Source organism: Streptomyces sp. AMJ-169 (assembly GCF_055597585.1).
Map to the genome: position 1 here is coordinate 173,015 of NZ_JBVLTJ010000008.1, position 112,854 is coordinate 285,868.

Below are 112,854 nucleotides of genomic sequence, written 5' to 3' on the forward strand. Positions count from 1 at the left end.
CGTCGAGGGTGTCGGCGCCGGGGTAGCGGCCGGAGATGCCGACGATCGCTATGTCGTGGTAGTCGTCGGGGGAGTCGAGGGAGGGGGCGGTGTTCTGTATGACTTGTGCGACAGCCGGCGCCGCAGGCTCAGCCGGCGTCAACTGCTCAGGCTCAGGCTCAGCCGGCGTCAACTGCTCAGGCTCAGGCTCGGCCGCCGGCCCGCCTTCACCCCCGAACCGCCCCTCAAGCACCCCCCGATGCTCCTCGACGAAGTACCCGACCACACTCTGGATGTCGACGTACTCGAAGAACAGCGTCTTGGGCAGCGGCCCGAAGACCTCGCCGAGCCGTTCCGTCGCCTCCAGCACCCCGATCGAGTCGATCCCGTACTCCACCAGCCCCACGGCGGGCTCCAGCGCGGCCGGGTCGTGGTGCAGCACCTCGCCCAGCACGCCCTTCACCAACTCCGTGGTACGCGCCACGAGTTCGGCCTCGGTGAGCCCGCCGGTGACGGCGGCAGAGGGGACGAAGGACACCGGGCGCGGCGCGGGCTCGTCACGCCGCTCGGGAGCGAGGGACGCCTGCGCCCCGTACGCCACGACGACATGCTCCGGAGTGCCGAGCAGCGCGGCCCCGAGGACCCTCAGCCCGTCCTCCGTCGGCAGCGGCTCCCAGCCGCGCTGGCGGCGGAACGACGCGAGCGTCACGTCGTCGACGGTCATCCCGCCCTCCGCCCACAGCGGCCAGCTGACCGCCACGGTCCGGCCGGTCCGCTCGCCGATGTCGACGAGCGCCTGCCGGTGCTGGGCGAAGGCGTCCAGGAAGGCGTTCGCCGCCGCGTAATCGCCCTGGCCCGCGTTGCCGTACACGCCGGCGACGGACGAGAAGAGCACGAGGAAGTCGAGCGGGAGGGCGCGGGTGGCCGCGTCGAGATGGAGGGCGCCGGCCACCTTCGGGCGCAGCACCTGTGCCACGTCCGCCGGATCCTTGGTGAGGAGGTACCCGTCCCGCAGCGTCCCCGCCGCGTGGACGATCCCGTCCAGCGAGCCGTGCTCCCGCACGATCCGGGCGACGGCGCGCTCCACGTCCTGGGCGTCACCGGCGTCGGCGGTGAGGTAGTGCGCGTCGACCCCGGCCGCCCGCAGCTCCTCCAGCGCGGCCCCGCCGGACTCGGTCCGGCCGCTGAGGACGACGGTGACCCCGGCGCGGCGCGCGAAGTAGCGCGCCACGCTGCGGCCGATGCCGCCGAGCCCGCCGGTCAGCCAGTACACCCCGCCCGCCTTGAGCGGCGGCACCTGGGGCCCGGACAGCGGCTCGATGCCGACGGGGCGCCAGACGTGCCGGGTGCCGTCGGGACCGTACCGGACCTCCGCGTCGGCGGCGCCCGGAGCGGCGGCCTCCCGCCGGACCAGCTCCGCGATCCGCGCGGACGCCGCCGTACCGAACCCGGCGACGCGTACGACGCGGCCGGACACCGACGGGTTCTCCAGGTTCAGGGTCTTGAAGAGGGCGGCGAGCGGCGCGTGGAAGAGGCGCGGCACGCGGTCGTCGACGAGGACGAGGAAGCGGTGCGCGCCCTTCGGCTTCGAGCGCAGCAGTTCCTGCACGCGGGTGAGGACGAGGCCGAGCACCGCGCCGACGCCGTCCGCCGTCGCGGCGGGCGTGACGGCGGGCAGGACGGCGAAGGGGGAACCCGTCGCGGCGGAGAGCTCGGCGGCGAACTCCTCCGGCCGGCCGCCGAGGAAACCGTGCACGGTGACCGGGGCGTCGCCGTCCGTGGAATCGGCCTCGACCCAGCGGGAGGTGGCGGCCACGACACGCGGCCCCGCCGGCTCGCTGGCAGTCGCTGTCCCCGCCGCCTCGGTGACCGTCCGCTGCGCCAGCCCGCGCAGCCGTACGCGCACGGCGCCGGAGTCGTCGCACAGGTCGAGGTCGAAAGTGGCGAGCCCCTTGCCCGCGCTCCGGCGGCGCACCCACGCCCACATCACGTCCGCGCACGGGCCGTCGACGTCCAGCCGGTCGAGTGCGAAGGGGAGCGACAGATTCCGTCCCGCCTCGGGCGTGAGCGCCGACTGGAGGAGGACCGACGCCTGGAGCGCCGCGTCCAGCACGCTCGGGGGCAGGGCGACGGCCGGGTCCGTGGCCGTCCGCTCCAGCCGGGCCAGCAACTCCCCGTCCCCCAGCCGGATTTCGGCGAGTCCGCGCATCGCGGGCCCGTACTCCAGACCGGCGGCGCGCAGCTCCGCGTACGCCTCGGCGGGGTCGTACGGCGTGGCGCAGGACGTCCGCAGCGCGGCGAGGTCGAGCGTCCCGGGTGCGTCGGACGTGCCGACCGAGGCGGTGCCCCGGCTGTGCACGACGGGCGGCTCCGAGCCCGTACGGATCTCGTAGCCGAGGCCGCCGCCGTCCTGCGGTGTGATCACCACATGTGCCTCGACCGGCTCCCCGTCCACCACCAGCGGGCGCAGCCACACCGAGTTGTCGAGGCGTACGGGCGCGTCGGCGGTGCGGGTGGCGTACCGCACCGCCGCGCGGGCCATCTCCAGCTGTGCGGCGGCGGGCAGGACGCGGGTGCCGTTGACGCGGTGCGCGTCGAGGAAGGGTTCGGCGCCGGTGAAGAGGGAGGTGTGGCGGTGTTCGTCCAGGGAGGAGGTGTTGCGGTGGAGGAGGGGGTGGGCCGCGTCGCCCGTGGGCGCCGGGGTGTCTGGGGCCTCCTCCGCCGGGCGGGTGCGGAACCAGTGGCGGTCGCGGGCGAAGGGGTACGTGGGCAGCCGTACCCGGTGGCCCCGCGCGTACCCGGGGCGGGCGGTCCAGTCGACGTCCTCGCCCTGTGCCCAGCGCGTCGCGGCCGGCTCGGCGGCGCCCCCGGTCCGGTCGTGCGCGGCCGAGTCAGGGAGCGTTCCTTCCGTGAACTCGGCGAGCGCGGACCGCAGTTGCTCCCGGTCCGCCACCACGAACGCGACGCGTGCCGCCATCGGCTCGCGGCCGGTCTGAAGGGTGTGCGCGAGGTCGGCGAGGGCCGGTGCGGGCCAGTCGGGATCGTCCGCGAGGAACGCGTGCAGCTGCCGCGCCACTTCCCGCAGTCGCTCGGGGGTGCGGGCCGAGAGCGGCACGACGTACGGGCCCTCGGCCGCCGTCTCCGGCCGTTCCTTTGGCCGGAACTCCTCAAGGACCACATGGGCGTTGGTCCCGCCGAAGCCGAACGAGCTGACTCCGGCGCGGCGCGGCGCGGGGGTGCCGTCCGGGCCCGCCGGCGGCTCGGGCCACGGCTGGGTGTCGCGGACGATGCGGAACGGGCTGCCGGCCAGGTCGATGAGCTTGTTCTGCTCCTCGAAGCCGACGGTCGCGGGGAGCACCTTGCCGGCGAGGGCGGCGATGACCTTGGTGATGCCGGCGACCCCGGCGGCGCCTTCGAGGTGCCCGATGTTGGTCTTGACCGAGCCGATGCCGGTGCTCCCCGGCTCGGGGTCCGTGCCGTGCGCCTGATGGAGGTTGCGGAACGCGCGCTTGAGGGCGATGACCTCGATCGGGTCGCCGACGGGTGTGCCGGGGCCGTGCGCCTCGATGTAGGAGACGGACTCGGGGCGGATGCCCGCGCGGGTGTACAGGCCCTCGATGAGGTTCGCCTGGGCGGCCGGGTTGGTGACGGTGAGGGAGCTGGTGCGGCCCCCGTGGTTGGTGGCGGCGCCCTTGACGACCGCGTACACCGGATCGCCGTCGGCGACGGCCCGCTCCAGGGGCTTCAGCAGCAGGACCGCGCCGCCCTCGCCGCGCACGTAGCCGTCGGCGCCCTTGTCGAAGGCGCGGCAGCGGCCGGTCGGCGAGAGCATGCTCGCCTGGCTGAAGGCGACGAAGTGCTTGGGCGACCAGCACAGGTTCACCCCGCCGGCGAGGGCCAGTTCGCAGTCGCCGTTGCCCAGGGCGGTGACCGCCTCGTAGACGGAGACCAGCGAGCTGGAGCACGCGGTGTCGTTGGTGATGCTGGCGCCCTGGAAGTCGAAGAAGTAGGACACCCGGTTGGCGATGATCGAGTACGCGGTGCCGGTCGGGAAGTAGGCGTCGGTCTTCGCGCCGTCCCGCTCCATCAGCTCCGGGTAGTCGGCGTGGCAGACGCCCATGAAGACGCCGGTCCGCGAGCCCGCCAGGTCGCTCGCGCGGTAGCCGGCGTCCTCGATGGCGCGCCAGGCGAGTTCGAGGGCGAAGCGCTGCTGGGGGTCCATGCTCTCCGCCTCGCGCGGGGAGATGCTGAAGAACGCGGCGTCGAAGCAGTCGGCCTGCTCGATGAACCCGCCCCACACGCTGTTGGTCTTCTCGGCGCCGCGCCGGGGACTGCCGAACCAGCGTTCCCTGGACCAGCGTTCGGGTGCCACCTCGGAGATGAGGGAGCGGCCCTGGACCAGGTGCCCGGAGAACTCCCGTAACGTGTCCGCGCCGGGCAGCCGGAGTGCCAGGCCGATGATCGCGACGTCGTTGCTCATCGGGTCCCCCCGACGGGAAGCCGGCTCTCGCGGCGGTCGATCACCGTCGTCAGGTTCATCCCCGGTGCCGTGCGCGTGTGCTCGCGCGGGTCCGTCACGAACTGCTGGTTGAGCACGGCCGTCGAGAGCAGCTGGATGAACGCGTTGTCCTCCTTCGTGCTGATCCCGGCCGCCGGCGTGGCCATGATCTTGCCGACCAGCCGCTGAGCGAAGACCGGATCGATGCCGTCGATCTTCTCCAACTCCTTCGGGGAGAGCACCAGTTCGAGATAGTCGGGCCGGGCTTCCTTGAACGCGGCGCTGCCCGGCGCGCGGTAGGGCTGCTTGCGCCGGGTCAGCGGCTCCTGGGGGAGCACGTCCCGGAACGCCTCCTTGAGGACGGCCTTCTCCTCCCACCCGTCGTCGTGGCGGAGGTTGACCAGCGCCGCCGCCCGCACCACCGCCGGGTCCAGGAACGGGCACCGGTTCTCGACGCCGTGCGCGAGCCCCATCCGCTCGCCCTGGCTGGACAGCAGATAGCCGGCGAGCAGCGTCTTGAACTCCAGCCACTGCGCCTTCTGCGTGGCCGACAGCGCGGCGTAGCCCGGTGTGTCCCGGACCAGCGCGAGCAGGTCGGCGAACGGCTCGGCGCGGTCCTTGAGCAGCCGCTGCACGAACCGGCCGTTCTGGTAGCGCAGTTCGTGCGAGAACAGGCCCGGGAGCCGCTCCTCGGAGAACTGGCTGAGCAGCCCGGTGACATGGACCCGGTGCTCGGGCCCGAAGTGCGCCAGCTCCGGGTGCAGCACGGCGACCCGGTCCTGCCGTTCCGCGTCCGACAGCCGGCTCCAGGAGGCGCGCAGCATCGTCTCGCGGAACAGCGAGTAGCCGAGGAACGCCTCGTCGGCGCCCTCCCCGCTGAGGATCGTCTTGATCCCGGCGTCCCGCACATGCCGCGACAGCAGGTACATCGGGACCAACGCGGTGCGGAACACGGGGACTTCGGCGTGGTGGACGGCCGCCGGGAAGTACTCGGCGATGTCCGACGCGGAGATGCTGATCGACGAGTGCCGGGTGCCGAGGTACTGGGCGACCGACTGCTGGCTGCCGGACTCGTCGAGGTCGCGGTCCTCGAACTCGACGGAGAACGTGCGCACTTCGTGGTTCGACAGGTCGGTCGCGAGCCTGGCGACGATCGACGAGTCGAGACCGCCGCTCAGATAGACCCCGACCTCCACGTCACTGCGCAGCCGCACCTCGACACTCGTCCGCAGCGTGTCCCGCACGAGTGCGGCGGCCTCGGCCGGAGTGCCGGTGAACGGCGGGGCGTCGACGGCGAGTTCCTCGTACGTGTGCAGGGTGCGCCGGCCCTCGCGGACCGACAGGAGGCTGCCCGGGGGGAGTTGGGCGATGCCCTTGAACGGGGAGCGGTCCGGCAGCGGCGTCCACAGCCCGTAGATCGACTTCAGCTCGTGCGGGTCGAGCGCGAAGCGGAAGCCCGGGTAGGCGGCGAACGCCTTCATCTCCGAGGCGAACAGGAACGCGCCGGCGTGCTCGGTGTGGAAGAGGGGCCGCTTGCCGTACCGGTCGCGGGCGAGGAACAGCTCACCCGCGACCGCGTCCCTGACGGCGAACGCGAACGCCCCGTTGAACCGGCTCAGACAGGCCGGCCCCCACTGGATCCACGCCTGGAGGACGACCTCCGTGTCCGAGCGGGTACGGAACTGCCGCCCCAGGCCGCTGAGTTCCTCCCGCAGCTCGATGTGGTTGTACAGCTCGCCGTTGAAGCAGATCCAGTACCGCCCGGTGGGGTCCGACAGCGGCTGGCCGCCCGACACGAGGTCGACGATCGACAGCCGTACGGTGCCCATGGCCAGCCCGTCGTCGAGGTAGTACCCCGTCTCGTCCGGGCCCCGGTGCCTGATCCGCGACAGCATCGCGGTGATGACACCGGGCTCGGCGTCGGCGGCCAGGGACGAGGAGACGAAGCCCGCTATCCCGCACATGTCACTCACCCCGCCGCGAGCCGCCGGCGGCCATACGGTCGGCCACGAACTTGTCGATCGCCTCCAGCGTGGCCGGGACGTCGAGGAGGAATTCCTCGGTCTGGATGTCCAGCTCGAACTCCTCCTCCAGGAACGACATGAGCTGGATGTACCCGAAGGAATCGATGATCCCGTCCTTGAAGAGATCGCTCTGCGGCGTCACCTCGGCACCGAATTCGATGAGGAACTGCTCTTCGATGAACCGGGTGATCCTGTCCGTTCTGGTCATTTCTCTTCCCTCGGTGTCATGGGGGGATGTCGACGTCCCAGTAGAAACGGGCGGTCACGGCCGGTGAAAGGTCCCCCGGAGTCAATTCGGCGGTTCGCTCCGGTCCGGTGGACGTAACCCGGGGTCCGGCAAGGGAAGCGGAAGAATTCGGCAAGGGGCGGCCGGTGCGCGGAAAAGAATTCGGCAAGGGGGACGGCGCACCATGCAGCCATGACCGATTCCCCGGGCCCCAGCCTCCCCCCGGCACGCCGCAGCGGCGTCGCCGAGGCCGTACGGGACGCGCTCGCCCACGCCCTGGCACGCGAACCCGGCGAGGCGCCCTTCGCCGAGCAGGGGCTGGACTCGGTCCGGGCGATCCGCATGGTGCGCCGGCTCAACGAGACGCTGGCGCTGGACCTCCCGGTGAGCGTGGTCTACGAGTGCGGCACTGCTGACCTCCTGACGGACCGCCTGCTCACCGCGCACACGGGCGAACGCTGGAACCTCTCCCAGGGCCAGCTGACCATGTACCGCGACCAGCGGCGCTGCCCGCGCTCCACCGCCTACCACCTCCCGCTCCTCTTCGAGATCCACGGCGACCTCGACGAGCCGGCCCTGGAACGCGCGGTCCGCGCCCAGAGCGAGCTCCACCCGGTGCTGAGCGCGGTCTTCGGCGAGCGCGCCGGAGTGCCGTACATGGACGTCGACCCGGCCAGGACCCCCTCCTTCGGCCGGGTCACCCTCACCGCCACCGCCCGCGCGGCCCAGCTGGCCGAGCTGCGTGAACTCGCCGACGCCCCCTTCGACCTGACGACGGGCCCGCTGGTCCGCGCCCACCTGGTCACCCTCCCCGAGGGGCGCCGGCTGCTGCTGGTCACCGCGCACCACATCCTCCTGGACGGCACGTCGACCGCGCTCGTCGTGCGCACCCTCAAGGAGGCCTACCGCGGCGAGCACCGCCCGCCCGCCGCCACCTACGGCGACTTCGTCACCTGGGAGGAAGACCTCCTCGCGAGCCCGAGCGGGGCCCGCCACCGCGACCACTGGCTGCGCGAACTGGCGCACCGGCCCGCGGACTTGGCCCTTCCCTACGACCGCCCCCACGACCCCCTGCGGCTGCCCCGCGTGGCCGTCGTGACACGGCACCTGTCACCGGCGCTGACCGCCGCCCTCACCGGGGCGGCGCGGGAGCACCGGGTCAGCGTCGCCACCGTGTTCTTCGCGACGTACGCCCGCTTCCTGCACCGGCTGACCGGACAGGACGACCTGGTCCTCGGCCTGACCGTGGCCGCCCGCTACGACAAGCGGTTCCAGGACGTCGTCGGCCAGTTCGCGAACTGTCTGCCGCTGCGCTCCACGGACACCGGGGACTTCCCCCGGCTGCTCAAGGCGGCCCAGGCCACGATGGTCGCGGGCCTCGAACACGGCGCCTGCCCGCTGCGCGAGACGGCCCGCGCGCTCGGCGCCGAGGACCGGCCGCCGGTCCTGACGAACTTCCTGTTCCAGAATTTCGAGGGCGCCGAACTCCTCACCAACGACACACCGGCCGGACCCGGCGAACTGGACCTGCGGACTTTCGACGATCTGCCGTACGCCGGGGAATACGCGCTGTCCATGGAGTTCTACCGGGACGGCGAAAGCTACAAGGCCTTCCTCAAATACGACACGCATTCCTTCGATGAAACCACCGCGCGAAAAATGATGGACGCGTGGCATTCCACCGCGACCCTCAGCTGAAAGAAACGGAGAGCCGATGGCCGGCTTGCACGACCCGTTCACCGTGGGCGACCTCACGCTCCCCAACCGCATCGTCATGGCCCCCATGACCAGGACCGCGTCCCCCGGCGGCATACCGGGCCCCGACGTCGCCGAGTACTACGCCCGCCGCGCCGCCCACCAGGTCGGCCTGATCATCACCGAGGGCACCTACACCGGCAGCCCCGCCGCCGGCGCCTACGACAACGTGCCCGACTTCCACGGCGAACAGGCCCTCGCCGGCTGGGCCCACGTGGCGCGCCGCGTGCACGAGGCCGGCGGCCGGATCATCCCGCAGCTGTGGCACACCGGCGCCGCCCGCGCCCTGACCGAGCCGCCCGCCGACGTCCCCTCCGGCATCGGCCTCGACGGCGGCCCGCTGGGCGAGCCGATGACCCAGCGGGACATCGACGCCGTGATCGCCGCCTTCGCGCGGGCCGCCGCGGACGCCGAGCGGACCGGCTTCGACGGCGTCGAGATCCACGGCGCGCACGGCTACCTGATCGACAGCTTCCTGTGGACCGTCACCAACCGGCGCACCGACCGCTACGGCGGCGACCCCGCCTCCCGCGCCCGCTTCGCCGCCGAGGTCGTATCGGCCGTGCGCGCCGCCGTGAACCCCGGCTTCCCGGTCTTCTTCCGCCTCTCCCAGTGGAAGCTCGGCCGCTACGACGCCCGCACCGCCGAGAGCCCCGACGAACTCGCGCGGCTGCTGACGCCGCTCGCCGACGCCGGCGTCGACGTCTTCCACGGCTCGACCCGCCGCTACTGGCTCCCCGAGTTCGACGGCAGCCCCCTCAACCTGTCCGGCTGGGCCCGCGAACTCACCGGCAAGCCCGCCGTGACCGTCGGCTCGGTCGGCATGGACCAGCAGTACGGCGAGGGCGACTTCACCTCCGGATTCACCGGCCCCTCCGGCGTGACCGGCATCGACGGACTGCTGGAGCGCCTGGAGCGCGACGAGTTCGACCTCGTCGCCGTCGGCCGCCCGCTCCTGGCCAACCCCGACTGGGCGGCCCTGGCCCTGCGGGGCGAGCTGGACAAGGCCGTCGCCTACGACCCCTCCGTCCTCCAGACCCTGTCCTAGAAAAGGAGTCCCGGCATGAGCGACAGCACCGACAAGGTGGACGTCTTCCTGCGGCACCTGGAGAAGTACGACTTCGCCAGCGCCGACGCCATGTGCACCGCGACGGCCACCGTGTGGCAGAACGACGGCAAGGGGACGATGCTGCTCAGCGACCGCCTGAAGCAGTTCGCGTCCTTCGTCACCGGCGTCGAGGCGATGCGCTATGAGGTGACCCGCCGCTTCGAGACCGCCGGCGAGGTGTTCCAGCAGCAGGTGCTGCACCTGGACATGAAGGACGGAACCTCCAGCACCGGCCCCGCCGCCGTGTACTTCCGGTTCATGGGCGGCCGTATCGACCGGATCGAGGAGTTCCTCTACCCCCTGCCGCAGGACGAGGCCCCGACGGAACAGGAAGGGCCGACCCGATGACGGCGACCCGCTCCTACCCGTTCGGCCCGATCACCCGCCTCGACCTGGACCCCACGCTGAAGGAGATCTGCGGCGAACAGCCCGTGCTCCGCGTCCGCCTGCCCTTCGGCGGCGACGGCTGGCTGGTCACCCGGTACGCGGACGTCAGGACGGTGCTGTCCGACCCCCGCTTCAGCCGCGCCGCCGCCGTCGGCGACCACATCCCGCGCACCGTCGCCCTCGGCCTGCCCCGGGGCTCGATGCTCAGCATGGACCCGCCGGAGCACACCCGGCTGCGCCGCCGGGTGACCAACGCGTTCACCACCCGCCGGCTCAGGTCGCTGCGCCCGCGCATCGAGGAGATCGTGGGCGAACTCCTCGACCGCATGGTCGCCACGGGCGCGCCGGCCGACCTCACCACCGCACTGACCTGGCCGCTGCCGATCACCGTCATCTGCGAGATGCTCGGCGTCCCCTTCAGCGACCGCGAACTGTTCAGCGAGTGGGTCGACGGCCTGCTCATGCTCGCCGACCCCGAACAGGCCGCCCGCGCCCGTGCGTCCCTCGACGAATACCTCGCAGGACTCATCGCACAGCGCCGTATCAACCCGACCGACGACCTGCTCGGCGAACTCGTCGCCGACGACGACCAGGACGACCCGCTCACCGAGGAAGAACTCGTCGGCCTCGGCGTCAGCCTGCTCTCCGCCGGACAGGAGGCCACCGCCAACCAGATCGGCAACTTCGTCTACACCCTGCTCACCCGGCCCGCGCTGTGGCAACAGCTCATCGACGAACCCGAGTTGCTGCCCGACGCCGTCGAGGAACTCTTCCGGTTCATCCCCAACAGCGCGACCGCCGGGTTCACCCGCATCGCCCTGGAGGACGTGGAGCTGAGCGGACAGCTCGTCCGCGCCGGGGACGCGCTCGTCGCCGAACTCGGCATGGCCAACCACGACCCCGAGGTGTTCGAGGACCCCGACGAGATCGACTTCCGCCGCAAGCGCATCCCGCACGTCACCTTCGGACACGGCTTCCACCACTGCCTCGGCGCCCAACTGGCCCGCATGGAACTGCGGGTGGTCCTGGAGCTGCTGCTCAAGCGGCTGCCGGGGCTGCGACTCGCCGTCCCGGCCGACCAGCTGGCCTGGCGGACCGAACGCCTCGTGCGCGGGGTGGCCGCGCTGCCGGTCACCTGGTGAACCGTCCCGAGCTGTCCCCGAGCCGCCCCTCAGAACACCCCCTGGGAGAGAGCTGAACATGGCCGAGCCACTGGAGGCCACCGCACCCGACCCGGGCAAGGGCCTCGCCGACGTCCTGGCGTCCGTCGACCCCGGCGACCCGCTCGCCCAGGTCATGGCCGCCATCATGGAGAACCACGCGGACCGCCCGGCCCTCGGCGAACGTGCCAAGGACCCCGCCACCGGACGCCTCCTCCCGCGCTTCGACACCATCACCTACCGCGAACTGTGGACCCGCGTCCGCGCGGTCGCCGCCGACTGGCACCACCACCCCGCACACCCCCTGCGCCCCGGCGACCGCGTCGGCACCCTCGGCTTCACCAGCACCGACTACGCGACCCTCGACCTGGCCTGCATCCACCTGGGCGTCGTCCCCGTGCCCCTGCACTCCGGCGCGCCCCTGTCCCAGCTGCGCCCGATCGTCGCGGAGACCGAACCCCTCGCCCTCGCCACGAGCGCCGAGCACCTGGACACCGCCGTGGCCCTGGCCCTCGACGCCCCCTCGGTCCGCCGCCTGCTCGTCTTCGACCACGACGGCAGGCCCGGCCCCCTGGAATCCGCCCGGCAGCGCCTGGCCGGCAGCGAGGTGAGCGTCGACACCCTCGCCGACGTGATCGACCGGGGCCGCGCGCTGCCCCTCGCCCCCCTCTTCACCCCCGAACCCGGCGACGACCCGCTGTCCCTCCTCATCTACACCTCCGGCAGCACCGGCGCCCCCAAAGGCGCGATGCACACCCAGCGCCTGGTCGGCACCGCCTGGTACGGCTTCAGCTACGGGTCGGCGGACGTCCCCGCGATCAGCGTCCTCTACCTGCCCCAGAGCCACCTCGCCGGCCGCTACGCCGTGATGGGCTCCCTCGTCAAGGGCGGCGTCGGCTACTTCACCGCCAAGAGCGACCTGTCCGCCCTGTTCGACGACATCGCCCTGGTCCGCCCCACCGAGCTGACCATGGTCCCGCGCATCTGCGACATGCTCCTCCAGCGCTACCGCAGCGAACTGGACCGGCGCTCCGGCGAACCCGGCGACATCGAGGAGGCCGTCAAGAAGGACCTGCGGGAGAACTTCCTGGGCGGCCGGGTCGCCAAGGCGTTCGTCGGCACCGCCCCCCTGTCCGCGGAGTCGGCGGCGTTCATCGAGTCCTGCCTGGGCTTCCACCTGTACACCGGCTACGGCTCCACCGAGGCGGGCGGCGTCACCCTCGACACGGTCGTCCAGCGCCCGCCGGTGCTCGACTACCGGCTGGAGGACGTCCCCGAACTCGGCTACTACAGCACCGACCTGCCCCACCCGCGCGGCGAACTCCTCGTCAAGTCCAGCACCCTCATCCCCGGCTACTACAAACGCCCCGAACTGACCGCCGCCCTGTTCGACGCGGACGGCTACTACCGCACCGGCGACGTCTTCGCCGAGACCGCCCCGGACCGCCTCGTCCACATCGACCGCACCAAGGACACCCTCAAACTCTCCCAAGGCGAGTTCGTCGCCGTCTCCCGCCTGGAGACCCTCTTCCTCGCCAGCCCCCTGGTCCAGCAGATCTACGTCTACGGAAACAGCGAACGCGCCTACCTCCTCGCGGTCGTGGTCCCCCCGGCGGAGACACTCGCCGAGTACGAAGGCGACCTCACGGCACTGAAGCCGGCGCTCGCCGACTCGCTCCAGCGGACCGCCGCCGAAGCCGGCCTCAACTCCTACGAGATCCCGCGCGACTTCCTCGTCGAGAGCGAACCCTTCAGCCCCGAGAACGGCCTGTACACCGAGAGCCACAAAGTCCTGCGCCCCCGGCTGAAGGAGCGGTACGGGCCCGCCCTGGAGCGGCTGTACGACGAGGTCGCCGAAGGACAGGAACGGCAGCTGCGCGCGCTGCGCAAGCACGGACCGGCCCGGCCGGTGACCGAGACCGTCGTCCGCGCCGCCCAGGCCCTGCTCGGCCGCACCGACACCGAGTTCGACCCCGGCGCGCACTTCAGGGACCTGGGGGGTGACTCCCTGACCGCTCTGTCCTTCTCCCAGCTGCTGGGAGAGATCTTTCGCGTCGACGTTGCGGTCGACACGGTCATCAACCCTGCCAACGACCTCGCGGGAATAGCCCGCCACATCAAGGAACTGCGCGGCTCGGGAGCGCACCGGCCGACGGCCGCCGCCGTGCACGGCCCGCACGCCGCCGAGATCCGCGCCGCCGACCTCACCCTGGAGAAGTTCCTCGACGCGCCGCTCCTGGCCGCCACCCCCGCACCGCCCCGCGCCGCACGGACCGTCCTGCTCACCGGAGCCGGCGGCTACCTCGGCCGGTTCCTGTGCCTGGAGTGGCTGGAGCGGCTCAAGCCCCTCGGCGGCAGGCTGGTCTGCGTCGTGCGCGGCGCCGACGCGGTCACCGCCAGGCGGCGGCTGGAGGAGGCGTTCGACAGCGGCGACCCCGACCTGCCGCGCCGCTTCCGGGCGGCGGCCGACGGGACGCTGGAAGTGCTCGCGGGCGACCTCGCCGCACCCCGGCTGGGCCTGCCCGAGGACACCTGGCACCGGCTCACCGCCGACGTCGACCACATCGTCCACGCCGGCGCCCTCGTCAACCACGTCCTGCCCTACGACCAGTTGTTCGGCCCCAACGTCGCCGGCACCGCCGAGCTGATCCGGCTGGCGCTCACCGCACGGCTGAAGCCCGTCAGCTACGTCTCCACCGTCGCCGTACGGCTCGCCGCCCCGCTCGACGAGGACACCGACATCCGCGAGGCCGTCCCCGCCCGCCCCCTCGACGAGGGCTACGCCAACGGGTACGCGGCCAGCAAGTGGGCCGGCGAGGTCCTGCTGCGCGCGGCGCACGAGCGGTTCGGGCTGCCGGTCGCCGTCTTCCGGCCCAACATTCTCCTCGCCCACACCACATACGCGGGCCAGCTCAACGTGCCCGACCTCTTCACCCGGCTCCTGCTCAGCGTCGCCGCCACCGGCCTCGCCCCGGACTCCTTCCACGAGGCGGGCGCAGGCGGCCACTACGACGGCCTGCCCGTCGACTTCGCCGCCGAGGCGATCACCGCCCTCGGCGCACCGCTCACCGACGGCCACCACACCTTCCACGTGGTCAACCCGCACGACGACGGCATCGGCCTGGACACCTTCGTCGACTGGCTCACCGAGGCCGGCCACCCCGTCCGCCGCGTCACCGGCCACGACGCCTGGCTCACCCGCTTCACCACCGCCCTGCGCGCCCTGCCGCAGCAGCGCCGCCGGCACTCCGTACTGCCCCTGCTGCACGCCTTCGCCCGCCCCGCGCAGGACGACCCGCTCCCCGCGGGGCGGTTCCGCGCCGCCGTACGCGCGGCCGGCCCCGGCAAGGACATCCCCCACCTGTCCGCCGGGCTCATCCGCAAGTACGTCACCGACCTGCGCCGGCTCGGACTGCTGTAGGCGCCGGACGGACCGACTCCCCCCACCAGAGAGCAAGAGGACGAGCGCCCATGAACCAGCACCTCCACGCGGTGCCCGAGCCCGGCCACGGGCTCGTCGCCCCGCCGCCGCGCCCTTTCCAGCCGCCGCGGCGCCCCCGCACGGTCCAGCCGTGGATCCGGCGGCTGCGGCCCCGCGACGCGGCCGCACACCTGGCGGCGGTCAGCGAGGGGAGCGTGCTGTCCGAGGCGCGGCTGCTGATCGGCGAAGGGGCCGTCGGCTGGGCGGTGGAGGTGGCGGGACTGATGACCGCCGCCGCGCGCCCGCCGCAGTGGCCGGCCGCGCGCAACCAGGTCCCCGACGACCTGACGGCACGCGGCGCGGAGGCGCTGGCGCTGTACTTCCTCACCCGCCTGGCCGGTGACACCGACGACGCCGTCCCGGAGACCGTCACCGTGTCCGTCCGCGAGTTCACCCGCCGGGGCCTGCCCGTCGGCGAGACCTTCCACTCCCTCAAGGGCCATCTGGACCTCCTGGTCGGCGAGTTGTTCCGGTCCTGCCACGAACTGCTCGGCGCCCCCGAGGCGGCGAACGTCACCCGCGCGCTGTCCGGGGCGCTGGTCGCCGAGGTCCAGCACGTCCTCCTGGCCCTCGCCGAACAGGCCGAGAACGAGCGCCGCGGCTGGTCCGGGAGCGCGGCGGCGCACCGCCAGGAACTGGTCCTCGACATCCTCGACGGCGCGGACGTCGACGCCTCGCAGGCGTTCCTGCGGCTCGGCTACGACATCAGCCGCAGCCATCTCGCGGTCGTCGTCTGGCGCGACGACTGGGCCGGCGGCGCCGCCGGGGACCTGGCCGGCGTGGCCGCGACCCTGCTGCGCGACGCCGGCTGCTCCGCCCTGCTGACCGTCCCCGTCGGAGTGTCGTCCCTGTGGGCCTGGGGCTCCCGCGCCCGGGGCGGCCCCCTCCCCCTGCGCCGCCCGGAGCCCGCCGAGGTGCCCGCGGCCGTGCACATCGCGGCCGGCCTGCCGGGCGAGGGCGTCGAGGGCTTCCGCACCAGCCACCACCAGGCCGCCGAGGCCGCCGAACTCGCCCGCGCCGCCGACGCCGACGACTGGAAGGCGCTGTACGACTACGCCGATCTCGAACTCGCGGTGCTGCTGCGCTCCCGGCCCGAGCTGAGCGCCGCGTTCGTCCGCCGCGCCCTGGGGCCGCTGGCCGACGACGGCATGGCCGAACTGCGGGCCACCGTCAAGCACTACCTGGACATGGAGCGCAGCATGTCCGCCGTCGCCGACCGGCTGCACATCGCCAAGAGCAGCGTCGCCTACCGGATCAGGAAGGCCGAACGCCTCCTGGGCCGCCCGGTCCAGGAAGACCGCCTGCGCCTCCAGAGCGCCCTGATGCTCTTCGACGTACTGGGCCGCGCCGCCACCGAGGCCTGAGCCGCCACCGAAGCCCGAGACCCGAGCCATCTTTGGGAGGCACCATGCCGTTCGCCGTTCTCTTCCCCGGTCAAGGAGCGCAGTTCCGCGGCATGGGGGCGGATGTCTTCGCCCGCTATCCCGCCCTCACGGAATTCGCCTGCGACCTCCTGGGATACGACCTCGTCGCCGTCTGCCGGGACAACCCCGACGACGTCCTCGCGCGCACGGAGTGCACCCAGCCGGCGCTCTTCGTTGTCAACGCGCTGCACACCTTCGAGCGGGAGCACCGCGAGGAGCGCCGCGCCGACTACTACCTCGGGCACAGCCTCGGCGAGTACAACGCCCTGCTGGCCGCCGGGGCCTTCGACTTCCAGACCGGGCTGCGGCTGGTGAAGAAGCGCGCCGAACTCATGGCGGCGGCCTCCGACGGCGGCATGACCGCCGTGGTGGGGCTGCCGGAGCGGGAACTGGCGGACCTGCTCCGGCAGGAGGGGATCGAGACGGTCGACATCGCGGGCTTCAACACCGACGTCCAGCTCGTCGTCGCCGGTCCGGTGGCCGATCTGCGTCTCGCGCACGAGGCGTTCGCCCGCCGGGGCGTGCGCTTCGTCCCGCTGCGCGTCGGGGGCCCGTTCCACTCGCGGTACATGGACCCGGCGCGCGTCGTGTTCGCCAAGTACCTCAAGGAGTTCACCTTCCGCCCACCCCACACGCCGGTGATCGCCAACGTGACCGGCCGGCCGTACGTGTCCGGGGAGTACGCCCAGACCCTCGGCGATCAGCTGGTCCAGCCGGTGCGGTGGACCGACAGCGTCCGCTTCCTCCTCGGCGGGGACTCCCCCCTGGAGTGCGAGGAGGTGGGCGGCCGGTCGCTCCTCGGGATGGTGAAGAAGATCAGCGCGGCGGGTGCGGCCGCCCCACCGGCCCTGGCGGCGGCCGGCCGGGCGGGCTGACGTGCCGCCCGTCCGGCTCCTCCCGGCCGCCCGCGACGGCGACCGGCGGCCGGGTCAGCTGCGTGGTGAACAGACCGGGGCAACTCCGTGTGCGGTGCGGGCCGGAGAGCACGGCCGTGATCCGGCGGCGCTCCTCGCCCGTGAGGGTCTCGGCGAGCGCCTTGCGGGCGGACTCCGAGACGAAGCGGACCCGGCCCAGGTGGTGCGGGTCCTCCCGCAGCACCTCCTCCCGCAGCAGCCGGTCCAGCACCGCGTCGACCGGATCGTCGGCCGCGGTGCAGCGCAGCAGCCCGAGATCCGCCTGGGCGCCGGCCAGCGCGCACAGCTGGACGACCCGCCGCTCCCGCTCCGGCATCTGGGTGACCAGCAGCCGCAGGCTCTCCCACTGCTGCTCCCGGCCCCGGGAACAGCACGCGCCCTCGACCGGGTCGCGCCGGTCGCACGAGGGGTCGCGGCACGTCAGCGCCCGGCGCGCGAAGTGCGGATTGCCCAGGCTCTGCCGGTACACGCGCGCGACGTGCCCGGCGTCCGCGTCCGCGCCCAGCTCGGCCCGCATCAGGGCGGCGATCGACTCCTCGGGCAGCCCGGCCAGCCGCAGCGCACCGGCCCGGGGACCCCTGAGGATCCCCGCCAGCGCCCGGCTGAAGCGGCCGTCGATCGTGATCCGCCAGTCCCAGGCGGTCAGGACGAGCCCGATCCGCCAGCCGCCGCGCCGCTTGACGAGCATGTCGAGCAGCGCCAGGGAAGCCGGGTCGGCCCAGTGGACGTCGTCCACGCAGAGCACCAGCGGGCGCGCCGCGCCCAGGGTGCGCAGCACCTCGCACACCGCGTCCTGGGTCAGGAACCGGGTGCGGGCGTGGTCGGCGCCGGGCCGCTGCCCGGTGCCCTCAAGCAACGGCGTCAGCAGGCTCGCGTAGGGCGCCGCCGCGGTGTGGAAGGCCTCGGCGCGGGTGCACATCAGCCGCCTGAGCACCTGGGTCCACAGCCACAGCGGCGGCACCCCCTGGTCGTTCAGGGCCTGGACGGCGACGATCTCCACGTCCTGGTGCCGTTCCTCCATACGGGCGGTGAACTCCATCAGCAGGTGCGTCTTGCCGATCCCGAGGGGGCCGCTCACACAGCTCACGTGTCCCTGGCCGGTGCGGACACCGGTGGCCTCGGCCTCCAGCCGGTCGAGTTCGCGGCCCCGGCCGACGAGCGCCGACGGTGGTGAGGAAGGGCGCTGCGGGGGGCCCGGCTCCTGGCGGGGCTGTAACTCCTGGCGCAGCACCGCCAGATGGGTGCGCCGCAGTTCGGTGCCGGTCTCCACGCCGAGCTCCTCGGCCAGATACGCGCGCGTGCGGTCGTACACGTCCAGCGCCTCGGCCTGGCGGCCCAGGGCGGACAGGGCGGTCATCAGGTGGCCCACCAGGCGTTCGCGGGCGGGGTACTGGCGTACCTCGCTGTGCAGTTCGCACACCACCTGCTCGGCGTCGCCGAGGCGCAGGCGGGCGTCCGCGCGGTGTTCCAGCGCGGTGAGCCGGACCTGCTCCAGGCGGGCCGGCTCGTCGGCCAGGGAAGGACAGGCGTCGAACTCCGTGTACGGGGGGCCCTGCCACAGGTCCAGCGCGGCGGTGAGGGTCGCGCAGGCGGTGGCCGCGTCCCCGTTCTTGAGGGCCTGCTGGCCGGAGTGGACGAGGTGCTGGAAGAGGTGGACGTCGACCTGCGCGGTCGGCAGCAGGAGCGTGTACCCGGGCGCCTGGTGGCGCAGCGCGGAGGCGCCGCCCGCGTCGGCCAGCGGCTCCAGCAGACCGCGCAGATGGGAGACATGGCTTTGCAGGGTGGCCAGGGGCTTCTTCGGCGGGCGGCCCGGCCACACCTCCTGGATGAGCCGTTCGGCGGGGACGATCTGCCCGGGCCGGGTGACCAGCAGGGCGAGCAGGAGCCGGCGCAGCGGCGGGCCGACGGGAAGCTCACGGCCCCCGGCCCGCACCGACATACGCCCGAGGACACACAGCATCGGGGCGTCCGGGGCGGGCAGGTGGGCCGGGGACATGGCGGGGGTCTGAGACAGAGGCATGCGGGTGCCCTCTCCTGACGGTGCGACGTTCATGATCGAGCTGCCGCGCGGGGGACGTACGGGTGCGGGCACGGGGGATCTCCGGTGGAGGGACGTGCCGGCCGCGTGCGGCGGGGAGAGCACGCGAGGCGTCGCGGCCCGTCGACGGCGTCACTCACGCCCTTTCGGACAACGGCGGATATCCGTGACGGAAGAGTGGATTCACGGCATCGATCGTATGGATCACCGGCCCGCGCGAGCCACCCCTAGCCGCCCCCACCCGTCCCCTGAACCGCTCCGACGTGGGAACTCAGCGTGTTCTTCCGGGACATGCAGGTCAGGAAGCGTGTTCCTCCGGGACGCGCCGGTCAGGAGCAGACGGCGGCGAGCTCGTCGCGGTGCTTGACCTTCAGCTTGCGGTAGATGCGGGTGAGGTGCTGCTCGATGGTGCTCACGGTGACGAAGAGCTGGGCGGCGATGTCGCGGTTGCTGTACCCCGCGCCGGCCAGCCGGGCGACCCGCTGCTCGGCCGGGCTCAGCGCGGTGAGCGGACCGTCGGCGGGCTCGGGCCCCGCCGGACCGGGGTCCGGGCGCTCGGCCGGCTCCGCGACCCGGCGGGCCAGGGCGTCCTCGAAACCGGCGGCGCGGGCGACGCGCAGGGCCCGCTGGACCAGGGAGCGGCCGGTGCGCGTGTTGCCGAGCGCCTGATGGGTGCGGCCCAGCTCGACCAGGCACTCGGCGAGCTCGACCCGGTCCCCGGCCCGCTCCAGCAAGGTCACCGCCTCGTGCAGCGCGGCCTTGCGCCGCTCGACGGGCCGGGTCAGCGCGAACACCCGCAGCGCGACGGCCCTGGTGTGCGGGAAGTCGCTGGCCAGCGCGTCCTGGGCCAGCCGCGCCGCGTCGTCGCGCCGGCCCAGCAGCAGGTACGCCTCGGCGGCGCGCGGCTGCCAGGGGCAGGCCGGTACGGGCGGCAGCCCGCCCTGCCGCTCGGCCTCGCCGCAGCCGAGGAAGTCGCTCAGCGCCAGGCCGTAGCTCCCCGCGGCGAGGTAGTGCAGCCCCCGGGCGTGCAGATAGAGCCGGCCGAAGTGCGAGGCGAACATCGCCTCCGGCACGGGCACGGCGAGCAGTTCGGCCACCTCCTCGTGCCTGCCGCGGTGGGTCATGGCGCCGATGAGGAGGCTCAGCGGCAGCCCGACGGCCACCCCCCAGGACCGCGGCCGGCCCAGCACGGCCCGCGCCTTGGCCTCGGCGCCCGCGAGATCACCCCGGGCAGTCGTGCTCACCGCCTGGAGACAGCCGAGGAGCAGCTGATGGAAAGGGCTCAGCCGGCCCTCGGTCACGGGCACCGCGTCGACCTGCGGCAGGGCCACCTGCTCGGCGCCGGCCTGGTGCAGCAGCCGCAGATAGCCGTGGACGACGTCCGGCATCCGGGCCTCGGCGCCGCCGGCCTGCTGGATCTGGTCGACGAGGGACAGCAGCGCGCCGTCCGATCCGGTGTGCCCGAGAACGGGCAGGAAGAGCAGCGCCGCACGCCGCGGCGGGATGTCCACCGGCGGCTCCTGCCCTGTCCGGTACCGGAGGAACAGCAGGCCCAACAGGGCCTCCACGAGCCGCAGTTCGACCCTCGCCTCCCCGTCGTCCGCGCCGCGCTCGCGCAGGACGCACAGCACCGCGTCGACCTCGTCGAGCCGGCCGTGCCAGGCCAGCATCTGCACGAGCAGGGCGAGTTCACGCGCCGAGAGCAGGTCCGCCCGGGCCAGCGCGGCGAGGTCGGCGAGATGCCGGGACGCCAGATACGGATCCAGCTGCCACTGGGCGAGCGCGGTCTGCACCAGCAGCCCCGGCCGGTCGTCCAGCGCCCCCCGGAAACTCTGGGCCAGCTCCAGCAGGCCGACGGCCTCCTCCCAGCCCCCCTCGGACTGTGCCTGCCGGGCCGCCTCGCGCAGCGCGGACACCTCCCAGCCGGCCACCACCGCGCCGGTCGCCGCGATGCACCGGGCCACCTCCAGCAGCGGCGCCCCGTCGCGGTACAGCAGCCGCGCGGCGGTCCGGCTCAGCTCGGCGCGGCCGGTGAAACCGGTGTCGGCCAGCACGGCGGCCCGCACCGCCGGATGCCGGAACCGCCGGCCGGCCACCAGCCCGGCGGTCTCCAACAGGTCCAGGACGCCCGCCACATGGGCCGGTTCCGTCCCGCTGAGCCGGCTGATCAGATCCGGTGAACGGGGGTCGCCGAGCACCGCCAGCGCCCGGGCGACCTTCTCGACCTGCCCGCCGCGCGCCCCGGACACCAGATGCGAGACGGCCTCGCCGAACGCGGCCCCCGGCACGGGCGCCCACTGCGCGGCGGGGACGTCCAGGAACGCGCCGCGCGTGTCGCGCGCGAGCGCCCCCACCAGACGGGGGTTGCCCGCGGTGACCTCCATGACCTGCCGCACATATCCGGGCGTGGGCGGATGCCCCGTCACCTCGCGCAGCAGCCGCACCACGTCCTGCGGGTCGAGCACGGCCAGCTCCGCCACGCACAGCCGGGCCCCGCGCATCACCGCCGCCTGGAAGGACCGGTACTCCTTGCCCGGACGCGTGCTGCCGGCCAGGACGACGAAGACCCGCAGCCCGACCAGGCGCAGCGCGAGGAACCGTAAGACCCGCAGCGAGGCGGTGTCGGCGTAGTGCGCGTCGTCCACCACGGCCACCACGGTCGTCCGCCCGGCCAGGCCGCGCAGCGCGGTCTCGACGAGCGCCTTCACCTCCGGCAGCAGCCGCTCCCCGTCCCCGTCGCCGCCGGGGGCGACGGCCGCCCGGTACTCCTGGAGGAGGGCGGCCAGCCGCGGCGGGCAGTCCTCGACGCCGTGGAACAGCTGCTCGACGATCCCCAAAGGGGTGGCGCGCTCGTTCAGGCAGCCCGTGGCGTACAGGGTCACCATGCCCGCCGCGCAGGTCCGTTCGGCGAACCGGTTCAGCAGCGTCGTCTTCCCCGCCCCCGGAAACCCCCGCAACAGGGCCGTCCCGCCGCCGCTGCGCCGGAGTTTCTGGATGTGTCTCCAGAGCTCCGCGATGACCCTCTCATGACTTTCGAGCACGGTCCCACGCCTCCCTGAATCGTCCCACCACCCGTCACCGACAAGAACGGAGGGCAGTCCTCCGATGGGCGCTTGAAGATCCATGGGAGCCCTTCACGAGCGGGCCCGTCAACAAGAGGTCCGCGTCACGGAACACGGCGGCGGCCTACGACGCCGCCGGCCGCCCGCTCACGCCTCCAACTGCCCCCGCTGCAACAGCAGTTCCCGCAGCAGGGCGTCGGTCGTGCGGACGGCGCTGCCCCGTGCGCACCAGCGCAGTGCCGTCAGGTGCTCCTCCGCGGAGAAGTCGGCCACGGCGTCGGCGACGACGAAGGTCTGGAAGTCGTTCATGGCCGCGTCGGCGGCGGTGAGCAGGACGCCGAGGTGGGCGTAGACCCCGCAGACGATCAGCTGGTCGCGCCCCTCCGAGCGCAGCAGCCAGCCCAGCCTGCTGCGCAGGAACGCGTTGTGCCGGGCGTTGTCGAGCAGATGCTCCCCAGGGCGCGGCACGAGCGACGCGGCGGCGTCGGCCACCCCGACCTCGACCCCGGTCCCGACCTCGACCCCGACCCCGGTCCCGACTCCAGCCTCCGCCCCGCCCCCGACTCCAGCCCCGACCTCCCCACCCCCCGGCTCCGCCGTGAACACCACCGGCATCCCCAGCGCCCCCGCCAGCTCCCGCAGCGCGGTGACGTTCTCGACGAGTTCCGTCACGGGCGAGCGTCCGGCGGGGAACGCGGCGACCGACCGCCCCCGCATCCCGTGCACCAGCAGCGCGCAGCGCGCCGGGTCGATCCGCCAGGAGACGTGCGACCGGGGGAGGGCCGAGCCGTCCGGCATGGGGTACGGCACGACGGCCGGCCAGCCCATGGCGACCCCTCTCGTCCAGATCGTTAATTAGGTTAGCCTAAGCTAACTGTCGCCTTGGGGTCTTCGTCAACTCCTTTGGGACCGGCCTCAGTTCGCCGCCTCCCCCGGCAGCACCAGCCGGAACACACACCCCTCGCCCGGCGCCGTCACCAGCTCCAGCCGCCCCCCGTGCCCCTGCGCGATGGCAGAGGCGATGGACAGCCCGAGCCCGCTGCCGCCCTGCGCCCGCGACCGCGAGCGGTCCGCCCGGTAGAACCGCTCGAAGACCTGCGCCGCCGTCCGGGCGTCCAACCCGGGCCCCTCGTCGGCGACCTCGACCACGGCGACCGGGCCGCCCGCCTCCCGCCCGGTCCCGACCCGCACATGCACCGGCGTCCCCGGCGGGGTGTGCACGCGCGCGTTGGACAGCAGGTTGTCGAGGATCTGCCGCAGCCGGTGCGGATCGCCCGCCGCCACGACGACCTCCAGCTCACCCCCCGCCAGCGGCCCCAGATCCACCCGCCGCGACCGGTCGTGCAGCGCGGCCCCGCTCACCGCCTCCGCCGCCAGCGACAGCAGATCCACCGGGAGCCGCTGATAGGACGGCTCCTTGTCGAGCAGCGCCAGCAACTGGAGGTCGTCCACCAGCAGGCTCATCCGCTCGGCGCTGCGGGCCACGATCCGGTCGGCCTCCGCCCGCTCCGCCGCCGACCGCGTCTCCGGGCGCAGCGCCAGTTCGGCGTACCCCTGGATCGCCGTCAGCGGCGTCCGCAGCTCGTGCCCGGCGTCCGCGACGAAGCGCCGCATCCGCGCCTCCGACGCCTCCCGCTCCCGCAGCGCCCGCTGCAAGCGGTCCAGCATCGAGTTCAGCACCCGCCCCAGCCGGCCGATCTCCGTGTCCGGACCGGTGTCCGGCAGCCGCAGGTCCAGATCGCCGGCCGTGATCTCCTGGGCGGTGCGCTCCACCCGGGTCAGCGGCAGCAGCCCGAGCCGCACCACCCACCGCCCGACCAGGACCAGCGCGAGCACCGCCACGAGCAGCACGGTCGCGTCCAGCCACACCAGCCGCGACAGCGCCCCGTCGACGGTGTCCAGCGGCAGCGCCACCACCGCGCTCATCCCGTCCGGACCGGCGTACCGCACGACCCGCCAGCCGTCGGCGGACCGCGGGCGCCCGTACGGCCAGTCCAGCTCGTCCGCCGAACCGGGCAGCGCGGGCGCCGGCTTCTTCCCCGACCCCAGCGAACTGGCCAGCAGTCTGCCCGTGGCGTCGTAGAAATAGACCCGGAAGTCCGACGGCAGCGTCGTGCTCTCCGGCAGATAGCCGCTCAGGGCGTCCGCGTACACCCGGGTCGGCGGGTGGAAGTCCTCCAGCTGGCCGTCGACCCGGTCGAGCAGCCAGGAGCGCAGCACCAGCGCGCCGATGATCTGGGAGACGAGCACCGCGGCCGTCGCGAGCGCGGTGACGCCGAGGACGAGCCGGCGCCGCAGCGACTTCGGGGCGGGCCGCCTCACCTGCCCTCCCGCGGCAGCCGCAGACAGTAGCCGACGCCGCGCACGGTGTGGATCAGCGGCGGATCGACCCGGTCGACCTTCTTGCGCAGGTACTTGATGTACGTCTCCACGATCCGCGCGTCCCCCGCGAAGTCGTAGGACCACACGTGGTCGAGGATCTGCGCCTTGTTCATCACCCGCGTGGCGTTCTCCATGAGATACGCCAGCAGCTTGAACTCGGTCGGCGACAACGGCACGTACTCCCCGCCCCGGTACACCTCGTGCGCGTTCTCGTCCAGCTCCAGATCCGCGTACCGCAAGCCCGGCCGCGTCCCGTACGGCGGAGGCGGCGCCGCCCCCGTACGCCGCAGGATCGCCTCGATGCGCAGCAGCACCTCCTCGATGCTGAACGGCTTGGGCACATAGTCGTCGCCGCCCGCGCCGAGCCCGGTGAGCCGGTCGGCGAGCGCGGTGCGGGCGGTCAGGAACAGCACGGGTACGTCGTCCCCGGCCGCCCGCAGCCTGCGCGTCACCTCGAACCCGTCGAGGTCGGGCAGCGTCACGTCCAGCAGCACCAGGTCGGGCGCGTCCCGCTCGGCCCTGACCAGGGCGTCCCGGCCGGTCTCGGCGCTCGTCACGTCGTACCCGGTGAGGCGGAGCGTGGACTCCAGCAGGGTGCGGATGCTGGGCTCGTCCTCCACCACCAGGAGCCTGCGCCGGGGCTGCTCGGTCATGACGGTCCGTTCTGTGAGTCGCTATCCGGCCGCGCAGTCGTACAGCTCGCTCCCGGTGCCCGTGCCGCCGTACCGCGCCGCGGGCACCTGCGTGCAGTGCGCCGCGATCCACCGCGTCCGCGTCTGCGTGACACCGTCCGACCTGCGCCCGCCGCCGGTGGCCGAACCCAAGATGTAGCGCAGCTCTCCGTCCGAGGTCCACTTCCGCAGCTGCGCGACCGAGGGCGCGTCGTCCGTGCCCATGAAACCGCCGATGCCCACGACCGTCTCGTCGGTGTCCAGGATGAAGGGGCTGGTGGCCATCGCGCCGCCCTCCACGGCGAGCTTGATCCGGGCGTGCGGGGCGTTCGCGACGGCGTACGCGAGGATCTCGCGCTGCTCGGCGGTCAGCTGCCCGGCGCCCCCGAGACGGGCGAGCCCGGCGGTGAGCGCGCCCCGGCCGCCGGCCGCCCTGAACTCCCGCTCACCCGGCCGCCCCCGGCCCCCGCCGCCCCCGAAACCGCCGCGCGCGGAAGGCCCGGCCGTCGGATTCGACCCGCCCATCGACGACTTCGACGCCGGCACGCTCACCGCCCACGCCCCCGGCGCGAGCAGCACCGCCGCGACCGCGACCGCGATCACCACCAGCCCGCCGCGCCGCAGGAACAGCAGCAGGGCGACGGCCGCGACCCCCAGGAGCAGCACCGGCCACAGCAGCCACCCGTGCCACTCGGGGCTGCGCCGGATCACCACGGCCGCCCAGCCGACCCCGCCGGCGACCGCCCCGGCGCCCACCCGGCCGGCCCAGGCGTGCCCGGCCCGCCGTACCCGCAGCAGCGCGGCGGCCAGCCCGCCGCACAACGCGGCGATCGCCGGGGCGAGTTCGGTCGTGTAGTAGGGGTGGAAGATGCCCTCCTGGCCGGAGAAGACGGCCGCGCACACCACGAGCCACGTCCCCCACAGCAGCCACCCCGAGGCCGGCAGCGGCGTCCGCGCGGGCAGCCGGCCCCGGCGGCCCAGCACCGCGATCACCGCCGCGGCCACCAGCGCGAGCGCGCAGACCGGCAGCAGCCAGCTGATCTGCCCGCCCACCTGGCCGTTGAACATCCGCAGCGCACTGGCCCCGCCCCCGAAGGCCCCGCCGAAACCGCCCCCGCCGGTGGTGCGCGATCCGCCGCCCTCGTTGCCGAAGACCCGCCCGAGCCCGTTGTAGCCGATGACCAGGTTCCACGCCGAACCGTCGTCGCTGCCCCCGATGTAGGGCCGCTCGCCGCTCGGCCACACGGCCACCAGCGCCACCCACCACAGCGACGACACCACCAGCACGGCGCCCGCCCCCAGCAGCCGCCACACCTGCGGCAGCCACGCGCCACGCGCCCCCACCAGCCAGGCCAGGGCGAAGGCGGGGACGACCATCCAGGCGGCGAGCATCTTCGTCAGGAACCCGCACCCGATGAGGAACCCGCTCGCGCACAGCCACCAGGTCGCCGCCCGGCCCTGCGCCCCGAGCGCCCGCGTCAGCGCGTACGCGGCCGTCACCAGCAGCAGCACGAGCAGCGTGTCGGGGTTGTTGTCCCGGTTGATGGCGACGGTGATCGGCGTGAGCGTCAGCACCAGCGCCGCGATCAGCCCGGCGCCCTCGCCCGCCCAGCGCCGCACCGTCCGGTGCAGCACGAACACGGCCGCCACGCCCTCGGCCGCCTGCGGCAGGACCAGCGCCCAGCCGTGCAGGCCGAAGACCTTGCTGCTGAGCACCTGCGGCCACAGCGCGGCCGGCGGCTTGTCGACGGTGACGACGCCCGCCGGGTCGTAGGAGCCGAACAGGAAGTCGGTCCAGTCGCGCCCCATCGACTTGACGGCGGCGGAGTAGAAGGAGTTGGCCCAGCCCAGCGAGCCGAGCGACCAGCCGTACAGGGCGGCGGCCAGGGCCAGGATCACGCCGAGCACGGCCGGGGCCGTCCAGGCGGGCAGGGTGCGCAGGGTGTGCTTGTTCATCGGGGCGCTCTCAGTGGCTGCGGAAGACGGCGGTGCGCAGGACGGCGAACCGTACGGCGGTGACGACGAGCGAGGCCGCGACGAGCACGGCGGTCTCGGCGCCCGCCGAGGAACCGGCGACGGCGTGCCGGTACCAGAGGACGGCGCCGGAGGTCACCAGATAGCCGAGGACGAACAGCGCCCCCGCCCCCAGATGCGCCCGCGCGGGCGGCGCCCCCGAACCCCGGAACGTCAGCCGCCGGTTCGCCTCGGTGTTCAGCACCGTCAGCGCCGCCAGCGACACCAGGTTCGCCACGGCCGGCGGCCACCAGCCGCGCAGCAGCCAGTACAGCAGCGCCTGCCCGGCGGTCGAGGCCAGACCGATCGCCGCGAAGCACACCACCTCCCACGTCAGCGCCGAGCGCCCGGCGGCCGGGGCCAGCACCGCGTCCGGATGCTCGGCCGCCGGCCGGGGCCGGGCCGGCAGCTCCACCCGCGCCCCGCCGGACGCCTTCAGCCGCGCCATCCGCCACAGCCCGCGCAGATCCTCGGCGGCCGTCCGCGCCACGTCCACCCGGGTGTCGACGTCCTCCACCCAGTCCACCGGCACCTCGTGCACCCGCAGCCCGTTGTGCTCGGCGAGCAGCAGCAGCTCGGTGTCGAAGAACCACGCGTCGTCGCGCGCGACGCCCAGCAGGGGCCGCAGGACCTCCGTGCGGGCCGCCTTGAACCCGCACTGCGCGTCCGTGAACCGCGCCCCGTGCGTCAGCCGCACGATCGCGTTGTAGCAGCGCGAGACGAACTCCCGGCGCGGACCGCGCACCGTGCGCGCCCCCGCCGCGAGCCGGCTGCCGATCGCGAGGTCGGAGTGCCCGCTGGCCAGCGGCGCCACCAGCGGCAGCAGCCCGTCGAGCCCGGTCGACAGATCGACGTCCATGTACGCCACGACGTCCGCGTCGCTCGCCCCCCACACCGTGCGCAGCGCGAGCCCGCGCCCCTTGCGGTCCAGGTGCACCACCCGCACCCCGGGCAGCTCGGCCGCGAGCTTCTGAGCGGTGACGAGCGTGGCGTCGGTGCTGGCGTTGTCCGCGACCGTGATCCGCCAGCGGAACGGGAAGCCGTCCGAGAGCCGGGCGTGCAGGGTGCGCAGACACCCCGGCAGGGCGCGCTCCTCGTTGTACACGGGGACGACGACCTCGACCGTCGCGGTCGCGACATCGCGCGGAGCGGCCCGGAAGGCCAGGCGGGGGGTGGCGGTCATGGGCTTCCTCGGCAAAGGGAAGGGGACGGCTGACAGCCCCGGGAGGGGGGCTGCCGCACCACTGTCACCGCGTCCCCTGTGCGGACCGGGGGAGGAAGCAGGGAGCTGACGGGGAGTCAGTTCACGTCCCGGTCATGCCCTTCCCAATAAGGCGCCCGGAGCTTGTACTTCTGGAGCTTCCCCGTCGCCGTCCGCTCCAGCACGTCCCGGAACTCCACCGACGTCGGCGCCTTGTACCCGGCCAGATGCTCCTTGCAGTGCCGGATCAGCTCCGCCCCGGACACCTCCGCCCCCGGCGCCGGCACCACCAGCGCCTTCACCGTCTCGCCCCACCGCTCGTCCGGCACCCCGATCACCGCGACCTCGGCCACCGAAGGATGGCTGAACAGCACGTCCTCCACCTCGATCGACGACACGTTCTCCCCGCCGGTGATGATGACGTCCTTGCGCCGGTCGCTGATCGCCAGATACCCCTCGTCGTCGACGACCCCGCCGTCCCCGGTGTGGAACCACCCGCCCTCCAGCGCCTCCCCGCTCTCCTCGGGCTGCTCCCAGTACCCCTCCATCACGACGTTGGAGCGGGCCAGCACCTCCCCGTCCGGCGCCGTCCGCAGCGCCACCCCCAGCGCCGGCACCCCGGCCCGCGCCAGCTTCTCCGCCCGCCGCTGCGCCGGCAGCCCGTCCCACTCCGGGCGCGCCCGGTTGATGGTCAGCAGCGGCGAGGTCTCGGTGAGCCCGTAGAGCTGGACGAACTCCCAGCCCAGCTCCGCCTCCACGCGCGCGATCGTCCGCGTCGGCGGCGGCGCCCCCGCGCAGATGATCCGCACCCGGTCGCGCCCCGGGATCTCGCCCTCCCACGAACCGGCCGCGCTCAGCACGGCGTTGACGACGGCCGGCGCCGCGCACATCACCGTCACCCCGTGCGCGGCGACCCGGCGCAGGATCTCCGTCCCGTCGACCTTGCGCAGCACGATCTGCGGCACCCCGAGCCCCGTCATCGCGAACGGCATGCCCCAGCCGTTGGCGTGGAACATCGGCAGCGTGTGCAGATACACGTCCCGGTCGGTGACGCCCGTGTGCAGCGCGAACGTGACCGCGTTCAGCCAGATGTTGCGGTGCGTCAGCCGCACCCCCTTCGGTCTGGCCGTCGTACCGCTGGTGTAGTTGACGGTCGCCGTCGCGCCCTCGTCCGCCGTCCACGGCTCGGGCTCGGCGCCGAAGCGGTACAGCTCGGCGTCGGAGTCGCTCCCGATCACGAACCGGTGCGGAACCTCGACCCCGGCGAGCCGCTCGTCCAGCTCGGGGTCGACCAGCAGGACCTCGCAGCCCGAGTGCGCCACGATGTACGCCACCTCCTCCGCCGACAGCCGGAAGTTGACCGGCACCAGCACCCGCCCGTACCCGGACACCCCGAAGAACGAGGTCAGCAGCCGCGCGCTGTTCTGCGAGACGACGCCCACCCGCGCCCCGTGCGCCACCCCGAGCGCGTCGAGCCCCGCCGCCTGCGCCCGCGCCAGCTCGCCGATCCGCCGGTACGTCAGCTCCCGCCAGGGCGCGGCCGGCTGATCCGGCTCGTCGACGGCGCCGACGCGGTCGGGGTACACGGTCGTGGCACGGTCCAGAAAGTCCCGCACCCCGAGGGGAACGAACATCGATACCTCCCTGCGCTGCGAGCACGGGCGTCCTCACCCGCCTCTCCCTGACTCAAACTTCCCCCTGCGAGCCGGGTCACTCGACGAGCGGCGGCCTCATGTGCGCGGGGGAGCGGGGAGGCGGCGGGGAGCTTACTGAGGACGACGGTGGGGGCCCGGTTCTCCGCCGGCCCCGCCGTGCCTGGTACCGGCCGTCCCTGGCAGGCCGGCCGTCCCCCGGGGAGCATGGTGGTCATGAACGAACGCACAGCTTTGGTCACCGGTGCCAACAAGGGCATCGGCAAGCACATCGCCCGGCTGCTCGTGGCCGAGGGCTTCACCGTGTACGTGGGTTCCCGCGACCCCGAGCGCGGGCGGAAGGCCGTGGACGAGATCGGCGCCGGCGCCCGCCCGCTGACCCTCGACGTGACCGACCCCGCCGCGATCGCGCGGGCCGCGGCGCAGGTGGACCGCTTGGACGTCCTGGTCAACAACGCCGGCATCTCCCCGTCGGTCGCCCCGCCGACCGACACGGACGTCGAGGAGTTCCGGCGCACCTTCGAGACGAACGTGTACGGGGTCGTGGCGGTGACCAACGCCTTCCTCCCCGCCCTGCGCCGCTCCCCGCACCCCCGTGTCGTCAACGTCTCCAGCGGCACCGGCTCACTCACCTGGAGTACCGGCCCCAACCCTCAGTTCACCCCCGGGGACCCGGGCGTCGCCGCCTACCGGTCCTCCAAGGCCGCCCTCAACGCCCTCACCGTCCTCTACGCCCAGACGCTGGCGGAGGACGGCTTCAAGGTCAACGCGCTCGCCCCCGGGCTGCGGGCCACCGACCTCAACGCCCGGGCCGCGGCGGCGGGCGGGGACCCGGCCGAGGCCGCGCACGGCGCCGTCCGCCTCGCCCTGCTGCCGGACGACGGCCCGACCGGCGGCTTCTTCTCCTGGGACGGGACGTCCGTGCCCTGGTGAGCGCCGCCGGCCGGGATCAGTCCGTCACAGGATCTCGATGGAGTCGACCTTCGGCGGGCGGTTCGGGAAGCTGATCTCGGTCCAGCGGTTGATCCGCACCGAGTCGCCGTTGTGGTCGTAATAGATCATGTCGTTGTTGCCCGTGGAGATCTTGTCCACCCACCACCCGCCGAACCCGGTCCGCCCCCGGTTCGCGTAGCAGTCGACGTGCTGCGTACCGCCGTTGTGCGACCAGATCTTGAGGTAGTCCGCCCCGCCGCGGCACTCGACATGGTCGATGGCGTAGGCGTTGCCGCTCGTCCCGACGGTGAACGCGGTCACCGCGGCCAGTGACACGGCCAGGGCGCGCGCGACCTTCTTGCTCTTCGAAAGCACAGACTCTCCTTGCGAATCGGACGACTTGTGCGATGTCGTCGTCACGGTATCGGCGCAATTCGGGAATACCGGCTTTGTGGGGATGAAACGCATCGAAGAGGTGATGTCGGGGGGTGGTGATGTGACGCGGCCGCCGGCTCTGTTGCGGGAGCCGGCGGCGTGTTGCGTTAAGGACGGTTTCTCGCTCATTCTCCGGACCGGTGGCGTGAGTTCGCGGTCTACTGAGCGGAAGAAAAGCGATACTCACCGCGATCGCGAGGAGGCTTCGTGCCATCGCCCTGTGCCCCTGAGAACGCCCGCGTCGGGGACGTGGGAACAGCTCTCATGCTGATCGACTCCCGGCTCAAACAGATCCATGCGGGCGCCCCCGGCGCCACGGACCCCGAGCAGGAGGAGCTGATCGACCGGTTCATGCGGTCCGCGAGCCGGCAGGACGCCGCGGACGTGCTGACCGGCACGTGCACGCTCATCTACCTGTTCATGAAGTGGCTGAGAGAGTGTTACGAGCACGAGGGCAAGGACGTCGTCGAGCGCGTCGTCCCCGCCCTCGTGACCACGCTGGGCCGGATGAGCAGGAACATCCCCCGCGAGACCGTCCCCACCATGACCGGCCTGGTCGTCGCCGCCGCCCTCGACCTCAGCCCCGACCTGTGGCGCGACCAGTACGGCGACTGGACCAAGGAGGAGATGATCCCGCTGGAGGCGACCGCCTGCCTGCTCGCCGAGCACATCAACCGCATCGCCGACGACCCCGACTTCGCCGTCCGCCTGATCGGCGAGGCCCTGACCGGCGCGGACGAGCGGTACGGGGAGTCGGGCGAAGACTGAGCGCCGCTCAGATCCCGAACAGCCGCGCCCCGTTGCCGTGGCACACCGCCCGCAGCCACTCGTCCCCGAGCTCCAGCCGCTCCAGCGCCCGCAGTTGATGGACGTACGGATACGGGATGTTCGGGAAGTCGGTGCCGAACAGGATGCGCTCGCCGAGGTCCAGGAGCCGGGGCAGGGCCGCGCGCGGGAACGGCATGAGGCGCTCGGCGAAGTCGGTGAACGCCACCGTCGTGTCCAGCCGCACCCGCGGGTACCGCTGCGCGAGGCCGAGGAACTCCTCGTACTCGGACATCCCCATATGGGCGATGATCAGCGGTAGTCGCGGATGCCGGGCCAGGACGCGTGCGACGGGCTCCGGGCCGGTGTGCTTGCCGGGCGCCGGCCCCGAGCCGCAGTGGATCACTGTCGGGACGCCCGCCTCGGCGAGCAGCCCCCACACCGGGTCGAGCCGTTCGTCGGCCGGGTCGTACGCGCCCACCTGCACATGCGCCTTGAACACCCGGGTGCCCGCCTCGACCGCCTCGCGGACGTACTCCGTCACGTCCGGCTCCGGGAAGAACGTCGAGGTGTGCAGGCAGTCCGGGGTGCGGCGGGCGAAGCCGGCCGCCCAGCCGTTCAGCCAGCGGGCCATGCCCGGCTTGTGCGGATAGAGCATCGACGTGAACGCCCGCACCCCGAACTCCCGCAGCAGCGCCGTCCGTTCGGCCTCCGCCGTGCGGTAGGTGATCGGCCACTCCAGCCCGCCGAGCAGCGTCCCGCTCGCGTCGAAGTACTCCCAGACCTTGCGCAGGACGCTCTCGGGCATGAAGTGCGTGTGGATGTCGATCAGCCCTGGGAGCCCGAGGGCGCGCCAGAAGCGGCGGACTTCTTCGGCTTCGGTGGGCTCGGCGGGGCCGGCGGGGCCGGCGGGTTCCTCGGCTTCGGTGCGGCGATCACTCATACGTCCACCATCGGCCCCGGAGGCGTACGGGTCCACTCCCCGCGCGGTTGCCCACTTGCTCCCGTCGTCCCAGTTCAGTGCGGGTTTCCCATGAAGCCTGCGCGGAGGGCGACGGGAAACCCGTCGACTCCGTACGGCCCGGCGGGAACGCTGGAGTTGTCCGCAACAAAAGCACTGCAAGGGGGAATCCCATGCGCAAGATCATGAGCGGCGCCGCCGCGTTCCTGACCGCCGCGGCTGCCGTGGTGGCCGTGAGCGGGGCCGCGCACGCCGACCCGTGGGCCGGCTGTCCGGACGGGTACGTGTGCGTCTACCCGCAGAACCAGAACCCGGCCCAGTCGCCCAGCCTGAAGTTCCTCAGCTACGGCGCGCACAACCTCAGCAACCAGTACGGCAACCACTGGGTCCTCAACAACCAGACCGGCGGCGCGACCATGAGCCTGTGCACGGGCTACAACGGCAGCGGCTGCGGTGAGCACATCCCGGCCGGGCGTGGCGTCTACGCCGACCTGACGCCGATCAACTCGATCGTCCTGTACCGGCCGTGACCCGATAGCCCGGTAGCGGCGAGCAGCCGCTGAGGGCGGGCGCCCGGAGCCCCTGACCAAGGCCCCGGGCGCCCCTTTCGGGTAGTTTCGCGAATATTCCCTGACGCGGTGTCATACCCCCGCAGTACCGTGGGCATCTAACGTCTCACGGTCTGAACACACTGCCATGGGGGACGCGTTGGGGGAACAGAAGGACCAGGGGGAGGCGCCGGCCACACCGCCCTTTCCCGTACAGCTACGCCGCCTGCGCCAGCAGCGCGGACTGTCGCTGGCCGCGCTGGCCCGGCAGTCGCACTACAGCAAGGGCTACCTCAGCAAGATCGAGACCGGCGTCAAACCGGCGACCGTCGACGTTGCCCGAAGGTGCGACCACATCCTGCGGGCCGAGGGGGAGCTGCTGCGGCTGGTCGCGCCGCCGGAGGAGGGGAGCGCGGGGGGCTCGGGAAACCCTGGGGACTCCGCTCGCGCGGGGGGCCGGGGAAACCCCCAGGACTCCGTTCGCGCGGGGAGCCGGGGAAACCTTGCGGGCCAAGGAGGCTCCGGGCGCGCGGGGGAGCGGGGGAACCCGGCAGGCCAGGGGAGCCCCGGCCGCGCGCGAGGCCGGGGGAGCTCCGGTCCCGTGCCGAGCCAGGGTTACCCGGCCCCCGCGCCGGATTCCGCGCCGGGCTGCGATCCCGGGCAGGCCCTTGCGCCGGGCCGGAATGCCGTGCACGCTCCTGCGCCGAGCCAGGGGGACCGGGCTCCCGCGCCGGATTCCGTGTCGGGCTGCGATCCCGGGCAGGCCCCTGCGCCGGGCCGGAATCCCGCGCACGCTCCCGCCCCGAGCCAGGGGGACCGGGCCCCCGCGCGGGACTCCGTGTCGGACCGGAACCCCGCGCAGGACTCCGCGTCGGACCGCGATCCCGAGCAGGCCCCCGAGCAGGCCCCCGAGCAGGCCCCCGTGCAGGACTTCGCGCCGGACCGGAATCCCGCGCAAGCCCCCTTACCGCCCCCGAACCCCGCCCAGTCCCCCTCCCCGGGCCTGGAATGCCCCGCCCCCTACCCCGGCCTCTCCTCCTTCACCGCCCAGGACGCCCCCCGTTTCTTCGGCCGGGAACGGGCCACCGTTGCTCTCGTCGAGCGGGTCTTCGGGCGGGTCGGGGTCGGTCCGGTGCTGCTGGTCGCCCCCTCCGGTGCGGGCAAGTCCTCGCTGCTGAACGCCGGTCTTGTCGCCGCCCTGCGCCGCCCCGGCGGCTTCCCCATGGCCGGCGCCGACACCTGGCCGGTCGTCAGCCTCACCCCCACCGCCCACCCGCTGGACGAACTCCTGTCGGCCGCCGCCAAAACCCTCGACGGCTGCGGCGGACTGACCAGGGAGCACCTCACCGCCCACCCCGAGGCACTCCTGACCGCGGCCCGCGCGGCGGTCCCGGAAGCCGGAGCCGGAGACGGGCACGGCGACCGCCCCCCTCCACCACCCCGACTGGTCCTCCTGGTCGACCAGTTCGAGGAACTGTTCACCCTCTGCCCCGACGAGACCGAACGCCGCACCTACGCGCGCGTACTGCGCACCCTCGCCGCACCACCCCCGCAGGACCGGTACGACGCCGCGGTCGTGGTCCTGGGCGTCCGCGCCGACTTCTCCGGCCGCTGCCTCGAACTCCCCGAACTGGCCCCGGTGTTCACCGAGGGACTGACCGTCCTCCCCCCGATGACCGCCGACGAGCTGAGCGCGTCGATCACAGGCCCCGCCGCACTCGCCGGGATCACCCTGGAACCCGGCCTGGTGCCGCTGCTGCTGCGCGACGCGGGCCTGACCGGCGAACCCGGCACGCGCAGCGTCCCCTGCGGCGCGCTCCCCCTGATCTCCCACGCCCTCCTGGCGACCTGGCGCCACCGCGAGGCGGACACCCTGACCGTCGCCGGATACGAACGCACCGGCGGCATCCAGGGCGCCGTCGCCCGCACCGCCGAGGACGCCTTCGGCCGCCTCTACCCGGCCGAACAGCACACCATCAGGCGCGTACTGTCCCGCCTCGTCCAGGTCTCCGAGGGCACCGGAGTCACCCGCCGCCGGGTCTGCCGCACGACGCTGACGGCGCCGTCGGCGCAGAGCGCGCTCGACGTGTTCGTCCGAGCCCGGCTCATCACCGCGGGCCGCGACGGCGTCGAGATCACCCATGAGGCGCTGCTGCACAGCTGGCCCCGGCTGCGGGCCTGGATCAGCGCCGACCGGGCCGGCCTGCTGCTGCGCCAGCAGCTCGGGCACGCGGCGGCGGCCTGGGAGCGCGAGGGCCGCGACCCGTCGGCGCTGTACCGGGGCGCCCGCCTGGACGGCGTACGGCAGCTCGACGAACTCGGGCCCGCCGAGGAGGCGTTCCTCGCGGCGAGCCGGGCCGAGGAGGCGGGGCGCAGCCGGCAGGCGTGGCGGCAGGCCCGGCTGCGGCAGGCGCTGGTGGCCACCCTCGTCGTGCTGCTCGGGTGCGCGCTGGCCGCCGGGAGCCTCGCCTTCCGGCAGCGTACGGACGCCCTCGCGCAGGAGCGCCTGGCCCGCTCGCAGGCCCTCGCCGTGCAGTCCGTCTCGCTGGCGGGGGGCCGCCCCGAGGCGTCCATGCTGCTCGCCGCCGAGGCCTACCGCACCGACCCGACGGCCGCCGCGCGCGGAGCCCTGCTGAGCACCCAGGCCGAACCCTTCGCCGCCCGCCTCGGCGGCCACCGGGGCGCGGTCAACGCGGTCGCGTTCACGCCCGACGGCCGCTTCCTGGCGACCGGCAGCTCCGACGGCACCGTCCGCCTGCGCCGCCTCGCCGACCACCGCACGGCCGCGACGCTCACCGTCCCCGGGAAAGTCCTCTCGCTGGCCTTCGCCCCGGACGGCCGGGCCCTGGCCGTCGCGACCAGCGGCGGGCCCGTCCGGCTGTGGACGCCGGGCCGCCCCGCGCGCGTGCTGCCCGGGGACACCGCCAAGGGGCGTGCCGTCGCCTTCGACCCGCGCGGGCACACCCTTGCTGTCGCGGGCGCCGGGGCCGTCCGGCTGTGGGACACGCGGACCTGGCGGACGGCCCGGCTGACCGGGCACACCGGCCGGGTCGACGCGGTCGCGTTCTCCCCGGACGGCCGGCGGCTCGCCTCGGCGGGCGAGGACCGCACCGTCCGGCTGTGGGACCCCGCGCGCGGGCGGCAGCTCGCCGTCCTGCGCGGGCACACGGACGAGGTGGACACCGTGGCGTTCGCCCCCGACGGGCGCGGGCTCGCCAGCGGGGGAGTGGACCGCACGGTCCGGCTGTGGGACACCGGCACGCTGAAGCCCGCCGCGACGCTCACCGGGCACAGCGACGACGTCAACGCCGTCGCCTACACCCCCGACGGCACCACCGTCGTCAGCGCGAGCGGCGACGGCACGACCCGGCTGTGGGACGCGTACGCCGGACGGCTCGTCACGACCCTCACCGGCCACACCGACTACGTCATGTCCGTGGCCGTCGACCCCACCGGCGCGCTCCTGGCGACCGGCGGCTTCGACCAGAGCGTCGTCCTGTGGGACCTGCGCGGACGCACCCTCGCCGCGCGCCCCTTCACCGAGGTCTCCACCGTCGCCTACAGCCCCGGCGGACGGCTCCTCGCGACCGCCGACGCCGACCGCACCGTCCGCCTGTGGGACCCCGCCCGGCGCACCGCGCCCGTCACGCTGACGGGGCATCACGAGGGCGTCAACACCGTCGCGTTCGCCCCCGGCGGCGAACTGCTCGCGTCCGCCGGGTCCGACGGGACGGTCATCCTCTGGGACGTGCCAGGCCGCCGCCCGCTCGCCGTCCTCGAAGGCCACCGCAGCGCCGTCTTCTCGGTCGCGTTCTCCCCCGACGGTGCCACCCTCGCCTCCGCGGGCGCCGACGGCACCGTCCGCCTCTGGGACGTCGCCCGGCGGCGGGCGCTCGCCGTGCTCACCGGGCACACCGACTTCGTCAACGCCGTCGCCTTCAGCCCCGACGGGCGCACGCTGGCCAGCGGGAGCGACGATCTGACCGTCCGGCTGTGGGACGTGCCGGGCGGACGCCCGCTGGCCACGCTCACCGGACACACCGGCGCCGTCCGCGCGGTCGCCTTCAGCCCCGACGGGCGCACCCTCGCCAGCTGCGGCAACGACGGCACCGTCCGCCTGTGGGACCCCGCCGGACGGCAGCCGCCCGTCTCGCTCAGCGGGCACACCGGGTCGGTGCGCGGGCTCGCGTTCTCGCCGGACGGGCGGCTGCTCGCCAGCAGCGGGCACGACCGCACCGTCCGGCTCTGGGACGTCGCCGCGCGCAGGCCCTGGGCCACCCTCACCGGGCACACCAACGCCGTGTGGGGCGTCGCCTTCGCCCCCGACGGGACCCTCGCGAGCAGCAGCAACGACGGGACCGTACGGCTGTGGAGCCTCGACGTCCGCGCGCGGCTCGCGGCCGTCGACCGGCTCGCGGGGGAGCTGGACCCGGGGGAGCGGCGCGGTCTGGTGCCGGGGCCGTGAACACGGGGCGATCCGGCCGCGCGCGGGGTGTGTTCCCCGCGCGTCCACCGGCAGGCCGCTCGCCCTGTTTCGCCCGCCGCCCCGTCGTCCATCATGGGGCCGGAGCTTCTGGAGATTTCTGGAAAAAGGGGGATGACCGTGTCCCGATACGTCTTCGACAGCGCCGCCGCACAGGCGGGCGGACGCTTCGCCGCCCTGGAGTCGTGCTACGACCCCGTCTCGCGCCGCGAGCTGGCCCGCACCGGGCTCACCACCGGCTGGCGCTGCCTCGAAGTGGGCGGCGGCAGCGGCTCGTTGGGGGAGTGGATGGCGGGGCGGGTCGGGCCCGCCGGCGAGGTCACCGTCACCGAACTCGAACCCCGCTGGGCCGCAGGCCGCCGCCGGCTGCCCCAACTGCGCCTGTTACGGCACGACATCGTCCACGACCCGCTGCCCGGACACGGCTACGACCTCATCCACGCCCGCCTCGTCCTGCTCCACCTGCCCGAACGGCTCGAAGTCCTGCACCGGCTCGCCGCCGCGCTGCGGCCCGGCGGAGCGCTGCTGCTGGAGGAGTTCGACTGCGGCTGGCTGCCCGTGCTGGCGGCCCCGAATCAGGCGTCGGCGGCGCTGTTCGAGCACGTCCACACGGCCCTGATGGACCTCCTGGAGAAAGCGGGCGGCGACCCCCTGTGGGGACGGCGGACGCTCGCGGCGATGAGGGCGGCCGGACTGCGGGACCTCACGGCGGTCACCCACGCGCAGGCGTGGGCGGGCGGCGGCGAGGGCATCGCCCTGCACCGGCACAACGTGGAACAGGTCGCCGGCCAACTGCTCACGGCAGGCGTGAGCGCCGGTGAACTGGACGCCTTCTACGCCCTGTTGGGGCACCCGGAGTTCGTCGTGAACTCCTATCCCCTGGTCAGCGTGCGGGGCCGGCGGCCGGAGGAGAGCGCGTGATGAGGCGTTACCTGGAAGCCCGGATACCGTCCGGGGAGGAGCCGTCGGCCCTGATGACCCGGCTCGCCGCGAGCGGGCGGTTCACGCCCTACGTCGTGTACGAGAACGGCGCCGAATGGGCGCTGGCCGGGGGCGCGCTGGCCGCCGTGGAGCTGCGGGAGCCGGACGGGCTGCGGCGGGTGGGGGAGCGGCTCGCCGGGGCGGGGGTCGCCGGCTGGCGGGCGTACGGGTGGGCGGCGTTCGAGCTCGGCGCCGGGGTGTCCCACGGGGAGACCCTGCTGCACCTCGTCGTGCCGGCCGAGGAGGTCCGCGCCGACGGCACCGGCGTCGTCGTCCGCGCGATGTCGGCCGAACGGCTCGCGCTCGTCACGGAGCTGGTGCGCGACGGGGGTCCGGCGCCGGGCGGGCGGCGGATCGAGGTCCCGCTCGACGACACCGGGAACTACCGGTCGGCGGTCGCGGCGGCCCTGGTCGAGCTGGGCGGGCCCGGGGAACTGGAGAAGGTGATCCTGTCGCGGCGGGTGCCGCTGCCGGACGACGTGGACCTGATCGCCAGCTTCGCCGCCGGGCGGCGCGCCAACACTCCCGCGCGCTCCTTCCTGCTGGACCTCGGCGGGGTGCAGGCGGCCGGGTTCAGCCCCGAGACGGTCGCCGAGGTCACCGCCGACGGCCGGGTCACCACCCGCCCGCTGGCCGGGACCCGGGCACGCACCGGACGGCCCGGGGACGACGCCCGGCTGCGCGCCGAACTCCTCGGCGACCCCAAGGAGATCCACGAGCACGCCATCTCCGTGAAGCTCGCCCTGGAGGACCTGGGCGCGGTCTGCGACGAGACCGTGGTCACCGACTACATGAGCGTCCTCGCGCGCGGCACCGTCCAGCACCTCGCCTCCACCGTCACCGGCCGCCTGCGCCCCGGCCTCGGCCCCTGGGACGCCTTCGCCGCGCTCTTCCCGGCGGTCACCGCGACGGGCATCCCCAAATCCGCCGCCTACCCCCTGATCCGCGCCTTGGAAGGCAGGCCCCGGGGCCTCTACGCCGGCGCCGTCCTCACCTGCGACGCCGACGGCACCCTCGACGCCGCCCTCGTCCTGCGCAGCCTGTTCCGCCGCGACGGCCACTGCTGGCTCCAGGCCGGCGCCGGCGTCGTACGGCAGTCCACACCCGAGCGGGAGCACGAGGAGACGTGCGAGAAGCTGCGCGGGGTCGCCGGGTATCTCGTCGGGCGGGGATGACCGCCTACGCTCAGGCTGGGAGTCCCGGAGGGAAAGGACGAGCGGACCATGGGCGGTGTGCTGCGGGACGCGTGGGCCACCCTGGTGCCCGGCCGGGGCGGCAGGCACGGGCCGCTGCCGCCGCTGATGCTCCTGCTGACCGTCGTCACCGGACTCGTGGACGCCTTCAGCTACCTCGTCCTCGGCCATGTCTTCGTCGCCAACATGACCGGCAACGTCGTCTTCACCGGGTTCGCCCTCGCGGGCGCCGCCGGCTTCTCCCTCACCGCCTCCCTGGCCGCGCTCGCCGCCTTCGCCGCAGGCGCCCTCCTCGGCGGCCGGACGGCCCGCACCGCCCGCACCCACCGCGGCCGGGCCCTCCAACGGGCGCTCGCCGTCGAGACACTGCTGGTCCTGGCCGCGTACGCCGTCGCGCGGGCGAGCGGCGGCCCCTACGACGGCACCGCCCGGTACGTCCTGATCGGGCTGCTCGGCCTCGCCATGGGCGTCCAGAACGCCGCCGCCCGCGCCCTCGGCGTCCCCGACCTCACCACCACCGTGCTCACCATGACCATCACCGGCATGGCCGCCGACAGCAGGGCCGCCGGCGGGACGAGCGGCAAGGCCGGGCGGCGGGCCCTGTCCGCGCTGGCCATGTTCGCGGGCGGTCTCGCCGGAGCCGTCGCCGTCCGGCACGGGAGCGAGGCCCTGCCGCTGCTGATCGCCGTGCTGCTGCTGGCCGCCGCCGCGCTCGCCGTCGCCCGGCTGGGGCGGTCGGACGCGGAGTGGACGCGACCGCTGTGACCGGCCCGCCCCGTCGGTAGCATGACCGCCGCGTCCGGCGCGTTTGGCCGTACCCCCTCCGAGAGGCAGGACGTCCGTATGACCCTCCACTGCGCTGTGCTGGACGACTACCAGGGCGTCGCGCTCACGTCCGCCGACTGGAGCCCGCTCGCCGGGCGCGCCGAGGTGCGGGTGCTGCGGGAGAACGTCGTCGACCCCGACCGGCTCGCCGCCGAGATCGGCGACTGCGAGATCGTCGTCGCCATGCGCGAACGCACCCCCTTCGGCGCCGAACTCCTCGCCCGGCTGCCGAAGTTGCGGCTGCTGGTGACGACCGGTACGCGCAACGCCTCCATCGACCTCGCGGCGGCTGCCGCGCGGGGCGTCACCGTGTGCGGTACGGGGGTGGACGCGACGCCGCCCGCCGAACTCACCTGGGCGCTGCTGCTCGGGCTCGCCCGGCACCTCACCGCCGAGAGCAGGTCGGTGCGGGAGAACGGGCCGTGGCAGTCGACCGTCGGACAGGACCTGCACGGGCGCACCCTCGGACTGCTCGGGCTCGGCCGGCTGGGGAGCCAAGTCGCCCGCGTGGGCGCCGCGTTCGGGATGGAGGTGCTCGCCTGGAGCCAGCACCTCACCGCCCAGCGCGCCGCCGACGCCGGGGTTCAACTGGCGGCGAGCAAAGAGGACTTGCTGGCCCGCAGCGACTTCGTGTCGGTCCACCTCGTGCTGTCCGACCGCACCCGGGGGCTCCTCGGCGAACCGGAGCTGCGCGCGATGCGGCCCCACGCCTACCTCGTCAACACCTCCCGCGCCGCCATCGTCGACCGCGAGGCGCTGCTGCGCGCCCTGCGCGAGGGCTGGATCGCCGGGGCCGGACTCGACGTCTTCGAGACCGAGCCGCTGGCCGCCGACGATCCGCTGCGCACCCTGCCGAACGTGCTCGCGACCCCGCACATCGGGTACGTGACCGAGCGCAACTACCGCACCTTCTACACGCACGCCGTCGAGGACATCACCGCCTATCTGGAGGGGGCTCCCGTACGGGTGATCCCGGCGGGGTGAATCGGGCGGGTGAACCGGCCGGGTCCGTCCCGCCCGCGCGGGGGCCGTTCTGGCAGGGTCTCCTCCGGACCCGCGCGGCGGAAGGAAGACCCGGTATGCGCATCCGAGCGGCCCTCACCGAGACCCCCGGCGGCCCTTTCGTCGTACAGGACGTCGACCTCGAACCGCCGCGCGCCGAAGAAGTGCTGGTCAGGATGGTCGCGGCCGGGCTCTGCCACTCCGACCTCAGCGCCCAGGCCGGCTGGTCGCGGGAGCGGCTGCCGATGGTCTTCGGGCACGAGGGGGCCGGAGTCGTCGAGGCGGTCGGCGCCGGGGTGCGCGGGCTCGGGCCCGGCGACCACGTGTGCCTGACCTTCACCAGCTGCGGCGCCTGCGAACAGTGCGCGGCCGGCCGGCCCGCCTACTGCCACTCCATGTACGCGCTGAACGCCTCCGGCACCCGGCCCGACGGCACCACCCCGCTCTCCCGCGCCGGCGCCCCCGTGCACGGCGTCTTCTTCGGCCAGTCCAGCTTCGCCACCCACGCCCTGGCCCACGTACGCAACACCGTCAAGGTCCCCGCCGATCTGCCCGCCCACCTCGCCGCGCCGCTGGGCTGCGGGGTCCAGACCGGCGCCGGGACCGTCCTGAACCGGCTGCGGCCCGGGCCCGGCGACTCCCTGGTCGTCATCGGCTGCGGCGGCGTCGGACTCAGCGCGCTCATGGCCGCCGTCGCCGTCGGCTGCGAGGTCATCGGCGTCGATCCGGTCGCCTCCCGGCGTCAACTGGCGCTGGAACTCGGCGCCCAGGCGGCGCTGGCCCCCGCTCCCGACCTCGCCGACAGCCTCCGCGACCTCACGGCGGGCGGCGCCCATCACGTCGTCGACACCACCAGCCGTCCCGAGGCGGTCCGCCAAGCGGTGGGCGCGCTGCGGCCGTTGGGGAATCTGGCGCTGCTCGGCCTCGGCACGGAGCTGAGCTTCGACGTGATGCCCTTGCTGCACAAGGGAGTTCGCGTGCACGGCGTGATCGAGGGCGACTCGCTGCCGTCCCGGTTCATCCCCGAGCTGATCGCCCTCCACCGCGAGGGCCGCCTCCCCCTCGAACGGATCGTCAGCACGTTCCCGTTCGAGGACATCGCGGACGCGGTCGCGGGGATGCGGGAGGGGACGGCGGTCAAGCCGGTGCTCATGTTCGGGGACCGGGCCTCCGGGGGCCGAGCCGCCGGGAACTGAACCTCCGGGGACTGAGCTTCCGGGACTGAACCTCCGGGGACCGAACCTCCGGGAGCTGAGCCGACTCCTGGGGGGCGTCAGGCCGTCGCCAGCTCCACAGGAAACACCTGCTCCACCCGGTCCCGCCGCACATACATGTCCCAGTACAGCTCGGCGAGTTCGGCCGGATCGGCGACCGGGAACCCCGCCAGATCCGCCGCCCCCTCGGAGCCGCGCGCCTCGAGGGCCTGCGCCGCCTCGCTGCCCGTGATCATCGCCGCGACGCTGAGCGTGCCGGCGTAGACCCCCTTCCCGGCCAGCTCCCCGTTGAGCGCGTACACATAGTTGCGCGCGGCGGCCATCACCGGGCCAGGGCCGCTGAGCCGCGGCGTCGGCCGGACGGCCGTGTAGCCGGTGGTCATCAGCAGCGCGCCGTCCCCGCGCTCGGCCAGCTCCGGCAGGACGGCGCGGAACACCTCGACCGGGGTCAGCAGGAGCAGCCCGGTGAACGACTCCACCGTCGCCGCGTCGAGCTGAGCGGCCGGGGTGAAGGCGGTGTCGCCGCCGAGGGGGCCGTACTCGACGACGTCGATCCGCCCGAAGCGCTCGCGGATCGCGCCGATCAGCGCGGGCACCCCCGACGGGTCGGACAGGTCGGCGGGGAAGGCGGCGGCCTCGACGCCGTCCTCCTCCAGCTGCGCGGCCAGCGTCTCCAGGCGGTCCTTGCGGCGGGCCACGAGGGCGACGCGGAAGCCTTCGCGGCCGAAGCGGCGGGCGACGGCGACACCGAGGCCGGTGCCCGCGCCGAAGACGGCGATCACTTTGGACATGGGGGTTCCCTTCGGGTCCAGAGCTAACCTGACCCGGCGGTCAGGTTATACGGCCGACCGTAGCACGGAAATTGACCCAGCGGTCAGGTTGCCGTCGGCCCCGGCTCCCCGCCCTCCGGCGACAGCGCCCGCCGCCGGGTCCGCGACAGCCGCTCCAGCGTCGTCAGCGCGTCCTCGGCGCCGCCCAGCAGCGAGGGCCGGGGGCCCACGAACCGTGCGCAGACGCCGTGATGCGCGTCATGGACCTCCGTGAGCGCCGCGACCAGCCGGCCCTGCGCCGCGCAGGGGCCGGCGCACACCCGCAGGTGATGTGCGCCCCACACGCGCAACTCCCGCACCAGCACCCGGTGATCGGCCGACCACAGCCCCGAGAACCCCTCGGGCGCGCCCGGCGGGCTCATCGAGGGCCGTACGCGGGAGCGGTAGCGCTCGGCGGGGAAGGCGGCGGTCAGCCGCAGCGCCTCGGCGCCCGCGCGCAGCAGCCGGGCCGCCGTCAGGGCGGGGGCGCGGTGGTCGGCGGCCCCGCGGGCGTCCCGCAGGGCCACCGTGGTCAGCTGGGTCAGCACGAAGAACAGCCGGTGCCCGGCGATCCAGCGGCCCTGCGCGGACGGCGCCGCGGGCGCGGGCTCGGGCCACGGCACCGGCAGCACCGGGCCGAGCAGCCGGGACACGGCCCGCAGCCGGGGCGAGGCCAGCTCCGGCGCGGCCAGCGCCTGCCGCAGCGCCCGGTACAGCAGCGCCGCCGGATCACCGGAGCGCCGGCACACCCCGAAGTACCGGTCGTACGCCTGCTCCTGCGCGGTCCCCGCCCGGGTACGGCGGCCGGCCGGCGCCAGCGGGCCGGGTCCTGGCAGCCGGGCCAGGGACGCGGGCAGGGACTGGGCCGGGGGAAGGGACAGCAGGGGACCGCTCATCGCGGGCGGCGCATCGGGTACGGAGAGCCGGCCATCCCGGCGCGCACCAGCTCCTCCACCCGCCGGTGCAGAACAGGCACGTACGGCTCCGCCTCCGGCTTCATCAGCGCGCTGCGCAGCACGTACGTCTCCTCGCGGTCGCGCGTCAGCCGGGGATGCCTGCGGACGGCGGCGTCGGCGTCCACCCGCAGCGCGCTCAGGAACACCGGGTCGGCCGGGTCCCGCGCGCCGCGCTCCACCAGCTCCGGCACCACCGAGCCGAGGGCGCCCAGCGCGGTCACGGCGCGCGGGAAGTACGTGACGATGTCCAGGTCGGGCCGCTGGTACAGCTCCAGCACCGGCGAGCGCCCGATTCTCTCGGCCCAGTCCAGGGCGGCCCGGCGGCCGGCGGCGAGGACCGCGCCGAGGCCGCCCGGGGTGAGCGGGAACAGCCGCAGCGTCAGCCACAGGGCCGCTGCCGCCGCCCCGGAGCGCGAGCACTCCAGGCTGATCTGGCCCAGGTGGCGGTCCGGGGAGGAGAAGTACGTGCACGGCGAGTCGTGCCCGTAGAAGCGGGCCACCTCCGGATCGGCGAACAGCACCGCGCCGCAGCCGTACGGCTGGAGGCCGTGCTTGTGCGGGTCGACGGCGAGCGAGTCGCACGCGGACAGCGCCCGCCAGGGCGCGAGGTCGTCCAGGAGGCCGATGCCGGGCTCGGCCAGGAGCCGGTGGAAACCGCCGTAGGCCGCGTCCACGTGCACCCGCGCGCCGTGCCGGCGGGCGAGCGCGACGACGGTGTGCAGCGGGTCGACCGCGCCCAGGGGCGACGTCCCCATGGTCGCCACGACGGTCCCGATCCGGCCACTGGCCAGGAGCCCGGCGAGTGCGTCGGTGTCCATCCGGCCGCGCGCGTCGACCGGCACCGGGTGCGCCTCCATGCCGAGGAGGTGGCACATGCGGGCGTGCGTGTAGTGGGCGTCGGAGCTGTGCGCGATCCCCTGGCCGGGGTGGCTCTCGCGGGCGACGTAGAGGGCTTCGAGGTTGGCGAGGGTGCCGCTGGTCGTGAGATGGCCCAGGGCGCCCGGGACCTGCCAGAACCCGGCGAGCTGGGCCATCACCTCCTCCTCCAGCCGGGAGGTGACCGGGCCGCCGTCCAGGGCGTGGTTGTTGGAGTTGATCAGCATCGCCGCCGTGTAGCCGACGACCGCCACCGGGTGCGGGGGCTTGAGCACCTGGCCGGCGTAGCGGGGGTGGAAGAACGGGTAGCTGGCGCGCAGCCGGCCGGTGAGCTCGGCGAACGCGTCGGCCAGGGCGCGCTCGTCGACGGCGGTGCTCGGGTGGTCAGGGACCGGGCCGTGGGTGTGCTGCCAGTCGGCGATGGCGTCGGCGGCGCGGCCGAGCCAGTCGGTCAGACGCATCGGTGTGTCCCATCTCCCGGGCCTTCCATTGGAGACGATCGCGCCGCCCGCCGCCTGTCCAAAGCCGCTCGCCCCGGACGCGTCAAGGGGTGCATCAGGGCACCTCTCGCGGCTGCCGCGCAGGTCAGGGCGAGCGACACTGGAAGGCATGGCACGTGAACGGCGCAGCAACAGCGAACTGGGGGTATTCCTGAGGGCGAGACGAGGGCGGGTGACACCGGCGGACGTGGGACTGCCTGCGGGGACGGGGATACGGCGGACACCGGGCCTGCGCCGGGAGGAGCTGGCGGCGCTGGCCGGGGTGAGCATCGACTACTACACGCGCCTCGAACGCGGCAAGGAGACCAACCCCAGCCCCTCCGTCGTCGATGCGCTCGGCGCGGCGCTGCTCCTGGAGAGCCCCGAACTGGCCCACCTGCGCGACCTCGCGGCGCGCGCGGCGCGGGGCCGCGGCAACACGCCACCGGCCGCCGACCTCGCGCGGACCGCCGACACCGGGCTCGGACTCCTCCTGGAGAGCATGCGGCCCCACCCCGTGCACGTCGTCAGCCGCACGATGGACCTCATCGCCGCCACCCCCAGCGGCCTGAACCTCCTGGCGGGCCTCGCGGACTGGCCCGAGGGACAGCGCAACATCGTCCGCTACGTCTTCCTCCACCCCACCGCGCGCGTCCTCTTCGACGACTGGGAGTACCAGATCCGCGGCACCGTGGCCCGGCTGCGCGCCCTCGCCGGCGTCGAGCCCGACGCCCCCGGCCTCGTCGCGCTCGTCGACGAACTCCTCGTCAAGAGCCCCGAGTTCGCCCTCCTGTGGGAGTACTACGACGTCATGGGCCGCACCCACGGCAGCAAGCTGTTCCACCACCCCGTCGCCGGCACGTTCCGGCTCGGCTACCACTCCCTGACCTTCGACGGCCCCGCCGGCCGGCGCCTCGTCGCCTATCACGCGGCGCCGGGCACCCCGGAGTACGAGGTGATGACCGCCCTCGACCAGCCCGACCGGGAGCCCGCCCTCGGCTGACGGCCCACTCTGCGCCGTGGGGGAGGATGGGCCACATGTGTGTGACGAGCAGATGGACGCAAGGTGCCCGGCCGGACCGCCCGGCGGGTGGGACGGGGGCGGGCCGATGAGCGCCCCGCTGTACCAGCTCAAGGCCGAGTTCTTCAAGACCCTCGGCCACCCCGCCCGCATCCGCGTCCTCGAACTCCTCAGCGAGCGCGAGCACGCCGTCGCCGAACTCCTCCCCGAGGTCGGCCTGGAACCGGCGCATCTCTCCCAGCAGCTGGCGGTGCTGCGGCGGGCGAACCTCGTGGTGACGCGGAAGGAGGGCTCGACGGTGTACTACTCCCTGACGAGCCCTCACGTCGCGGAACTGCTGCGGGTGGCGCGGACGATCCTCTCGGGAGTGCTGGCGGGACAGGCCGAACTGCTCGCGGATCTGCGGGCGACGGGGGAGGAGCCGTAGGCTCACCCGGCGGCGCCCTCCCCACCGGGGCCGACCGCCACCCCGTGCTCCCGCGCGATCCGTACGGCGTCGTCCAACTCGTCCTGCGCCGCCGCCAGTTCGTACACGTCCTCGTCCCGCACGGCCGCCGCCACCCGCTCCCGCGCCACCTCTACCCGCTCCCGCAACGCCTCGGTGAAACCACCCACCCGGACGACCCCTCCCACTGGATGATCAAGTCAACTTGAAGACATCTTCAAATTGACAGTACGGCATGGGGAGAGCGGGCGGCCGGGGGGCGGTCCGCCGGGCAGGTGGCATCCTGGCGGTCCAGATCATCACCGCAGTCCGGATGGAAGGCCCAGCACCACAGTGGACCATGACGTCACCGCTCTCGACGACCCGGTGGGGGAGTCGCTCCGTACCCACCACGCCCGCCTCGGCCGCCGGCTCGGCCGCGCCGCCACCTACCTCACCGGCGTCGCGACCTTCTCCGCGCTGCCCGCCGACGCGGACAAGGAGGACTGGGCGGACCTCGCCGAACTGCTCGGCCAGGACGCCTTCGCCGACATGTTCAGCTGCCCGGCGCTCCCGCCGGCCGACTGGGAGCCGGTCTTCTCCCTCGAAGGACGCCAGCTGATCTGGACCGGCGGACCGGCGCCGGCCGGGGACGGCGTGAGCGAGCTGGGGCCGGCCGACGTGCCCGAGATGCTCGCCCTCGTCGAGCTGACCAAACCCGGCCCCTTCTGGCCGCGCACCCTCGAACTCGGCACGTACCTCGGGATCCGGGACGCCGGCGGCAGTCTGATCGCGATGGCGGGCGAGCGGCTGCGGCCACCGGGGTGGACCGAGATCAGCGCCGTCTGCACGGCCCCCCACGCGCGCGGCCAGGGCCACGCGGCGCGCCTGGTGCGGGAGCTGACCGCGCGGATCAGCGCACGGGGCGAACGGCCCTTCCTGCACGCGGCCGAGGCCAACACGGTCGCGCTCGCGCTGTACGAGCGGCTCGGGTTCGAGACCCGCAAGAAGGTGACCTTCCAGGGGTTCCGCACGCCGTAGCCCCGGCGCCGGAGCGCCGGGGCACGGTGTCACCAGGAGACGGTGACGGACCGGCCGATGACGGACGCGATCACGATGCCGGAGGAGTCCAGCGTGATCAGCTGAGTCTCCAACTGCTCGCCGTTCGTCGCGAGATACGGGAACGGGCCCTTGTGGCCGAGCGAGCAGCTGACACTGTGCTCGGCCACCCGCTTCTCGCTGCCGGACACCAGAACCTCGATGTACGCCGACGCGCACCCGGTGTTCTTGATGATGTACCCGTCGGGCTCGGCGTAGTGCCCGCTCGCGCTGATACAGGGCTCGACGGTGTTCCCGCCCGCGCTCGCCGTGTAGCAGCCGCCACCGGTGGACGCGCTCGCCGTGCCGGGCAGGAGAAGGGTGCCCGCGAGCGCCGTCACGGCGACCGCCAGCGAGGCCATGGTCTTTCGAAGCTGCATTCCTGGACTTTCTTCCGGGCCTGAATGCCGACGCCGTCGATCTTCGAGGCCCGGAGGCCCGGCGCGCCACGCCTTGGCCGCAGCTGACGGGATCCTGGGACGCGCACGCCCCTGACCTGCGAGAACCCGTCCCTGCGTGACGTCACCGTGGGACAGTCAAGGACCTTATGCGAAGCACCCGTTCACGGTCGCCGCGAGGCCGTCCATGGCGTCCTTGATGCTGCTGGGGGCGGCGGTGGAGTTGTTCTCCACGAAGGAGAACACCTTCCACTTGCCGTCCTTGCCCTGCGTCAGACCGCTCAGCGCGATCGCCCCGGTGAGGGTGCCGGTCTTGGCGTGCACCTTGCCGACCGCGCACTTGGAGTCGGGGTCGTCGAAGCGGCCCCACTCCGGCCCGAGGGTGCTGCCCGCCTCGCCGGATATGGGCAGGCCGTCGATGATCGAGCCCAGGACGCGGGCGTGCTCGGGGCGGGTCGCCACCTCCAGGATCTCGGCGAGGGTCGCGGCCGGGATGCGGTCCGCGCGGGACAGCCCGCTGCCGTCGTAGATCTCGAAGTTGTCGAGGGACACGCCGTACACCCGGCTCAGCACGTCGCGCACGACCTCGGTGCCGCCCTCGAAGGTCGCGGGGCGGCCGGCGGCCAGGGCGGTGGCGCGCAGGAGGGTCTCGGCGATGTTGTTGTCGCTCTGCTTGAGCATCGTGTGGACGATGTCGGACAGCGGCGCCGACCGGTGCCGGGCGACGGGCACGTCCGTACGGCTCGCGGTGGCCCGGGTGACGTCGCCGGTGACCGTGACGCCCTGGGCGGCGAGCTGCTGGGCGAAGACCTGGCCGGCGTCGAGGGAGGTGTCCTGGACGCCGTGCCCGTCGACGACGAGGGCGCGCACGGGGGCGATGTTGTCGGGGTAGTAGCCCTCGTTCCAGCCGTTGGCCAGGCTGGGCGCGGGGAAGAGGCTGTCGTCGACGGCGACCTTCACCGACGTCAGGCCCGCCGCCTTCAGCCCGGCGACCGCCGTCTTGGCCAGCTCGGTCAGGTCGGCGGTGGTGAGGGTGCGGTCGCCGCCGCCGACGAGGGTGAGGGTGCCGTCGCCGTAGACGACCTTGGTGGTGAAGCGGTGGTGCGGGCCGAGGACCGTGAGGGCCGCGGTCGACGTGGCGAGCTTGGCGTTGGACGCCGGCATCAGCGCGGTCGACGCGTTGTGGCCCCAGATCGTGGTGTCCGACTCCGCGTCGAGGACCACGCCGCTGACGTCCGTGCCCAGCCGCTGGTCCAGGACGCGGGTCTCCAGGTTCGCGGCCATCTGCTGGTCGTCGGCGTCGAGTTCGGCGGCCGTCTTCGCCGTCGTGCCCTTGTCCGCGGCGAAGGCCGACGGCCCGGCGAGGGCGGCGGACGCCACCGGCAGGGCCATCGCGAGGACGAGGGCGCGGCGCAGGCCGGGGCCCGCCGCCTTGGGCTTGCGGTGGCGCCGCCGGCCGCCCGGGAGGAACGAGTCGGACGTGTCCACAGCTGTATCGATCATCGGGTGTTCCGGAGCCTTCGGTTCGCGTGCGGGGGGTTGACATGAAGAGGCGGCGGGCACGCCGCATCAGCTGTCGCACCCACCTCGGACATCACACCTCTTGAGGGGGAGCATGACATCAGAAAGCTGCGAAGGGACAGTGAAGAAAACCCGATGTCGTTTATGTGAGCCTCAGTTGACGTGCGGCTCTGTGAGGGTCAGTTGACGCACGGCACCCCGCCCGCCCGGACCGCCGGGCCCGAGTCCTGCGTCGTGGACGGGGCCGGCTTCGCCGCCGCACCGCCGTCGCTCTTGCCGCCGCCGGCCGCCGGCGCCGTCCAGTTCCGGCCGATGACGACCCTGACGTGCCCCGCAGGGACGCCCGGACTCGCCGTCGCCGAGCCCGCGTTCAGGTGGCCGGCGATCCGCTGCGCCGCGTCACCCGCGCCGCTGCCGTAGAAGACGGCCGTCGTCGACTGCTGGGCCGCGTTGCCGACGCTGCCCGCCATGTAGCCGAGCGCGGTCAGGGCGTCCAGCTCGGTGCCGGCCGCGCCGTGGGCGCCGTTGCCGTTGAGGACGTCGACCGTGGTCCGCGCGGCGTCCGGGTCGGGCCCGGCGGCCGAGGCGGCGGCGGACGGCTGGGCGCTCGTCCCGAACGCCTGCTGGACGATCTGCTTGACGCGGTCGGGGTCGACGAGGTTCACCGACTCCCGGTTGCGGGTCGCGAAGCCGGTGATCGGCAGGGTGTGGAAGACGACGTTGCCGCCGGTCAGATTGGGCGCCTGGCGGGCGAAGTCCAGGACGTTCCAGGAGTTGTCGAGGACGACGTCCTTCTTCACCACGCCGAACAGGCCCTGGAGTTTGCCCAGGTCGCCCCACACGCCCTCGGTCTTGAGCTTGTGCGTGACGCTGGAGATGAACGCCTGCTGGCGGCGGGTGCGGTCGAGGTCGCCGCCCTCCAGACCGTGCCGCTGCCGTACGAAGGCCAGGGCCTGCCTGGCGTCCAGCTCGGAGGGGCCCGCGGGGAAGTCGGCGCCCGAATAGCGGTCCCGCACCGCGTGGTTGAGGCAGACCGGGATGGGCTGGAGGACCTTGGCGATGTCGTAGAAGCCGAGGAGGTTGACCTCGGCGAAGTGGTCGACGCTCACGCCGGTGAAGTCCTGCACGGTCGCCAGCGTCGCCTCCCGGCCGGCCTCGCGCGCCTTCGCCTCCAGCTCCGCCCCCTTCAGACCCTGCGTCGCGGCCTTGTCATGGGCGGTGGTGTACGCGTTGGCGTACGCCTCCTTGATCTTGTAGTGGCCCTGGACGGAGCCGTCGCCGTTGAGGGTGCGGACGTAGTCGTCGCGCGGGATCGAGAACGCCTGGACCTTGCCGCCGTCCTTCGGGATGTGCATCAGGATCAGCGTGTTGGTGTTGTAGTAGCCGATGTCGCTGGACCCGGCGTGCAGCTGGTCCTGCACGAACTCCTTCGGCAGGTCGCCTCCGTTCATGTCCTTGCGCGAGTCCAGGCCGATGAGCAGCAGGTTGACGGAGTCGTCCAGATGGCCGGGCCGCTTGCCGATGTTGTCGAGCGCGTCGGAGGTGGTCAGCCCGTCGGTCAGCGAGTGGTACGCCCACCACGTCACCCCGCAGCCGATCAGCAGCGCGACCGACACCGTCCACACCAGCCCGCGCAGCGCGGTGGCCCAGGGGGCGCGTACGTCAGACACGACGGCTCCTCCCGCCCGCCGCCCGCACCGCGATCACGAGCAGCACCGCGCACGTCCCGGCGGCCATCGCCGGGAACGCCGCGACCGCGCCGCGGATCAGCTGCGTGGTGAGCGTGCCGTCGGAGCCGGTGAGCAGCTCGGCCCCGCCGGTCACCACGGCCGTCGCGAGCACCGGCAGCGGCACCAGCCACCACAGCGCACCCCGGCGCGCCGCGAGCGAGGCCGCCCACACCGACCCGACGACGGCCCCGACCGCGAGCCCGGCCCCGAGCCCGCTCCCGCGCACGACGTCCACGCCGGCACCGACGGCCGGCGGCACCAGCAGAGTCACCCCGACGCCTCTGCGAAAGGCCCCGCTCCGCCGGGCCCGGGCCGGTCCGGGCCGCACCGGCGCATCAGCGCGCCGATGCCCCTGCCGCCCCTGCACCGGCCCGTACGCCCACTGCTCCCCGCCCTCCACAGGCACCGCCCGCCGCTCTCGCATCCGCCGCTCCCACTCACTAGCTCCACCGCCCGAACCGGCACTCACTTGGACACCGGGGCCTCTTACGCTGAGCTAGACGAGTATCGGACGCCATTAGTTGCAGTATCACGCAAGTATGTGCGAGTCGGTGGGGTTCGTGTTAGCCGATACCTTTTCCGGGCAGGCGCGTCACCGTCAGGAAGGATGGAGGTGTCTTGAGGAGGAAGGGCGTCGACATGGGCCGGGGAGTTGATCTCACCCTCAGGTTTAGGGTGAGGGTTTTCGGTAGGGGTCATGGCCGCTGACGTCCATCCCGTCCGCAGCCGGACCGCCCTCGGGTGGTGGCCGGCGCTGCGGCGCACCCCCGCGTCGCTGTGGAACGACGACATCTCCGACTACGCGGCGGCCCTGACGTACTACGCGATCCTCGCCGTGCTGCCCGCGCTGCTGGTGACGGTGCTGACGTTCGGCATGGTCAGCCCCGGTACGGCCGAGAAGTTCGTCACGCACGTCACCGCCTACGCGCCCGCCGAGTCCGCGGGCGACCTGCACGCCGCGCTGTCGCGGATGCTGGGCGCGGACGGGGGCGCGTGGCCGCTGCTGGTGGCCGGGACGGTGAGCGCGCTGTGGTCGGCGTCCAGCTATCTCGCCGTGTTCCGCCGCGCCCTGCACCGCATGCACCGCGTCGAGGACCAGCGCTCCCCCTGGCGCCGCGCCCACCGCATCGCCCTCACCGCGCTCGCCCTGCTCGCCCTCCTCCTGACCGGCTCCCTCGCCCTCCTCCTCACCGGCCCGCTCGCCGAGGCGGTCGGCCGGCTGCTCGGCCTCGGCAGCACGGCCGCCCTCGCCTGGAACCTCCTGCGCTGGCCGGTCCTGCTGTGCCTGGTCGCCCTGCTGGTCGTGGTCGTCTTCCACACCGGCCCCGCCCCCGTCCGCCGCCGCTCCCGCAGCCTCCCCGGCGGCGCCCTCGCCGCGATCCTGTGGCTGACGGTCTCCGCCGGCTTCGCCTTCTACACCGCCACCCTCAGCGCGTACAGCAGGCTCTACGGCTCCCTCGCCGGCGCCGTCGTCTTCCTCCTCTGGCTCTGGCTGTCCAACCTCGCGCTCCTGACCGGCGCCCAGTTCACCGCCGAACTCGGCAAGGACGACGACACCTAGGGCTCACGGCAACGGTCCCCCGCGCGCGCCGCCGGGCGGTCCTCGGTGCGGCCCTCCAGGACGGCGATCAGGGCCAGCCGGTGGTCCACGTACGACCGGGTCCAGTACTCCCGCGCCGCCGTACAGGTCTCGCGCAGCTCCAGCGCCGCCCCGGCCCCGCCCACAGCTCCCGGGCCAGCCGTACATCCTCGTCGCTCTTCAGCGGGGCGCCCGCCGCGGCGGCGCGGTCGGCGAACAGGGCCAGCGCCTCGTCCGTGGACTGCGGCGGCGCGATGCGCAGCACCGTCTCGGCGGGGGCGCCGAGCGGCTCCCGGCTGGTGGTGAGGATGCGCAGGTCCGGGCAGGTGGTGAGGAGATCGACGGCCAGGTCACGGCACTCGGCCGGCAGCCGCTCGCAGGAGTCGAGCACGAGCAGCACCTGACGCCCGCCCACCCACGAGCAGACGGCGTCCACCGGCAGCCACGGGGTGTGGTCCGACAGCCCGAGCGCGCCCGCGACCGTCGCGGCGAGCGCCTCCGGACCGCAGAGCGGCGAGAGGTCGGCCCACCCGACCTCACCGCCGTACCCCGGCAGGCCTACGCTCACGACCCGCTGCGCGAGCCGCGTCTTGCCCACCCCGCCGGGACCCGTGAGCGTCACCAGCCGCCGCTCCCGCAACGCCGCCCCGACCACCTCCCACTCCCGTGCCCTGCCGATGAAGGAGCTGTCTTCCGCTGGAACCGCCATGCCGCAAGCGTCCCGCACGCCCCAGCCGTCTCCCGCAGGATCAGCCGTTCACCCTCCGCACACCGGGCCAAGGCCCTACCCTGACCTCGCGCGTCCCGGCCGCCGCGTGCTTTCTTCCCCATCTCGCGCAAGTACGCGGCCCGCAAAGGCAATACTGCCGACATGCCAGCAGGACAGCTCACCCTCCAGGACCGCCGCCACATCGCCGCCGGCCTCGCCGACGGGCTCCGGTACGCCGAGATCGCCCGCCGCCTCGGCCGGCCCACCTCGACCGTCACCCGTGAGATCGCCCGCAACAGCGGCCCCGCCGGCTACCAGCCCGAGGACGCCCAGCAGGCGATGCGCCGGCGCAAACGGGAGGCGATCCGGATGGCGCAGCCGCGCGAACCGGGCTCCCAGGCCGACGACGCGCTGCGGGAGTTGGTCGAACGGCTGGCCAGAACGGGGCTCACGCGGACGACCGCCCACGTCCACGCCGCCCTCCTCCTCTCCGAGGCCGGCCGCTCCACCGCCGCCGACCTGGCCCGCAGCCTCCCGGTCAGCCACGCGGCGGTGTCCGCGGCCCTCACCCGCCTGGTCCGGGGCGGCTACGTCCGCCGCGAACGCGACCCGCGCCGCCGGTACGTCTACGTCGTCGAGGACCAGGCCTGCTACCGCTCCCTCGCGACCGGCGCCTGGCGGGACCTGGAGTCCGCGAAGGCGGTGAGCAGGGCCGCGGAACTCCTCGGCCCCGACACCCCGGCGGGCCGCCGGCTGGGCAGGTCGGGGGAGTTCCTGGAACGCGTCGCCCAGGACCTGGCCGCATCGGCGGAACGCTGGCGCCACCTGCTGGAGTGACGGCCGCGCGGGTCGAACCGGTTCGATGAGCCTTCCCGCCAGGAACACCCAAGCTTCGGCAAGGGAGTTGACAGGCTCCGGGGCGCTTCCTACCGTCGCCTCACGCGAACCGGTTCGACACCGGGCGGTCCCCTTCCCGAGGAGTCATGTGAACATCGGTGAGATAGCCCAGCGGGCCGGTGTCTCGCGGAGCACCGTCTCCTACGCCCTCAGCGGCAAACGCCCCGTCTCCGAGCCGACCCGCCGCAGGATCCAGCGGGTCGTCGACGAACTGGGCTACCGCCCGAACGCCAGCGCCCGCGCCCTCGCCGACGGCCGCACCCGCACGATCGGCCTGGTCTTCCCGCCGGCCGGCGACCACTACACCGGCATGCAGCTCGACTTCATCGGCAGCGTCGCCGAGGCCGCCGCGGCCCACGACCACGACGTCCTGCTCTCCCCGGCCGGCGACCGCTCGTTGCGCCGGCTCCTGGGGGAGCGGCGCGTCGACGGCGTGATCCTCATGGAGATCCGCCTCGCCGACGACCGCGTCGACCACCTCACCGCCCAGGGCCTGCCGTTCGTCGCCGTCGGCCGCACCGCGACCCCCGACGACACCTGGTGGGTCGGCCTGGACCACACCGCGCTCACCGCGGCCTGCGTCCACCACCTCGCCGACCTCGGCCACCGCACGATCGCCCTCGTCAACCGGCCCGAACACCTCCTGCGCGCCGGCTACGAGTCGGCGCACCGGGGCCTCGACGGCTTCACGAAGGCCGCCGCCGAACGCGGGCTCACGGCCCGCACGTACGACTGCGGCGACGACGCCGACTCCGGCGAGGCCTGCCTGGAACGCGTCCTGCGCGCCGAACCCGGGACGACCGCGCTGGTCACCCTCAACGAGGCCGCGCTGGGCGGCCTCTACCGGGGACTCGCGCGGGCCGGCCGCCACGTCCCGCGCGACTTCTCCGTCGCCGGCGTCGTCGCGGGCCACTGGGCGCGGTCGGTGACCCCGCAGCTCACCGCGGCCGACGTGCCCGCGAAGGAGATGGGCCGCCGAGCCGTCGACTTCCTGATCGAACGGCTGAGCCGCCCCGACACCCCGCCCCGCCGCCACCTCTTCGCCCCGCCCGTCTCCCTGCGCGCCAGCACGGGCCCGGCCGCCGGCAGAACCTGAGCCCTTCCAGAAACGAGCCCCATGTCCCCGGTCTTCTCCGTCCACGACATCCCGTTCAGCACCCACGGCTCCTGGTTCGGCATCTCACCGGTCACCGGGGAACAGCGGCACGCCGACGACCTGCACCTCGTCTCCCACCAGAACGGCATGCACGCCGTCCTGCGCCTGACCCCGCTGCACCCGGACACGGGCGCCCGCGCCGAGCCGGCCGTCGAGGCGACCCCGGCCCTGCTCACCTGGACCACGGCGACCGGCCGCGCCGAACTCGCCTACGAGACCCCGGACACCGTACGGCTGCGGGGCCACGGCCTCGGCCTCGCCGTGCACGCAGCCGCCCGCGCCCTCACCCCCTTCAGCGGCACCTACTTCCTCACCGACCCGGCCACCGGCGGGCACGTCTTCACCTCCTACGAGACCGGCCGCCGCTACCGCGTCACCGTCCTGTCCGGCACCCTCGCCGAGGTGAGCGGCGACCAGAGCCTGGGCGAGGCAGGACGGGGTCTGGCCGTCACCGGGGACTGGGAGCTGGCGATCGAGGAACTCGGCACCGCCCGGCCGCCGTTCACCCCGTCCGCCCCCTTCGACGAGGTCGTCCGGCGGGCCCGCAAGGCGTTCGCGGAGTTCGCCGACGCGGTCGCGCCCTGGCGCTCGGCCCGCACTCCGGCGGCCGAACTCGCCGCGTACGTCGTCTGGTCGGCGACCGTGCGCCCGGCCGGATTCGTCACCCGGCCGGCCGTGCTGATGTCCAAGCACTGGATGGACAAGGTCTGGAGCTGGGACCACTGCTTCAACGCCCTCGCCCTGGCGCCGGGCTGCCCGGACCTCGCGTGGGACCAGTTCGCGCTGCCCTTCGACCACCAGGACGACAGCGGGGCGCTGCCCGACTCGGTGACCCACTCCGAGGTGCTGCACAACTTCGTCAAGCCGCCCGTCCACGGCTGGGCCCTCGGCCGCCTGCTGCCCCGGCTGAGCGAAACTCAACTCGCCGACGCCTACCGGTGGCTGTCCCGCTGGACCGACTTCTGGCTCACCGCGCGCCGGGCGCCCGGCAGCCGGCTCCCGCACTATCAGCACGGCAACGACAGCGGCTGGGACAACGCGACCACCTTCGACCCCGGCCGGGCCGTCGTCACCGCCGACCTGAGCGCCTTCCTCATCCTCCAGCTGCGCCAACTCGCCGTCCTGGCAGCCAAGTTGGGCGAGCCGGACCGCTGGACGCGGGAGGCCGACGCGCTTCAGGCCGCGCTGCTCGCCGAACTGTGGACCGGGGACCGCTTCGTCGCCCGGTCCGCCGGCACCGGCGACGCCTGGGGCAGTGCGAGCCTCCTCGACCTGATGCCGGTCGTGCTCGGCGAACACCTCCCCGCCGAGGTCGCGACCGCCCTCGCCGACCGGATCGAGACCCACCTCACCCCGTACGGCCTGGCCACCGAGCACACCGGCTCGCCGCACTACCTCGCCGACGGCTACTGGCGCGGGCCGGTCTGGGCCCCGGTCACCGTCCTGGCCGAGGACGGACTGCGGCGGGCCGGGCACGGGCGGCTCGCGGACGAGATCAGCGCCCGCTTCCGCGCGCTGTGCGAGACACACGGGTTCGCGGAGAACTTCGACGCTGAGACCGGGAGGGGGCTGCGGGACAGGGCGTACACGTGGACCGCGAGCAGCTATCTGCTGCTCGCGGGGGAGTACGCGCGGGAGGAGCCGCACGGAGCCGGCTCGCCCCGGTGAGGACGAGCCGGCCCGCGCGGGTCAGGCCGGCACCGGCTCCCGCGCCGTCAGCCGGCCGCCCCGCGCCAGCGCCGCGACCGAAGCCGCGCACGCGAGGCCCGTCACGGTCAGCGCGAGCCACGTCAGCCACAGGGCGTCACGCCGGACGGCGAAGTCCCACAGCGCGCCCGTCAGCAGATTGCCCAGGGTGATGCCCAGCCCGGAGACGGTGTTGTACAGCCCGTAGTGCGTCGCCACGAGCCGGTCCCCGGAGAGGGCGACGACCGTGTCCATCTCGAAGGGGTACACGACCGCCGAGCCCGCCGCGAGCAGCGCCACCGCCGCGACCAGGCACACCAGCACGACGACCGGCGCCCCCGGCGGGGCGAACGCCAGCGGCAGAAACGCGAGCCCCATCGCGGCGAGCCCGCGCACCAGCGCCTCCTCGGGCCGCCACCGCCCCTTCGCCCAGCCGGTGAGCCGCAGCTGTCCCGCGACGGCGACGGCGGCCGAGACGACGAACAGCCCGCTGGTGACCGCCGTTCCCCTGGACCCCAGCGCCTCGTCCGCCGCGAGCGGCAGCGCCAGGTACACCTGGAACGTCAGGACGTACGAGCCGATCATCGCCGCCGAGAACAGCAGGAACGGCCGGTTCGAGACGACCGTCCGCCACTGCGCGAGCACGCTTTCCCGGGCGCCCGCCGCAGTGCCCCGGCGGGCCGGCAGCGCCCGCCACTGGAGCACGGTCAGCACCGCGAAGATACCCGCGGCGACCGCGCACACCAGCGTGAAGTCGGCGGCCAGCAGGGCGAGTCCGACCAGCGGGCCGAGCAGCATGCCCGCCTGGTAGTAGACGTTGAACGTGGCGAAGGCGTCCACGCGCCGCTCGCCCGCCTCCACGGCGAGATACGCGCGCACGGCCGGGTTGAACAGCGCCCCGGCGAACCCGGTCGCGGCCGAGGCGGCGATCAGCGCGGGCAGGTTGTCGACCCACCCGAGCAGCCCGAACCCGACCGTCCGCAGCAGACACCCGGCCATGATGGGCGCCTTGTACCCGAACCGGTCCGCGAGCGTCCCGCCGATCAGGAACATGCCCTGCTGCGAAAAGTTCCGCACCCCGAGGACGAGCCCGACGGCCCACGCGGCGAGCCCGAGCCCGTCGGAGAGATGCGCCGCGAGATACGGCATCAGCATGTAGAACGCCAGATTGATGGCGAACTGGTTGGCCATCAGCAGCCGTACGGCGGGCGGGAAGGAGCGGGTCTGCCGCCACAGCCGCCTCATCGGGCGGCCCCGGCGAGACCGAGCGGGTCGACGACGTGGGTGCAGCGCGTCCAGCGGGTGACCGTCCGCTCGGCGCTCGCGGAGATCTCGTCGGGGTCGTCGGCCGGTACCGCGCCCAGGAGGTGGTGCCGCGCGCAGTAGCCGTCGTCGAAGACCGTGCCCACGTACCGCTGCGGGCCGTCCGGGAAGACGGCGACGATGCGGTCCTCCGGGGGCAGGGTGCGTGCCAGCCAGCGGGCGACCAGGGCGACCGCGCCGACGCTCCAGCCGCCGCTCGCGTAGTGGTCGCGCGCCAGCCGCCGCGCCGCCCACACCGCCTCCGGGGCGGCGACCCAGTGCACCTCGTCGAAGAGGCCGTAGTCCACGTTGCGCGGGTAGATGCTGGAGCCGAGCCCCCGCATCAGCCGGGTCGCCGCCGGCTGGCCGAAGATCGTCGAGCCGGTCGTGTCCACGCCGACGACCCGCAGCCCGGGGAAGTAGCCGCGCAGCACCGACGCGATCCCCGCCGAGTGCCCGCCGGTGCCGACCGACACGACCAGGGTGTCGATCCGGCCCAGCTGGGCGAGGAGTTCATGCGCGAGGGGCGCGTACGCGGCGACGTTGTCAGGGTTGTGGTACTGGTCCGGGCACCACGACCCGGGGTGCGCGGCGAGGAGTTCCGCGACCCGCCGCCGCCGTGCCTCCTGCCAGCCGCCCTCCGGGTGCGGGGCGGCGACGAGGTCGACCTGGGCGCCGTACGCGGTGAGCAGGCCGGTCATCAGGGGTTCCATGCCGGGGTCGGTGACGACGGTGACGGGGTGGCCGTACGTCGCGCCGGCCAGGGCCAGGCCGAGGCCCAGGGTGCCGGACGTCGACTCGACGATCCGGGCGCCGGGCAGGAGTTCGCCCCGGTCGCGGGCGGCCCGGACCATGTGCAGGGCCGTGCGGTCCTTGATGCCGCCGGGGTTGTGGCCTTCGAGCTTGGCCCAGAAGCCGCGGTGGGCGGCGGTGAACGGCTCGCCGATCCACAGCACCGGGGTGTCGCCGACCAGTCCGGCCGGGGTGTGCAGGGGGTGCTTGGCGTCGGCCAGCAGCTGGGGCACCGAGTGGGGGGTTCGCGTCATGGCGTGCTTCTCCTGCGGCCGGCGCGTGCGGGCGGCGGCCGTGCGGTAGGGGAAAAGGCGGAAGCGTCGGGTCGCCGGGAGGGCGACGGCCCGGTCAGGTCCGCCACACGCCGAGCCGGGCCCGCTGCTGGCCGGCGGGAGGGGCCGGGGGAGTGGGCGGCGACGGGTGGAGCGCGGCCGGCGCGGTGAGCGCGCGGGCGGCGAGCAGCGCGGTGGCCAGCAGGTCGGGGGCCGGCGGATCGGCCAGCCCGGCCGTGCGCGGCGGCTGCGTCGTCGGCTCGTCCAGACCCCAGCAGTGCCCGTGCGCGTCCCGCGTGGGCGAGGTCTGGGCCGCCTGGACCGGGTCGCAGGAGACGGGCGCCGCGATCAGCAGACTGTCCGCGCGCAGCGCGTCCGCCGCCACCGGGCCGTGCGCGCACGCGAGCAGGTGCAGCAGCGTCGTCAGCAGCACCACGAGGACCGCCCCGGCGCGCCGTCGCCCGGAGCGACCGTCACACGTCATCGGGGCGGGCCGCACGATCACTGAGCATAGGCGGCGGCCTAGGCCGAGATCTCGACAAAGCCGCCGCCGCGCGCCCGGATGGCGCTCTTCCGCCGAGGATCGTCCTGAACTCGCCGCACGGCTCCGGGGCCGCGTACTGGAAACCGGCCCCATTTCCAACTCGCGTCGCCGCATATCCGCAGGTCAGGGGCTCGTTAACGGTGATGACAACGGTCACCGGTGCAGCCTTTGGCGATTGCCCCCGTCATGCGTTTCACTTCGGGTCCGGACACTCGATGTGAGGGGGCTGTACGAGATGGGTGACCATCACCACGAGGGCCACGGGCATGAGGGCCACGGGCACGCGCACGGGGTCTCGGCGGACGCCGACCGCCGCTGGCTGGCGATCGCGCTCGGCCTGATCACCGTGTTCATGGCGGCCGAGGTCGTCGTCGGTATCGTCGCGAGCTCTCTCGCGCTGATCTCCGACGCGGCGCACATGCTCACCGACGCCGTCTCGATCGTGCTCGCCCTCATCGCGATGCGGCTCTCCGCCCGCCCGGCGCGCGGCGGGTTCACGTACGGGCTGAAGCGCGCGGAGATCCTGTCCGCCCAGGCAAATGGGCTGACGCTGCTGCTTCTTGGGGCGTGGCTGGCGTACGAGGCCGTGCGGCGGCTCATCAGTCCGGCCGAGGTCGAGGGCGGGCTGATGCTGGTCACCGCGCTCGCCGGGATCGCCGTCAACATCGTCGCCGCCTGGTGCATCGCCCAGGCCAACCGCGGCTCCCTCAACGTCGAGGGCGCCTACCAGCACATCCTCAACGACCTGTTCGCGTTCATCGGCACCGCCGTCGCCGCGCTGATCGTCGTCCTGACCGGCTTCACCCGGGCCGACCCGATCGCCACGCTCGTCGTGGTCGCGCTGATGTTCAAGGCCGGGTACGGGCTCGTCCGCGACTCCGGGCGGATCTTCCTGGAGGCGGCGCCTGAAGGGCTCGACCCGGACGCGATCGGGGACGAACTGGCCGGGCAGCCGGCCGTGGTGGAGATCCACGACCTGCACGTCTGGACGATCACCTCCGGCGAACCCGCCCTGTCCGCCCACGTGCTGGTCGAACCCGGCGGCGACTGCCACGCCGTACGGCGGCACCTGCAACGGCTGCTGCGCGAGCGGCACGGCATCGGGCACGCGACGCTCCAGGTGGACCATCTCGGCGCGGGCGAGGCCGAGTTGCTCCAGATCGGCGCGGGCACGGGCGAGCCGGGGGAGCACTGCGACGACGCGCACGGGCCCGTGCACCGGGCGGGGCCGCACGAGCACTGAGCGCGGTGCTCCTCCCGGTGAGGTGGTGGCGCAGGCCGGTCATCGGGTTCACTGGGCCGGCACCGCCCGATCCACGAGTCCCGCGAGGAGCACGTACCGTGTCACAGCCATCCGGCCTGGTCGACGCCATGGAACGGCATCAGGTCGCCGTCTACGTGGGCGCGCTCGCGGCCGGCGCGCTCGTCGGCCGGATCGCCCCGGCGGCGGGGCCGGGCCTCGAACACGCCGTCAACCCGGTGCTGGCCGCCCTGCTGTACGTCACGTTCCTCCAGGTCCCGGCCGCCGAACTGCTGCGCTCGCTGCGGGCGGGGCGCTTCCTCGCGGCGGCGCTGGTGGTGAACTTCGTCGTCGTACCGCTGGTGGTGGCCGCGATGTCCGGGTTGCTGCCCGGGGAGCGGGCGGTGCGGCTGGGGGTGCTGCTGGTGCTGCTGGCGCCGTGCGTGGACTATGTGATCGTCTTCAGCGGGCTGGCGGGCGGGGCGAGTCAGCGGCTGCTGGCGGCCACGCCTTTGCTGCTGCTCGCGCAGATGGCGCTGCTGCCGGGGTTCCTGTTCCTGTTCATGGGGCCCGATCTGGCGAAAGTCGTGGAGGCGGGCCCGTTCGTCGAGGCGTTCGTCGTCCTGATCGTCGTCCCGCTGGCGCTGGCCTGGCTCACTCAGGCCTGGGCGGGCCGCAGCGCGGTGGGGCGGAGGGCGGCGGGCGCGGCGGGGGCGGCCATGGTGCCGCTGATGGCGCTGACCCTGCTGACCGTCGTCGCCTCCCAGGTCCCGAAGCTGGACGACGCGTTCGGGCAGGTCCTGCGCGTCGTCCCCTTCTACGTCCTGTTCCTGCTGGTGATGGCGTTCGCGGGGCTGGGGGTCGCCCGGCTCTTCCGGCTCGACGTCCCCGACAGCCGGGCGGTCGTCTTCACCGGCGCGACCCGCAACTCCCTGGTCGTCCTCCCGCTCGCGCTGTCGCTGCCCGACGGGCTGGCCGTCGCCGGGGTGGTGATCGTGACGCAGACGCTGGTGGAGGTCATCGGGATGGTCGTCTATGTACGGGCGGTGCCCCGGCTGCTGCCCGCCGCCTGATCAGCGCGCCCCGACCGTACGGGCCCTCCCCGCGCTGAACGCGACCGCGATCTGCACGGCGCAGGCGATCAGCAGGAGGGCCAGCGGCCAGGTCCAGGTGCCGGTCACGTCGTGCAGCGCGCCCGCGCCGAGCGGGCCGAGGACGCCGATCAGGTAGCCGATGCCCTGGCCCATCGCGGAGAGGGCCGCGGTCGTCGCCGGGTCGGGGGCGCGCAGCGCGAACAGGCTCAGCGCGAGCGCGAACCCGGCGCCGAGCCCGAGGCCGAGCACGGCGACCGACGGCCACAGCAGCGGCTTCGGACCGAGGACGACGCCGAGGAGGCCGCACGCCGTGAGGCAGGCGACGGTCACGCCGGCCGGGCGCTGGTCGGGCAGCCGGCGGCCGGCGGCGGCCAGGATCCAGGCGCCCACCACCCCCACGGCGTTGCACAGCGACAGGGCGAGCCCGGCGGACGTCGCGCTCAGCCCGCGGTCCTGCCAGATGCTCGGGAGCCAGCCGAAGACGGTGTAGGACAGCAGGGCCTGCGCGCCGAAGAAGACGGTCACCTGCCAGGCGAGAGAGTCCCGCCACAGCCGCGGGGGACGGCCGCCGGAGTCCGCGGCCGGCTCCGGGTTCTCCTTGCCGAGGGCGAACAGCACCACCACGGCTGTCAGCACCGACAGCGGGACGACGAGGACCAGCAGCGGCGTCCGCCAGGACGAGCCGGTCGCCTCCGCGAGCGGCACCGCCACCGCGGGACCGCCCGCCGCGCCGAAGGTCAGGGCGCTGGAGTAGAGGGCGGACACCCGCGGCACGGACTGCGGGAACCGGCGCTTGATCAGGCCCGGTATGAGGACGTTGGCGACGCTGATCGGCGCGGCGACCAGCACCGTTCCCACGAACAGCGCGGTGGCCGACGTACCGCCGCGCACCAGCGCGCCGACGGTCAGGACGACCAGGGACAGCGCCAGCAGCGTGCGCAAGGACCAGCGGCGGCCCAGGCCCGGGGCGATGAACGCGAAGAGCCCGAGGCACAGCACCGGCAGCGAGGTGAGCACGCCCACCGCCGTCGTGCTCAGGTGCAGATCGCTCTGGAGGGGGCCGAGCAGCGGGGCGACCGAGGTGATCGGGGAGCGGAGGTTGAACGCGAGCAGGACCAGCGCGACCAGCAGCAGCGGCCCGGCGGCGGCCGGGGAGCGGGGGGAGGGCGGGTGGTCCGTCTCGGGGGCGGGGGCGGGGGTGTCGAGAGGCATGGGGGCCGTCCGATCTGCGGGAGGCGTCGGGAATCGTGATGACGATACAAGTCGTACTGAATCATTTAGGGGGCGGGCCGGGACCGGGGCGGGCCGGCCCAGCGGGCAGACTGGGAGGCGTAAACCCCCGCACCGCACCGGAAGGCCGCCCCGTGCCCCCCAGCTCGACACCCCCCGCCCCGCGCACGGCGGGCCGCAAGAAGGACCCGCAGATCGACCGGGCGGTGCTGCGCGCCACCCTGGAGCTGCTGGAGGAGACCGGGTACGCGGGCGTCACCATCAGCCAGGTCGCCGCGCGGGTCGGGGTCTACCGGCCCGCGATCTACCGCCGCTGGCCCTCGAAACAGCACCTGGTCGCGGAGGCGGTCGCCTCGCTGCTGGGCCGCGACCCGGTGCCCGACACCGGCGACCTGCGGGCCGACCTGCTCACCGGCGTCGGCACGCTCACCGAGGCCTTCACCTCGACGAGCGTGAGCCTGGTGCTGCCCGCCCTGGTCGCCGACCTCGCGGCCGGCCGGCCCGAACTGCGCCAGGAGTTCCTGGAAACCGTCTTCAGGCCGCGCCGCGCCTCCACCGCGCGCCGGCTGCGCGCCGCCGCCGAACGCGGCGACATCCAGGCCGGCTTCGACATGGAGTTCGTCCTCGACGCGCTCGCCGCCCCGCTCTACTACCGGGCCCTGTTCGGTCACGGACCCGTCACACCGGAACTGACCGGGCAGAGCGTCGACTTGGTCCTGGCCTTCCTGGCGCCGCGCTGAACGGCCGGCCCGCGCCCCGCGTCCGCCGGCCAGGGGAAGCCCGCGACGGCGGCGGGCAGATCGCTGCGGCCGGAGACGGACAGCTTGCGGTAGACCCGGCTGAGGTGCAGCTCCACGGTGCGCCGGGTCACGAAGCACCGGTCGGCTATCTCCCGGTTGGTCAGGCCCTCGGCGGCCAGCAGCGCCGTGCGGTACTCCGCCGGGGTGAGCGAGTCCAGGCCGGTCTCCGTGCCGCGCCGGGGGCGGGCGCCGGCCGAGGCGAGGTCGGCGCGCAGCTCGTCCACCAGCGCCCGGGCCCCGCATTCCTCGGCGAGACCGAGCGCCGTGCGCAGCCGCTCGCGGGCGTCGCGCACCTTGTGCAGGCTCTGTAACTCATGGCCCAGGGAACGCAGGGCGCGGGCGTGCTCCAGCCGCGCCCCCGAGTTCTCCAGCAGGCCCACCGCCTCGTGCAGCAGGGTCAGGCGCTGGCGGTCCCGGGTGACGCGGGCCAGGGTGTGCAGCGCGGCGCCGACACTGTGCGGCGCGCCCCACAGCCGGGACGACTCCAGCTCCTCGCGGGCCAGCCACTCGGCGGTGGTCAGGTCGCCGGCCTGGGCGTGCAGGAGGGCGGCGGCCCCGCGCCAGGGCGAGCAGTCGTGGTGGTAGGAGCCGCGCAGCAGGCGCCCGCACTCCTCCAGGTCGGCGAGCGCGGCCCCGGGCCGGCCCAGCACCGCGTGCAGACGGCCGCGGCGCAGCAGCAGGTCGGGCAGCGCGGCCTCGGCCATGCCGGTCAGCGCCCGGTCGTCGAGGAGCAGCCGGCGCGCCCCGGCGAGGTCACCGGTGTCGGTGAGGACCCCGCCGAGCCGGCAGTGGGCCAGCGAACTGCCGAGCCAGGGCCCGGCGGGTCCCTGGGTGAGCGCGGCGCGGGCGGCGCGCACCGCCTCCTGTAACCGCCCGGCCGCGTGGCAGCACGCGGCCAGGGTGGTCTCCGCGAAGGCCGCCATGGTGTGCGCGCCCTCCTGGCGGGCCGTCGCGGCGAGCGCGCGGCAGGCGTCCATCGCCTCCTGGTGCTCCCCGGCGTCCGACAGCACCAGGGCGAGCAGCAGCCGCACCGGGGTGGTGGGCACCTCCGACGGGCCGATGGGCTCGGCGAGTCCGGCGCGCGTGTGCCGCAGGGCCTCCTCGCGCCGGCCGCCCTGGCGGGCGACCAGCGCGGACAGCGCCGACTGGACGCAGCGCACCCAGGGCGTGCGGGTGGCGGTCGGCGAGGGCAGGACGGGCAGCGTGGTGTGGCGCGCGCCGCCGACCATGGTGAGCACGCCGAGCATGGCGAACGCCCCGGCGGCCGGCTCCCGGGCGAGGTCGAGCGGCCCGAGGTCGGTGAGCGCGCTGCGCAGCGCGTGCCGGGCGCCCGTGACGTCACCGGCGAGGACGGTGGCCAGCGCGAGGTCGACGAGGGCGACGACGGCGGCCGTGTCGTCACCGCCGCGCGGCCGGTCCAGGGCGCTCAGCCGGCTGACGGCCACCCCGGGCGCGTCGGCGGCGAGTTCGACCCGGCCGAGCCGGTGCAGCAGCTCCGAGCGGTCGCCGGGGCCGTCCTCCAGGGCGCACCGCTCCTGGAGCACGCGGGCCTCGGGCACGTCGTGCCGGGCCAGGGCCGCGCAGGCGGAGTCGAACAGCAGCTGGCGGGCCCAGCGTTCACCGACGCGGGGGGCGCGGCGCAGATGGTGGACGACCTCGTGCGCGGGGGCGCCCTGGGCGTGCAGGGCGCGGGCCGCCGCCGCGTGCAGCCGGCAGCGGTCGCTGGGCTGGAGGGCGGCGAGGAAGGAGGCCGGCACGATCGGCTGGGCGAAGACGAACCCCTCCCCGATCCGGTGCAGGACACCGCAGCGCACCAGCACGTGGAGCATGTCGGCGGCCTCGGTGACGGAGACCCGGGCGAGCACGGCCACCAGGTCCTCCGTCACCGGCCGGCCGGTGACGGCGACGGCGTCCAGGGTCCGGCCGATCCCGGGGCAGCGCCGCTCGAAGCGGGCGACGACCGTCTCGGCGACCTCCGCCGAGCCGAGCGCGGCGATCTGCTCCAGGGGCGGCTCCCCGGCCGTGCCGGCGCGTCTGAGCTCGCGCAGCAGCGCCTGCGTGAGCATCGGATTGCCGCCGGTGGCCCGGTGACTGGCCTGCACCAGCGCCTCGGAGACGGGCCGGCCGAAGAAGGAGGACAGCAGATAGCCGACCGCGTCCGGGTCAAGACCGGACAGCACGGTGCGCTGGTGGAAGTCGGAGACGACCCGGGCGAGGATGCCCCTCCCGTCGCCCCCGGGCTCCTGCTGGAGCGGGGCGAGACCCGGGGTGAGCGTGGCCAGCAGGACGACCGGTAACCCGTCCAGACGGGCCGTCAGCGCCTCGATGCGGTGCAGCGAGTTGCGGTCGGCCCAGTGCAGGTCGTCCACCGCGAGCAGGAGCGGCTTGGGCGCGGCCGTGGGAGGTTCGTGGTCCGGGGGCCGGGCGGAGCGCGCGGGCATCGGGTGGGAGTCGAGCCGGTGCAGCATGTCCTGCGCCAGGGCGGTGTCCGTGCACCGGGCCCGGATGGACATCGTGTGGAACCCGTGGGCGCGCGCGGCCCGGACGGCGGCCCGCATCAGGTACGACTTGCCGGACCCGATACCCCCCTCGATCAGGAGGCTGGCCCCCACGCCGGACGCGGCGGCGGACAGGGCCTTGTGGACCTCGGACATTTCATGGTCGCGGCTGAGCACACGAATCCCTTTCTCGTCGGCTCCGCGAGCGCGTCGGCTGCCCGCGGCTCTTGTTCAGGGGGCGTCCACGGCCGCGTGGCTGTCGTGCCACTGCGGGGTGGCCACGCCTTTGAGGACGACCTCCACGACGTCCTCCGCGAGGGTCGGGGTGAGCGGGAGGTGGCCGAAGAGCACCCGGTAGTAGGCGGTCGAGGCCAGCATGTCGAGCAGGAGGTCGATGTCGGCGTCGGGCCGGATGTCCCCGCGCCTGATGCCCCGGCGCAGGGCGGCGGCGGTGCCGGCCCGGCGCGGGTGGAACAGCTCGTTGAGGAACTCCGACTCCAGCTCCGGGTCGTCGGCGAGGTCCGCGATCAGCGCGGGCAGCGCGCGGCGGCCGACGGTGGTGGTGAACGCGTGGCTCAGGGTGCGGATACCGGCGATGAGGTCGCAGTGGGTGCAGCCGGTGTCCGGCGTGGGCGAGGAACCCATCGTCTGCACCAGCGCGCTGACCACCAGATGCTGCCGGGAGCGCCAGCGCCGGCGCAGGGTCGGCTTGGTGGTGCCGGCCCGGGCGGCCACCGCCTCCAGGGTGAGCCGGCCGTAGCCCACCTCGTTGAGGATCTCCATCACCGCGCCGCGGACGGCGGCGTCGATCCGCTCGTCGCGCGGGCGGCCCCGCGAACGCTGCGCCGCTCGGGGATCGGCGGTCTCCGTGTCCTGTGGTGTGTTCACCGTGCGTCCCCTACCTTTATGATTCCGTTCCGCATCGAAAAGTAATTCTCTCATACGAGGTGACGTCATGTCCCAGCACGTCGACGAGTTACCCGAAGACCTGGGAGGGTCCTCGCCCGAGCCGAAGGGCACCCCGCCGCCCCGGACGGAGAGCGTCTTCTCCGGCCCCTACCGGGCCCTCAGCCTCGGCGTGATCCTGTCCGTCGGCATGGTCGCGTTCGAGTCCCTCGGCGTCGCCACCGTCCTCCCCGACATCGCCCGCGACCTGGACGGACTCGGCGCCTACGGCTGGGGCCTGTCCGCGCTGATGCTCGCCAACATCATCGGCACCGTCCTCGCCGGACGCACCGCCGACCTGCGCGGACCCTGGTCCCCGGCGGCGGCCGGCATGGCCGTCTTCGCGGCCGGCTGCGCCCTCGCCGGCGCCGCCGGATCCTGGCCGCTGTTCCTCGCCGGACGCTTCCTCCAAGGTCTCGGCGTGGGCGCGGTGATGGCCATGGCCTACACCGTGATCGGCCTCGCCTACCCCGAGCACCTGCGCGCACGGATGTTCGCCCTGCTCTCCTCGGCGTGGACGATCCCCTCCCTGATCGGCCCGGTCCTGGCCGGCACCCTCGCCGACAGCACCACCTGGCGCGCGGTGTTCCTGCTGATGCTGCCGATCGTGGCCGTCGCCGCACTCCTCAGCCTGCCCGCGCTGCGCCGCCTCGAACGCCCGCACGGCGAACGGGCGGCGGCCCCCGCCACGCCGTGGTGGAAAGGCCCGCTGGCCAACTCCGTGCTGCTGACGGTCGGCACCGGCGTACTGCTCCAGGCGCTGCTGCTGGAGAACCTCGTCCTGCTCGCCGTCCTCGCCCTCGCCGGCGCCGCCGTCGCCCTGCCCGCGCTGCGCCGGGTCACCCCCGAAGGCACCCTGACGGCCCGTCCCGGACTCGGCGCCGGGGTGGTCATCCGCGGGCTGCTGTGCGGGGCGTACTTCGGCAGCGAGGCCTATCTGCCGCTCGGGCTCCAGGAGTTGCGCGGGCAGAGTGCCTGGGAGGCGGGGCTCGGTCTCTCGGCGGGCGCCATCACCTGGGTGCTCGGCTCGGCCTGGCAGGCCAAACGGGACGCCGGCGCGAGCGGCCGGACCGGCAGCGTGGTCCTCGGCTTCACCGTCCTGCTCGCCGGCGTCGGCCTGATCACCCTGTCGATCCTCACCGACGCCGTCCCCGGCTGGTTCGCGATCCTCGGCTGGGCCATCGGCGGCATCGGCATGGGCGTCGGCTTCAACGCCTCCACCACCGACACCCTGGAGCAGACCCCGCCCGAGCGGCAGGGCGAGCTGAGCGGGGCGCTCCAGCTCGCGCAGACCCTCGCCACCGGAGTGATCGCCGGCCTCGGCGGCGCGGCCCTCGCCCTCACCGAGCACTACGACGCGGGCGTCCGCGTCGCGCTCGGCTCGCTGTTCGGCCTCACGGCGCTGCTCGCCCTGGCCGGCATCGTCCTCGCCCGCAGGCTGCGGGCCCCGGCCGGCGCGTGACAGAACCCCGCCCCGCCGCAGCGGCGGGGCGGGGCTCCACGGACCGTCAGACGGCCACGCAGTGCAGCATCACCAGCGGCGGATCGGCCAGGAAATCCGCCCAGTACTCCTCCCCCCGCTCCCGCAGCCCCTCCGCCGACACCCGCAGCGCCACCCACTCCACATCCCCGAAACCGGCCCGCGCGAGGCTCTCCTCGTACACCTCACGGCGCGGATAGGAGGTCACGAACTCCACCGGCGGCGAGAGCAGCGCGGTGATCCGCACCCGGGGGCCGATCGGACCTTGCGCCACCGGCTCGTACGTGAAGCCGTACTTCGCCGTCGACGGGCCGTCGAAGCGGTAGCCGGGCGCCTGGGTCAGCACCACGAACCGGGCGCCCGGGGCCAGGCTGCGGCGCACGGACCGGCACATGTCCTCCATCTCGGCGGCGCTGCGCGCGTAGTTGAGCAGATACACGGCGCTCGCCAGGTCGAACGGCCGCTCGGGGACCGGCAGTTCACCGGCGCCGGCGACCGTGTAGCGGACCCCGAGCGGGGCCCGTTCCTCGATCGCGCGGGCGGCGGTCACCATCCCCGGGGAGATGTCCGCGCCGAGCACGTCGGCCGCGCCCAGCCGTTTGATCTGGCGGGTGTAGAAACCCGTCCCGCAGGCCAGGTCGAGCACCGACTTCCCGCGCACGTCGCCGAGCAGTTCCAGGAAGCTCGGGCACTCCGCCCAGCGGGCCATCGGCAGCGACTTGAACCCCTCGTAGGTCTCGCCGATCCCGTCGTACTGCTGAACGCTCATGGCGTGCTCCCTGTCGGTGTGGGGGGTGGGGTGCGGCGCAGGAGGTCGCCCGCGAGGGCGGTGCGCCGGCCCTGGTGGGCGGCGGCGGCCATGACCTGCGGGGTGGGCAGGCCGCCCGCGGAGAGAGAGTGGGAGGTGCCGTAGGGGTTGCCGCCCGCCGCCTCGACCGACGGGTCGGTGTAGCCGGGCGGGACCAGCACCGCGCCCGTGTGCAGCAGCATGTGGCCGAGGCCGATCAGGGCCGTCTCCGCGCCCGCGTGGGGCGCCGGGGTGGTGGCGAAACCGCCCGCCGCCTTCCCCCACAGCGGGCCCCGGCCGCCGCCCGCCGGCTGGAGCGACTGGACGAACTCCAGCAGCGGCGCGGCCAGCGCCCCGAGCCGCGCGGGCGCCCCGAACAGCACCGCGTCCGCCCACCCGACGTCCTCCGCCGTCACCGGCGGCGCCCACGGCCCGAGCCACCGCGCGTCCCCGCCCCCGCCCACCCGCCGCAGCCGCACCTCCGCGCCCACGGCCCGCGCGGCGGCAGCCGCCTCCTGCGCGAGCACCCGGACGGCCGGCTCCCCGCCGTGATGGACGACGGTGAGGCGGACCGGGCGCAGGGACGGGGGCGCCAAGGGGGCTGTGACGGGCGGGAGTTCACTCATACCTACGGCACCCACCGCGACCGGCGCCCGCACCCCCGCCCGCACTTCCGCCGCCGGCCGGGCCCGAGCCGTCAGCCCGGCCAGCCGCCGCCCCAGGGCCCGCGCCGCCGCCCGCTCCCGCGCGGCCGGCTCCCCCCGGCTGTTGGCGGCGGCCAGGCCGTACGGTGTCCCGCCCGCCGCCAGCGTGAGCGGGTCGGCCGGGTCGGAGCCGGCCACCCAGCAGCCCCAGTGGTACAGGGTGTGGTGCAGCGAGGTCAGGGTCGCCTCACGGCCGCCGTGGGCCTGTGTGGAGACCGTGACGCAGGCCGCCACCCGGTCGGCGAGCAGCCCCTGGGCCCACAGCGCCGACGTCGACTCCAGGAACCGCTTGAACGGCGAGGACACCGTGCCGTAGTAGGTCGGCCCGGCCAGTACCAGGCCGTCCGCGCGCAGCACGTCCTCCGGTGCGGCCACCCGCTCCGGCCACGCGCGGCGGGCGGGCCCGTCGTCGTCCTCGACCCGCAGCAGCACCGCCCGCGCCCCCGCCTCCCGGGCCCCGGCGGCGGCCAGGGCGGCCAGGGCGCGTACGGTTCCGTGCCGGCTGTGGTAGATCACGGCGATCCGCGGGGTCACGACACGTCCCCGGAGTCCGGCAGGTCCCGGGTGCGCAGCAGCATCCGCACGTCGTCCCCGAGGCGGGTCACCTCGCCCAGGCGCAGCCGGGGGCCCGCCATGAGGGTGCGGGCGCCGAAGTCGTCCAGGACGGGCCGGGCCGTGGCGCCCAGCAGCCGGGGCGCGACGTACGCGACGACGCGGTCCAGCAGCCCCCGCGCGACGAAGGACGCGGCGAGGCGGGCGCCGCCCTCCAGCAGGACCGAGCGCACGTCCCGCGCCCACAACTCGTCCAGCAGTACGCCGACGTCCAGGGCGCCGTCGGTGACCGGGACCTCCAGCACGTCGCGCGCGCCGGGCACCGACGTGTCCGGGCCGGTCACCACCAGGGTGGGCGCGGAGTCGTCGAGCACCCGCGCCTGGGGCGTGATCGTGCCCTCCCGGTCGAGGACGACCCGTAGCGGCGGTTTCCCGGGCATGCCGTGGCGCAGGCCCAGGTGCGGGTCGTCGGCGCGCAGGGTGCCCGAGCCGACCAGCACCGCGTCGTGCGCGGCCCGCAGCGCGTGGACGTCCCGGCGCGACTCGGGCCCGGTGATCCACCGCGACGTCCCGTCCTCGGCCGCCGACCGCCCGTCCAGCGTCGAGCCGAACTTCCACGTCACGCACGGCCTGCCCCGGCGCACGGCGGTCAGCCACAGCTCGTTGCCGCGCTCGGCCTCGGCGCGCAGCACCCCGCCGACGACCTCCACCCCGCCCTCCCGCAGCCGCCCCGCGCCGCCCGCCGCCGCAGGCGTGGGATCGGGCACCGCGTACACGACCCGGGCGACCCCCGCCTTCAGCAGCGCCTCCGCGCACGGACCGGTGCGGCCGGTGTGCGCGCACGGCTCCAGCGTGACCACGGCCGTCCCGCCCCGCGCCCGCTCCCCGGCCGCCGCCAGCGCCGCGGCCTCCGCGTGCGGCTGCCCGGCGCCCGGATGGAAGCCCTCGCCCGCCACCGCGCCGTCCACGTCGAGGACCACGCAGCCGACCACGGGGTTCGGGCTGGTCCGCCCCAGCGCGGTCCCGGCGATCTCCACGGCCCGCCGCATCGCCGCCTCCTCGGCGGCCGACACCGGCCCGGGACCCGTGGCCCGGCCCGTCACGGCGTCTCCGCGAGCCGGAAGCCCATGGCGTAGATGTCCCGCAGGTACCAGCCGTGCCGGCGCCGGGTGCGGGCGAGGTCGCCGAAGCGGGTGAAGCTGCCGCCGCGCGCGACCCGGTACGCGCCCCGGGCGACGGCGAGGTCGTCGGCGACGGCGCTGCCGCCGGGGTAGGGGCGGTAGTCGTCGGCCGTGTACTCCTCGACGTTGCCCGCCATGTCGTGCACCCCGAACGGCGAGCGGCCGGCCGGGTGCACGCCGATCGGGGTGGTGGCCAGCGGCCCGGACTCGACGGTGTTGGCGCGGCCCGGCTCGAACACCTCGCCCCACGGGAACTCCAGGCCCTCGGGCCCGGCGGCGGCGTACTCCCACTCCGCCTCGGCCGGCAGCCGGAAGGCGCGGCCCGTGCGGCGGGCGAGCCAGGCCGCGTACGCGTCGGCGGCCTCAGGCGACACCGTCCACACGGGATGGTTGCCGAGCCCGTCGGGCGGCACGCCGAACCGCCAGGACGTCGGCAGCCCGGTGTACCCGGTGTCCTCCAGGAAGCGCCGGTACTCGGTGTTGGTGACCGGGTGCAGCGCGATGCGGAACGCGGGCAGCCGCACCTCGTACGCCGGGCACTCCTTGGCGATCCACTCCTCGATCACCCCGGCGTGCCGCCAGCGGGCGGTGACCCGGTGCACGTCGCCCGGGGCCAGGCCCAGGTGGACGCGGGCGGCGGGGACGTCCGCCATCGGCGGGTCCTCGGGGCGGACACGCGGGTCGCCGACCAGGCCGAGGACGGTGCCGGCCGCGTACCGGCGGGCGAAGGACAGCGCCGGGTCCTCGGCGACGGCGGCCAGCGTCTCGGCCGGCAGGGACAGCAGGTCGCGGTGGTCGCGCAGCGGCCAGGGGGCGCTGCGGGACACGAAGGAGTCGGGCAGGCCCATCGCCGCCCGGTCGGAGAGGGTGTTGGGGTTGGCCGTCACCCGCGGCCCGCTCATCGGGCCGCGCCGGACGGGGCGGCCCGGTAGGTGCCCACCAGGTAGTGCAGGCCGGCCGTGCCCCGGGGGACCGAGCGGGCCTCGGCCAGCTCGAAGCCGTGCGCCATGACCAGGCCGGTCAGCTCCTCCTCGGTGAACTCCCGGTACAGGCGCCGCGCGTCGTTGGCGTACAGCCGGCCCGGACCGTCCGCCGACGCGAACACGGCGACCGTGAACAGGCCGCCGGGGCGCAGGAGTGCACGGATCCGGTCCAGGTAGGGGCTGTAGTCGTCGGGGTGCTGGTGGTGCAGGCAGCCGTTGTCGAGGACGGCGTCGTACACGGCCTGCCCGGCGAGGTCGGCCAGGGAGCAGGTGTCGAAGCGGGCGCGGCCGTCGGTGCGGGCGGTCACGGCGGGCCACTCGGGGGACGCCACGAGGTCGATGCCGGTGACCCGGCAGCCCGCGGCGGCCAGCAGCACGGCGTCCAGGCCGCGCCCGGCGCCCACGTCGAGGACGTGCGCGGGCTCGGCACGCTCGCCGAGGGCCTCCAGCAGCAGGCGGGGGGCCTCCCGCATGGCCTGTTCGGCGGTCCACACGTCACGGCCGCCCGTGTAGTGGTCCTGGAAGTCGGTGCGCAGCAGCTCGGCGTACGCGGGCGCGTCGAGCGCGGGGGCGGACGTGGGGGAGAGGGTGTACCGGTCGGCTATCTGGTGGCTGGGCATGGGTGGTGACGTCCTGTCGTGTGGGTGGGGGCACGGGGTGGCCGGGGGAGCGGGAGGGGGCCGTGCACACGAGGGCGGCGGAGCGGGCCTGCGGCTCCGGCGCGGTACGGGGTGCCTGCGGTGGGGGTTTCAGGAGAAGAGGCGCGGCGGGGTGCGGCACGGCCCCGGTCCCGCGGGTGCCGCTAGCCGGCGACCGGGTGGACCTGCCCGTCGTAGGAACCGGCGAGGAAGAGCTTGTTGTCCGCGTCGTAGGCGAGGGAGGAGATGCCCGAGGTGGTGGGGCGCTCCACGGTGGTCCAGCGGGCCTCGGCGCGGTCGTAGACGGCGACGTGGCCGTCGTAGCTGCCGGCCGCGATCAGGCGGCCGTCGGTGTCGGCGGTGACGCACTTGACGGAGTGCGTGTGCGGGGTGGCGACGACCTCGGCGACCCGGTCGGGGTTCCAGATCCGCAGCTTCAGGTCCCGGCTGATGCTGGCGAACCAGCCCTCGCCCAGCCCCGTACAGCCGTTGGCGATCTTGTCGTGGGCGTCCTCGACGGTGGCGACCTTCTCCAGGGTCGACAGCCGGTACCAGGTCGCGGAGGCGTCCGCGGCCACCGAGAACAGGAAGTCGCCGGAGACCGCGACGTCCTTGACCGCGTTGACGTTCAGCTCCAGGTCCCGCACGTGCTCGACGGTGCTCCCGGCCAGCCGCAGCAGCAGCCCCTCACCCGTGTACGCCCCGATCACGGCATAACTCTCGCCGTCCCGTTCGAAGGCGACACCGCAGTTCAGCGGCGAGCGGTGCTGGTACAGCTCCCGCCCGGTCAGCGCGTCGAACACCTTCCCCAGCTGCCCGCCGGAGAGCACCAGACCCCCCAGCGGCGTCAGGAAGTTGCACAGACTGCCCGTCTCGGCGACCGGCTCCCCGTCGTGCCGTACGACGCCCGCGTCCCCGACGGTGAGCACCGAGCCGCCGCGCACCGGCAGCACCGCGTTGACGCCCCCGGTGACCGGTACGACGGACGTGTCCCAGGTCCGCGCCTGGTAGTCGTAGCCCCGGTAGGTGGCGCCGAACGTGGCGAACACCAGGCGGGTGCCGCCCGCGAAGGCGCAGGAGCGGGGCCACACGTCGTCCGGCAGCGCCGCCGTGTCGCGGGCCTCGGGGACGCCGGAGGACACGTCCCACAGCCGCATCGTGCGGTCGTAGGACAGGCTCACCAGCAGATCGCGCGCGTCGTCGAGGACCAGGCGCTTGATGCCGGCGTCGTGCGCGGGGACGGTGGCCGACTCCCCGTCCGAGACGACGATGATCCGCCCCTCGTCGTTCCCGGCGAAGATGGTGCCGGAGGAGGAGATCGCGATGGTGTCGGTCTCGATGCCGTCCATGTCGAGGTCGTCGGTCATCCCGCCGGTCGCCAGCGACCAGCGCTTGATGGTGCCGTCGTCGCTGGAGGAGATCAACTCGTCGGCGCCGCGCGCCCATTCGACGGAGATGACGTCGGCGGTGTGCCCCTCGAAACGGTGCAGCAACCTGCCGGTGAAGTCGTACACCCGCACCCGGTGATCGCGCGAGGCGGTCGCCACCAGCTCCTTCGTGGGGTGGAACACCGACATCTCCACGTCGTCCTGCTGGTCCCCGAGGACCGCGACCAGCCGGAGGTCCGGTACGGTCCACAGCCGGGCGGTGTAGTCGCTCGACGACGACAGCAGATGTTTGCCGTCCGGCGCGAACTGGCACTGGTTGGCCAGGTGGTCGTGGAACGAGCGGGACACCGCCCGGCCGGTGCGCTGGTCCCAGCAGATGACCTGGTTGTCGTAGCCGGCCGTGGCCACGTACTCGTCCCGCCAGGCGGCGATCCCGCTGATGGGCCCGCGGTGCTGGATCATATGGAATCTCCCCGGAACTCGATGGTGTGACCGCCCCATTCGGCCTTGACCCGCAGATAGCGCTCGTTGCGTTCGTTGAGGTGGATCCCGGTCGGGATGACCTCCTCCACGACGATGCCGTATTCCTCCAGCTGCTTGACCTTGTCGGGATTGTTGGTGCGCAGCCGGATCCGCGCGACGCCGAGGGCGTTCAGCATCTGCGCGGCGACCCCGTAGTCCCGCAGGTCGTCCGAGAAGTTCAGTTCCCGGTTCGCGGCGAATGTGTCCAGGCCCTGGTCCTGGAGCCGGTAGGCGTCGAGTTTGTTGTACAGCCCGATGCCGCGGCCTTCCTGCCTGAGATACAGCAGGATTCCTCCTTTCTCGGCGAACTGGTCCACGCCTTCGGAGAGTTGCGGCCCGCAGTCGCAGCGGGCGGAGCCGAACACATCACCCGTGAGGCATTCCGAATGCACGCGGACGAGGGGTGCGCGGCCCTCGGACGGGAACACCACGGCGATGTGTTCCCGGCCGTCGGCGAGCCCGGTGAAGCTGATCATCTCGGCGGTCCGCCAGGAACCGTCGCTCCTGAGGACCGGGACTTCGACCCGGGTGCGGATCGTGGTTTCAGGAGTGGGGGTTGTGGTACTCGGTCGCGGCGTTTGGCCGTTGGACGTGCTCAACATTGGTCGTCCCTCCGTTCATAACGGCGTGATCACGTAATCACACCGTCATGGGCCGCGCACAGTACGGATATACCGAGACACCCTCCGAAGCGTTTCGCGTGCGGTACCGAAATGACAGTCCGACAGGTAAAGCACAGGAAAAGGGCGCCCGCGGCGAGTTGCCGTGGGCGCCCTTGGGAAATTTCCTAGTGGTTCGGAGAGGAGGGACGGGGTCAGCCGCCGCCGTCGAGGTCCGCCCGCCGGCGCAGGACGCGGAGTTCGTCGCCCTCGATCTCCATGTCGTACAGCTTGCCGCGCGCGCCCGTGAAAGGCCGGTGCACGATCATCGTCAGCCGGCCCTCGAAGGTGTGGAAGAGCATGCCGTGCCCGCTGTCCTCGCGGACCAGGGGGCGGCGCTGGCGCCAGGGGCCCGTCAGGTCGCCCGACGCGGAGACGGCGTAGGTCTGCACATAGCCGCCGGTCAGCGTGGAGTCGGGGGCCGCGACGTTCTTCTCGTACGTCGACCACAGCATCAGCAGCGCGCCGCCGGGGGCGCGTACGAGCTGGGGGCCGTCGGTGATGTACGGGGGGAGCTGGTGGGGAACCCCGGCGGGGAGCTGTTCGTTCAGCCAGAAAGCGTCGGAGGCCTTGAAGAGGAAGACGGGGGAACCGAGGGTGCGGGACAGGTCGGGGGAGAGGCGGACCGCCTCCATGGTGCCGTCGATGGTCTGGAGCCATTCATGGGCGTACACCATCCAGGGCTGACCGGAAGGGTCGACATAGAGGGTGCCGTCGAGCGTCATGAGGTGCGGGGGCGGGGTGGGGCCCTCGGGGTTCAGTACGGTGAAGGGGCCGAGCAGCGAGTCGGAGACGGCCGTGACCGTACCGCGCATATGGGTCGCCGTGCGGAAGGGCACGCCCCATTCGTTCGGCTCGGGCACCGGCAGCGGCCGGTTCTCGTCGTGCAGCGTGGTGAACAGGTAATACCGGCCCGCCCATTCATGCACCTCCGGCGCCCAGCCGCCCTCGGTCGCCCAGATCCCGTCCTGCTTCGCCGCCTCGAACACGACGGCCGGCGGCTCCCAGTCCAGCAGGTCCGCGCTGCGGTACACCATGGTCCCGACCCCGTCGACGCCCGTCAGCTCCGGCTCGTTCGCCGTGTAGAGGTGATAGGTGCGGGTCTTGGGGTCGGCCACGACGAAGGGGTCGTGCAACGGCATGTCGGGGAGGCGCAGGAGGTCGGTCACGGGCGGAGGATACGTGGGGGGAGTGGCTGATTGTCCACCCCTGCGGGGGAGTCGGGGCGGGCCTCGGCTGGGTGTGCGCTCACCCTGACCGGGGTGTCCCGCCGGCCCACGCGCCCAGCCTGAACTCCCCCTTCTCCCGCCGGACTTCCACGATCCCGGTCCCCCCGAAGTGCGCCGGAATCAGCAGTTCCCCTTCCTCCGCCGCCCGCGCGAGGAGCCGGCGCCGGCTGGCCGCCGCCTCCCCGGGCGCCAGGCAGGCGCTGCTGTTGCAGCAGGGGTGCAGGATCTGCACCGGGCTGTGCAGGAGGTCGCCGGCGAAGACCGCCCGGTCGGTGCCGGAGGCCAGCCGCAGGACGGCGGAGCCGGGGGTGTGGCCGGGGGCGGATTCGAGGGTGAGGTGCTCGTCGATACGGTGCCGGCCGTCCCAGAGGACGGACAGCCCGGCCCGGTGGACGGGCGCCACGCTGTCCTCGTAGATCAGCCGGTCGTCCTCGTGGCGGCCGTAGCCGCCCGCCGGTCCGTAGTGGGCGTCGTCGGCGGCCGGGATCAGGTACTGGGCGCGGGGGAACGTCGGGGCCCAGTCACCGTTCACGGCGGTCGTGTTCCAGCCGACGTGGTCGACGTGGAGATGGGTGTTGACGACGACGTCGACGTCCTCGGGGCGCACGCCCGCCTCCGCCAGCAGGGTGAGGAGGCCGCTGCGGCGGCGGTGGAACGGCGGCATTCCGGGGCGCTCGCGGTCGTCGCCCACCCCGGTGTCGACCAGGACCGTCCGCCCCGCGCTGCGCAGCACCCACGTCTGAAGCGTCAGCACCGCGTGCCCGGTCCCCGGCTCCCAGTGGTCCGGGGCCAGCCAGTCCGCGTTGTCCCGCCACGCCCCGGCGGGGACGTCCGGGAACAGGCCGGCGGCCGGGATGAAGGGGCGGTGCCATTCGACGACCCGGATCACCTCGACGTCGCCCAGCATCATGTGCTCGATGTGCGTCATGCCTTCGACTTTAGGGAGCCGGGGTGAGCTGCTCAATGCGTATTCGGCTCAGGGAGATACGTATACGTCTCATCCCGGGGCTAGCCTGGGCGGATGGACGTAGTGAGCGACGCGATTTCGGCCGTCCGCCTCGGACACCCCGCGACCCGCCGGGTGCGCGGGAGCGGGCGGTGGTGCATGCGGCTGGACGCGTACGAGGGCGTCGGCTTCCACGTGGTGCTGGAGGGGAGCTGCTGGCTGCTGCCTGACGGGGGCGAGCCGGTGGCGCTCGGGGCGGGGGACACGGTGCTGCTGGCGCACGGGAGCGGGCATGTGATCGCCGACTCGCCGCTGGACGCGGGGGTCGCGGCGCGGCGGGCGGTGCCGTTCGAGGAGTGGGAGGAGAGGGTCACGGGTGAGGGGGTGCCGGCTCCGGGGGAGCGGTGGCATGAGGGGCCGTCGGCTCAGGGCGGGAGGCGCGAGGGGCCGCAGGCTTCGGGCGGGCGGCATGAGGAGCCGCAGGCTCAGGGCGGGCCGCATGGCGTGGAGATGCTCTGCGGCAAATACTGGCTCGACTGTAGCCGTATCCACCCGCTCCTGAGCGAGCTGCCCGAGGTCGTGCACCTGCCCGGCCGGGCCGGCGGACACCCCGAACTGCGGGCCGCGGTCGAGCTGTTGGCCGGTGAGCTGGACGAGCGGCGGCCCGGTGCCGCGGTCGCGCTGCCCAGCCTGCTCGACCTGCTCCTCGTCTACATGATCCGCGCCTCGATGGCCGAGGTCCCCACCGGCGCCTGGCCCCGCGCCCTCGGCGACCCGGTGACCGCCGCCGCCCTGCGCGCCCTGCACGCGGACCCGGCCGCGCCCTGGACCAACGACCGCCTCGCCGCCGAGTCGGGCGTCTCCCGCCCCACCCTGGCCCGCCGCTTCACCGCCCTCGTCGGCCGTCCCCCGATGGCCTACCTCACGTGGTGGCGGCTGATCCTCGCGGCCGTCCGGCTCCGGGACACCTCCGACACCCTCGCCGCGATCGCGGACCGGGTCGGGTACGGCAGCCCGTACGCGCTCTCGCACGCCTTCCAAAGGGAGTTCGGGACGACGCCGGGGCGCTACCGGGTGCTGGCGGCGGAGCGGTAGCGGGATCCCAGGAGCGGTCGATCCGGTCAAAGGCCGGTCATACGGGCCCATACGCCGCCCGGCGGTCGTACGCTCCCCTCGACGCCGCACCGCCGAGGGGGAACCGATGAACCGCACCACCCTTGCCCGCACCGCCGCCGCCCTCGCCGTCCTGGCCATGGCCACCGCCTGCAAGAGCACCACGGCCGGCAGCGGCGGCAGCGCCGCGAGCCCGACGAGTACGGCCGGTCAGAAGGCCGTGCCCAGCTTCGTCGGCATGGGGCTCCAGGCCGCTCAGGACACCGCGCAGAAGGCCGGGTTCCGCAGCCTCAAGAGCCATGACGCGCTCGGCCGCGACCGCGCGCAGCTCATCGACCGGAACTGGAAGGTCTGCTTCCAGAACGTCGCGGCCGGGACCGTCACGGCCACCAACACCCGACTGGACTTCGGCGCGGTGAAGACGTCGGAGACCTGCCCGGCCCACGACGGGACCGCGCCCTCGAAGGCCGGCGGGGTGATGCCCGACTTCCGCGGCAAGAGCGTCAAGGTCGCGCGGGAGGCGCTGGGGCTCGGCAAGGTGGTCGTCGTCAAGGACGCGACGAGCGCCCACCGGGTGGTGCTCGTCGCGTCCAACTGGCAGGTGTGCACCCAGAAACCGGCGGCCGGGGCGAGCCTGACCGGGCAGTCCGTCACCCTCGGCGCGGTGAAGTTCGGGGAGAGCTGCCCTTAGCCGGCGCCGTCGTTCGCGTGCTCGCCGAACTCCTGGACCCGGACCTCCGCGATCCGCTCGTACCGGCTGATCCGGTCGCCCCAGTCCGCGTCGACACCGAACGCGACCTGCGCGAAACCCAGTTGCGCGAGAGTCTGCGGCACCTCGGGGTCGCCGGGTGCGAGGAGCCGGGGCGGGGCGCCGACGGCCAGGGTGTGCGGGGGCACGAAGAACTCGTCGGGCAGCTCCGTACCCGCGTGGACGAGCGCGCCGACGGCGACGACCGCGCCGGCGCCGAGCCGCGCGGTCTGGAGCACGGTCGCCGACGTCGCGACGTACGCGCACCGGCCGGCCGCACAGCCCAGCAGGGTGGCGTGCGGGCCCACGAAGGCGTGGCCGCCGAGCAGCACAGGCTGGTCACCGGCGACCGCCGAGCCGCGCAGCACCGCGTTCTCGCAGATCACCGCCGCCGCACCGACCTCGATCCGGGAGCCCTCGGCGTCGAGCACGGCCCCGTACATCACCCGGGCCCGCGGCCCGACGCGTACGTCGCCGACGAGCGTGGCCGTCGGCGCGACATACGCGGTGGGGTGGACCTGGGGGAGCGCGCCGCGGTGTCTGACGCGGATTCCCCGCGTGTTCGTGTCCATGGGCGGATTCTGTGCGGGCGGGCGGTTTTCGGCTGGCGGATTTCCGACGTCACGTCTACTGGATGACGTCCAGGCGCGTCACCGACGAGAACCGCCACTTCAGCCACAGTGTCGTCTCGACGTCCCAGTACGCCGCCGCGGTCAGCCCCTGGCCGGTGTCGAACTGGAAACCCTGTGTCGCGACGACCGCCCGCAGGGTCAGGTGGACGGCGCTGAATTCCTGGGCGGCCTTCTCCCAGTCCGGGTAGACGAGTTCGTCGTGTGCGAGGGGGTGTCGCGCCACGAATTCGGTCCAGTCGCGCGCCGAGGTGATGTCGAGGACCGGGGCCTCCGGTTCCGGTTCGACCTGCCACACGTGCCACGGCAGCGGATAGAGATCGGACCCGTGATAGGGGCGGAGGAACATCTGCCACATGCTGTCGCCGTCCCGCGTGGCCGTCGACGTGAACAGGCCGTGGCGGAAAGGCTTCACGGTGGGCGGACGGGTTTCCGCCGGCTCCGTGAAACGCGACCGGTCCAGCGCGGACGACGTGCCGATCCACCGCTGCCGGTCCCTGTCCAGCGGCCCCTCGACGATGGCCTCCTCCCGCCGCGCGACCTCCTGGAGCAGCCGGCAGCCGCGCGTCACGCCGTCGGCGTCGTCGGGGTCCAGCACGGCCGCGCCGCCGGACGCGGCGGCCATCTCCGTGTCGGTGCAGAAACTCAGCACCGCGACGGCGTGCTCCAGCGGGGGATCGCCGACGGGCACCGGGAAGGAATCGAGTTCCGCCACCCGGTCCCGGAGGATACGGATCGCCGGCTCGCTCATGGAGACTTCCTTTCCCGGTGCCGCCGTCATCTTTGGCGGGCTGTCAGCAGGTGATGTTCACGGCGGTGCCGAATCCGGAGCCGGACTTGCTCGGCGGGGTGTAACCGGCGGGGAATTTCACCACGTAGGACATCCACCCCCGATAGGTTCCGCCCGTGGTGCAGCGGACGGCGGCGTTGTTCTGCGCGGACGCGACGTGGTGGACTTTCTTCACCCCGGAATCCTTGACGAGCCGCCCGTTGCGGTACAAGGCCGCGCGCAGGGCGATCTCGGCGACCGGCTTGGTGCATTTCATCGTCACGACCACATTGACCGTGCCGCGCACATGGGTGGAGTGGTGCGGGCGCTGCACCTGCGGGGTACAGGTGATGACGTCCCTCTTGTGATGGGCGGTCGCGGCCTTGTGCGCCGAGACGGCCCCGCCGACGTGGGTGATGTGATGGCCCACGGAGTGAGGTGCGGCCACCGGCTCCCGTGTCCCGTCGGCGGGCGCGGCCTGGGCGCTCACCGGCACGGCGAGCAGGGCCAGCCCCGCGAGCGCCGCCAAGGACACCAGAGTCTTCCTCTGCTTCATGGATCTCCCTCGTGACTCACGAAAACACCAGGACCTTCCCGGATCATCACAAGTCGTCCCGCTGGGAAGGGTGTCCGTGTTGAGTACCGGATAATCTCCAATTCTCTGCTCTGTAATTATTTGACTCGATATTGACGGATATTCATGTGATAATCCGCTTTCTGTGCGGTGAGCAAGAGAAAGCCCCTGCGGCCGGTCGCGGTCGCCGTGGCGTGCAGGGTGAAGGTCGCTTCCATTACCGCCACCGCCTCCTTGCCGCAGGCCGCGGTCAGTTCGGCGCGGTGGGTGCTCAGGCGCCGGAGGAAATGGGCGTAGGACGGTCCGGTCCGCGGGGTGAGGTCGCTGTCCTCGACGCGGAGGAAGCCCGCGGCGCCGGCGAGCCGGCGGTAGTCCGCCCGGGTGGGGAGGTCCCGCGGGCCGCCGGCCAGGGCCGCCGCGGACTCGGCGGGCGGCGTCCCCCGCGGGTTCATGACCGCGTCCGCCACGGCCAGCCGGGCGCCGGGCCGCAGCACACGGTGGATCTCCCGCAGCGCGCGGGGCCTGTCCGGCATGTGCAGGATCGACTCGACGGCGATCGCCGCGTCGAAGGACGCGTCGGCGAAAGGGAGTTGGGCGGCGTCGGCGACGCAGTACGCCGTGCCGCCCGGATCGGCGGCGAATGCCGTCGCGGCGTGCCTCTCGCTGATCGTGACGCCGGTCACGGCCGCGCCGGTGGTCCGCGCGATACGGCGGGCGGGGCCGCCCGTGCCGCATCCCACGTCCAGCAGCCGCTCGCCCCGGCGGATGCCGCAGCGGGCGGCGACCAGGTCGGTGAGGCGGTCCTGGGCCTCGGACAAGGAGGTGTCGGTCTGTGTGTCGTCCCAGTGGCCGAGGTGGAGGTTCGCGCCGAAGAGGGTCCGGATCACGTCCATGTCCTCGAAGAAGGGGGAGACGGCTTCGGTGGAGGGTGGGGATTCGGGCACTTCGGAAGATTATTCGGCTAAGGGGTGAACTGTCAGGGGCAGTCGGGAAATGCCTCGCGGGCCTGGCCCCGTGCGCGCCCATGTCCCCCGTTCCGGCTACGCTCGTCGCCCGGACCATGGGGAATGTCCCGGGAGGGGGCGGGGTATGGCGCGGTGGAAAGAGCTGCCGGGGGAACTGGACCCCGTCGTGGTGGAGTTCGTCGGGCAGCTGCGGCGGCTGAAGGACCGCAGCGGGCTGAGCCTGCCGAGGCTCGCCGCGCGGACCGGGTACAGCGCGTCCTCGTGGGAGCGCTATCTGAGCGGCCGGCTGCTGGCGCCGGCCGCGGCGGTGGAGGCGCTGGCGGAGGTCACGGGTGCGGACGCGGCACGGCTGACGGTGCTGCGGGAGATGGCGGCGGAGGTGTGGCGGCGGGTGGGGGATCGTACGGATGCGGGCGGTGACGTTTCTGATGCGGGGCCGCCGACCGGCGGCGGTGCGGAGGAGCCTGTCCGGCGGGGCGGTGCGCGGCTGAGGCTGTGGCTCACGGCCGCCGGGTCCGCCGTCGCGGGTGCGGCGGTCGCCGTGGGGGTGATGGTGGCCGTCGGTGGTGAGGTGCCGGGGGACTCCGCCCGGCCGGTCGCGGTGGCCCGTTCGGTTGCCTACGCCTGCACCTATGCCCGCAAGGGCGGGGTGTGGACCGCCGGGAACAGTGACACCCGGAGCGATCTGCTCGAAGTCGACATGTCGGGGCCCGAGGTCGCCGAGTTGCAGTGTCTGCTGCGGCGGGCGGGGATCTCGCCGGGCGGTGTGGACGGGAACTTCGGGCCGCTCACCGAGGCCGCGGTCATCGCCGCGCAGAAGAAGTTCCGTCTCGACGTCGACGGCCAAGTGGGCCCGCGTACCTGGGCGGTGCTGCGCGGATGACGGGGACACCGCCGGAGTGCGAGCGGCTGGCGGCCCGGCTGCGGGCGCTGCGCGAGCGCCGCCGGCTGACGCTGTCGGAGCTGGCGGCGCGGACGGCGTACAGCAGGTCGTCCTGGCAGCGCTGGCTGGCCGGGCGGTCCGTACCGCCCTGGCCGGCGGTGAGCGCGCTGTGCCGGCTCGCGGATGAGGCGGAGCCGGGGGTACGGGCGCTGTGGGAGCTGGCGGAGGCGGCGGGGAGGGGGCGGACGGTGACGCGGGCGCGGTCTTCGGGCGGGGGGTCCGGGGGGTTGAACGCCGGGTCCGCGCACGCCGGGTCTGTGCACGCCGGGTCCGCGCACGCCGGGTCTGTGCACGCCGGGTCCGCGCACGCCCAGCCCTTGACCGGCGAGTCGGCCACCGCCCAGCTCTCGACCGGCGCGCCGCCCACCACGGAGCCCTCGACCGCCGAGCCGCCCCCCATCCGCCGGTTCCGCGAACGGCGGCTTCTCGTCGGCGCCGCCGTCGCCCTCTCCGCGCTGGCCGGCTGTCTCGTCGGCGCGGACCGCGTGCTCTCCCCCGATGCTGACGCCAGCGCCTCCGCCGGATTCCGCGTCGGCTGCACAGGCGCCGCCTGTGACGGGAAGGACCCGGGGCCCGTCCTGTGCGGGGTCGAGCCGAAGACGCTGCTTCATGTGCGTACGCGCGGCGGGATCGGGCTGGAGATCAGGTACAACCCCCTGTGCAGGGCCGCTTGGGCGCGGGTGTGGGACGCCCCGGTGGGCAGCACGCTGGCGTTCACCGTCCCGGGCGGGCCGACGGAACGGGTCACCGTCGCGCATCCCGGTGCCACCGACCCGTTCGTCTACACCGGACTCGCGGCCGTGCTCGGCAACGGGCGTGCCATGGAGGCGTGCGTGACACCGCCCGCGCGTGCACCGGCCGCCTGTTACGGGGTGGCCCAGCCGTGACAGACGCGGACGTCGGTACGGGGCGACCTGCGGTTCCGTGCCGTGCTGTACGGCTTGACGAGCAAGCACGACCAGCACCCGGTCAGCCTGCACACCTCCAAGGTGGTGACGGTGCGCGTCCGCTGACCGGGCTCCGCCTACCCCCCGCCCAACTCCCTCCGCGCCCGCGCCGCCGCCCCCACCGCCACCGCGTGCGAGCCCAGCCGGGCCCGCAGGACCCGCAACGGACGGCCGCTCACCGGGGGTTCGGCGGCCAGGGCCGATCCGATCGCCGGGTGGAGCAGGGACCACGCCCCGCTCACCCCTCCGCCCAGGACCGCCGTGGTCACGTCCAGCGTGCCCGCGACGATCAGCAGGGCGCGGGCGATCGCCGTTCCTGCGGCGCTGTACACGGCCAGCGCGTCCTGGTCGCCGTGCGCCGCCGCCCGCGCCACCTCGCGGGCCGTACGGCCGCGACCCGTGCGGCGCGCGTAGTGGTCCCCGATCGAGCGGCCGGAGGCCAGGGTCTCCAGGTGGCCCCGGCCGCCGCAGGTGCAGGGCAGCTCGCCGAAGCCGGGGACGTGCCCGATCTCGCCGGCCGCGCCGTGCGGGCCGTCGAAGAGGGCGCCGTCCAGCCACAGGGCCCCGCCCACCCCGGTGCCGAGGGTCATCCCGAGGACGTGGGGTTCGCCGACGGCGGCTCCGCGGACGACCTCGCCGCGCAGGAACGCGTTGACGTCGTTGTCCAGGAAGACGGGTACACCGAGCGCGGCCGACATCGTCGCGGTCACCTCGAAACCGGCCCAGCCGGTGAAGGAGTCGCTGGCGACCAGGACGCGGCCGGCGCGGGCGTCCACCACTCCGGCGGCACCGACACCGACGCCGTGCAGCGTGCCGCCCGTTTTGGTGAGGAGCGCGGCCAGGGTGTCGGTCGCCGCGCGGATCATCGCGGTACCGCCCTCGGCGGCCGGGGTGGGGAGTTCCCGGGCCGCCACCACGTCCAGGCCGTCCGCCGTGCACAGGATCACTTGGGTGGTGGTACCGCCGATGTCGACGCCCGCGTACCAGCTGGGGCTGCCGGTTGGGGTGGGCCTGCTGTTCATACGCCCCCCTCAGACACCCCGGCCGCCGACCCCGCCGAAGCTGCCGCCGCCGCCCGCTCCGCCCTCCGCCGGGCCTGCACCACCGGATCCGGTACCGGCACCGCCGCGACCAGCCGCCGGGTATAAGCCGTCGCCGGGCGCAGCAGCGTCGTAGATGTGGCCCCCTCCTCCTCCACCCGCCCCGCGCGCATGACGACGACGTGCTGGGCGAACTGCTGGACCACGGCGAGGTCGTGGGAGACGAACAGGCAGGCGAAGCCGAGTTCGGACTGGAGCTCGGCGATGACGTCGAGGACCGTGCGCTGCACGCTGACGTCGAGCGCGCTGGTCGGTTCGTCGGCGACCAGCAGCCGGGGTTCCAGGACCAGCGCGCGGGCCAGGCTGACCCGTTGGCGCTGGCCGCCGGAGAGTTCGCGCGGGCCCCGGCCCGCCACCTCGGCGGGGAGCCTGACCAGGTCGAGGACCTCGGCGACCCGGGCCCGGCGGGCGGCGGCCGGCATGCCCCGGCGGTGCACGCGCAGCGGTTCGGCCACGCACTCCGCCACGCTCATCCGGGCGTCCAGCGAGGCCACCGGGTCCTGGAGGACGACCCCGACCCCGGCCAGCAGTGCCCGCCGGGCCCGGCCGCGCACCCGGCGCAGGTCGGTGCCGAAGAGGGAGACCTCCCCGGCCGAGGGGGCGACCAGGCCGAGCGCGACCCGAGCCGCCGTCGACTTCCCCGAACCGGACTCGCCGACCAGCCCCAGCGTCTGCCCCGCGTGCAGCGCGAGGGAGACGCCGTCCAGAGCACGGACGGTGTGCCGGCCGCGGCCGAAGCGCACGGAGACGTCGCGCAGGGAGACGACGGGTTCGACTCCGGCCGGGGGTACGCCAGTTGGCTCACCCTGAGACGGAGGCTCACCCCCCACCTCAGCAACACCCGCCTCCGCCACCGCCAACCTGGGCACCGCCCCCAACAACCCCCGCGTATAAGCATGCCGAGGCCGCAGCAGCACCTCCTCCACCGACCCGGTCTCCACGATCTCCCCCTGATACATGACCGCCACCCGGTCCGCGAAGTCCGCGACCACCCCCATGTTGTGGGTGACCAGCAGCACCCCCGTCCCCGCCTCCGTCGCGAGCCGCCGCAGCAGGTCCAGGATCTCGGCCTGCACCGTGACATCCAGCGCGGTCGTCGGCTCGTCGGCGATCAGCAGGGCGGGCGAGTTGGCGATCGCCATGGCGATGACGACGCGCTGGCGCTGTCCGCCGGAGAGCTGGAAGGGATAGGCCGAGGCCCGCCGCTCCGGCTCCGGTATCCCCACCTCGCCCAGCAGCCGCACCGCCTCCTTCGCGGCCTCGGCCCGTGACAGCGCACGGTGGTTGCGGATCACCTCGGCGATCTGCGCGCCGACCCGGGTGAGCGGGTCCAGCGCGGTCGCGGGCTCCTGGAACACCATGGACGCCCGCCGCCCGCGCAGCCGCGCCAGCTCTGCCTCCCCGGCGCCGGTGACCTCCGTGCCGTCGACCGAGACCTGCCCGGTGACGCGGGCGGTGCCGGGCAGCAGGCCCAGCGCGGCCAGCGCCACGGTGGACTTACCGGAGCCCGACTCGCCGACCAGGGCGAGCGTCTCGCCGGGCCGTACGTCCAGGGACACCCCGCGTACGGCGGTCACCTCACCGGACTCGGTGGCGAAGGCGACCCCGAGGTCCCGTACGTCCAGCACGTGGCCGCTCATGCCCGTCCCCTCACGTCGAACGCGTCCCGCAGCCCGTCGCCGATCGCGTTGAACGCGCAGACGACGAGGATGATGGCGAGGCCCGGCGGCACGATGAGCCACCAGCGGCCGGAGTAGACGGCCGTGAGGCCGGCCGAGAGCATGCCGCCCCAGTCGGTCTCGGGGGGCTGCACCCCGAGGCCCAGGTACGACACGTACGCGACGAGGAGGATTGCGTCGGCGACCTGGAAGGTCGCGGCGACCACGATCGTCGAGACCGCGTTGGGCAGGATGTGCCGGCCGACCGCGCGGCCGTGGGTGCCGCCGGTCGCCCGCAGGGTCAGGACGTAGTCGCGGTTCTTCAGCGTCAGCGTCTCCGCGCGCACCAGCCGCGACGGCACCAGCCAGGAGACCAGCCCCAGGATGACGACCAGGCCCGGCTGACCGGGGCTGGTGATCGCGGAGACCACCAGCAGGACGAAGAGCGCCGGGACGGCGATCCCCGCGTCGACGATCCGCATCATCACCGCGTCCACCCAGCCGCCCGCGTACCCGGCGACCGCGCCCCACAGCGTCCCGATGACCGTCGCCAGCAGGCCGGCCGCGAGGCCGACGACCAGCGACACCTTGCCGCCGTACATCAGCCGCCCCAGCTCGTCGTGGCCGACCGCGTCGGTGCCGAGCCAATGGGCCCAGCTGGGTGACCGGTTGACCTCGGTGAGGTGGGTGTGCGTCTGGTCCGTGCCGTACAGCAGCGGGCCGAGGAAGCAGAACAACAGGAACAGCAGCACCACTGCCAGTCCGGCCACCGCGAGCCGGTTGCGGGTGAAGCGGCGCGAGGCCAGGAGGAGGCCGCTCATGCGCCACCCGCCTTCACCCGGGGGTCGACGAGCCGCTGGACGACGTCCGCGAGCAGGGTGCCGATCACCGTCGCCACCGAGATCACGAGGACGCAGCCGAGCAGCACCGGATAGTCGGAGGACTGCGCTGCCGACCAGAACAGCAGCCCCATCCCGGGGAAGTTGAAGAGCTGCTCGACGACGATCGCGCCGCCGAAGAGGACGGGTACGTAGTAGCCGAGCATCGCGACGACCGGCGTGAGCGAGTTGCGCAGCACGTGCCGCCACAGGATGGCCCGCTCCGAGGCGCCGCCCGCCCGCGCGGTGCGGACGTAGTCCTCGGAGAGGTTCTCCAGGGTCGCCGCCCGCATGTAGCGGCTGAAGACGGCGACCATCGTGGTCGTGCCGGTGAGCACCGGCAGGACCAGCGCGCCGGGCGCGGCGAGGACTTGGGCCACGCTGTCGCCCTGCGGGGCCTGCGAGGGGAACCACGGCAGCCACTGCGTGAACACCAGCACCAGCATCAGTCCGAGGAAGTAGACGGGGGTGGAGTAGGCGACGAAGCTCAGCGTGGTGATCGCGTAGTCCACGGGACGGTTGCGCCGCACGGCCTGCCACATGCCGAGCGGGATAGCGAGCAGCAGCCCGATGACCGCCGAGAGCACGCTCAGGACGAGCGTCTTCGGCAGCCGCTCGGCGATCAGCTGGGAGACACTCTCGTTGAGGGTGTACGAGGTGCCGAGGTCGCCGTGCGCAAGGGAGTTGAGGTAGTGCAGGTACTGCACGGGCAGCGACTGGTCCAGGCCCTGGGCGCGGTCGAAGTCGGCGATCTGCTGCGGGCTCGCCTGCGGGCCGAGGATCCCGCGCGCGGGACCCCCGGGCAGCGCGTGCAGCAGGCAGAACACGACGACCGTGACGAGGAGGATGACCACCAGGGCCTGGAGCGTGCGTCTGATCAGGTAGAGAGACATGGGCCTCAGCTGGTCCACTTCCACTGCGCGGGGTGGAAGTTGGCGAGGGAGTCCTGGGAGAAGCCGCCCAGGCCGTTCTTGATGACGGAGATCTGGTAGTCGGGCTCCGGGAGCCAGATCACCGGCAGGTCCTTGGCGAGCGCCGCGCTGTACTCCTGGACGGCCGCGTCCGAACCGGACGTGGTGGAGGCGCTGATCAGCCGGTCGGCCTCCGCGTTGGAGTAACTGCCGAAGTTGGAGCCGCCCTTGCTCTGGAACAGTGAGTCACCGGTGGGGAAGGCGCTGAAGTACCAGCTGCCCGCCGTACCGAAGAACGACAGCTGCCACGAGCAGATCGACTGCCCCGACGTGCACGGCGGGGTCTGCGACAGCACCGAGTTGACGGGCGCCGTCTTGATGGCGAACTTGATGCCGGTGCGCGCCAGCGAGGACTGGATCGCGCTCATCATGTTGTCGGTCACGGTCGAACCGGACTGCGACAGCACCTGCATCTCGAACTTGGTGCCCTCGGCGACCCCCGCGCCGCACTGCGCGGCCCCGGTCCCCGGGCTGGTGCACACCATCACCCCGCCCTGCTCGCTCCAGCCGTGCCCGGTCAGCAGCGCCCGCGCGGCCGACGTGGAGAAGGGGTAGGGGTTGGCCTTCTGCACCGCCGACACGAAACCGGAGGTCTGCGCCTGCGGCACCGGACCGTACCCGGGCACCGCCGTCCCGTTGAAGATGACCTTCGCCAGCGAGTCCTGGTCGATCGAGCGCTGCACGGCCTGGCGGGCGTACAGCTGCCGGAACACCGCGCCCATCGCCGGGTTGCTGAAGTTGTACGGCATGTACGTGATCGCCCAGCCCGACCACGGCTCGACCTTGTAGCCCTGCGCGGTGAACTGCGCCTTCTGGTCCAGGTCGGTGGCCTCGATGTAGCCGTAGTCCACGCTCCCCGAGCGCAGCGCGTTCTTCTCCGCGTCCGCCGTGGTGAACGGCAGCAGGTTCACCGTCGGGATGCCGGGCTTCTCCCCGCCGTCGTACTTGGCGTTGGCGCTCAGCACCACCTTGCCGGAGGTCGCGAACGACTTGACGGTGTACGGGCCGCTGATCGTCTTCCACAGCGGGTCCGAGGCGTAGCCGGAGATGTCCTTCGCGGCGGTGTTGAGGTACGTCCACACCTGGGTGGCTCCGGCCGCCGTCCGGTCCGCGTCCGTGACCTGCGCGGAGGCGGCGGTCTTGTCCCACACGTGCTGGGGGAGCGGGGTGATCGAGCTCAGCTCGTTGGCCAGCATCCACTGGTCGTTGTACGCCTTGTCGAAACCGATCGTGAAGTGCCGGTCGTCGACCGTCTTGAAGGAGGTCCAGTTGTCCGGGGCCTTGCCCGGGTTGTAGCCCGCCCACTGCGCCTTGTTCGCCTTGATGAGGTTGAACCAGAACTCCACGTCCCGGGACGTGACCGGCTTGCCGTCGCTCCAGTGCCGGTCGCCCAGCGTGATCGTCACGCTCTTGTGGTCGGCGGCGAAGGCGGCGGCCGTCGCGACCGAGCCCGCCTTGTTCCAGGAGATCGACCCCGTCGAGCCGTCGTAGGCGACCAGCGGCTCCCACAGCGTGTTCGCGATGGAGATGTTGTTGGTGTTCAGGTGGGCGGCCGTGCCGATCGGCAGGATCCAGTTCGGCGTGAAGTTCGCCGGCAGCGCGTAGTCGACCGACGTGCGGGAACCGGACGACGAACCGCCCGACGAGCCGGAGCAGCCCGCGAGCAGCAGCGTGCCCGCCGAGACCACCGCGCCGGCGACCAGCGTCGTGCGTGCAGGGGACATGGCTCTCTCCTCGGAGAAGAAGGAAGGAAGGGGGGCGTGGGGTGTGGTTCGGCCAGTGAACGCCGGGATAGTTCGGAGAAACAGGAGTAACGCTGTAAAAAGCCTGTTTCTGCTGTTCTGGAAAAAGTGGAGCCGCCGATTCCTGGGCGTACGCTCCCCCTCACACACCCTCCGCCACCGCCGCGCCCGCCGAACCGGAAGTTATTTCAGCCATGATGGGAAAAAGTCCGGCCCCCCACCGCAGGACCGCCCCCGCCGTCCCCGCGCTCGCCGAACGCGTCCTCGAACTGCTCGCCTCCGGACAGGCCACCACCCGCACCGAACTGGCCCGCCGGCTCGACGCCGCGCCCTCCACCATCTCCTTCACCGTCAGCCAGCTGCTCTCCCACGGCCTGGTCACCGAGGAGGGCACCCGCTCCTCCACCGGCGGCCGGCCCCGCAAAGTGCTGCGCCTCGGCGGCGCGGACGGCTACGCGCTCGCCGCCGACATCGGCGGCCGGCACGCCCGCGTCGGCGTCGCCCTGCCCGGCGGCGGCCTCACCGACGTCACCACCGTCCCCTTCGCCACCGCCGAGGGCCCCGACGAGGCGCTGCCCGCGCTCGCCGACACCCTCACCGCGCTCGCCGACCGGCACGGCCGCCACCTCCTGCGCGGCGTCGGCCTCTGCCTGCCAGGACCGGTCGACGTCGGCTCCGGCGTCGTCACCCTGCCCTCCCGGATGCCCGGCTGGAACCGCTTCCCCGTCCGCGACTGGATGCAGCGCCGGCTCGGCGTGCCCGTCGCGATCGAGAACGACGCCAACTGCATGGCCGTCGGCGAGCACAGCGCCAGGACCGAGGGACACCGCCAGTCGATCATGGTGAAGATGGGCTCGGCGATCGGCGCCGGCATCATCGCCGACGGCCGCCTCTACCGGGGTGCGACCGGCGCCGCCGGCGAGATCACCCACGCCCGCGTCGAGGCCGCCCACGACACGCCCTGCTCCTGCGGCAACACCGGCTGCCTGGAGACCGTCGCCTCGGGCGCCGCCCTCGTCCGCGTCCTGCGCGAGCGCGGCAGCGACGTGCGGTCCATCGAGGACGTCGTCCATCTCGCCTCCGACGCCGACCCGGAGGCGACCCGCGCGGTCCGGCAGGCGGGCCGTTACCTGGGCATGGCGCTCTCCGCGAACGTCAACTTCTTCAACCCCGACGCCGTGTACCTCGGCGGCCTCCTCTCCACCCTGGAACCCTTCGTCGCGGCCGTGCGCAGCCAGCTGTACGAGGGGTGCCATCCGCTGGTCACCGAGCAGCTGCTGATCGAGCGGGCGAGCCTCGGGGCGGACGCGGGGCTCGCGGGGGCGGGGTTCTTCGCGCTCCAGCGGGACATCTCGCTGCGGCTGGAGACGACGGGGCGCTAGCCGCCCAGCAGTTGCCCAAGAAATGTGATCAGCGTCAGAGAAGGATCAGCCATGCCCGAAACCACCCGCCCGGTCATCGCCGTCGCCGGCCTTGGCATCGAGTCCTCCACGTTCTCCCCCGCCCGCACCGAAGCCCCCGCCTTCCACCCCCAGCGCGGCGCCGACGTCCTGACCCGCTACCCCTTCCTCGCCCCCGGCACGCAGCTGCGCGAGGCCGCCGACTGGCACGGGATCCTCGTCGGCAAGGCCCTCCCCGGCGGCACCGTCACCGCCGCCGCGTACGCCGACCTCACCGCCGACCTCCTCGACCGGCTCGCCGCGCTGGGCCCGGTCGACGGGCTCTGGTACGACATCCACGGCGCGATGACGGTCGAGGGCCTGGACGACGCGGAGGCCGCACTCCTCGCCCGGATCAGGGAGGTCGTCGGCCCCGAGACGGTCGTCTCGACCTCCATGGACCTGCACGGCAACGTCTCCCTCGACCTCGTCCACCGCACCGACCTGATCACCTGCTACCGCACGGCCCCGCACATCGACGTCGAGGAGACCCGGGAGCGCGCCGCCCGCAACCTGGTCGAACTCCTCACCGGCGGCGCCCCCCGCCCGTACAAGGCGTGGGTCCCGGTGCCGGTGCTGCTGGCCGGTGAGCAGACCTCGACCCGTATCGAGCCGGCGCGCGGCGTGTACGCGGCCGTCGAGGAGGTCGAGGCGGCCGACGGGGTCACCGACGCGGCGATCTGGGTCGGGTACGCGTGGGCGGACGAACCGCGCAACCAGGCGGCCGTCGTCGTCACCGGTCCCGGCCGGGAGGCGGTCGCGGCGGGGGCCGAGCGGCTGGCGCGGGGCTTCTGGGACGCCCGGCACGACTTCGCGTTCGTCGCCCCCACCGGCACGCTCGACGCCTGCCTCGACGAGGCGCTGGACTCCCCGGCCCGCCCCTACTTCATCAGCGACACCGGCGACAACCCGACCGCCGGCGGCGCGGGCGACGTCACCTGGAGCCTCGCCCGGATCCTGGAGCGCCCCGAGTTCCGCGACCCGGCCGGGCCCGCCCTGATCTACGCCTCGCTGCCCGCCCCGGAGGCGGTCGCGGCGGCGGTGGCGGCGGGCGTCGGCGCGACGGTCACCGTCACGGCGGGCGCGGCCGTCGACGACCGGCACGAAGGTCCCCTCACCCTCACCGGGCAGGTGCACGCGATCCGGCACGGCGACCGGGACGCGCGCACCGAGGTCGTCCTGCGCACGGGCAGCGTCTGCGTGATCCTGACGGACCTGCGCAAGCCGTACCACCACGAACACGACTTCACCGACCTGGAGCTGGCGCCGCGCGCCGCCGATGTGGTGGTCGTCAAGATCGGCTATCTGGAGCCGGAGCTGTTCGCGATGGCGGACGGGTGGAAGATGGCCCTCACCCCGGGCGGCGTCGACCAGGACCTGCCCCGGCTCGGCCACCACCGCATCGACCGCCCGATGTTCCCCTTCGACCCGGAGATGCCCGAGCCGGACCTCGGCGCCCGGCTCGTCCCGCACTGCTCCGAGGAGCTCTAGCCGACCGGGTCCGGGTCCTTGTCGGCGTCGGGGTGCGCGGTGGCCGCCGGATGGGCCCGGCTGAGGGCCTCGCCCTCGACGTCGAGGTGCGGCAGCAGCCGGTCCAGCCACTTCGGCAGCCAGGCCACCTTGTCGCCGAGCAGGGCGAGGACGCCCGGCACGAACGCCATGCGGACCAGGAAGGCGTCGAAGAGGACGGCGATGGCGAGGCCGAAGCCGATCATCTTGATCATGGAGTCGTCGGCGGTGACGAAGCCGGCGAAGACCGAGATCATGATGAGGGCGGCGGCGGTGACGACACGGGCGCTGTAGCGGAACCCGGTGGTGATGGACTCACCGGCGCCCTGCCCGTGGACGTACGCCTCGCGGATGCGGGAGACGAGGAAGACCTCGTAGTCCATGGCGAGGCCGAAGACGATGCCGACGAGGAAGATCGGCATCATGCTCATGATCGGCCCCGTCGTCTCGACGCCGATGAGGGAGGCGCCCCAGCCCCACTGGAACACGGCGACCACGCACCCGAGCGCGGCCAGCACCGAGAGCAGGAAGCCCAGGGCCGCCTTGAGCGGGATGAAGATCGACCGGAAGACCATGAGCAGCAGCACGATCGCGAGCCCCACCACGACGATCAGATAGGGGATCAGCGCCCGCTGCACCTTCTGCGCGACGTCGATGTTGAGCGCGGTGCTCCCGGTCACCTCGAACGTCGCCCCCGTCCCGGCGACCGTCGCGCCCCGCTGATCGCGGATGGTGTGGACGAGGTCCTCGGTCTTCTTGTCGGTCGGCGCGGTCGCGGCCACCGCGGAGAAGACGGCCGTGTCCCCGGCGGCGTTGAACCGCGCTGGAGTCACCGACACCACCCCCGGCGTCGCCCCGATCCGCTGCTCGATCCGCGCCACCGCCGCCTTCGGGTCCCCGGCCTTGCTCGCGTCCACCACGATGGTCAGCGGCCCGTTGAAGCCGGGCCCGAACCCCTTGGCGAGGTCGTCGTAGGCGCGCCGCTCGGTCGTCGAGGTCGGCTTGGCCTCGTCGCCCGGCATCCCCAGCTGGAGGCCGAGGGCGGGCAGCGCCAGCACGATCAGCGTCACCATCGCCGTGAACCGCACCGGGAACGGATGCCGCTGCACGAACTCCGCCCACCGGCTGCCCCGGTTGCCCAGCACCCCCTGCACCCGCCGCCCGGTCAGCCGGTAGCGCCGCGACAGCACCGCGCGCGGCCAGAACCCGGTCAGCGCCGGCACCAGCGTCAGCGAGATCAGCACGGCGACGACGACCGCGCCCGCCGCGCACAGCCCCATCTTCGTCAGCATCGGGATACCGACCACCGCCAGCCCGGCCAGCGCGATGACGACCGTCAGCCCCGCGAAGACGACCGCCGAACCGGCGGTACCGACCGCGAGCCCCGCCGCCTCCTGCTCCGGATGCCCGTTGGCCCGCTCCTCCCGGTACCGCGAGACCACGAACAGCGCGTAGTCGATCCCGCACGCCAGCCCCAGCATCGTCGCGAGTGTCCCCGTCGTCGAGGACAGCCCGAACGCACTGGCCAGCGCCGTGATCGCCATCATGCTGACCCCCACGCCCAGCACGGCCGTCAGCAACGGCAGCCCGGCGGCGGCCAGCGAACCGAACGTGACCAGCAGGACGACGGCGGCGACGACGATGCCGATCACCTCACCCGCGCCGCCCGCGCCCGGGGTGCTCGCCAGCGCCGTACCGCCCGTCTCCACGGTCAGCCCCGCCCCGCGCGCGGAGGCGACCGCGCCGCGCAGGGTGTTCTTCGCGGCGTCGGTGAGGCTGTCGGCGGCGACCTTGTAGGTCACGGTCGCGTACGCGGTCGTGCCGTCCTTGCTGACCGCACCCGCCTGGAACGGGCCGACGGCGGTGGCGACCTGGGGTCCGCCCGCCGCCTGGGACACCGCCTTGTCGATCGCCGCCCGGTTCGCGGGAGAGGTGACCTTCTGGCCGGCCGGGGCGACGAACACGACCCGGGCGGTCGCGCCGTTGGCCTGCGCGCCCGGGAACCGTTTGTCCATGAGGTCGAAGGCGCGCTGCGCCTCGATGCCCGGCGCGGAGAACGAGCTGTTCGGCGCCGAGGGGGCCGCCGAGGCGGCGAACCCGAGCGCGGCGAGCACCGCGATCCACAGCAGCGTCACGTACCAGCGGCGCCGGAACGCCAGACAGCCCAAGCGGTAGAGCAGTGAGGCCATGGGGTGGCGCTCCTCACGGTCGGCCCCCCGGCGTGTTCAAAGTGTGCGGGGGACCGTGGGAGCGCGCACGTCAGGAGCGTTCCGGCCGGTCAGGGCCGGGCCGCGAACTCCAGCAGCAGGAACGGCGGGCGCGTGCTGGCGCGGGCGAACTTCTGTTCGCCGAACGCCGTCCGGCGGGTCTCGGCCGGGCGGGGCTCACGCAGGTCGGTCAGGGCGAAACCGGCGCGCCGGGCATCGGCGAGCATCCGCGCGAGCGGCCTGCGGTAGTGGCGCACCACCAGCGGCGGCGACCCGTACGACGCCCACTGCTCGGTGACCTCCTCCACGGCGTGGTAGTCGCCGTCGGGGCTGCCGCCGTCGTCGAGGAAGTGATGCGTGGAGATCACCAGCCGCCCGCCGGGGGCGAGGACGCGCCGGAACTCGGCGAGGACGGGCGCCCAGTCGGCGAGGTGGTGCAGCGTCAGCGACGAGACGACGACGTCGACGGAGCCGTCCGGCTGGAAGTGCAGGGGCTCGCGCAGGTCGTGGACGTGGAACTCGGCGCCCGCGCCCACGCGTTCGCGGGCCAGGCCGACGAGGGTGGGGCTCGCGTCGAGGGCGACCAGGCGGGCGCCCCGCTCGGCCAGGTGCCAGCTCAGCTGGCCGCCCGCGCAGCCCGCCTCCAGCACCCGCAGCTCGTCGAGCGGGCCCAGCAGACCGAGCAGCGCGGGACGCTCCAAGAGGGTGTTGAACGGATGGCCGGCGCTGCCGCGGTCGTACTGCCGGGCGAAGCGTTCGTAACCGAGGTCGTCGAGGTCGGGCATGACCGGTGGGCTCCTTCCGGGGCGGGGTGGCCGCCACCTTAGCCAGGGCGCGGGCGTGGCCGGGAGAGGTGTTCCGGGGCGTGAAACGCGGCTTATGCGCGGGGGCCGGGGCGGTCCAGGATGGGAGGGCGGAGTCATTTCCCCTGCACAGAAAGGGCGGTGGACGGCGCATGAGCGGCGACGCCCTCACCCTGTCCCGCTGGTTCGCCCGGCTGACGGTCACCCACGCGCCGCCGGAACTGCGCGGATTCCTGGCCGCGCTGCTCGGCCCCTACTTCCCGGCCGCCGCGCCGGGCGGCCCGTCCGTCTCGGTCCACCTCGACCCGGCCGTACCCGTCCCGCCCGCCGACCTCGAAGCGGCGACGCGCAGCCCCCAGCTGTGGCTCGACGAGGACGGACCCCGGCTCGTCGTCCTCGAACACCGCCCCGGCCGCATGGTCCTGCTCCGCGACATGGAACGCGACAGCGACCCGCTCCTGATCACCGTCGACCAGGACGCGGGCACCATCCGGCTGGACGCGCGCGCCGACACCCCCGGCACCCGCCGGGCCGTCGTACGCCTGGTCGCCTTTCTCCTCTGCGCCCAGCTGCACGCGGGCGGGGTGCCGGTGCTGCGGGGTGCGGCGGTGGCGCGCGGCGGGCGGGCGGTGGCGGTGCTCGGGCCGGACGGCTGCGGCAGGTCGGCGCTGGCGTTCCTCGCCTCGACGCTGGCCGGCTGGGACTTCGTCTCCGACGGCGCGCTGCTGGCATGGCGCGCGGCGGCGGACGGACCGCCCGCGCTCGGCGGGGTCCCGAGACGGCTCGGCATCGGCGTCGGCCAGCTCGCCGGCCACCCCGCAAGGGAACGCTTCGAGACCTTCCCGCTGCGCCGGTACGGCGGCGCCCCCGTCGGCACCCTGCCCGCCCTCTCCGGCTCCTGGTCCAGGGCGGGACGGGTCCGGCTGTACTGCGACATCGACGAGTTCACCGCCGTCACCGGCGCCCGCGTCGACCCGAACCCCACCCCCGCCGCCCTGCTCCTGCCCACCGCCGACCCCCACTTACGCGGCTGGCGGATCTCGGCGGCCGAGGACGGTGAACTGCCCGAACTGCAACCGGCCGCAGGACGTCAACTGCGGTACTTCACCGACTACTTGGGGATGCTCGCGCCGCGCCCCGCCGACGTGGTCGCCCGCGAGAGCGTCCTCACCGAACTCCAGAAACTGCCCCGCGTCCGGGTGCGCTACGGACCCGACGTGAACGCCGACTTCCCGCGCTTCTGGGCCGAGGTGACCGAGGCGCTCGGGGTGACGGGACCGTGACCGCGCCGGCCGCGCCGCGAGGTGCCGGATGATCTCCGCCCCCGACACCTGGGTCACCGACCACCTCACCCGCAGCGTCCGTGTCACCAGCCCCGTCCCCCGCGAGGTGTGGCTGGCCGCGCTGGACCGCGACCCCCACGCGCTCGTCACCCAGACCCCCGGCTGGCTCGCGGCGGTCCGGGAGACCGCGCCGTACCTGGACGCCGGCCGCTGGTACCGGTGGCCCGGCGGCCGGGAACTGATCCTGCCCATGGTGCGCCGCCGCTGGACCCCGGCGGCCCGGGGGCCCGAACTGGGCTGGCCGGCGGGCTGGGGCAGCGGCGGCGTCGTGGCGCCGGGCGGGCGGGTCACCCCGGCCGAGGCCGCGGTGGTCTTCGCGGACCTGGCCCGGCGCCCGCAGGGCCGCGCGTACCTGTACCCCGACCCGCTCACCGACGACGTCTGGCGGGCGGCGGCCCCCGCCACGGCCCGGCTCACCCCCCGCACCACCTACACCCTCCCGCTGACCGGCGGCTTCGGCACGGTCTGGCGCGACCGCTTCACCGGCGCCGCCCGGGGCGCCGTACGCCGGGCCCGGCGCGCCGGACTCGGCGTCGAGCGCGGCAACTCGCCCGCCCTGCTGGACGAGTTCGACACCCTGTACCGGCTGTCCGTGGACCGCTGGGCGCGGCAGACCGGCACCGACCCGGTCCGGGCCCGGCGGCAGGCCGAACTCACCGAGCCGCGCCGCAAGTTCGCCGCCGTCGCCCACCATCTGGGCGAGGACTGCGTGATCTGGCTGGCCCGCCTCGACGGGGTCCCCGTCGCCGGGATCGTCACCCTGTGGCGCGGCCCGCACGCCCTGTACTGGCGCGGCGCGATGGACAAGCCCGCGGCGGCGGCCACCGCGGCGCCGAGCCTGCTCCAGTGCCTGGCGATCGAGGAGGCGTGTGCGCGCGGCTGCCGTTTCTACCACATGGGGGGCAGCCGGTCCGGGGATTCGGTGGGGCGGTTCAAGCGGGGGTTCGGGGCACGGGCGCACTGCGGTGCGGGGTACTGGATCGGGGTGCCGGGGTAGGGGGTCGCGGCGAGGTGCGTCGAGGTGCGCGGGGCGCGGAAGGGGACGTTCTGCTTCTGCCCGCCGCGCCGTGCTTCCCTGTCCGCCGCCGTGTGCCGAGCGGGCCGTCCGTGCGTCGGAGCGCCGGGGGAGTGTGCCTTGCGTGAGCGGGAGTCACGGCCTTCAGACTGAGTTCCGTCCCCGCCAAGCGGTCACCCTCCGGAGGACGACACCATGGCCAGCGCCGCCGCACCGCCGCGCGTGACTCCCCCCGGGCAGCGCGGAGAAGTCGCCGTGGTGGGCTCCGGAGCCGCCGGGACGGCGGCGGCCCTGCGGCTGTGGCAGGCGGGGTACCGGGTGCGGCTGTTCGAGCGGGACGGCCGGCTCGGCGGGCGGATGCGGACGCTCACCCGCGACGGCTTCCTGATCGAGGAGGGCGCCACCCAACTCGTCCGGGGCTACGCCGGTTTCATGGGCCTCGTACACGACGCCGGGCTCGGCCGCGAACTCGTGCCGGCCTCCTCGCTGCTCGGGATGCTCGATCCGGCGGGCGTCACCCATGAGTTCGCCGTCGAACACCTGCTGCGGGACGTGGCACGCACCGGTCTGATCTCCTGGCGCGGCAAGCTGGCCCTCTCCAGAATGGGCCTGGACCTCTGGCGGTACCGAGGACAGCGGGACGCCGAGGATCTGTCGAAGCTGGCCGGGGTCGACCACCTCTCGGCCGAGGAGTACGCCCGCGAGCGGCTCGGGGACGAGGTGTTCGACCACTTCGTCGACCCGGCCGTGCGGGGTTTCGTCGGGACCGCGCCGGGCGAGGTCTCGGCCGCCTGCATGCTGTACGCCTTCGGCCTGTTCCTGCGCCGCCAGCCCTTCCTGGCGCTGCGCCACGGCATGTCCTCCTACGCGGAACTCCTCGCCCGCCGCCTCGACGTCGCCCGGGACGCGGAGGTCACCTCGGTGGAGCGGCGCGGCGACGGCGTCACCGTCACCTGGAGCGGCGCGGACGCCTCCGACCGCACCGAGACCTTCCAGGGCGTGGTGATCGCCACCCCGCCCCGGCAGGCGGCCCGTATCCATCCGGGGCTCGCGCCCTGGCGCCGGGAGTTCCTGCGCACCCAGGTCGGCAACGCGACGATCGCCGCCCTGCACGTCGCCATGGACCGGGTGCCCGGCACCACCGCCTCGATGGTGTACGCCACCGCGCACTCGCACCACAGCGCCGTGCTCGCCGCGAGCCTCGAACACAACAAGGTGCCGCACCGCGTCCCGGCCGGAAAGGCGCTCGTGACCCTCTACGCCTCCTCGGCGTGGAGCCGCGAGCTGATCGGACAGGACGACGACCTGATCACGCGGAAGCTGGTCGAGGCGGGCGGCGCGCTCGTGCCGGGCGTCGCGGACCACACCCTGTTCACCCACGTCAGCCGCTGGCCCTACGCCTGGATGCAGAGCCGGCCCGGCTACTGGACGGCCATGCGGGAGTTCCAGGCCCGCGCCGCCCGCGAGGACTCCCTCGTCCAGCTCGCGGGGGACTACTTCTGCACCTCCAGCGTCAACACCGCGTCCGTGTCCGGGGAACGGGCGGCGCGGCGGCTGCGGGCGGTGCTGGAGGGGGGCCGGGACGGGTGAAGAGCGGCCTCGACCGGCAGCCCCTCGACCGCTCCGACCTCCAGGAGTTCCCTGACATGCCCCAAGGCGTCGTACTCCCCATCCCCTTCCCCAGCCGGATCAGCCCCGATCACGAGCGGGCCCGGCGGGAGCATCTCGACTGGCCCCGGTCCTTCGGGCTGCTGGCCACGGCCGCCGCCGAGGAGCGGCATCTGCGGGCGCGCTACAGCGAGTTGGCCGCGCGGTGCCATCCGTCGGCCGTCGGGGACGGGCTCGATCTGGGTGTCGACCAGCAGAGCTGGTTCTTCGTGTTCGACGACCACTTCGACGGGGAGCGGGGCCGCGACCCCGGCCACGCCCGGGACCTCACCGGCGCCCTCGCCGCCGTGCTCGACGCGGACGGGCCGGCGCCGGACGGGGTGCCGCTGGTGCGGGCGTTCGCCGATCTGTGGGCGCGCAGCCGGGACGGGATGCCGGCGGCCTGGGCGGAGCGCGCGGCCCGGCACTGGCGGGCCTATCTGCGCGCGCACGTCACCGAGGCCGACCACCGGCGCCGGGGCGTGGTCCCTTCGTCCGCCGCCCAGCTCCGGCTGCGCGCCGACACCGTCGGGGTCGCGCCGGTCCTCGACCTCGCCGAGCGGATCGGCCGCTTCGAGGTGCCGCAACAGGCCTACCGCAGCCCCCTGTTGACCGCGATGCGCCGCATCACCCGCGAAGTGGTCATCCTCGACAACGACATCGTCTCCGTCGAGAAGGAGGAGGCCGGCGGCGACTGCAACCTCGTCCTCCAACTCCAGCTGGAGAACGGCTGGTCCAGGGGCGACACGATCACGGCGGTCACCGGGATGGTCCGCAGCCGCACCGGACGGTTCCTCGCGCTGGAGCGCCGGCTGCCCGCGCTGTGCCGTGCACTGCGCCTGGACGAACGGCGGACGACCGACCTGGACCGCTACCGCACCGACGCCCTCCGCTCGATGATGCGCGGCGCCTACGACTGGGACCAGCGCTCCGGCAGATACGCCCCTCACGGACCGGAAGACCATGTGGAAGACACCGCGCACCCCGACCTCCCCCGACCGCCCCGTCCTGCTCCCGCACCCGGACGGCTGGTTCCCCGTCGCCCACAGCGCTGAACTGCCGCCGGGGACGGTGCTGCGCAGACGGCTGGCCGGGGAGGACATCGTCGTCTACCGCACCCGCGGCGGCCTGCTGCGCGCCGTCCGGCCGTACTGCCCGCACCTCGGCGCCCACCTCGGGGTCGGCGGCGCGGTGCGGGGCGAGGACCTGGTGTGTCCCTTCCACGGGTTCGCGTACGGCCCGACGGGGGCGTGCGTGGCCACCGGGTACGGGACGCCGCCGCCCCGGGCGAGCCTTCAGCCGCGCGCGGCGCACGAGACCGACGGGGTCGTCTGGGTGTGGCGGCACTCCCTGAACGCCCCGCCGGGCTGGGCGATCCCCGAGGGCACCAGCGCCGGTTACTCGCCGCCGCACCTGGTCGTGCACGAATTCGACAGCTATCCGCAGGAGTTCGTCGAGAACCTGCACGACCTCGGCCATCTCACCGTCCTCCACGGCTACTTGGGCCTCCGTACGACCGAGCCCGAGCAGTTCCACGGCCACCGCTACCACTTCGCCATGGAGGTGGTCCGCCTCTTCCCGCTCGTGGGCGGCACGGCGATGCACTGGGACGTCGACGGCCACGGACTGGGCTTCATCACCGCCCGCATCCGCATCCCCCGCTTCCGCCTGCGCCTGCTGAACGAGATGCTGATCCTCCCGCTGGACGCCGGCCGACTCCGCGTCACCTCCGTGACCCGCCTGAAGAGCCCCGCCCTCCTGCGCGTCTCCTCCCCGACCCTGCGCACAGCCCTGCGCAAGGCAGTAGAGCGAACCTTCCTCCACCTGCTACGCCCCGTCTCCTCCTGGACCACCCGCGAACTCAACCAGGACAAGGCGATCTGGCAGACCAAGACCTACCTGGAACGCCCCCGCCTGGCCAAGGGAGACGGCCAGCTCATGGCGTTCCGGAGGTGGGCGGCGGGGTTGTACAGCGACCCTGGGACGCCCTTGAAGTAAGCCACCTCACACGCCCCGCACCTCCTCGTACCGCGCCAGCAGTGCTCGGCCGTCCGGTACGAACGGCCAGGCCGGGTCCGCCAGTTCGGCCTTCAGGTCCGCCCACGGCAGCCACCAGCCCTCGGCCACCTCCTCCGGCTGGTGGATGATCGGGCCGTGGAGGGTGGGGTCATAGACCGTTTCGTAGATGTGGGCCAGGAAGTTGGTGTGGGCGTCCGTGAACCAGTGCAGGTCCACCAGTTCCACGGCCGCGCCCTTCACGCCCAGTTCCTCGGCCAGTTCGCGGGCGGCGGCCGTGTGCGGGTCCTCGCCCGCGTCGATGACGCCGCCCACCCATACGTCGTACAGGCCGGGGTAGAGGTCCTTCGTGTCGGTGCGGCGGTGCACGTATATCTGGCCCGCCGTGTCCCTGACCAGGATCTTCGCGGCCGAGTGGGGCAGGTTCCGCGCGCGGACGCGGCTTCTGGGGGCGCTGCCGGTCACGCGGCCGGGCACCTCGTCCTGGGCGTACAGGGCGACTATCTCTTCCACGCTCTCTTCCAAGCTCTCGTCCATGGTTCTCCTCGCAGCTCTCCGGCCGGGCGTCAGCCGGTCTCCACCAATACCGTGCCCAGGTGGCGGCCCGCCAGCAGATCGAGGAGCGCCTGGGGTGCCCGGTCCAGGCCGGGGAGGCGGACGTGCGGGAAGCTCAGGCTCCCCTCGCGCAGCCCGGCGCTGAACTCCGACTCCCAGCGCGGCGCCGACGACTGATGGTCCGTGACCGTCAGACCCTGCACGGTGACCCCCCGCGAGAGCAGCGCGATGGTGTCGAGCCGCACGAACGCATGGGTGCCCCCGCCCGCCTGATCCCCCACCGCCCCCACGACCGCACAGCGCGCCCCGCGCCGCGCACACGACAGGGCCGCCTCGAACTGCTCCCCGCCGACGAGGTCGACCAGCACATCCACCCCCTCCGGCGCCGCCGCCCGCAACTGCCCGGCGACCGGCCCCTCCCCGCGCACCAGCACCGCGTCGAACCCCAGCTCCTTGCACAGCCGCTCGGCCTTCCACCGCGAGCCCGCCGTCCCGATGACCCGCCCGGCGCCCCGCAGCCGCGCGAACTGCCCCGCGACCGTACCGACCCCGCCCGCCGCCCCGGTCACCAGGACGGTGTCCCCGGGGCGCACCCCGGTCCGGTCGACCGCCAGCCAGCCCGCGAACCCCTGCGACAGACAGGCCGCCGGATCGGGCCAGCGGGCGGTGTCGACGCGGCGCACGGAGCCGGCCGGGAGCAGCGCGTGACTCTGCCACCCCCGGTCGTGCCGGACCAGGTCCCCGGGGCGCAGCCCGCTGCCCGGCGCCTCGACGACCTCGCCGAGCGCCGCGCCGGTCAGGGCCTGCCCGGGGCGGTAGGGCTCCATCGGCAGGACGTGCTCCCCGGCCAGCAGCGTGCGGGTGGCGGCGCCGACGCGCAGCAGCAGATTGCGCACCAGCACCTCGCCCGCGCCCGCCCGGCGCAGCGGGACGCGCACCGTCTCGAAGTGCTCGGGCCGCAGCCCGCCCACGACCGGCCGGGCCAGCCGCACCTCGTCGTACGCGTCCGGCGCTCTCATCCGCCGAACCCGGGGCGCAGCACGGCGAGGGCGGCCACGATGACCCCGAGGTAGGACCACGCGATGTACCCCATCCCGGACCCCGGCGGCCACGTCCGCGTCCGCAGCGACGCGAACCGTTCCGCGCCCGTCCACACGAAGCCCAGCGCGGTCACCGGCGCCCACCCCGCGAGCGCCGTGACGCCGTGCAGCTCCCACGGTCGGATCACCGCCAGCGCGAGCGCGACCCCGCCCAGCGCGCACCCCACGGTCAGCGCGAGCGAACCGCGCAGCCCGACCACGTTCGAGTACAGCGTCGCCCCCGGCACCACCTCGGCACTCGTCTTGCGCGCGAACTCGAAGTGCATGAACACCAGCAGACACATCACCCCGGCCACCAGCGCGTGCCACGCCGAACCCGAGCCGGTCGCCTGCCGGAACGCCAGCCAGATGTGCACCGTCAGCGTCGCCTGCGCCGGGTAACTCACCACCAGGTTCAGGAAGATGCTGTCCCGCACGGTCTTCGACCAGCGCTCCAGCCGCACCAGGAAGCAGATGTAGGCGAGGACGAACAGCAGCCAGCCCGCCAGCAGCGGCGACCGCCAGCCGGTGAGCGCGAGCCCGGCGACGACGATCAGCGCCATCGCCAGCCGCAGCTCCCGCACGTCGATCGCCCCGCGCGGCAGCGGCCGGTCCGGATTGTGCACGCGGTCGTACTCCAGGTCCTTCTGCTCGTCGACGACCCGGATGAACAGCAGCCCCAGATAGACGGTGCCGATCTCCGCGAGCAGCGACCCGTCCAGCCGCCAGCCGCTGCCCGGCGTCAGCAGCGCCAGCGTCCCCTGGAGCGCCAGCACCCACAGCACGGCGTACGTGACGTACACCCGCCAGGGCGCCCGCTCCGCGACGAACGCGGCCAGCCTGCGCGCGCTCGACCCGCGCGCCACCGGGGCGGTCTCGGTGACACTCATGCCTCGTCCTCCCCTTCTTCCTCCAGGATCGTCACGGTCCCGGCCGCGCCGTCCATCTCCACCAGCGCCCCGTCGGGGATACGGCTCGTCGCGTGCGGCAGCGCCACGATCGTCGGGATCCCGAACTTCCGCCCGGAGATCGCCGTGTGGGACAGCAGCGTCCCCCGCTCGACGACGATCCCGCGCGCCGACAGCATCAGGAACAGCCACCCCGGGTCGGTCTCCCGCGCGATCAGGATCATGTCGTCGCCGGTCTCCCCGAGCGTGTGCGGATCGAGGACGACCCGCGCCCTGCCGCGTACGACACCCCCGCTGGAGCCCAGCCCGTACAGGGTCCCCGAGTCGGCCTGGGCCCGGTTCGGGTCCGGCAGCGCGTCGCGGACCGGGCCCATCGTCACGAAGTCCATGGGCAGTTCGGCGCCCCGGGCCGCGAACTCGGCCTTGCGGACGGCGGCGAGCCCCCGCAGATCGTCGGTGACGGCGGTCCCGTCGTACGTCCCGAGGATCTCCTCCTCCGTCAGGTGGACGACGTCCTCGGCGCGCTCCAGCAGGCCCCGTCCGGCGAGGTCGGCGCCGAGGCGGCGGTAGACCTGGCGGCCGAAGCCGTACAGCTCGCTGCGCCGGTAGCGGGTGTTCTCCCGCATGTTGATGTACCGGCGCTGGCCGGCCAGCACCGCCCGCAACGCCTGCCTGCGCAACGGGTGTTGGGCCAGAAGTTCGGTGAGCCTGCTCTCGCCGGCCTGCCGTGCCTGTGCCTCGCGGTCCCTGAGCAGGGTGCGGGTGAGGTCGCCGCGCGCGTACTCGGCGGCCGTGCGCAGGAGCTGGGACGGCTGGTCGCGGGGGACGGCCACCTCCAGCTTCAGCTCCTGAAGACCCCGGTCGCCGTGCAGATCGGCGTGTTCCCGTATCCGGTCGGCGAGTTCGGCGCCGTACGCGCCCCGCTCGACCTCCGTCCACACCTCGTCCGCCGGCTTCACGTCGAGGGCCTCCAGGACGGCCGGGGTGGCGCGGACGCGTTCGGCGATGTCGACGATCGACATCAGGATGACGACGCTGCGGTTCTCCTCGCCGCCGCACAGCAGGTCGCTGTGCAGGCCCGGGTCGGCGCCCGGGACCCAGCGCTCCAGCATCCACAGGGCCACGCTCTCGTGCAGCTGCAACAGCACGTCGTTGACCAGCGTGATGCCCCAGCGGTCACCGGCCTCCTTCCACAACGAGCGCATCAGCTGCGCGAGTTGCAGCGGATCAGCCGTCTTGGCGGCCTCCCGGTGCGCGGCGAGCACCTTCTCCCACCACGACTCGAAGTCCTTCACCGCGACCCCGTGCACCGCCAGCCGCCACGCCACGCGCGCCATCGTCCGCGCCGTCTCCGGCAGCAGCGCGGGCGTGCCCAGCGGCGGGGTCGGCGTCACGTGCGTCACCGACGGGGACATGCCCATCATCCGCTCGAAGCTGGGGCGCCACAGCGGGAACGTCCGGCTCAGCCTGTGCAGCGTGTACCAGACGCTCAGCGAGTAGTAGACCCGGCCGCGCAACAGCCCGATCATGCCCCGCAGTTCACCCTCGTGCCGGTCCAGGCGCCGCCTCGGCACCCCCAGCAGCCGGTAGAAGTCGTGGAAGTCCTCCCGGTAGAACCGCTGCGCGAAGGAGTACGTCAGCGCGGTCGTCACGTCCGGGTACGACTCGGTGATGTTCGCGTTGCTCCACAGCCGCTGCCGGTCCAGTTCGAGCACCACCGGCCGGGCCTGGAGGATGTGCAGCTTCCCGTCGGCGGTGAACGTGCCCTCGATGTCCTGCGGGCAGCCGAACAGCTTCTCGATCCGGTCCCCGGCCGCCACCGCCTCCCGTATCTGCGCCTCCGACAGCACCGGCAGGTCCCGCAGCTCCTCGGCGACCTCCACCGTCCTGGGCCCGTCCGCCAGCCGCTCCGGGTTCTCCTCCATGGCCTGCGTCTTGTGCGCGAGCACCGAACGCACCTGGTCCCCGCGCCGGCTGACGAAGTAGTGGTCGACCGGCACCTTCTCCTGCACGACACCCTCGCCGATCCCGAGGCCCGCCGCGAGCACCCGGTCCCGGGCCCCCGTCAGCGGATCGCACGTGAACAGCACGAACGAGCGCCGCCCGAACTCCATGCGCTGCACCCCGACGGCGACCGCGAACCCGTGCTGGGACCCGCCCCGCGCCGCCCGGTACAGCAGCGCCTGCGCCCCGAACCCGGACGCCCAGCACCGCCGCACCCGGTCGGACAGCTGGTCCCGGGTGACGTACAGGAAGCTGTCGCTGATCCCGGCGAACGCGTCGTCGGCGGAGTCCTCACCGGCGTCGGCACGGGTGCCGACCACGGAGGAGCGCACGGAGACGACGGCGGCGGGGCCGAAGACGCTGTCGAACGCGGCGTGCAACTCCCGCTCCACAGCGGGCGGGACGGGGGCGGCGAGCACCAACTCCCTTATCTCGCCGGCTATCCGCTCCACACCGTCGGCGTCGGTCGCGTCGAGGCGCGCGAGAAGGGCGTCGAGTTCGGCCCGGACCGGCGCGACGACCCGCGTGAAGACGGAGGCCGGCACGCAGAAGAAACGGGGCACGGGGAAGCCCGCGGCGGCCATCTGGGCCTGGCGGGCGAACTTGGGGCCTACCTGGGACTCGTCGAGGAGGGAACGGCCCCGCAGGACGGGACGCTTCCGGGAGAGCTGCTGAGAAAGTCGGATCTTCATCGGTCGCCTACCACACCCAGGGGATGACACGGCGGTGCGTCGCCGCGTAGTCGGAATAGCCGGGCAGCGTCAGCAGCGTCCGCTCCTCGACGAGGATGCGCACCACCATCACCGCCAGCAGCACCATCAGCGCGGCGGCGCTGTACGTGTTGAGGAAGAACAGCACGAAGACGACGTGCGCCAGCGCCATCCCGAGATACGCGGGATGCCGCACCACCCGGTACGGACCGCTGCGCACGATCTCGTGGTCGCCGAGCACCCGCACCCGGTGCGAGTAGAACCGGCCCAGCGTACGGATCGCCCACAGCCGCAGGGCCACCGCGGCGACGAAGACGACGGGCACCGCGAGCATCCACGGCCGGTACGTCTCGCTGTCGGCGGCCGGGACACAGGCCGCGACCAGCGTCGCCGCCCGCGCCGTGCCGTACGCGTAGAGCGTGCCGCGGTCGGTCGCGGCGTCGGTCGAGCGCGAGCTGCGCACGGTCGTCCAGGTCTCCAGCAGCAGCCACAGCAGATGCAGCCCGGCGAGCACGGCCGCCAGCCGCTGCCAGGGGTCGGAGAGATCGAGCAGGCCGCGGACGGCGGCGGTGGCCGTCGCCGCGACGCCGACGGCGAGGATGAACAAAGGGTATTTGCGCAGGATCCAGTTCATGGCGAACCTCGGGGGGACGGTGGGGGGACGGCCGGCGCCGGCCGTCTCGGACGGACGTCAGGAGGAAGCGGCCCGCGACAGGGCGAACCGGGCCGCGTACTCCTCGCTCTCCTCCAGCGCGGAGCGGGTCCTGCCCGCGGTGAGGGCCCGCGTCGTCTCGCGGATGTGCCGCTCCTCCAGCTGCTCCGCCCGCGACTCGTCCATGACGACGATGTCGATGGTCCCGGTCGCGGCGAGGACCTCCGACTGGAGCACCTCGCACCGGCCGACGAAGCGCACCTTGTTCGGGCCCTTGCGCCGGACGTCCTCCAGCGTGAACTCCAGCCGGGCCGGCAGCGGCAGCAGGAACTTGTGGAACGAGGTCTGGAGGGAGTTGAGGATGAACCGGCTGCGCGTGGCGCGGTCGGGGTCGAGCAGATAGCGCTCCCCGACGGCCAGCGACAGCTGCCGCACCGCCTCGGTGATCACCATGCCCGACACATGCGAGCCCGTGCCGTGGTCCAGCAGCATCTCCTGCCGGTCGGACAGCCGCAGAAAGGCCTCGAACCGGTCCTCCGCGATCCGGCGCAGCCCCGCGAGGAGCACATTGCCGGGGTCGTGCTTGTGCACCTCCGCGCGCGGCAGCGGCTCGGGTAAAGTCACCTCGGCCAGCAGCGACTCCGGCAGCCCGCGCCGGCGCAGCATGGTCCGCACGGTCTCCCGCTGGTACTCCGCTATCCCCTGGCCCGGCACGATCACCGGCGCCGAACCGGCCGCCAGCTCCTCGTCGAGCAGGGTCTCCAACCGTGACAAGGGAACCAGATCGGCCGATCGGGCACCGCTGGCCAGATTGTCACCTACGACGAACACGAATTTTCCTGGCATGGTCCCTCTGTCCTCGCGGAATTCAGGGTGCGTTAAGGTCCGATCCTTTGCGGCCCCGCTTGTGTTCCGCTTGACGATGCGCTTGTGACAGGTGGGAAAGCCGAGGCGGGAGAGGGGACAAAGAGGAGGCCGGGGCCGGCGCATACATGCGCCGGCCCCGGCCTGTGTCCGGTGACCGCGGGAGAAATCAGGCCGACGGCTCCCCAGGAGCCGTCGAGCCCAGCGCCGCCAGGATCCGCTCGGCGGCCAGCGTCGGCGTCAGCTCGCCGCCTCGCACCCGCCGTTCCAGCTCCGGCGCCAGCGCCCGCACCGCCGGATCGGCGCGCAGCCGGCCCAGCAGCTCGTCATGGACCATCGCCCACGTCCAGTCGACCTGCTGATCCCGCCGTTTTTCCGCGAGCGCGCCCGTCGTGTCGAGCAACGCCCGGTGCTGCTCCAGGCGTTCCCACACGCTCTCCAGACCCGACGCCTCCCGCGCGCTGCAACTGAGCACCAGCGGCGTCCAGAAGGGGTCCTTGCCGTGCATCAGCCTGAGCGCGCCCGCCAGTTCACGCGCCGCCGCCTTCGCGTCCCGCTCGTGCGGCCCGTCCGCCTTGTTGACGGCGATGACGTCCGCCAGCTCCAGCACGCCCTTCTTGATGCCC

Annotated in this window: 93 protein-coding genes and 2 pseudogenes (2 of these 95 only partly in view); 40 read left to right on the plus strand and 55 right to left on the minus strand. The window is 73.7% G+C overall.

The features are described from left to right. The 3 genes in view from ACYUD3_RS21315 to ACYUD3_RS21325 are tightly spaced (at most 1 nt apart) and all read right to left on the minus strand, a layout consistent with a single transcriptional unit that may run on beyond the window. A protein-coding gene (locus ACYUD3_RS21315) for an SDR family NAD(P)-dependent oxidoreductase (RefSeq protein WP_470972181.1) crosses the window boundary here: on the minus strand, positions 1-4,459 show its beginning. It extends 15,056 nt beyond the left edge of the window; the window shows 4,459 of its 19,515 coding nt (coding positions 1-4,459); its start codon is at positions 4,457-4,459; its stop codon lies off the left edge, out of view. Continuing rightward, complete coding sequence (asnB, locus tag ACYUD3_RS21320; protein ID WP_470972183.1) at positions 4,456-6,441, minus strand: asparagine synthase (glutamine-hydrolyzing); 1,986 nt, start codon at positions 6,439-6,441, stop codon at positions 4,456-4,458. The genes ACYUD3_RS21315 and asnB overlap by 4 nt, the downstream gene beginning before the upstream one ends. A 1-nt stretch (position 6,442) precedes the next feature. Continuing rightward, positions 6,443-6,709, minus strand: coding sequence for an acyl carrier protein (locus tag ACYUD3_RS21325; RefSeq protein ID WP_470972185.1), 267 nt, complete (start codon positions 6,707-6,709; stop codon positions 6,443-6,445). A gap of 210 nt (positions 6,710-6,919) precedes the next feature. Between ACYUD3_RS21325 and ACYUD3_RS21330 the strand changes: the two genes are divergently transcribed. The 7 genes from ACYUD3_RS21330 to fabD are packed head-to-tail and all read left to right on the plus strand — an operon-like array spanning position 6,920 to position 16,917. After that, complete coding sequence (locus ACYUD3_RS21330) at positions 6,920-8,425, plus strand: condensation domain-containing protein (RefSeq protein WP_470972187.1); 1,506 nt, start codon at positions 6,920-6,922, stop codon at positions 8,423-8,425. Positions 8,426-8,441: 16 nt separating this feature from the next. Further along, the gene (locus tag ACYUD3_RS21335; RefSeq protein WP_470972189.1) at positions 8,442-9,530 is read left to right on the plus strand and encodes an NADH:flavin oxidoreductase; all 1,089 of its coding nucleotides are present in this window, start codon (positions 8,442-8,444) and stop codon (positions 9,528-9,530) included. 15 nt (positions 9,531-9,545) lie between these two features. Further along, on the plus strand, positions 9,546-9,938 hold the full coding sequence (locus tag ACYUD3_RS21340; protein ID WP_470972190.1) for a nuclear transport factor 2 family protein: 393 nt from the start codon (positions 9,546-9,548) through the stop codon (positions 9,936-9,938). Then, on the plus strand, positions 9,935-11,119 hold the full coding sequence (locus ACYUD3_RS21345; RefSeq protein ID WP_470972192.1) for a cytochrome P450: 1,185 nt from the start codon (positions 9,935-9,937) through the stop codon (positions 11,117-11,119). The genes ACYUD3_RS21340 and ACYUD3_RS21345 overlap by 4 nt, the downstream gene beginning before the upstream one ends. 58 nt (positions 11,120-11,177) lie before the next feature. Further along, positions 11,178-14,558 (plus strand): carboxylic acid reductase, encoded by a 3,381-nt coding sequence (gene car / locus ACYUD3_RS21350; RefSeq protein ID WP_470972193.1) that lies wholly within the window; start codon positions 11,178-11,180, stop codon positions 14,556-14,558. Between the two features lie 50 nt (positions 14,559-14,608). Beyond that, positions 14,609-15,982 carry a PucR family transcriptional regulator gene (locus ACYUD3_RS21355; RefSeq protein WP_470972195.1) on the plus strand — a complete coding sequence of 458 codons (1,374 nt, stop codon included), beginning with the start codon at positions 14,609-14,611 and terminating at the stop codon, positions 15,980-15,982. 44 nt (positions 15,983-16,026) lie between these two features. Further along, positions 16,027-16,917 carry an ACP S-malonyltransferase gene (gene fabD / locus ACYUD3_RS21360; protein ID WP_470972197.1) on the plus strand — a complete coding sequence of 297 codons (891 nt, stop codon included), beginning with the start codon at positions 16,027-16,029 and terminating at the stop codon, positions 16,915-16,917. On the opposite strand, the gene ACYUD3_RS21365 is transcribed toward fabD, so the two are convergent. From ACYUD3_RS21365 to ACYUD3_RS21400, 8 genes are all read right to left on the minus strand, one after another. Further along, positions 16,859-18,976, minus strand: coding sequence for a BTAD domain-containing putative transcriptional regulator (locus ACYUD3_RS21365; protein ID WP_470972199.1), 2,118 nt, complete (start codon positions 18,974-18,976; stop codon positions 16,859-16,861). The two genes, fabD and ACYUD3_RS21365, sit on opposite strands and share 59 nt — an antisense overlap. Positions 18,977-19,323: 347 nt before the next feature. Beyond that, positions 19,324-22,035 (minus strand): helix-turn-helix transcriptional regulator, encoded by a 2,712-nt coding sequence (locus ACYUD3_RS21370; RefSeq protein WP_470972200.1) that lies wholly within the window; start codon positions 22,033-22,035, stop codon positions 19,324-19,326. A gap of 168 nt (positions 22,036-22,203) precedes the next feature. After that, positions 22,204-22,884, minus strand: coding sequence for an isochorismatase family protein (locus tag ACYUD3_RS21375; protein WP_470972202.1), 681 nt, complete (start codon positions 22,882-22,884; stop codon positions 22,204-22,206). Between the two features lie 87 nt (positions 22,885-22,971). After that, positions 22,972-24,378 (minus strand): sensor histidine kinase, encoded by a 1,407-nt coding sequence (locus tag ACYUD3_RS21380; RefSeq protein ID WP_470972205.1) that lies wholly within the window; start codon positions 24,376-24,378, stop codon positions 22,972-22,974. Beyond that, positions 24,375-25,091, minus strand: a complete 717-nt coding sequence (locus ACYUD3_RS21385) for a response regulator transcription factor (protein ID WP_470972207.1) — start codon at positions 25,089-25,091, stop codon at positions 24,375-24,377. The genes ACYUD3_RS21380 and ACYUD3_RS21385 overlap by 4 nt, the downstream gene beginning before the upstream one ends. A gap of 21 nt (positions 25,092-25,112) precedes the next feature. Then, positions 25,113-27,065: an ArnT family glycosyltransferase gene (locus tag ACYUD3_RS21390; RefSeq protein WP_470972209.1), complete on the minus strand. Its 1,953-nt coding sequence runs from the start codon at positions 27,063-27,065 to the stop codon at positions 25,113-25,115. A gap of 10 nt (positions 27,066-27,075) precedes the next feature. After that, positions 27,076-28,305 (minus strand): glycosyltransferase, encoded by a 1,230-nt coding sequence (locus tag ACYUD3_RS21395; RefSeq protein ID WP_470972211.1) that lies wholly within the window; start codon positions 28,303-28,305, stop codon positions 27,076-27,078. Between the two features lie 116 nt (positions 28,306-28,421). Then, on the minus strand, positions 28,422-29,957 hold the full coding sequence (locus tag ACYUD3_RS21400) for an AMP-binding protein (protein ID WP_470972213.1): 1,536 nt from the start codon (positions 29,955-29,957) through the stop codon (positions 28,422-28,424). Positions 29,958-30,191: 234 nt separating this feature from the next. Here ACYUD3_RS21400 and ACYUD3_RS21405 point away from each other — a divergent pair, with 234 nt between their 5' ends. Then, positions 30,192-30,908: an SDR family oxidoreductase gene (locus ACYUD3_RS21405; RefSeq protein ID WP_470972215.1), complete on the plus strand. Its 717-nt coding sequence runs from the start codon at positions 30,192-30,194 to the stop codon at positions 30,906-30,908. A 24-nt stretch (positions 30,909-30,932) separates the two neighbouring features. Here the strand turns inward: ACYUD3_RS21405 and ACYUD3_RS21410 are convergent, their stop codons facing one another. Further along, complete coding sequence (locus ACYUD3_RS21410) at positions 30,933-31,283, minus strand: beta/gamma crystallin domain-containing protein (RefSeq protein WP_470972217.1); 351 nt, start codon at positions 31,281-31,283, stop codon at positions 30,933-30,935. A gap of 324 nt (positions 31,284-31,607) precedes the next feature. Here ACYUD3_RS21410 and ACYUD3_RS21415 point away from each other — a divergent pair, with 324 nt between their 5' ends. Then, a complete protein-coding gene (locus tag ACYUD3_RS21415) occupies positions 31,608-32,111 on the plus strand; it encodes a hypothetical protein (RefSeq protein WP_470972219.1) in 504 nt (167 codons plus the stop codon). A 7-nt stretch (positions 32,112-32,118) separates the two neighbouring features. On the opposite strand, the gene ACYUD3_RS21420 is transcribed toward ACYUD3_RS21415, so the two are convergent. Next, positions 32,119-33,051, minus strand: a complete 933-nt coding sequence (locus ACYUD3_RS21420) for an amidohydrolase family protein (RefSeq protein WP_470972221.1) — start codon at positions 33,049-33,051, stop codon at positions 32,119-32,121. Positions 33,052-33,242: 191 nt separating this feature from the next. Between ACYUD3_RS21420 and ACYUD3_RS21425 the strand changes: the two genes are divergently transcribed. The 8 genes and pseudogenes from ACYUD3_RS21425 to ACYUD3_RS21460 all read left to right on the plus strand — a co-directional run bounded on the left by ACYUD3_RS21425 (position 33,243) and on the right by ACYUD3_RS21460 (position 43,297). Beyond that, positions 33,243-33,599 (plus strand): hypothetical protein, encoded by a 357-nt coding sequence (locus ACYUD3_RS21425; protein WP_470972223.1) that lies wholly within the window; start codon positions 33,243-33,245, stop codon positions 33,597-33,599. 166 nt (positions 33,600-33,765) lie between these two features. After that, a pseudogene (locus ACYUD3_RS21430) lies at positions 33,766-33,990 on the plus strand (helix-turn-helix domain-containing protein); the annotation flags it as partial. Between the two features lie 465 nt (positions 33,991-34,455). Continuing rightward, a complete protein-coding gene (locus tag ACYUD3_RS21435) occupies positions 34,456-38,082 on the plus strand; it encodes an nSTAND1 domain-containing NTPase (RefSeq protein ID WP_470972521.1) in 3,627 nt (1,208 codons plus the stop codon). A gap of 132 nt (positions 38,083-38,214) precedes the next feature. Continuing rightward, complete coding sequence (locus ACYUD3_RS21440; protein ID WP_470972225.1) at positions 38,215-39,021, plus strand: methyltransferase domain-containing protein; 807 nt, start codon at positions 38,215-38,217, stop codon at positions 39,019-39,021. Continuing rightward, on the plus strand, positions 39,021-40,256 hold the full coding sequence (locus ACYUD3_RS21445; protein WP_470972227.1) for a salicylate synthase: 1,236 nt from the start codon (positions 39,021-39,023) through the stop codon (positions 40,254-40,256). The genes ACYUD3_RS21440 and ACYUD3_RS21445 overlap by 1 nt, the downstream gene beginning before the upstream one ends. A 48-nt stretch (positions 40,257-40,304) precedes the next feature. Next, positions 40,305-41,039, plus strand: a complete 735-nt coding sequence (locus ACYUD3_RS21450) for a YoaK family protein (protein ID WP_470972229.1) — start codon at positions 40,305-40,307, stop codon at positions 41,037-41,039. A gap of 78 nt (positions 41,040-41,117) precedes the next feature. After that, positions 41,118-42,083: a D-2-hydroxyacid dehydrogenase family protein gene (locus ACYUD3_RS21455; protein WP_470972231.1), complete on the plus strand. Its 966-nt coding sequence runs from the start codon at positions 41,118-41,120 to the stop codon at positions 42,081-42,083. Positions 42,084-42,178: 95 nt separating this feature from the next. Continuing rightward, positions 42,179-43,297, plus strand: a complete 1,119-nt coding sequence (locus ACYUD3_RS21460; protein ID WP_470972233.1) for an NAD(P)-dependent alcohol dehydrogenase — start codon at positions 42,179-42,181, stop codon at positions 43,295-43,297. 77 nt (positions 43,298-43,374) lie between these two features. Here the strand turns inward: ACYUD3_RS21460 and ACYUD3_RS21465 are convergent, their stop codons facing one another. The 3 genes from ACYUD3_RS21465 to ACYUD3_RS21475 all read right to left on the minus strand — a co-directional run bounded on the left by ACYUD3_RS21465 (position 43,375) and on the right by ACYUD3_RS21475 (position 46,417). Next, entirely contained in the window at positions 43,375-44,106 is a 732-nt protein-coding gene (locus ACYUD3_RS21465; RefSeq protein WP_470972235.1) for an SDR family NAD(P)-dependent oxidoreductase, read from the minus strand. Positions 44,107-44,189: 83 nt separating this feature from the next. Beyond that, positions 44,190-45,020, minus strand: coding sequence for a hypothetical protein (locus ACYUD3_RS21470; RefSeq protein WP_470972237.1), 831 nt, complete (start codon positions 45,018-45,020; stop codon positions 44,190-44,192). Continuing rightward, complete coding sequence (locus ACYUD3_RS21475) at positions 45,017-46,417, minus strand: pyridoxal phosphate-dependent decarboxylase family protein (RefSeq protein WP_470972239.1); 1,401 nt, start codon at positions 46,415-46,417, stop codon at positions 45,017-45,019. The genes ACYUD3_RS21470 and ACYUD3_RS21475 overlap by 4 nt, the downstream gene beginning before the upstream one ends. Before the next feature lie 148 nt (positions 46,418-46,565). Between ACYUD3_RS21475 and ACYUD3_RS21480 the strand changes: the two genes are divergently transcribed. Further along, complete coding sequence (locus ACYUD3_RS21480) at positions 46,566-47,438, plus strand: helix-turn-helix transcriptional regulator (RefSeq protein ID WP_470972241.1); 873 nt, start codon at positions 46,566-46,568, stop codon at positions 47,436-47,438. Positions 47,439-47,544: 106 nt separating this feature from the next. Continuing rightward, complete coding sequence (locus ACYUD3_RS21485) at positions 47,545-47,883, plus strand: ArsR/SmtB family transcription factor (protein ID WP_470972243.1); 339 nt, start codon at positions 47,545-47,547, stop codon at positions 47,881-47,883. Positions 47,884-47,885: 2 nt separating this feature from the next. Here ACYUD3_RS21485 and ACYUD3_RS21490 read toward each other — a convergent pair whose 3' ends face one another. Then, positions 47,886-48,071, minus strand: coding sequence for a hypothetical protein (locus ACYUD3_RS21490; protein ID WP_470972244.1), 186 nt, complete (start codon positions 48,069-48,071; stop codon positions 47,886-47,888). Positions 48,072-48,234: 163 nt separating this feature from the next. Between ACYUD3_RS21490 and ACYUD3_RS21495 the strand changes: the two genes are divergently transcribed. After that, positions 48,235-48,921 (plus strand): GNAT family N-acetyltransferase, encoded by a 687-nt coding sequence (locus tag ACYUD3_RS21495; protein ID WP_470972246.1) that lies wholly within the window; start codon positions 48,235-48,237, stop codon positions 48,919-48,921. A gap of 29 nt (positions 48,922-48,950) precedes the next feature. Here the strand turns inward: ACYUD3_RS21495 and ACYUD3_RS21500 are convergent, their stop codons facing one another. The 4 genes from ACYUD3_RS21500 to ACYUD3_RS21515 form a co-directional block, all read right to left on the minus strand. Beyond that, positions 48,951-49,358 carry a hypothetical protein gene (locus ACYUD3_RS21500; RefSeq protein ID WP_470972247.1) on the minus strand — a complete coding sequence of 136 codons (408 nt, stop codon included), beginning with the start codon at positions 49,356-49,358 and terminating at the stop codon, positions 48,951-48,953. A gap of 165 nt (positions 49,359-49,523) precedes the next feature. Then, the gene (gene dacB / locus ACYUD3_RS21505) at positions 49,524-50,879 is read right to left on the minus strand and encodes a D-alanyl-D-alanine carboxypeptidase/D-alanyl-D-alanine endopeptidase (RefSeq protein WP_470972249.1); all 1,356 of its coding nucleotides are present in this window, start codon (positions 50,877-50,879) and stop codon (positions 49,524-49,526) included. 197 nt (positions 50,880-51,076) lie between these two features. After that, positions 51,077-52,567: an LCP family protein gene (locus ACYUD3_RS21510; protein WP_470972250.1), complete on the minus strand. Its 1,491-nt coding sequence runs from the start codon at positions 52,565-52,567 to the stop codon at positions 51,077-51,079. Beyond that, the gene (locus ACYUD3_RS21515; RefSeq protein ID WP_470972252.1) at positions 52,560-52,898 is read right to left on the minus strand and encodes a DUF6542 domain-containing protein; all 339 of its coding nucleotides are present in this window, start codon (positions 52,896-52,898) and stop codon (positions 52,560-52,562) included. The genes ACYUD3_RS21510 and ACYUD3_RS21515 overlap by 8 nt, the downstream gene beginning before the upstream one ends. A 426-nt stretch (positions 52,899-53,324) precedes the next feature. Between ACYUD3_RS21515 and ACYUD3_RS21520 the strand changes: the two genes are divergently transcribed. Continuing rightward, complete coding sequence (locus ACYUD3_RS21520) at positions 53,325-54,188, plus strand: YihY/virulence factor BrkB family protein (protein ID WP_470972253.1); 864 nt, start codon at positions 53,325-53,327, stop codon at positions 54,186-54,188. Between the two features lie 67 nt (positions 54,189-54,255). Here ACYUD3_RS21520 and ACYUD3_RS21525 read toward each other — a convergent pair whose 3' ends face one another. Then, positions 54,256-54,915 (minus strand): hypothetical protein, encoded by a 660-nt coding sequence (locus tag ACYUD3_RS21525; protein WP_470972254.1) that lies wholly within the window; start codon positions 54,913-54,915, stop codon positions 54,256-54,258. Between the two features lie 162 nt (positions 54,916-55,077). Here ACYUD3_RS21525 and ACYUD3_RS21530 point away from each other — a divergent pair. The 4 genes and pseudogenes from ACYUD3_RS21530 to ACYUD3_RS21545 form a co-directional block, all read left to right on the plus strand. Then, a pseudogene (locus ACYUD3_RS21530) lies at positions 55,078-55,215 on the plus strand (helix-turn-helix domain-containing protein); the annotation flags it as partial. After that, complete coding sequence (locus ACYUD3_RS21535) at positions 55,201-55,752, plus strand: MarR family transcriptional regulator (protein WP_470972523.1); 552 nt, start codon at positions 55,201-55,203, stop codon at positions 55,750-55,752. The pseudogene ACYUD3_RS21530 and the gene ACYUD3_RS21535, both read left to right, overlap by 15 nt. A gap of 148 nt (positions 55,753-55,900) precedes the next feature. Beyond that, on the plus strand, positions 55,901-56,908 hold the full coding sequence (locus tag ACYUD3_RS21540; protein WP_470972256.1) for a LacI family DNA-binding transcriptional regulator: 1,008 nt from the start codon (positions 55,901-55,903) through the stop codon (positions 56,906-56,908). A 21-nt stretch (positions 56,909-56,929) separates the two neighbouring features. After that, positions 56,930-58,636: an amylo-alpha-1,6-glucosidase gene (locus ACYUD3_RS21545; protein ID WP_470972258.1), complete on the plus strand. Its 1,707-nt coding sequence runs from the start codon at positions 56,930-56,932 to the stop codon at positions 58,634-58,636. Between the two features lie 21 nt (positions 58,637-58,657). Here the strand turns inward: ACYUD3_RS21545 and ACYUD3_RS21550 are convergent, their stop codons facing one another. The 3 genes from ACYUD3_RS21550 to ACYUD3_RS21560 all read right to left on the minus strand — a co-directional run bounded on the left by ACYUD3_RS21550 (position 58,658) and on the right by ACYUD3_RS21560 (position 61,504). Then, positions 58,658-59,899, minus strand: a complete 1,242-nt coding sequence (locus tag ACYUD3_RS21550) for an MFS transporter (protein ID WP_470972260.1) — start codon at positions 59,897-59,899, stop codon at positions 58,658-58,660. Then, positions 59,896-61,002 (minus strand): PLP-dependent cysteine synthase family protein, encoded by a 1,107-nt coding sequence (locus ACYUD3_RS21555; RefSeq protein WP_470972261.1) that lies wholly within the window; start codon positions 61,000-61,002, stop codon positions 59,896-59,898. The genes ACYUD3_RS21550 and ACYUD3_RS21555 overlap by 4 nt, the downstream gene beginning before the upstream one ends. A 94-nt stretch (positions 61,003-61,096) precedes the next feature. Further along, complete coding sequence (locus ACYUD3_RS21560; protein ID WP_470972263.1) at positions 61,097-61,504, minus strand: hypothetical protein; 408 nt, start codon at positions 61,502-61,504, stop codon at positions 61,097-61,099. Between the two features lie 295 nt (positions 61,505-61,799). On the opposite strand from ACYUD3_RS21560, the gene ACYUD3_RS21565 reads away from it, so the two are divergent. Together ACYUD3_RS21565 and ACYUD3_RS21570 are read left to right on the plus strand one after the other, a co-directional pair. Continuing rightward, on the plus strand, positions 61,800-62,807 hold the full coding sequence (locus ACYUD3_RS21565; protein ID WP_470972265.1) for a cation diffusion facilitator family transporter: 1,008 nt from the start codon (positions 61,800-61,802) through the stop codon (positions 62,805-62,807). 128 nt (positions 62,808-62,935) lie between these two features. Next, positions 62,936-63,877, plus strand: a complete 942-nt coding sequence (locus ACYUD3_RS21570) for an arsenic resistance protein (protein WP_470972525.1) — start codon at positions 62,936-62,938, stop codon at positions 63,875-63,877. Here the strand turns inward: ACYUD3_RS21570 and ACYUD3_RS21575 are convergent, their stop codons facing one another. Beyond that, a complete protein-coding gene (locus ACYUD3_RS21575; RefSeq protein WP_470972267.1) occupies positions 63,878-65,110 on the minus strand; it encodes a CynX/NimT family MFS transporter in 1,233 nt (410 codons plus the stop codon). It lies immediately after the preceding gene. A 152-nt stretch (positions 65,111-65,262) separates the two neighbouring features. Here ACYUD3_RS21575 and ACYUD3_RS21580 point away from each other — a divergent pair, with 152 nt between their 5' ends. After that, positions 65,263-65,868 (plus strand): TetR/AcrR family transcriptional regulator, encoded by a 606-nt coding sequence (locus ACYUD3_RS21580; RefSeq protein WP_470972269.1) that lies wholly within the window; start codon positions 65,263-65,265, stop codon positions 65,866-65,868. Here ACYUD3_RS21580 and ACYUD3_RS21585 read toward each other — a convergent pair. Further along, positions 65,796-68,603: a helix-turn-helix transcriptional regulator gene (locus ACYUD3_RS21585; RefSeq protein ID WP_470972270.1), complete on the minus strand. Its 2,808-nt coding sequence runs from the start codon at positions 68,601-68,603 to the stop codon at positions 65,796-65,798. The two genes, ACYUD3_RS21580 and ACYUD3_RS21585, sit on opposite strands and share 73 nt — an antisense overlap. Positions 68,604-68,657: 54 nt before the next feature. Continuing rightward, entirely contained in the window at positions 68,658-69,314 is a 657-nt protein-coding gene (locus ACYUD3_RS21590; RefSeq protein WP_470972272.1) for a TetR/AcrR family transcriptional regulator, read from the minus strand. Positions 69,315-69,381: 67 nt separating this feature from the next. Here ACYUD3_RS21590 and ACYUD3_RS21595 point away from each other — a divergent pair, with 67 nt between their 5' ends. Further along, a complete protein-coding gene (locus ACYUD3_RS21595) occupies positions 69,382-70,833 on the plus strand; it encodes an MFS transporter (protein WP_470972273.1) in 1,452 nt (483 codons plus the stop codon). 46 nt (positions 70,834-70,879) lie between these two features. Here ACYUD3_RS21595 and ACYUD3_RS21600 read toward each other — a convergent pair whose 3' ends face one another. The 9 genes from ACYUD3_RS21600 to ACYUD3_RS21640 all read right to left on the minus strand — a co-directional run bounded on the left by ACYUD3_RS21600 (position 70,880) and on the right by ACYUD3_RS21640 (position 80,422). Beyond that, positions 70,880-71,620, minus strand: a complete 741-nt coding sequence (locus ACYUD3_RS21600) for a class I SAM-dependent methyltransferase (RefSeq protein ID WP_470972275.1) — start codon at positions 71,618-71,620, stop codon at positions 70,880-70,882. Beyond that, positions 71,617-72,876, minus strand: a complete 1,260-nt coding sequence (locus tag ACYUD3_RS21605) for a flavodoxin family protein (protein ID WP_470972277.1) — start codon at positions 72,874-72,876, stop codon at positions 71,617-71,619. Before ACYUD3_RS21605 ends, ACYUD3_RS21600 begins: the two co-directional genes overlap by 4 nt. After that, on the minus strand, positions 72,873-73,943 hold the full coding sequence (ribD, locus tag ACYUD3_RS21610; protein WP_470972527.1) for a bifunctional diaminohydroxyphosphoribosylaminopyrimidine deaminase/5-amino-6-(5-phosphoribosylamino)uracil reductase RibD: 1,071 nt from the start codon (positions 73,941-73,943) through the stop codon (positions 72,873-72,875). The genes ACYUD3_RS21605 and ribD overlap by 4 nt, the downstream gene beginning before the upstream one ends. 50 nt (positions 73,944-73,993) lie before the next feature. Further along, positions 73,994-74,977 carry a formylglycine-generating enzyme family protein gene (locus ACYUD3_RS21615; protein WP_470972278.1) on the minus strand — a complete coding sequence of 328 codons (984 nt, stop codon included), beginning with the start codon at positions 74,975-74,977 and terminating at the stop codon, positions 73,994-73,996. Next, positions 74,974-75,678 carry an SAM-dependent methyltransferase gene (locus ACYUD3_RS21620; RefSeq protein WP_470972280.1) on the minus strand — a complete coding sequence of 235 codons (705 nt, stop codon included), beginning with the start codon at positions 75,676-75,678 and terminating at the stop codon, positions 74,974-74,976. Before ACYUD3_RS21620 ends, ACYUD3_RS21615 begins: the two co-directional genes overlap by 4 nt. Positions 75,679-75,860: 182 nt before the next feature. After that, complete coding sequence (locus tag ACYUD3_RS21625; RefSeq protein WP_470972282.1) at positions 75,861-77,546, minus strand: WD40 repeat domain-containing protein; 1,686 nt, start codon at positions 77,544-77,546, stop codon at positions 75,861-75,863. Next, positions 77,543-78,208: a GTP cyclohydrolase II gene (locus ACYUD3_RS21630; RefSeq protein WP_470972284.1), complete on the minus strand. Its 666-nt coding sequence runs from the start codon at positions 78,206-78,208 to the stop codon at positions 77,543-77,545. The genes ACYUD3_RS21625 and ACYUD3_RS21630 overlap by 4 nt, the downstream gene beginning before the upstream one ends. A 212-nt stretch (positions 78,209-78,420) precedes the next feature. Beyond that, a complete protein-coding gene (locus tag ACYUD3_RS21635; RefSeq protein ID WP_470972528.1) occupies positions 78,421-79,407 on the minus strand; it encodes a glycoside hydrolase family 43 protein in 987 nt (328 codons plus the stop codon). Between the two features lie 106 nt (positions 79,408-79,513). After that, positions 79,514-80,422: an MBL fold metallo-hydrolase gene (locus ACYUD3_RS21640; protein WP_470972286.1), complete on the minus strand. Its 909-nt coding sequence runs from the start codon at positions 80,420-80,422 to the stop codon at positions 79,514-79,516. A gap of 93 nt (positions 80,423-80,515) precedes the next feature. Between ACYUD3_RS21640 and ACYUD3_RS21645 the strand changes: the two genes are divergently transcribed. Next, the gene (locus tag ACYUD3_RS21645; protein WP_470972288.1) at positions 80,516-81,535 is read left to right on the plus strand and encodes an AraC family transcriptional regulator; all 1,020 of its coding nucleotides are present in this window, start codon (positions 80,516-80,518) and stop codon (positions 81,533-81,535) included. 106 nt (positions 81,536-81,641) lie between these two features. Further along, positions 81,642-82,244 (plus strand): hypothetical protein, encoded by a 603-nt coding sequence (locus tag ACYUD3_RS21650; protein WP_470972290.1) that lies wholly within the window; start codon positions 81,642-81,644, stop codon positions 82,242-82,244. On the opposite strand, the gene ACYUD3_RS21655 is transcribed toward ACYUD3_RS21650, so the two are convergent. The 4 genes from ACYUD3_RS21655 to ACYUD3_RS21670 all read right to left on the minus strand — a co-directional run bounded on the left by ACYUD3_RS21655 (position 82,241) and on the right by ACYUD3_RS21670 (position 85,217). Beyond that, on the minus strand, positions 82,241-82,873 hold the full coding sequence (locus ACYUD3_RS21655) for a gamma carbonic anhydrase family protein (RefSeq protein ID WP_470972292.1): 633 nt from the start codon (positions 82,871-82,873) through the stop codon (positions 82,241-82,243). The two genes, ACYUD3_RS21650 and ACYUD3_RS21655, sit on opposite strands and share 4 nt — an antisense overlap. 55 nt (positions 82,874-82,928) lie before the next feature. Continuing rightward, complete coding sequence (locus ACYUD3_RS21660) at positions 82,929-83,681, minus strand: hypothetical protein (RefSeq protein WP_470972294.1); 753 nt, start codon at positions 83,679-83,681, stop codon at positions 82,929-82,931. A 43-nt stretch (positions 83,682-83,724) separates the two neighbouring features. Beyond that, on the minus strand, positions 83,725-84,255 hold the full coding sequence (locus ACYUD3_RS21665) for a hypothetical protein (protein ID WP_470972295.1): 531 nt from the start codon (positions 84,253-84,255) through the stop codon (positions 83,725-83,727). Positions 84,256-84,371: 116 nt separating this feature from the next. Beyond that, positions 84,372-85,217 (minus strand): class I SAM-dependent methyltransferase, encoded by an 846-nt coding sequence (locus ACYUD3_RS21670; RefSeq protein ID WP_470972297.1) that lies wholly within the window; start codon positions 85,215-85,217, stop codon positions 84,372-84,374. A 145-nt stretch (positions 85,218-85,362) separates the two neighbouring features. On the opposite strand from ACYUD3_RS21670, the gene ACYUD3_RS21675 reads away from it, so the two are divergent. After that, on the plus strand, positions 85,363-86,121 hold the full coding sequence (locus ACYUD3_RS21675) for a peptidoglycan-binding protein (RefSeq protein ID WP_470972299.1): 759 nt from the start codon (positions 85,363-85,365) through the stop codon (positions 86,119-86,121). After that, positions 86,118-87,068: a DUF2690 domain-containing protein gene (locus tag ACYUD3_RS21680; RefSeq protein ID WP_470972301.1), complete on the plus strand. Its 951-nt coding sequence runs from the start codon at positions 86,118-86,120 to the stop codon at positions 87,066-87,068. The genes ACYUD3_RS21675 and ACYUD3_RS21680 overlap by 4 nt, the downstream gene beginning before the upstream one ends. A gap of 137 nt (positions 87,069-87,205) precedes the next feature. Here the strand turns inward: ACYUD3_RS21680 and ACYUD3_RS21685 are convergent, their stop codons facing one another. From ACYUD3_RS21685 to ACYUD3_RS21705, 5 genes are read right to left on the minus strand one after another with little or no spacing between them, the layout of a single operon-like run. Then, on the minus strand, positions 87,206-88,150 hold the full coding sequence (locus ACYUD3_RS21685; RefSeq protein ID WP_470972303.1) for an ROK family protein: 945 nt from the start codon (positions 88,148-88,150) through the stop codon (positions 87,206-87,208). Continuing rightward, positions 88,147-89,868, minus strand: a complete 1,722-nt coding sequence (locus ACYUD3_RS21690; RefSeq protein WP_470972305.1) for a dipeptide ABC transporter ATP-binding protein — start codon at positions 89,866-89,868, stop codon at positions 88,147-88,149. Before ACYUD3_RS21690 ends, ACYUD3_RS21685 begins: the two co-directional genes overlap by 4 nt. Next, positions 89,865-90,707 carry an ABC transporter permease gene (locus tag ACYUD3_RS21695; RefSeq protein WP_470972307.1) on the minus strand — a complete coding sequence of 281 codons (843 nt, stop codon included), beginning with the start codon at positions 90,705-90,707 and terminating at the stop codon, positions 89,865-89,867. The genes ACYUD3_RS21690 and ACYUD3_RS21695 overlap by 4 nt, the downstream gene beginning before the upstream one ends. Beyond that, positions 90,704-91,657 (minus strand): ABC transporter permease, encoded by a 954-nt coding sequence (locus tag ACYUD3_RS21700; RefSeq protein WP_470972309.1) that lies wholly within the window; start codon positions 91,655-91,657, stop codon positions 90,704-90,706. Before ACYUD3_RS21700 ends, ACYUD3_RS21695 begins: the two co-directional genes overlap by 4 nt. 5 nt (positions 91,658-91,662) lie before the next feature. Further along, on the minus strand, positions 91,663-93,459 hold the full coding sequence (locus tag ACYUD3_RS21705; protein WP_470972311.1) for a peptide ABC transporter substrate-binding protein: 1,797 nt from the start codon (positions 93,457-93,459) through the stop codon (positions 91,663-91,665). Positions 93,460-93,671: 212 nt separating this feature from the next. Between ACYUD3_RS21705 and ACYUD3_RS21710 the strand changes: the two genes are divergently transcribed. Both ACYUD3_RS21710 and ACYUD3_RS21715 read left to right on the plus strand, forming a co-directional pair. Beyond that, a complete protein-coding gene (locus tag ACYUD3_RS21710) occupies positions 93,672-94,859 on the plus strand; it encodes an ROK family transcriptional regulator (protein WP_470972313.1) in 1,188 nt (395 codons plus the stop codon). 51 nt (positions 94,860-94,910) lie between these two features. Beyond that, positions 94,911-96,407, plus strand: a complete 1,497-nt coding sequence (locus ACYUD3_RS21715; RefSeq protein ID WP_470972315.1) for a M81 family metallopeptidase — start codon at positions 94,911-94,913, stop codon at positions 96,405-96,407. Here ACYUD3_RS21715 and ACYUD3_RS21720 read toward each other — a convergent pair. Together ACYUD3_RS21720 and ACYUD3_RS21725 are read right to left on the minus strand one after the other, a co-directional pair. Next, positions 96,404-98,614 carry an MMPL family transporter gene (locus ACYUD3_RS21720; protein WP_470972317.1) on the minus strand — a complete coding sequence of 737 codons (2,211 nt, stop codon included), beginning with the start codon at positions 98,612-98,614 and terminating at the stop codon, positions 96,404-96,406. The two genes, ACYUD3_RS21715 and ACYUD3_RS21720, sit on opposite strands and share 4 nt — an antisense overlap. Before the next feature lie 89 nt (positions 98,615-98,703). Next, positions 98,704-99,417: a class I SAM-dependent methyltransferase gene (locus tag ACYUD3_RS21725; protein ID WP_470972319.1), complete on the minus strand. Its 714-nt coding sequence runs from the start codon at positions 99,415-99,417 to the stop codon at positions 98,704-98,706. A 170-nt stretch (positions 99,418-99,587) separates the two neighbouring features. On the opposite strand from ACYUD3_RS21725, the gene ACYUD3_RS21730 reads away from it, so the two are divergent. The 5 genes from ACYUD3_RS21730 to ACYUD3_RS21750 all read left to right on the plus strand — a co-directional run bounded on the left by ACYUD3_RS21730 (position 99,588) and on the right by ACYUD3_RS21750 (position 105,438). Then, positions 99,588-100,718, plus strand: coding sequence for a hypothetical protein (locus ACYUD3_RS21730; protein ID WP_470972321.1), 1,131 nt, complete (start codon positions 99,588-99,590; stop codon positions 100,716-100,718). A gap of 28 nt (positions 100,719-100,746) precedes the next feature. After that, complete coding sequence (locus ACYUD3_RS21735; protein ID WP_470972323.1) at positions 100,747-101,775, plus strand: GNAT family N-acetyltransferase; 1,029 nt, start codon at positions 100,747-100,749, stop codon at positions 101,773-101,775. 213 nt (positions 101,776-101,988) lie between these two features. Continuing rightward, complete coding sequence (locus tag ACYUD3_RS21740; protein WP_470972325.1) at positions 101,989-103,383, plus strand: protoporphyrinogen/coproporphyrinogen oxidase; 1,395 nt, start codon at positions 101,989-101,991, stop codon at positions 103,381-103,383. Continuing rightward, the gene (locus ACYUD3_RS21745) at positions 103,380-104,495 is read left to right on the plus strand and encodes a terpene synthase family protein (RefSeq protein ID WP_470972327.1); all 1,116 of its coding nucleotides are present in this window, start codon (positions 103,380-103,382) and stop codon (positions 104,493-104,495) included. Before ACYUD3_RS21740 ends, ACYUD3_RS21745 begins: the two co-directional genes overlap by 4 nt. Then, positions 104,404-105,438, plus strand: coding sequence for a Rieske 2Fe-2S domain-containing protein (locus tag ACYUD3_RS21750; protein WP_470972329.1), 1,035 nt, complete (start codon positions 104,404-104,406; stop codon positions 105,436-105,438). Before ACYUD3_RS21745 ends, ACYUD3_RS21750 begins: the two co-directional genes overlap by 92 nt. 6 nt (positions 105,439-105,444) lie before the next feature. Here the strand turns inward: ACYUD3_RS21750 and ACYUD3_RS21755 are convergent, their stop codons facing one another. The 7 genes from ACYUD3_RS21755 to meaB form a co-directional block, all read right to left on the minus strand. Continuing rightward, a complete protein-coding gene (locus ACYUD3_RS21755) occupies positions 105,445-105,993 on the minus strand; it encodes an NUDIX hydrolase (protein WP_470972331.1) in 549 nt (182 codons plus the stop codon). A gap of 29 nt (positions 105,994-106,022) precedes the next feature. Further along, positions 106,023-107,030: an MDR family NADP-dependent oxidoreductase gene (locus ACYUD3_RS21760; RefSeq protein WP_470972333.1), complete on the minus strand. Its 1,008-nt coding sequence runs from the start codon at positions 107,028-107,030 to the stop codon at positions 106,023-106,025. After that, the gene (locus tag ACYUD3_RS21765) at positions 107,027-107,980 is read right to left on the minus strand and encodes a UbiA prenyltransferase family protein (RefSeq protein WP_470972334.1); all 954 of its coding nucleotides are present in this window, start codon (positions 107,978-107,980) and stop codon (positions 107,027-107,029) included. The genes ACYUD3_RS21760 and ACYUD3_RS21765 overlap by 4 nt, the downstream gene beginning before the upstream one ends. After that, positions 107,977-110,694 (minus strand): PEP/pyruvate-binding domain-containing protein, encoded by a 2,718-nt coding sequence (locus ACYUD3_RS21770; RefSeq protein ID WP_470972336.1) that lies wholly within the window; start codon positions 110,692-110,694, stop codon positions 107,977-107,979. Before ACYUD3_RS21770 ends, ACYUD3_RS21765 begins: the two co-directional genes overlap by 4 nt. Positions 110,695-110,701: 7 nt before the next feature. Next, positions 110,702-111,346 (minus strand): methyltransferase family protein, encoded by a 645-nt coding sequence (locus ACYUD3_RS21775; protein ID WP_470972337.1) that lies wholly within the window; start codon positions 111,344-111,346, stop codon positions 110,702-110,704. Between the two features lie 57 nt (positions 111,347-111,403). Beyond that, a complete protein-coding gene (locus tag ACYUD3_RS21780) occupies positions 111,404-112,210 on the minus strand; it encodes an AfsA-related hotdog domain-containing protein (protein WP_470972339.1) in 807 nt (268 codons plus the stop codon). A gap of 187 nt (positions 112,211-112,397) precedes the next feature. Beyond that, positions 112,398-112,854 carry the 3' end of a methylmalonyl Co-A mutase-associated GTPase MeaB gene (meaB, locus tag ACYUD3_RS21785; RefSeq protein WP_470972341.1) on the minus strand. Its footprint extends 542 nt past the window's final position, so 457 of the gene's 999 nt are visible here — the last part of the coding sequence; the start codon falls outside the window, past its right edge; it ends in the stop codon at positions 112,398-112,400.

What these genes read in the sequence shown, in the direction of transcription:
- asnB (WP_470972183.1), bottom strand. Translation starts at nt 6,441, where the DNA reads ATGTGCGGGATAGCGGGCTTCGTCTCCTCGTCCCTGGCCGCCGACGCC.
- ACYUD3_RS21325 (WP_470972185.1), bottom strand. Translation starts at nt 6,709, where the DNA reads ATGACCAGAACGGACAGGATCACCCGGTTCATCGAAGAGCAGTTCCTC.
- ACYUD3_RS21330 (WP_470972187.1), top strand. Translation starts at nt 6,920, where the DNA reads ATGACCGATTCCCCGGGCCCCAGCCTCCCCCCGGCACGCCGCAGCGGC.
- ACYUD3_RS21335 (WP_470972189.1), top strand. Translation starts at nt 8,442, where the DNA reads ATGGCCGGCTTGCACGACCCGTTCACCGTGGGCGACCTCACGCTCCCC.
- ACYUD3_RS21340 (WP_470972190.1), top strand. Translation starts at nt 9,546, where the DNA reads ATGAGCGACAGCACCGACAAGGTGGACGTCTTCCTGCGGCACCTGGAG.
- ACYUD3_RS21345 (WP_470972192.1), top strand. Translation starts at nt 9,935, where the DNA reads ATGACGGCGACCCGCTCCTACCCGTTCGGCCCGATCACCCGCCTCGAC.
- car (WP_470972193.1), top strand. Translation starts at nt 11,178, where the DNA reads ATGGCCGAGCCACTGGAGGCCACCGCACCCGACCCGGGCAAGGGCCTC.
- ACYUD3_RS21355 (WP_470972195.1), top strand. Translation starts at nt 14,609, where the DNA reads ATGAACCAGCACCTCCACGCGGTGCCCGAGCCCGGCCACGGGCTCGTC.
- fabD (WP_470972197.1), top strand. Translation starts at nt 16,027, where the DNA reads ATGCCGTTCGCCGTTCTCTTCCCCGGTCAAGGAGCGCAGTTCCGCGGC.
- ACYUD3_RS21365 (WP_470972199.1), bottom strand. Translation starts at nt 18,976, where the DNA reads ATGCCTCTGTCTCAGACCCCCGCCATGTCCCCGGCCCACCTGCCCGCC.
- ACYUD3_RS21375 (WP_470972202.1), bottom strand. Translation starts at nt 22,884, where the DNA reads ATGGGCTGGCCGGCCGTCGTGCCGTACCCCATGCCGGACGGCTCGGCC.
- ACYUD3_RS21385 (WP_470972207.1), bottom strand. Translation starts at nt 25,091, where the DNA reads ATGACCGAGCAGCCCCGGCGCAGGCTCCTGGTGGTGGAGGACGAGCCC.
- ACYUD3_RS21390 (WP_470972209.1), bottom strand. Translation starts at nt 27,065, where the DNA reads ATGAACAAGCACACCCTGCGCACCCTGCCCGCCTGGACGGCCCCGGCC.
- ACYUD3_RS21395 (WP_470972211.1), bottom strand. Translation starts at nt 28,305, where the DNA reads ATGACCGCCACCCCCCGCCTGGCCTTCCGGGCCGCTCCGCGCGATGTC.
- ACYUD3_RS21400 (WP_470972213.1), bottom strand. Translation starts at nt 29,957, where the DNA reads ATGTTCGTTCCCCTCGGGGTGCGGGACTTTCTGGACCGTGCCACGACC.
- ACYUD3_RS21405 (WP_470972215.1), top strand. Translation starts at nt 30,192, where the DNA reads ATGAACGAACGCACAGCTTTGGTCACCGGTGCCAACAAGGGCATCGGC.
- ACYUD3_RS21415 (WP_470972219.1), top strand. Translation starts at nt 31,608, where the DNA reads ATGCTGATCGACTCCCGGCTCAAACAGATCCATGCGGGCGCCCCCGGC.
- ACYUD3_RS21420 (WP_470972221.1), bottom strand. Translation starts at nt 33,051, where the DNA reads ATGAGTGATCGCCGCACCGAAGCCGAGGAACCCGCCGGCCCCGCCGGC.
- ACYUD3_RS21425 (WP_470972223.1), top strand. Translation starts at nt 33,243, where the DNA reads ATGCGCAAGATCATGAGCGGCGCCGCCGCGTTCCTGACCGCCGCGGCT.
- ACYUD3_RS21440 (WP_470972225.1), top strand. Translation starts at nt 38,215, where the DNA reads ATGACCGTGTCCCGATACGTCTTCGACAGCGCCGCCGCACAGGCGGGC.
- ACYUD3_RS21445 (WP_470972227.1), top strand. Translation starts at nt 39,021, where the DNA reads ATGAGGCGTTACCTGGAAGCCCGGATACCGTCCGGGGAGGAGCCGTCG.
- ACYUD3_RS21450 (WP_470972229.1), top strand. Translation starts at nt 40,305, where the DNA reads ATGGGCGGTGTGCTGCGGGACGCGTGGGCCACCCTGGTGCCCGGCCGG.
- ACYUD3_RS21455 (WP_470972231.1), top strand. Translation starts at nt 41,118, where the DNA reads ATGACCCTCCACTGCGCTGTGCTGGACGACTACCAGGGCGTCGCGCTC.
- ACYUD3_RS21460 (WP_470972233.1), top strand. Translation starts at nt 42,179, where the DNA reads ATGCGCATCCGAGCGGCCCTCACCGAGACCCCCGGCGGCCCTTTCGTC.
- ACYUD3_RS21465 (WP_470972235.1), bottom strand. Translation starts at nt 44,106, where the DNA reads ATGTCCAAAGTGATCGCCGTCTTCGGCGCGGGCACCGGCCTCGGTGTC.
- ACYUD3_RS21470 (WP_470972237.1), bottom strand. Translation starts at nt 45,020, where the DNA reads ATGAGCGGTCCCCTGCTGTCCCTTCCCCCGGCCCAGTCCCTGCCCGCG.
- ACYUD3_RS21475 (WP_470972239.1), bottom strand. Translation starts at nt 46,417, where the DNA reads ATGCGTCTGACCGACTGGCTCGGCCGCGCCGCCGACGCCATCGCCGAC.
- ACYUD3_RS21480 (WP_470972241.1), top strand. Translation starts at nt 46,566, where the DNA reads ATGGCACGTGAACGGCGCAGCAACAGCGAACTGGGGGTATTCCTGAGG.
- ACYUD3_RS21485 (WP_470972243.1), top strand. Translation starts at nt 47,545, where the DNA reads ATGAGCGCCCCGCTGTACCAGCTCAAGGCCGAGTTCTTCAAGACCCTC.
- ACYUD3_RS21500 (WP_470972247.1), bottom strand. Translation starts at nt 49,358, where the DNA reads ATGCAGCTTCGAAAGACCATGGCCTCGCTGGCGGTCGCCGTGACGGCG.
- dacB (WP_470972249.1), bottom strand. Translation starts at nt 50,879, where the DNA reads ATGATCGATACAGCTGTGGACACGTCCGACTCGTTCCTCCCGGGCGGC.
- ACYUD3_RS21520 (WP_470972253.1), top strand. Translation starts at nt 53,325, where the DNA reads ATGGCCGCTGACGTCCATCCCGTCCGCAGCCGGACCGCCCTCGGGTGG.
- ACYUD3_RS21525 (WP_470972254.1), bottom strand. Translation starts at nt 54,915, where the DNA reads ATGGCGGTTCCAGCGGAAGACAGCTCCTTCATCGGCAGGGCACGGGAG.
- ACYUD3_RS21545 (WP_470972258.1), top strand. Translation starts at nt 56,930, where the DNA reads ATGTCCCCGGTCTTCTCCGTCCACGACATCCCGTTCAGCACCCACGGC.
- ACYUD3_RS21550 (WP_470972260.1), bottom strand. Translation starts at nt 59,899, where the DNA reads ATGAGGCGGCTGTGGCGGCAGACCCGCTCCTTCCCGCCCGCCGTACGG.
- ACYUD3_RS21555 (WP_470972261.1), bottom strand. Translation starts at nt 61,002, where the DNA reads ATGACGCGAACCCCCCACTCGGTGCCCCAGCTGCTGGCCGACGCCAAG.
- ACYUD3_RS21560 (WP_470972263.1), bottom strand. Translation starts at nt 61,504, where the DNA reads ATGACGTGTGACGGTCGCTCCGGGCGACGGCGCGCCGGGGCGGTCCTC.
- ACYUD3_RS21565 (WP_470972265.1), top strand. Translation starts at nt 61,800, where the DNA reads ATGGGTGACCATCACCACGAGGGCCACGGGCATGAGGGCCACGGGCAC.
- ACYUD3_RS21570 (WP_470972525.1), top strand. Translation starts at nt 62,936, where the DNA reads ATGGAACGGCATCAGGTCGCCGTCTACGTGGGCGCGCTCGCGGCCGGC.
- ACYUD3_RS21575 (WP_470972267.1), bottom strand. Translation starts at nt 65,110, where the DNA reads ATGCCTCTCGACACCCCCGCCCCCGCCCCCGAGACGGACCACCCGCCC.
- ACYUD3_RS21595 (WP_470972273.1), top strand. Translation starts at nt 69,382, where the DNA reads ATGTCCCAGCACGTCGACGAGTTACCCGAAGACCTGGGAGGGTCCTCG.
- ACYUD3_RS21600 (WP_470972275.1), bottom strand. Translation starts at nt 71,620, where the DNA reads ATGAGCGTTCAGCAGTACGACGGGATCGGCGAGACCTACGAGGGGTTC.
- ribD (WP_470972527.1), bottom strand. Translation starts at nt 73,943, where the DNA reads ATGCGGCGGGCCGTGGAGATCGCCGGGACCGCGCTGGGGCGGACCAGC.
- ACYUD3_RS21615 (WP_470972278.1), bottom strand. Translation starts at nt 74,977, where the DNA reads ATGAGCGGGCCGCGGGTGACGGCCAACCCCAACACCCTCTCCGACCGG.
- ACYUD3_RS21620 (WP_470972280.1), bottom strand. Translation starts at nt 75,678, where the DNA reads ATGCCCAGCCACCAGATAGCCGACCGGTACACCCTCTCCCCCACGTCC.
- ACYUD3_RS21625 (WP_470972282.1), bottom strand. Translation starts at nt 77,546, where the DNA reads ATGATCCAGCACCGCGGGCCCATCAGCGGGATCGCCGCCTGGCGGGAC.
- ACYUD3_RS21630 (WP_470972284.1), bottom strand. Translation starts at nt 78,208, where the DNA reads ATGTTGAGCACGTCCAACGGCCAAACGCCGCGACCGAGTACCACAACC.
- ACYUD3_RS21635 (WP_470972528.1), bottom strand. Translation starts at nt 79,407, where the DNA reads ATGCCGTTGCACGACCCCTTCGTCGTGGCCGACCCCAAGACCCGCACC.
- ACYUD3_RS21640 (WP_470972286.1), bottom strand. Translation starts at nt 80,422, where the DNA reads ATGACGCACATCGAGCACATGATGCTGGGCGACGTCGAGGTGATCCGG.
- ACYUD3_RS21645 (WP_470972288.1), top strand. Translation starts at nt 80,516, where the DNA reads ATGGACGTAGTGAGCGACGCGATTTCGGCCGTCCGCCTCGGACACCCC.
- ACYUD3_RS21650 (WP_470972290.1), top strand. Translation starts at nt 81,642, where the DNA reads ATGAACCGCACCACCCTTGCCCGCACCGCCGCCGCCCTCGCCGTCCTG.
- ACYUD3_RS21655 (WP_470972292.1), bottom strand. Translation starts at nt 82,873, where the DNA reads ATGGACACGAACACGCGGGGAATCCGCGTCAGACACCGCGGCGCGCTC.
- ACYUD3_RS21660 (WP_470972294.1), bottom strand. Translation starts at nt 83,681, where the DNA reads ATGAGCGAGCCGGCGATCCGTATCCTCCGGGACCGGGTGGCGGAACTC.
- ACYUD3_RS21665 (WP_470972295.1), bottom strand. Translation starts at nt 84,255, where the DNA reads ATGAAGCAGAGGAAGACTCTGGTGTCCTTGGCGGCGCTCGCGGGGCTG.
- ACYUD3_RS21675 (WP_470972299.1), top strand. Translation starts at nt 85,363, where the DNA reads ATGGCGCGGTGGAAAGAGCTGCCGGGGGAACTGGACCCCGTCGTGGTG.
- ACYUD3_RS21680 (WP_470972301.1), top strand. Translation starts at nt 86,118, where the DNA reads ATGACGGGGACACCGCCGGAGTGCGAGCGGCTGGCGGCCCGGCTGCGG.
- ACYUD3_RS21685 (WP_470972303.1), bottom strand. Translation starts at nt 88,150, where the DNA reads ATGAACAGCAGGCCCACCCCAACCGGCAGCCCCAGCTGGTACGCGGGC.
- ACYUD3_RS21690 (WP_470972305.1), bottom strand. Translation starts at nt 89,868, where the DNA reads ATGAGCGGCCACGTGCTGGACGTACGGGACCTCGGGGTCGCCTTCGCC.
- ACYUD3_RS21695 (WP_470972307.1), bottom strand. Translation starts at nt 90,707, where the DNA reads ATGAGCGGCCTCCTCCTGGCCTCGCGCCGCTTCACCCGCAACCGGCTC.
- ACYUD3_RS21700 (WP_470972309.1), bottom strand. Translation starts at nt 91,657, where the DNA reads ATGTCTCTCTACCTGATCAGACGCACGCTCCAGGCCCTGGTGGTCATC.
- ACYUD3_RS21705 (WP_470972311.1), bottom strand. Translation starts at nt 93,459, where the DNA reads ATGTCCCCTGCACGCACGACGCTGGTCGCCGGCGCGGTGGTCTCGGCG.
- ACYUD3_RS21710 (WP_470972313.1), top strand. Translation starts at nt 93,672, where the DNA reads ATGATGGGAAAAAGTCCGGCCCCCCACCGCAGGACCGCCCCCGCCGTC.
- ACYUD3_RS21715 (WP_470972315.1), top strand. Translation starts at nt 94,911, where the DNA reads ATGCCCGAAACCACCCGCCCGGTCATCGCCGTCGCCGGCCTTGGCATC.
- ACYUD3_RS21720 (WP_470972317.1), bottom strand. Translation starts at nt 98,614, where the DNA reads ATGGCCTCACTGCTCTACCGCTTGGGCTGTCTGGCGTTCCGGCGCCGC.
- ACYUD3_RS21725 (WP_470972319.1), bottom strand. Translation starts at nt 99,417, where the DNA reads ATGCCCGACCTCGACGACCTCGGTTACGAACGCTTCGCCCGGCAGTAC.
- ACYUD3_RS21730 (WP_470972321.1), top strand. Translation starts at nt 99,588, where the DNA reads ATGAGCGGCGACGCCCTCACCCTGTCCCGCTGGTTCGCCCGGCTGACG.
- ACYUD3_RS21735 (WP_470972323.1), top strand. Translation starts at nt 100,747, where the DNA reads ATGATCTCCGCCCCCGACACCTGGGTCACCGACCACCTCACCCGCAGC.
- ACYUD3_RS21740 (WP_470972325.1), top strand. Translation starts at nt 101,989, where the DNA reads ATGGCCAGCGCCGCCGCACCGCCGCGCGTGACTCCCCCCGGGCAGCGC.
- ACYUD3_RS21750 (WP_470972329.1), top strand. Translation starts at nt 104,404, where the DNA reads ATGTGGAAGACACCGCGCACCCCGACCTCCCCCGACCGCCCCGTCCTG.
- ACYUD3_RS21755 (WP_470972331.1), bottom strand. Translation starts at nt 105,993, where the DNA reads ATGGACGAGAGCTTGGAAGAGAGCGTGGAAGAGATAGTCGCCCTGTAC.
- ACYUD3_RS21760 (WP_470972333.1), bottom strand. Translation starts at nt 107,030, where the DNA reads ATGAGAGCGCCGGACGCGTACGACGAGGTGCGGCTGGCCCGGCCGGTC.
- ACYUD3_RS21765 (WP_470972334.1), bottom strand. Translation starts at nt 107,980, where the DNA reads ATGAGTGTCACCGAGACCGCCCCGGTGGCGCGCGGGTCGAGCGCGCGC.
- ACYUD3_RS21770 (WP_470972336.1), bottom strand. Translation starts at nt 110,694, where the DNA reads ATGAAGATCCGACTTTCTCAGCAGCTCTCCCGGAAGCGTCCCGTCCTG.
- ACYUD3_RS21775 (WP_470972337.1), bottom strand. Translation starts at nt 111,346, where the DNA reads ATGAACTGGATCCTGCGCAAATACCCTTTGTTCATCCTCGCCGTCGGC.
- ACYUD3_RS21780 (WP_470972339.1), bottom strand. Translation starts at nt 112,210, where the DNA reads ATGCCAGGAAAATTCGTGTTCGTCGTAGGTGACAATCTGGCCAGCGGT.